Source organism: Bradyrhizobium viridifuturi, from assembly GCF_001238275.1.
Classification (GTDB): domain Bacteria; phylum Pseudomonadota; class Alphaproteobacteria; order Rhizobiales; family Xanthobacteraceae; genus Bradyrhizobium; species Bradyrhizobium viridifuturi.
The window spans coordinates 1-114,075 of the sequence record NZ_LGTB01000014.1 but is presented as its reverse complement, the minus strand read 5'-3'; the positions used below and the strand labels follow the sequence as shown (position 1 = coordinate 114,075).

Below are 114,075 nucleotides of genomic sequence, written 5' to 3'. Positions count from 1 at the left end.
GCTCGAACGCCAGCGCGCCGGTCAACACTTTCCAGCCGCCATTGATCTCGCCGACGAGGTTCTCGGCGGGAATGCGGACATTGTCGTAGAAGATGTTGGCGAACGTGCCGTCATACATCGTTGCGGACGGACGTATCGTAATCCCCGGCGCATCCATCGGCACGATGAACATGCTGATGCCGGCATGCGGCGGCTTGGCGTCCTTGTCGGTCCGCGCGGCGAGGAACATGTATTTTCCCCACCAGGTGGTGGTCCAGATCTTCTGACCGTTGATCACCCAATGATCGCCGTCCCTCACGGCGCTGGTGCGCAGCGCCGCAAGGTCGGAGCCCGCCTGCGGCTCGCTGTAGCCCATGCCATGCATGGCCTCGCCGCGCAGGATCTCCGGAAGGTACTGCTGCTGCTGTTCCGGCGTGCCAAACATCATCAGCGCATTGGCCTGGATCGCCGCGCCGATCCGCGGCGCCTCGCCCTGCTCCATCGTCTCCATGAACGCGATCTGCTCCAGCGGGGAGCGTGCCTGGCCGCCGAACACTTCCGGCCAACCGAGGCCGATCCAGCCGGTGTCACCGATATCGCGGGCGAAGCCGGCATCGAATTCGCGCTTGGCGAACGGTTTCTGATCGAACGCGTCCTTCCGTCGTCCGGACCAGTTTTGCGCGAGCCAGCTTCGGACCTGCTCACGAAACGCATTTCCGGCAGTCCCGAGGTCGTATTGCGGCAGCCCTGCACCACCGGCATCCAACAGCCGGCTGGCCAGCCTGCGCTTTGCATCGGAGGCACCGCCGAGGGCGACCGTATCGAGATGCACGCGCTTGAAATGGATCGGCGCCTCGTGCTCCTCGGCATAGCCGATCGCTCCGAACGTATGCTGCGTCTCCAGCGCGACTTGCCGCAGCGCGCTGCCGGAGAAAGCCGATGCGCAATCGGCGAAGTAGTGCCAATCGACCTCGCCGGCATCATGCAGCCTGGCGGTGTGATCGAGGATCAGCCTGACTCCTTCGAGCGCGATCAGGCAATTCGCCAGCTTGTGCTGGATCGCCTGGAACCTGCCGATCGGTTGCCCGAACTGGTGTCGCTCCCTGGCGTAGTCAACGGCCAGCTCAAACGCACGCCGCGCAGCGCCGCAAGCGCGTGCGGTCAACATCGCCTTGCCCTTGATGCGGAGCTCGTTCAGGTCGACGCTGCCTGCCGGAATAGGTGTGAGCGGGGCTGCGTTCAGCCGCACCTCATGGAGCCCCCACGCCCCCATCGCACGGGTGGCGACGCATTCGACGCCGGGGCCGCTGAGCTCGATCAGCGCAAGATGAGCCTGATCCAGTGCGACGAGGAGATGCGTGGCACTTCCCGCGGCCTCGACACAGCGGAGCACGCCCGTTGCCGCGCTGTTCGCGGCCTCGATCGAACCGGTGCCGCGATCCGGATCCAGCGCGCCGAACGAGAAGGCGACGGTCACCGTCCCGGAATGCAGCCGCGCCAGCAGGTCGGTCACGACGTCGGCCTGCGATCCGGAAATCGCAAGATTGGCCAGCGCCGCCGACCACATCGGCGCCGGACATCCGACACGGCCAAGCTCGGCCATGACGACGAGGATCTCGGCGAGCCCGCCTTCATCCCCCTGCGCCCCAAGAGCGGCTACGCCCTGCCCGACCAGCTTGCGCCAGACCGCCGATATCTCGTCCGGCGAGGACGACGCCGTCGTGCCGCGCGGACGCCAATGCTCGTCGAGGAATCCACGCAGGGAATACCTCAGCATCGCCGTGACGTCGTCGGGCTGTTCGGTCGCCGTCATCGCCCGGCCTAGCCCTGACCGAACCTGGGCTTGCGCTTCTCCTTGAATGACATCGTCGCTTCCTTGTGGTCGGCAGTCTCGAACGTCACCTGCTCCAACGCCATCGAGGCCTCCAGCAGCATGTTGACGCGTTCCTTGACGATCTGGTTGATCGACAGCTTGGTCCAGCGAATGGCCCAGGTCGGACCGTTCGCGAGTTCGAGAGCGATCTCGCGGGCCTTCGCCAGCACCTCTGCGCGCGGCGCGACGTGATTGACCAGCCCGATCCGCTCGGCCTCCTTGCCCTTCAGCAGGGTGCCGCGGATCAGGAATTCCTTGGCCTTGTTGATGCCGATCAGGAGCGGCCAGATCACGGTGCCGCCGTCGCCTGCGACCAGGCCGACGCGGGAAACGTGGGTGTCGCCGATCCGCGCGTCCTCGGCCATCACGGTGATGTCGCAGAGCAGCGCATGGGTCGCCGCCAGGCCGATGGCGTCACCGTTGATCGCCGCGATGATCGGCTTGTCGAGCTCGAGCTGGCGCGTCACGCCGCGCCGGCTGATCATCGGATCGTGCACCTCGCCCTCTTCGAGCACGTCGCCGCCGGGCCGCTCCGACATCGCCTTCACGTCGCCGCCGACGCTGAAGAAGTCACCGGCGCCGGTCAGCACCACGACGTTGACGGCGTGATCGTCGGCGAGGTCGTCCCAGATCGTGCGCAGCTCGCGGATCAGCTTCTGATTGATGGCGTTGCGCGCCTGCGGCCGATTCAAGGTCACGGTCGCGACCTTGTCGGCGACATCGACCGTCAGGCATTCATACTTGGCGTAGTTGGACACGTTTGCCTCCATTGTTATTGCTGTTTGAGTGTTGATTTGTTCGCGGGCTGAGCGCGTTACCGGCGCATCCCGGGCTGCACGTCCGCCAATGCGACGTGGAGCGACATCGCCCCCGGGTCCTGCTCCAGCATCCGCTGCACGGATTCCAGGTGCGACCGCAGCAGCCGGCTCGCCAGCGCCACGTCTCGTTCGCTCAGCGCCGCCAGGAATTGGCGCCGCTTCTCCGTCAGCCGCGCCATCGCAACGCCGCTCGAGGCGACCTTGGCATAGACGAAGCGCATGTGTATCTCGGTGACCGAGTCAACGATCATCGCAATCACCTTGTTGCCGGTCGACGCCGCCAGCAGCTTGTAGAATTCGCGCGAGCATTCGACCCGGTCGAGCAGGCGTCCTTCCCTGGTCGCAAGCTCCGTCCGCTCGATATTGGCTTCCAGCGCATCGAGGTCGGCCCGGCGCGCGTTCGCGCAGGCGAGCTGCACCACGAGGTCGAGCACGTGGACCCGCGCCTCCGACAACTCCCGCACCGAGATCGTCCCGAGGCTCAGCATGTCGCGCATCACCTCGTTCATGCGTCGGGTGTCGCCCTGCTGGATGAAGGCGCCGCCTTTGACACCCTTCTGCAGCTTCAGAACGCCGGCCATTTCGAGGCTGCGCAGTGCCTCGCGCAGCACGTTACGGCTGACACCGAGCTGCTGCGCGAGCTCGCGCTCGGCTGGCAGCTTGTCGCCGGGCTTCAGAACGCCGAGCGCCAGCTGCTCGCGAATCCGCTCGCAGATCTCCTCGAATGTCCGCCTTGTGTGGATCGGCTTGAATGTCGGCGCGGCCGCCGCTCCGGCGGTGCGCAGATCAGAGGCTCGCTCCCGCCGGTTCGGCGAGGCGGTACGGGGGCGCCGCGGCGCGCGAGGACTTGACTTGGTGCTCATGCGGTGAATTATTAAATGGATCACCCATTCAATGGAAGCCCCTTTTTCGGCTTCCGGCAAAGAAAACGACGGGGAGTCCGTATGAGTTTTTCCGAAGAGCAGGTCGCGTTCCGCGACAACGTGCGCAGGATGGTCGCCAAGCACGTGGCGCCGATCGCCGCCGAGATCGACGAGACCGACCGCTTTCCGCTGGAGCTGGTCAAGCTGTTCGGCGAGATGGGATTGATGCAGCTCTGGGTGCCGGAGCGCTATGACGGCCCGAACGGCAATCTCACCATGGCCTGCATCGCGCGCGAGGAGATCTCGAAGGTCTCGCCGGCATGCGCCTCGATCGCGGCGCTCAACACCATGTTCATCATGCCGCTGCTGCATTTCGGCTCGGAAGAGCAGCGCCGCAAATACCTGCCGATCATCGCCAAGGGCGGCGTGGTCACGGCGATCGCGATCTCGGAGCCGCAGGCCGGCTCCGACGTCGCCGCGCTCAACACCCGCGCCCGCAAGGACGGCGACAGCTACGTCCTCAACGGCCGCAAGCAATGGTGCAGCTACGGTGTCGTCGCCGACTACATCGTGGTGATGGCGCGGACCAGTGACGGCGCCGGCGCGACGGCATCAGCGCCTTCATCGTCGAGCCGAAGACAATGCCGGGCATCACGTTCGGCCGCCACGAGCGCAAGATGGGCTTTCGCGGCGCCCCCAATACGCCGATCTTCTTCGACAACGTCAGGGTCCCGGCCGAAAACCTCGTCGGCGAGGAGGGCAAGGGTTTCCGCGCGTCGATGCGCGCGCTCGACCTCAACCGCCCGACCATCGGTGCCCAGTCGGTCGGCCTCGCGCAGGGCGCGCTCGATGCGTGCATCGCCTACGCAAAGGAACGCAAGCAGTTCAAGAAGCCGATCGCCGAATTCCAGGGCGTGCAGTTCATGCTCGCCGACATGGCGATGCAGATCGAGGCGGCGCGCGCGCTGGTCTATGAATGCGCCCGGGCCGGCGATGCCGGCGACTGGAAGCGGCTCAACGTGCTTGCCAGCATGGCGAAATGCGTCGGCAGCGACATGGCCATGAAGGTGGCGACCGACGCGGTCCAGATCTTCGGCGGCTACGGCTACACCATGGACTATCCGGTCGAGCGCATGATGCGCGACGCCAAGCTGACCCAGATTTTCGAGGGCACCAACCAGATCCAGCGGGTGGTGATCGCCCGCGAGCTGCTGCGCTAGCTAGTCCGATTTCAACAAGAAACAGATTACAGGGAGAAACGACCTTGAACCACCTCATCGACCGGGCGTTGGCGGCGATTGCGCTGTCGGCCCTCCTGGCGGCGCCCGCCTACGCCCAGAAGGCCTATGGTCCCGGCGCCAGCGACACCGAGATCAAGCTCGGCCAGTCGACGCCGCTGAGCGGACCGGCCTCCGCCTTCGGCGCCGGCGCCGGCCGCGCCGTGGTCGGCTATTTCGAGATGCTGAACGCGAAAGGCGGCATCAACGGCCGCAAGATCAACTTCACCCAGCTCGACAACGCCTACAGCGCGCCGAAGGCGGTCGAGCAATCCCGCAAGCTGATCGAGGATGTCGGCGTCCTGGCCGAGGTCGGCACGATCGGCACCGCGCCGAACGTCGCGATCCAGAAATACCTCAACGCCAAGCAGGTGCCGCAGCTGTTCATCACCGCCGGCGGACGGCGTTTCAACGATCCCAAGACCTTCCCGTGGACGGTCCCGCTCTACCCGGACTTCGAAACCGAAGGCCGCGTCGTCGCCAAGTACATCCTGACCGCAAAGCCGGACGCCAAGATCGGCGTGCTGTATCAGAATGACGACTACGGCAAGGACTATCTCAAAGGCCTCCGCGGCGGTCTCGGCGCGAAGGCCGAGCTGATCGTCGCCCAGGCCTCCTACGAGCTCGCCGACCCGACGATCGATTCGCAGATCGTCCAGCTCAAGGCCGCCGGCGTCGACACGCTGATCGAGCAGTCGTCGTCGAAGGCCGCCGCGCAGTCGATCCGCAAGGTCTACGAGCTCGGCTGGAAGCCGCTGCACATCATCGGCGGCTCGACGGCATCGGTCGAAACCATCCTGAAGCCGGCGGGCCTCGAAGCCTCGAAAGGGCTGGTCACCACGCAATTCCTTAAGCAGCCCGGCGATCCGGCCTGGGCCAATGACGACGAGGTCAAGGCTTACAAGGATTTTCTGAAGACCTACGCGCCTTCGGCCAATCCGGACGACTATTCCGTGCTTGTCGCCTATATGAACGTGCACGCCCTCGAGCTGGCGCTGCGCAAATGCGGCGACGACCTGACCCGCGAGAACCTGATCAAGCAGGCGACCTCGCTGAACGGCGAGCGGCTGCCGATGATGCTGCCGGGCATCTCGATCGGCACACGCCCCGGCGACTACACGCCGTTCAGAACCCTGCGGATCGCGACATTCAATGGCGAAAGCTGGTCGCTGACCGGCGAACCGCTGTCGGCGGATTGAAGTGGTCGGCGAGGTCCTTTGAGCGGCGCCTCGCCGACGCCACCTCACGCCCGCAGGCTCGGAAGATCTAGGCCGTTGGCGCGCGCGCACTCGATCGCCGTCTCATAGCCGGCGTCGGCGTGGCGCATCACGCCTGTCGCCGGGTCGTTCCACAGCACGCGCTCGAGCCGGCGCGCCGCCTCCGGCGTGCCGTCGGCGACGATCACCATGCCGGCATGCTGCGAATACCCGATGCCGACGCCGCCGCCGTGATGCAACGACACCCAGGTGGCGCCGCTCGCACAGTTGAGCAGCGCATTGAGCAGCGGCCAGTCCGACACCGCGTCGGAGCCGTCGCGCATCGCCTCGGTCTCGCGGTTCGGGCTCGCCACCGAGCCGCTGTCGAGATGATCGCGGCCGATCACGATCGGCGCCCTCAGCTCGCCGCGCGCCACCATCTCGTTGAAGGCAAGGCCGAGGCGATGGCGATCGCCGAGGCCGACCCAGCAGATTCGCGCCGGCAGTCCCTGAAACTTGATGCGCGCCTTCGCCATGTCGAGCCAATTGTGCAGATGGCCATCGTTGGGCATCAGCTCCTTGACCTTGGCATCGGTCTTGAAGATGTCTTCGGGATCGCCGGACAGCGCCGCCCAGCGGAACGGCCCGACGCCGCGGCAGAACAGCGGACGGATATAGGCCGGGACAAAGCCCGGAAAATCGAACGCCTGCTTGAGGCCCATGTCCTTGGCCATCTGGCGGATGTTGTTGCCGTAGTCGAGCGTCGGGATTCCCTTCGCGTGGAAATCCAGCATGGCCTGGACGTGATCGACCATCGAGGTCTTGGATGCCGTCTCGACCGCCTTCGGATCGGCGGCACGCCGCGTCTCCCACTCGGCGAGCGTCCATCCCTTTGGCAAATAGCCGTTGATCGGATCATGCGCGCTGGTCTGGTCGGTCACGATGTCAGGCCGCACGCCGCGGCGTACCAACTCGGGAAAGATCTCGGCCGCATTGCCGAGCAGGCCGACCGAGACCGGCTTTCCGGACTTGGTCGCGTCGGCAATGATCGTCAGCGCCTCGTCGAGCGTCGCCGCCTGGCGATCGAGATAGCCGGTGCGCAGACGCATCTCGATGCGGCTCGGCTGGCATTCGACGGCGAGCATCGAGGCGCCCGCCATGGTCGCGGCCAGCGGCTGCGCGCCGCCCATGCCACCGAGGCCGGCAGTCAGGATCCATCTGCCAGCGAGGCTGCCGCCATAATGCCGGCGCCCGACCTCGACAAAGGTCTCGTAAGTCCCCTGCACGATGCCCTGGCTCCCGATATAGATCCAGGAGCCGGCCGTCATCTGGCCGAACATCATCAGGCCCTGCCGGTCAAGCTCGTTGAAATGATCGAGCGTCGCCCAATGCGGCACCAGGTTCGAGTTCGCGATCAGGACGCGCGGCGCATCCGTATGGGTGCGGAAGACGCCGACCGGCTTGCCGGATTGCACCAGCAGCGTCTGATCGCCTTCCAGCTTGCGCAACGAGGCGGCGATCCGGTCAAAGCTTTCCCAGTCGCGCGCCGCGCGGCCGATGCCGCCATAGACCACGAGCTCGCTCGGACGCTCGGCGACATCGGGATCCAGATTGTTCATCAGCATGCGCAGCGGCGCTTCGGTCAGCCAGCTCTTTGCGCTGATGTCGCTGCCGCGGGGAGCTCGGATGATGCGTTCATTGTCCAGTCGGCGATTCATGGCGGGTGCCCCTGTCGGCTAAGCGAATTTTGGAAACGGATCGATGGAAAGGGCCGCGAGCGCAGCCGTGGGCAACGCGTCGGCTTCGATTAGCCTCGCCGCCCGCGCAAGATCGTCGGCCATGTAGCGGTCCGCGGCGAGCGCCGGAACACGCGCGCGCAAGGCGGCAATCACCGCGCTGAGCGGCGCGCTGGTCGCATGCGGTGCTCGCAGCGTGATGCCCTGCGCCGCGACCAAGAGCTCGATGCCGAGAATGGACGCGAGGTTGTCGGCCATGTCGGACAGCCGGCGCGCAGCATGCGCGGCCATCGAGACGTGATCCTCCTGGTTGGCGCTGGTCGGCGTCGAATCGATCGAGCACGGCATCGCGCGCTGCTTGTTCTCGGCATAGAGCGCCGCCGCCGTGACCTCGGCGATCATGAACCCGGAATTGATGCCGGGTTCGGGCGTCAGGAACGGCGGCAAGCCGAAGTTCAAAGCGGGGTCGACCAGCGTCGCGATCCGGCGTTCGCTGGTGGCGCCGATCTCCGAGAGCGCCAGCGCGATCTGGTCGGCGGCGAATGCGACCGGCTCGGCGTGGAAATTGCCGCCCGAGACGATCTCGTCGGTCTCGACCAGCACCAGCGGATTATCGGTGACGGCATTGGCCTCAATGGTCAGCCCGCGCGCAGCCTGCACGAGCAGATCGAGCGCGGCGCCCGCGACCTGCGGCTGGCAGCGCAGGCAGTAAGGGTCCTGTACGCGCTCGTCGCCTTCGAGATGCGACTGTCTGATATCGCTGCCATCAAGCAGCGCAGTCAAGGTCGCGGCCGCCGCGATCTGCCCATCATGGCCGCGCAAGGCCTGGATCTCGGGTCGAAACGGCACCGTGGAAGCCATTGCCGCGTCGACCGACAGCGCACCGGTCACCAGTGCGGCACACGCCAGCCGATGCGCGCGCAGCAGGCCCGAAATCGCATAGGCGGTCGAGAACTGCGTGCCGTTGATCAGCGCGAGCCCCTCCTTGGGGCCGAGCGTCAATGGCGCGAGGCCGGCGGCGGCCAGCGCTTCGTGACCCGGCACGATCTTGCCATCGCGGAACGCCTGCCCCTCCCCGATCATGACTGCGGTCATGTGGGCGAGCGGCGCGAGATCGCCGGAGGCGCCGACCGAACCCTGCTGCGGCACCAGCGGAGTGACGCCGCGTGCCAGCATGCCCTGCAACTGCTCGATGATTTCGCGCCGGACGCCGGACGCGCCGCGCCCGAGCGAGATCACCTTCAACGCCATCATCAGGCGCACGATCGGCTCGGGCGTGGCCGGACCTACCCCGCAGCAATGCGACAGAATGAGGTTGCGCTGAAGCAGCGCGGTCTGATCGGGCGCGATGCGCGTCGATGCCAGCTTCCCGAATCCGGTATTGATGCCGTAGGCGGGAATGTCGGTCTGCGCCGCCTTCGCCACGATCTGCGCCGCGGCGTCGACGCGCGGCCAGAACGATGCGTGGAGCTCGACGCTCGCCCCCGCGAGCACGCGCGCGAGCACATCAAGGCCGACTGTCCCGGGCGTCACGACGATGGGCGCATCCCGATCGCTCATTGGCCCCTCCACACCCGGCGGTGCAACGGATTGAAGCCGATCCGGTAGACCAGTTCGGCGGGACGCTCGACGTCCCAGATCGCCAGATCGCAGGATTTGCCGGCCTCGAGCGTACCGGTCTCGGCGAAAAGGCCGAGCGCCCGGGCCCCTTCCCGCGTCACACCTGCGAGACATTCGGCGACCGTCATCCGGAACAGTGTCGCACCCATGTTCATCGCAAGCAGCAGCGAGGTCAGCGGCGAGCTGCCGGGATTGCAGTCGGTCGCCAGCGCCATCGGCACGCCGTGCTTGCGGAACAGCTCGACCGGCGGCATCTGCGTCTCGCGAATGAAATAGAACGCGCCGGGCAGCAACACGGCCGCTGTTCCTGCCTTCGCCATCGCAGCGGCGCCGGCTTCATCGGTATGCTCAAGATGATCGGCCGACAGCGCCGAGAATTTCGCGGCGAGTGCCGCACCGCCGAGATTCGACAGCTGGTCCGCGTGCAGCTTCACCGGCAATCCCAACGCGCACGCCGCCGCGAACACGCGAGCCGTCTGCTCTCCGGAAAATGCGATGCCTTCCATGAACGCGTCGACGGCATCGGCAAGGCCGGCCTTTGCCACGGCCGGGAGCATCTCGTTGCAAACCAGATCGATGTAGCGATCCTTGTCGCCATTGGCTTCCGGCGGCAGTGCATGCGCACCGAGGAAAGAGGTGCGGATCGCAACCTTTCGCAACCGGCCGAGCGCGCGGGCGGCCGCCAGCTGGCGCATCTCGGTCCCGGCATCGAGACCATAACCGGACTTGATCTCGACGGTGGTTGCGCCCTCACCGATCAACGCGTCGAGCCGCGGCAGCGCGCCGGCAACGAGCTCGGCTTCGGTCGCCTTGCGTGTTGCCGCCACTGTCGAGACGATGCCGCCGCCTGCGCGCGCGATCTCCTCATAGCTCGCGCCCTTGAGACGAAGCTCGAACTCATGCGCGCGATTGCCGCCAAATACGAGATGAGTATGGCAATCGACCAAGCCGGGCGTGATCCACCGGCCGGCGCAATCGATCCGTTCGACGGCATCCGCATCCACGGGAAAATCTGCCTGCGCGCCGGCATAGACGATGCGGCCGTCACGCGCCGCGATCAATCCTCGCTCGATCTCGCCGAGATCGGCGCGGTCGCCGCGCATCGTGGCGAGCCGGGCATTGTGCCAGATACGGTCGAAGCGCTCTGCCATGCGGACGTCCCCTCAAGGTGGGATGCTTGACTTATATGTCTAGACATATAATCGTGTCCGGGTTCTGTCCAGCCGGCATGGAAAAATGACCCGACTGCATTTCGCATTCGCGCTGCTGCCCTCCGGTTGGGCCAATGACGTGCGGGTCGAGCTCACCGGCGGCGCGATCGCCGCGGTGACGGCAGGTGTTGCGCCCGCCGCCGGCGACGAACGTCACCAATTGGCGGTTCCCGGATTGGCGAGCCTGCACAGCCACGCCTTTCAGCGCGGCATGGCCGGCCTCGCGGAACTGCGCGGCGATACGACCGACACGTTCTGGACCTGGCGCGAGACCATGTATCGCTTCGCGCTGACGATGACGCCTGACGACGTCGCTGCCGTTGCCACCCTGCTCTATGTCGAGATGCTCGAGCGCGGCTTCACCCGTGTCGGCGAGTTTCATTATCTCCACCATGATCGCGACGGCTCGCCTTACGCCAATCCGGCCGAGATGGCCGTGCGCATCGCGGATGCGTCTGAAGCCTCCGGCATCGGGCTCACTTTGTTGCCGAGCTTCTACGCTCACAGCACGTTCGGTGGCGCCGCGCCGCATGCCGGACAGCGCCGCTTCATCTGCTCGATCGACCAGTTCGCGGCGCTGATGGCGGCCTCGCGCGATGCGATCCGAGATCTGGCCGGCGCCAATATCGGCATCGCCCCGCACAGCCTGCGCGCGGTGGCGCCGGATGAACTCGCGGCGATCATTCCGCTTGCCGGAGCGAATCCGATCCACATCCACGCCGCCGAACAGGTGCGCGAGGTGGAGGATTGCGTTACCTGGTCGGGACAGCGGCCGGTGCAGTGGCTGCTCGAACACGCGCCCGTCGACCAGCGCTGGTGTCTGATTCACGCGACCCACATGACGGAGCAGGAAGTCACGGCGCTCGCCGGCAGCGGCGCTGTCGCCGGCCTCTGCCCCATCACCGAAGCAAGCCTCGGCGACGGTATCTTCTCGGCGCGTGAATTCCTCGCCGCGGGCGGCCGGTTCGGCATCGGAACCGATTCCAACGTGCTGGTCGGCGTCGCCGACGAACTGCGCCAGCTTGAATACGGCCAGCGGCTGAAGCACCGCGAGCGCAATGTGCTCTCGGGGCGCCCCGGCGCGTCCACCGGCCGTGCCCTGTTCGATCACGCACTCGCGGGCGGTGCGCAAGCTCTGGCACAGGCCAGGTCAGGACTTGTACCCGGCGCCCGCGCCGACATCGTCAGCCTCGACACCGCGCATCCGTCGCTGGCGGGACGGTCGGGCGATGCAGTGCTCGACGGCTGGCTGTTTGCGGCCGGCAGCGATGCGATCGACTGCGTCTGGGCCGGCGGTGACAGGCTGGTCGCCGGCGGACGACACCGGCTGCGCGACAGGGCGCGCGAGCGGTTCAACGCCAGCGTCCGGAGACTCCTCGCATGAGCCTCGCCTCCGATCGAGCCAAACCCAATGCAGCCAAGCCGACGCTGTACAAACGGATCCGGCTCGACATCGAGACACGGATCCTGACCGGCGAGTGGCCGCCCGGTCACCGCATCCCGTTCGAACACCAGTTGATGGCGCGCTATCGCTGCTCGCGGATGACCGTGAACAAAGCGCTGTCGGAACTGGCGCAGGCCGACCTGATCGAGCGGCGACGGCGCGCCGGCTCATTCGTGCGCCGTCCGCAGCATATGTCGGCGGTGCTCAAGATCGCCGACATCAGGGCCGAGATCACCGCCCTCGGCCGCGCTTACGGCTATCAGCTGATCGATTGCCGACGCCGCACCGCGACGTCGGCCGATCGCGCCCGGCTCGGCGTCAGCACCGCCGGCAAGGTGATCGCGATCGCCTGCCGCCACAGCGCCGACAACGTGCCGTTCGCCGTCGAGGACAGGCTGATCGATCTCTCCACGGTTCCGGAAGCCGCGAAGGCCGATTTTGCGCGCGAACCGCCGGGATCATGGCTGCTGCATCACGTGCCGTGGACCGAAGCCGAACACACGATCAGCGCCGTCGTTGCCGATGATCACACGGCAAAGGCTCTCGACATCGCGGTCGGCGCGCCCTGCCTCGTGATCGATCGCTACACCTGGCGCAGCGCGCGCACGGTGACGGCGGTGCGGCTGCATTATCCAGGCGAGACGCACCGTCTGGTGGCGCGCTTCAAGGGAGGCTGACGGATCTTTGTTGCGGCACAGTTCATGCAATGCATGATGCGCCACAACGTGCTTCATGCGGCAATCCGCCGCGACTGACGAGAGACCATCAACAGGGTTCAATCCATCATTTCGCAAAGGGGGTAATCATGCGTTCTGTCAAAGTACTTCCAGCAATCATCGCTCTACTGGCGTCCACCGCCGCGTTCGCTGACGACATCAAGGTCGGCGTCGGCATCTCCGGATGGACCGGCTTCGCGCCGCTGACGCTCGCCAAGGAGGCCGGCATCTTCAAGAAGAACGGCCTCGATGTCACGCTGAAGAAGATTCCGCAGAAGGATCGCCATCTCGCGATCGCTTCGGGCGACATCCAGTGCGCAGCGACGACGGTCGAAACCTGGATCTCCTGGAATGCCAATGGCGTCGCGACCAAGCAGATCTTCCAGCTCGACAAGAGCTATGGCGCCGACGGGATGGCCGTGCGCAACGACGTCGCCGCGATCAAGGACCTCAAGGGCAAGACCGTCGCGGCCTCGGCGCCGGGCACCTCGCCGTATTTCGCGCTGGCCTGGATGCTGAAGAAGAACGGCCTCACGGTGAAGGACGTCACCGTGGTCAATTTGGAGCCGGCCGCCGCGGCGCAGGCCTTCGTCTCCGGCCAGAACGATGCCGCGATGACCTACGAGCCTTATCTGTCGACGGTGCGCGCCGCGCCCGACAAAGGCAAGATCATCGCCACTACGCTCGACTACCCGATCGTGATGGACACGTTCGGCTGCACGCCGAAATTCCTGACCGACAACCCGAAGGCGGCGCAGGCGCTGGCCAACAGCTACTTCGAGGCACTCGACATGATCGCCAAGGATCAGGCCAAGGCCTATGAGATCATGGGCGCGGACGTGAAGCAGACCGGCGAGCAGTTCGGCAACTCGGCCAAGTACCTGCGCTGGCAGGACAAGGCCGCCAACCAGAAATTCTTCGCCGGCGACTTCCTCTCCTTCAACAAGGACGCCGCCGAGCTCCTGCTCGAGGTCGGCATTATCAAGGCCGCGCCGAAGGTTGAGGACATCTACGACGCCAGCTTCATCAAGTGATGCGTCCTCTCGAACCGACTACATCGAGGCAGCGCGCGGCCTATGGCCTCGCGTTCTTCGTCCTGTTCGTCGCCCTGTGGTCCTGGGCGACGTTCGGCGGCCATGTCTCGAAGACCTTCCTCGCCAACCCGCTGACCATGGTTCAGGAAGGCTATGAGCTGCTCGCCAGGCAGGGCTTCCTGTTCGACATCGGCATGACGATCTGGCGCGTCATCGGCGGCTTTGCGCTTGCCGCCGTGATCGCGGTTCCGATCGGCGTGCTGATGGGTGCCTACAAGCCGGTCGAGGCTTTCCTCGAACCCTTCGTGTCCTTTGCCCGCTATCTGCCCGCCTCCGCCTTCATCCCGCTGCTGATCCTGTGGGCGGGCATCGGCGAGTTGCAGAAGCTGCTGGTGATCTTCATCGGCGCCGTGTTCCAGATCATCCTGATGGTGGCCGTCACCGTCGGCGCCACACGCCGCGACCTGGTCGAAGCCGCCTACACGCTCGGCGCGGGCGACAGCGGCATCATTCGCCGCGTGCTGTTGCCCTCCGCCGCGCCCGAGATCGCCGAAATCCTGCGCTTGGTGCTGGGTTGGGCCTGGACCTACGTCATCGTCGCCGAGCTGATCGGCTCGTCGTCCGGCATCGGCCACATGATCACCGACAGCCAGGCGCTGCTCAATACCGGCCAGATCATCTTCGGCATCATCGTCATCGGGCTGATCGGCCTGATCTCCGATTTCCTGTTCAAGGCGTTCAACGCCTGGCTGTTCCCGTGGAAGCTCGCATGACCCTGCTTCGGATCGATCAGGTCTCGCGCACCTTCCCCGCCCGCGCCGGCAACGCGCCGACCCGGGCGCTGGAGCCGACCACGCTCGACGTCGGCGACAACGACTTCGTTACCATCCTCGGCCCGTCCGGCTGCGGCAAGTCCACACTGCTCCGGATCATTGCCGGCCTCGACCGGCCGACCAGCGGCCGCGTCACCCTCGACGGGCGCGAGGTCACCGGCCCAGGCGCCGATCGTGGCATGGTGTTCCAGTCCTACACGCTGTTTCCCTGGCTGACCGTGCGGGAGAACATCGCGTTCGGGCTGCGCGAGCGCGGCGCCACGCAAGCCGAACGCCATGAGATCGCCGATGCCTTCATCCGCCGGGTCGGGCTGTCGGGCTTCGAAAATCATTGGCCGAAGCAATTGTCGGGAGGCATGCAGCAACGCACCGCGATCGCCCGCGCGCTCGCCAACGATCCAAAAATCCTGCTGCTCGACGAACCGTTCGGCGCGCTCGACAATCAGACCCGCGCGTTGATGCAGGAAATGCTGCTCGGGATCTGGGAGCGCGACCAGAAGACGGTGCTGTTCGTCACCCACGACATCGAGGAAGCGATCTTCCTCGGCAGCCGCGTGATCGTGATGAGCGCACGTCCCGGACGCATCAAGGCCGAGATTGCGGTCGACCTGCCGCATCCCCGCTCCTACAAGATCAAGACCACGCCCGAATTCGTCGCCCTGAAGGAGCGGCTGGTCGAGGAGATCCGCACCGAGGCCCTGAAGGTCGCCGAGCAGGCCTGACGATCAGCCACGCATTCCAGAGCCCGTTCCGATTCAGTCGGAACGGGCTCTGGTTTTCGACGCGTTTGCCTGACGCGAACCGGTATCCACTTCGCTCGAAAACGCTCTAGTGGCTGATCATCCAGGGACGCGCGGTCGGAAAGCCCTTGGCGCCGCTCTTGGTCTTGGTCATCAGCCGCGCCGGCTTCTTCTTTCCCGACGACGAGCAGCAACCGCAGCCCGGGCCATGCGCCGCTTTGTACTGGTCGAGCGTCTTCGGCGCGTGCCGGCTCTGCTCGTTGGTCGCGTGCGCCTTGCGCTTGTCCGACGGCATGCAGAAGAACGCCGGTGCGGTCAGGATCACCCGCGGTGAGGTCGTCTCGCATTGCGGGCAATCCTGCGGCAGGTCGCATTCCGCCATCGGCCGCATATCGGTGAACGGCCCGCAGTCGTTGCAGAGATATTCGTAGATCGGCATCGTCATATCCTTGCGCAGTCGTGTGACATCCGGCGATGGATGCGGGGCGGCCAATACGTAGCCGTCCCGCACCCTTCGCGCAGGGATTCACTTGTCGGGTGAGATCGGCATCTGCACGTCGCCCTTGATGTGCTTGATCGGTCCTGCCGACGACGGCATGATGTCGAAATCGAAGATCTCCGTCGGTAGCCATAGCGTTGCGCAGGCGTTGGGCACGTCGACCACGCCGGAGATGTGGCCCTGGCACGGCGCGGTACCGAGGATCGAGTAGGCCTGGGCGCCGGAGTAGCCGAACTTCTTCAGATATTCGATCGCGTTCAGGCAGGCCTGGCGATAGGCGATGTGAACGTCGAGATAGTGTTGCTTGCCCGCCTCGTCGACCGAGATGCCTTCGAAGATCAGATAGTCCTTGTAGTTCGGCGTGATCGGCGACGGCTTGAACACCGGGTTCTTGATGCCGTATTTCGAGACGCCATCCTTGATCAGATCGACCTTGATGTGCAGCCAGCCGGCCATTTCGATGGCGCCGCAGAAGGTGATCTCGCCGTCGCCCTGGCTGAAATGCAGGTCGCCCATCGAGAGGCCGCCGCCGGGCACATAGACCGGGAAATAGATCTTCGAGCCGCGCGACAGGTCCTTGATGTCGCAATTGCCGCCATGCTCGCGCGGCGGCACGGTGCGTGCGCCCTCCAGCCCGATCTTGGCCTTGACGTCGCCCTTGGCCTGTCCGGCATGCGCGGTCGGCGCGAACGGCGGATTGGCGAGGCCCGGCACCCGGGTCGGATTGGTCGCGATCAGCTCGGCTTCGCGCGCATTCCACGCCGCCAGCATCTTGGCATCGGGCAGACAGCCGATCAGGCCGGGGTGGATCAGGCCGGCGAAGTTGACGCCGGGGACGTGACGCGACGAGGTGTAGAGGCCCTTGATGTCCCAGATCGACTTCTGCGCCAGCGGGAAATGGTCGGTGAGGAAGCCGCCGCCATTCTGCTTGGAGAAGAAGCCGTTGAAGCCCCACAGGCTCTCCTTCAACGGACCGACATCGAGCAAGTCGACGACCAGGAGATCGCCGGGCTCGGCGCCCTTGACCCCGATCGGGCCGGACAGGAAGTGCACGATCGACAGATCGATATCGCGCACGTCATCGGCGGAGTCGTTGTTCTTGATGAAGCCGCCGGTCCAGTCGACGGTCTCGATGATGAAGTCGTCGCCGGGGCTGACCCACTCGACGATCGGAACCTCGGGATGCCAGCGGTTGTGAATCTTGTCGTTCTCATAGGCCGACTTGCTGAGATCGACCTTGATCAGTGTATCTGGCATCGCATTGCTCCCCTTCGTTTACTGGTGGTGGTTACACAGACAGATATTTCGAGATCTGCGCGGCATCGACGCTGTCGCGCGGATCGTCGCGGACGATCTCGCCGTTCTCGATGACGAGCACGCGGTCGGCGATGTCGAGCGCGAAGCTCAGGACCTGCTCGGAGACGACGATCGACAGCCCCCGCTCGTCGCGGATGCGTTTCAAGGTGCGCGCCATGTCCTTGATGATCGACGGCTGGATGCCCTCGGTCGGCTCGTCGAGCAGCAGCACCTTCGGCTTGGTCGCCAGCGCGCGGGCGATCGCGAGCTGCTGCTGCTGCCCGCCGGAGAGATTGCCGCCGCGGCGGCCCTTCATCTCGAGCAGCACCGGAAACAGCTCGTAGATATCGCCGGGCACCTCGGAACCGCCTGAGACCACGAGTCCAGTCTCGATGTTCTCCTTCACCGTCATGGTGGAGAAGATCATGCGGCCCTGCGGCACGTAAGCCAGCCCCTTCGCGACCCGCTCGTAGCTCTTCATCGCGCCGAGCTCGGTGCCGTCCATGGTCACCTTGCCGCTCTTGGCCGGCAGGATGCCCATCAGCGACTTCATCAGCGTGGTCTTGCCCATGCCGTTGCGGCCCATGATCGCGACGATCTCGTTCGACGCGACCTTGACGTTGAGGCCATGCAGCACCTCGCTCTGGCCATAGGCGACGTGAAGATCATTGATTGCCAGCATCGACGCCGCTCCTTAATGGCCGAGGTAAACTTCGATGACCTTGGGATCGTTCTTGACGTGCTCCATGGTCCCCTCGGACAGGATCTGCCCCTGGTGCAGCACCGTGACCTTGTGGGCGATGTCCTCGACGAACTTCATGTCGTGCTCGATCACCAACACCGAGCGGTCTTTGATGATGCGGTTGAGCAGTTCGGCGGTCTTGGCACGCTCGGAGACGCTCATGCCGGCGACCGGCTCGTCGAGCATCAGGAGGTCCGGGTCCTGGATCAGCAACATCCCGATCTCGAGCCACTGCTTCTGGCCATGGCTGAGCTGGTCGGCATAGGTGTTGAGCCGGTCCTTCAGGAAGATCATCTCGGCGACCTCCTCGACCCGTTGCTTGACGGTATCGTCGCGCTGGAAGGTCAGCGAGCCGAACACGGTGCGGCCACGCGGGAAGGAGATCTCGAGGTTCTCGAACACGGTCAGATCCTCGAACACCGACGGCGTCTGGAACTTGCGCCCCACGCCCGCCTGCACGATCTCGTTCTCGCGCAGCTTGGTCAGCTCCTGGCCGCGGAACTGGATCGAGCCGGATGTCGCGCGGGTCTTGCCGCAGATCAAATCGAGCACCGTGGTCTTGCCGGCGCCGTTCGGGCCGATGATGACGCGGATCTCGTTCTCCTCGACATAGAAAGAGAGATCGTTCACCGCCTTGAAGCCGTCAAAGGACACGGTGAGACCGGAGACCGCGAGCAGGAAGTCTTTTGGCTGATGGCCGACGAGCATGATGATCCCTCCTCACTCGGCCGGTGCGCCGTCGGCGATCAGGCCGGCCGCCGATTTCGATTTGCGTGATGCCAGCAGGCGATCGATGCGGGGCTGAATATGATCCGCCCAGATGCCGGACAGCCCGTTCGGGAACGCCAGCACGACCGCGATGAACAGCGCGCCGAGACCGAACAGCCAGAGCTGCGGGAAGGATTCCGAGAGGCTGGTCTTGGCGAAATTGACCAGCAGCGCACCCCACACCGCGCCGAAGATCGACATCCGGCCGCCGACCGCGGTGTAGATCACCATCTCGATCGACGGCACGATGCCGACGAAGGACGGCGACATGAAGCCGACCTCGAGTGTGAACATGGCGCCGCCGATCGCAGCGAACACCGCCGCGGCACAGAACGCGAAGATCTTGAAGTTGGCGACGCTGTAACCGGAGAAGCGCACGCGATCCTCCTGCTCCCGCATTGCCACCAGGATGCGCCCGAGTTTTGTCAGCCGGATGAATTGCGCGGCGACGATGCATCCGAACAGCAGCACAACCTCGACGAAATACAGAATGAACTTGGCGTGATCAGTGCGGATGTCCCAGCCGTGCAGCGTGCGCAAATCGGTGATGCCGTTGATGCCGCCGGTGTAGCCCTGCTGCCCCACGATCAGGATGGTGAGGATCGCGGCGATCGCCTGCGTGATGATCGCAAAGTACACGCCGCCGACCCGGCGCTTGAACATCGCGGCGCCGATGATCAGCGCGAAGAACGCGGGAACCACCAGGATCGCCAACAGCGTGACCGGGAAGCTGTGGAATGGCTTCCAGAAGAAGGGCAACGAGGTGAGCTGGTTCCAGTCCATGAAGTCCGGAATGCCCGGCGTCGACTGGATCTTGGTGTTCGCGACCGAGGATGCCTCGAGCTTGAGGTACATCGCCATGCAGTAGCCGCCGAGGCCGAAGAACACGCCCTGCCCCAGGCTCAGGATGCCGCCATAGCCCCAGCACAGCACGAGGCCGATGCCGACGAAGGCGTAGGTCAGATATTTGGCGACCAGGTTGAGGCGGAAAATATCCAGCGACAGCGGCAGGATCAGAAACAGCAGCACCGCGAGCGCAAGGAAGCCGAGCAGTTCGGAGCGATTGAAAAAGCGCGAGTTGATCATGACCAGCCTGCTTGTTCTTATTTGCGGACCTTGAGCGCGAAGAGGCCCTGCGGACGCACCATCAGGATCGCGACGATCGTGAGCAGCGTGATCACCTTGGCCATCGATCCCGACAGGAAGAATTCCAGCGTCGACTGGGTCTGCGAGATCGAGAAGGCGGAGGCGATGGTGCCGAACAGCGAGGCGGCGCCGCCGAACACCACGACCAGGAAGGTGTCGACGATGTAGAGCTGGCCGGCGGTCGGCCCGGTCGAGCCGATCATGGTGAAGGCCGAGCCGGCGATCCCTGCGATGCCGCAACCGAGACCGAAGGTGTAACGGTCGACCTTCTCGGTGTTGATGCCGACGGCGCCCGCCATGACGCGGTTCTGCACCACGGCACGCACCTGCTTGCCCCAGCTCGACCAGAACAGGATGTAGAAGACGACGATCGTGATCAGGATCGTCAGCCCCATCACGAACATGCCGTTGATCGGGATCTGGATCGAGTCGGTCGCCTGCCAGGAGCCCATCATCCATTCCGGCAGCTCGACGCCGACCTCACGTGCGCCGAAGATCGAGCGATAGGCTTGCTGCAGGATCAGGCTGAGGCCCCAGGTCGCGAGCAGCGTATCGAGCGGCCGTTTGTAGAGATGGCGTATCAGCACCCATTCGACCAGCATGCCGAGCGCGCCGGAGGCGATGAACGCCAGGATCATCGCGATGAAGAAGTAACCGGGGAACAGCCAGGGCGCGACGTGCTGCACGGCGTTCGACGTCATCCAGGTGACGTAGGCACCGAGGATCATGAACTCGCCATGCGCCATGTTGATGACGCCCATCTGGCCGAAGATGATGGCAAGCCCGAGCGCCATCAGCACGTAGACGGAGAACAGGATGAGCCCGGCAAATCCCTGCATCGCGAGGATGGCACCGAGGTCGCTGATCGAATAGTCGCCGAACATCTGGTTCTCCAGTCCAAGGGGCCAGCGCCGCGACACAGCGGCGTCCGATCGGCGGCGTGGGCGGTGACGTCCACGCCGCGATGCGTTTGAAGTGAGGTTGCGCGTTACGCGAAAGAACTCACTGGTAGCCCTTGGGGAACGGATTCGGCTCGACCAGATCGGCGGTCTCGTAGATCAGCTCATACTGGCCGTCAGCCTTGGCGCGTCCGACGCGGGTCTTCGACCAGAGGTGATGGTTCTCGTGGATCCGCACATAGCCTTCCGGCGCGCCCTTGAACTCGACGCCGGGGGAAGCCGCCGCGATCTTGTCGATGTCGAAGCTCTGCGCCTTCTCCACCGTCAATTTCCACAGCCACGGGCCGAGATAGGCAGCCTGGGTGACGTCTCCGATCACGGTCTTCTCGCCCCACATCTTCTTGAACGCAGGCACGAAGGCCTTGTTGTTCGGATTATCGAGCGACTGGAAGTACTTCATGCAGGCATAGGCGCCCGCGATGTTCTCGCCGCCGATGCCGTCGATCTCGTCTTCGGTGACCGAGATGGTCAGCAGCGTCTGCTTCGACAGGTCGATGCCGGCCGCCTTGAGCTGCTTGTAGAACGCGACGTTCGAGCCGCCGACGATGATCGCGTAGATCACGTCGGGCTTGGTCAGCTTGATCTTGTTGATGACCGAGTTGAACTGGGTCGAGCCGAGCGGGAAGTATTCCTCGCCGACCACCTTGCAGCCCTGCAGATGGTTCTCGATGTGCTTGCGCGCGATCTTGTTCGAGGTGCGCGGCCAGATGTAGTCGGAGCCGAGCAGATAGAAGCTCTTGGCGCCCTTGGTCTTGTTGACCCAATCGAGGCCGGCGATGATCTGCTGGGTCGCCTCCTGGCCAGTGTAGATCACGTTCTTGGACTGCTCGAGGCCTTCATAGAAGGTCGGGTAGTACAGCATGCCGTTGTACTGCTCGAACACCGGCAGCACCGCCTTGCGTGAGGCCGAGGTCCAGCAGCCCATCACCGCGGCGCATTTGTCGTTGACCAGCAGCTTTTTCGCCTTTTCCGCGAAGGTCGGCCAGTCGCTGGCGCCGTCCTCCTGGATGAACTTGATCTTGCGGCCGAGCACGCCGCCGGCGGCATTGATCTGCTCGATCGCGAGCTTCTCGGCCTCGACCGAACCGGTCTCGGAGATCGCCATGGTGCCGGTGACGGAGTGCAGGATGCCGACCGTGACTTCGCTATCGGTGACTGCAAGACCGGTGGTGTTGACCGCGGAAGTTGCAGGAACGTCGGCAAAGGCGGGCCGGCCCAGCATCGACATGGCCGGCAATGCCGCCATTCCCATCAAGAGCTTACGGCGGAGCGGCGACGGCAGTCCTGGTTTTGTTTCGTCTGACATGAGCACCCCATCTGGTTCAAGAACGCTTATTGATGGGGCGAGGATTGCTCACTTTTGTGCAGCGCACTGATACGTGAGATCGCGTATACTGCACCGCAAAATAGCGACGTAGGTTTTTGGTATGGGATTTGCCCGCGATCAGCGCATCGTGGACCAGGAGTTAGAACGAGTGGCAGGGCGGCAGCGGATAGACCGCGTCAGGCGCCAATATAATCAATGGGTCGCCAACCAGACGCTGGAAGACTACGCGCTGCGCTTCACCGCCAAGAGCGCACGGCGCTGGTCTGCCGCCCGCGTCGCCAACACCGCGCTCGGCGCGATCTCCTTCCTGGCGCTGGAGGCGATCGGCGGCACCATTACCCTCAACTATGGGGCAATGAACGCTTCGGCCGCGATCCTGGTCGTCAGCGTCATCATCTTTCTGTGCGGGCTGCCGATCGCCTACCATGCCGCAAAGAGCGGCATCGACATCGACCTACTGACCCGTGGCGCCGGCTTCGGCTATATCGGCTCGACCATCACCTCGCTGATCTACGCCTCCTTCACCTTCATCTTCTTCGCGATCGAGGCGGTGATCCTCGCCAGCGCGCTCGACATGTGCTTCGGCATCCCGCGGCCGATCGGCTATCTGATCAGCGCAGTCGTGATCATTCCGCTGGTCATCTACGGCATCACGCTGATCAGCCGGTTCCAGCTCTGGACCCAGCCGTTGTGGATCGTCCTCCACATCATGCCGTTCGCGGCGATCGCCTGGGCCAATCCGCATTCCTTCACCGAGTGGCGGAAATTCGCCGGCGAGCACGGCGATCCCGCTGGCAATCTCGACCTCCTGCTGTTCGGCACCGCGGCCTCGGTCGTGTTCGCGCTGGTGGCGCAGATCGGCGAGCAGGTCGACTTCCTGCGCTTCCTGCCGCGCGACCGCCGCACCTCGCGCAAGGCGTGGTGGATCGCGTTGCTCTCTGCCGGCCCCGGCTGGATCGTGCTCGGCGCGCTCAAGCTGCTGGCCGGCTCGTTCCTGGCCTTCTTCGCGCTCAGCCACGGCGTCTCGGCAGAGCACGCGGCCGAACCTGCCAACATGTATCTCGAAGCCTTCCGCTATGTGCTGTCGCAGCCTGACCTCGCGATGGCGCTGACCGGCACATTCGTGATCCTGTCGCAGGTCAAGATCAACGTCACCAACGCCTATGCCGGCTCGATCGCCTGGTCGAACTTCTTCTCCCGCCTCACCCACTCGCATCCCGGCCGCGTGGTGTGGCTGGTGTTCAACGTCGTGGTCGCGCTGCTCTTGATGGAGATCGGCGTCTACAAAGCGCTGGAGCAGACGCTGGCGCTCTACTCCAACGTCGCGATTGCCTGGGTCGGCGCACTGGTGGCCGATCTCGTCGTCAACAAGCCGCTCGGCCTGCGGCCGCAGCACATCGAGTTCAAGCGCGCCCATCTCTGCGACATCAATCCGGTCGGCGTCGGCGCCATGACGATCGCAACGGTGGTCTCGATCAGCGCGTTCTACGGCCTGTTCGGCCCGACCGCCAAGGCACTGTCCGCCTTCGTCGCGCTCGCGGTCGCCTTCATCGCGGCCCCCCTGATTGCCTGGGCGACGGACGGCAAGTACTACATCGCGCGCAAGCCGAAGCGGAGCTGGCAGAACATTGAATCGATCCAGTGCTGCATCTGTGAGCATGCGTTCGAGCCCGAGGACATGGCCGCCTGCCCGGCCTATGCCGGCCCGATCTGCTCCTTGTGCTGCTCGCTCGACGCGCGCTGCCACGACCTCTGCAAGCCGCATGGGCGGATCGGCGCACAGGTCTCGGAAGCCCTGGGCAAGGTGATGCCGCAGCCGATCTACGCCCGCATCAACTCGCAGCTCGGCCATTACCTCGGCGTGTTCGCGGTCTCGGCCGGCCTCGTGGCGCTGGTGCTCGGCCTGATCTATCTGCAGACCACGGCAGCCGTGCATGCCAACGAATTGTTGGCCGATGTGCTGTGGAAAGTGTTCTTTGCGCTGACCCTGATCATCGGTGTCGTTGCGTGGCTGTTCGTGCTGGCGCAGCAGAGCCGGCGCGCCGCCGAGGAAGAGACGCGGCGGCAGACCACACTGTTGATCCAGGAGATCGACGCCCACAAGCGCACCGACGCCGAGCTGCAGCGCGCCAAGGAGGTCGCTGAATCGGCCAACCTCGCCAAGAGCCGCTACGTGGTCGGCCTCAGCCACGAGCTCCGCTCGCCGCTCAACGCGATCTCCGGCTACGCGCAGCTGTTGGAACAGGATGACAGTCTCCACATACGACCGCGCGAGCAAGTGCGCGTGGTCCGCCGCAGCGCCGATCATCTGTCGGGGCTGATCGACGGCATTCTCGATATCTCCAAGATCGAGGCCGGCCGGCTCTATCTGTCGCGCGACGAGGTGCGGCTGAACGATTTCCTCGAACAGCTGGTCGGAATGTTCCGCCTGCAGGCCGCAGCCAAGGGCATCGACTTCGTGTTCAAGCGGCCTGCCGTGCTGCCGGTCGTGGTCTACGCCGACGAGAAGCGGCTGCGGCAGATCCTGATCAACCTGCTCTCGAATGCGATCAAGTTCACGCAATCCGGTCAGGTGCAGTTCGTGGTGCATTACCGCAGCCCGGTCGCGGAGTTCGAGGTGATCGATACCGGGCCGGGCATCCAGCCCGACGACCTCGAGCGGATCTTCGCGCCGTTCGAGCGCGGCGCGCTTGGCGTCACCCAGCCGCAGACCGGCACCGGGCTTGGCCTCACCATCAGCCGCCTGCTCGCCGGCGTGATGGGCGGCGACATCAAGGTCTCGAGCACGGTCGGCACCGGCAGCACCTTCAAGGTCAAGCTGCTGCTGTCAGAAGTGACCAATCCGCGCCGCGATGCGCCGGTCGACGCTCCCGTGTACGGCTATCACGGCCCGCGCAAGACCATCCTGATCACCGACGATGACCCGACTCATCGCGACCTGTTGCGCGAGATCCTGGCACCGCTCGGCTTCATCCTGCTCAGCGCGCCGGATGGACCGGGCTGCCTTGCGCTGGCGCAACACTGCCGGCCGGACATGTTCCTGCTCGACATCTCGATGGCGGGCATGGACGGCTGGACGGTCGCCGAGACCTTGCGCTCCGAAGGCCATCACCAGGCGCGCATCCTGATGATCTCGGCAAGCGCGCTGGAGGCCCATGGCGCGCCGCTGGCGCAGCCCTTCCACGACGGCTACTTGATGAAGCCGATCGACATCCCGCGGCTGCTCGAGACCATCCGCCAATTGCTCAAGATCGAGTGGCAGTATGAGGCCGAGCCGGCGCCGCCTCCGCAATGGAAGCCGGATAGCGGTTCGCGTCCGCCCGTGAACCATGTCGAGGAGCTGATCAGCCTCGGCCAGCTCGGCTATATCAGAGCGATTCAGCTCAAGCTCGACGAGATCGGCAATGAGCATCCCGAACATGCCGATTTCGTCGGCCAGATGCGCACGCTGATCGACCGGTTCGATCTCGATCAATATATGGCGACGTTGAAGACATTGCACAGCTATGACCATTGAACAAAGAAAGCGCGACGTCGCGCTCGTCGTCGACGACTCGCCGGAGACGTTGCGGCTGCTGACCGACGCGCTCGACGGCGCCGGCATGACCGTGATGGTCGCGCTCGACGGCGCCTCCGCGATGCGTATCGTCGACCAGATCACCCCTGATATCGTGCTGCTCGATGCCGTGATGCCCGGCATGGACGGGTTCGAGACCTGCCGGCGGCTGAAGCGCGATGCCGGGCTCGACGGCGTCCCGATCATCTTCATGACGGGCCTCGCCGAAACCGAGCACATCGTGCGTGGACTGGAGGCCGGCGGCGTCGACTATGTCACCAAGCCGATCGTGATCGAGGAGATGCTTGCCCGCATTCGGGTCCATCTCGCCAATGCCCGGATGACACAGAGCGCCCGCGCCGCGCTCGATGTCTCCGGCCGCTATTTGCTCGCGGTCAACAGGTCAGGCGCGCTGCTATGGGCGACGCCGCAGGCCCAGAAACTGCTGTCCGATACGCTCGCCGACGCCGACGATGATTTCGTCTTGCCGGATCCAATGCCGCAATGGCTCGAACAGGCACAGAAGGGCATGGCAGGAAAGAAGACCGCGACCGTGGCGTCATTCCCCGGCAATGAGCAGCTTCGGCTGCAATATATGGGCAAGCTCGGTCCGAACGAGTTTCTGCTGCGGCTGGCAAAAGACACCAGCGGCGACATGCCCGCGGAATTCTCCAGCGAGCTCGGCCTCACCACCCGCGAGGGCGAGGTGCTATCCTGGCTCGCCAAGGGCAAGACCAACCGCGATATTGCGCAGATCCTGGGCCTCAGCCCACGCACCGTCGACAAGCATCTCGAGCAGATCTACGCCAAGCTCGGCGTCGAGAACCGCACCGCCGCCGCTGCGATCGCGGTCAACGCAAGGCATCGCAAATCGTAGCCTGCCCGCCCCTGCCGCCTGCGCGTGCCTGGAAATGGCCATTCGCTCCGAACCGTGACAGGATGGGCCGTATTGCTCATTCCTGCGGAGAATAGCCATGGATCGCCTGGCGGCGATGGAGACGTTCGTGCGGGTGGTCGAGACCGGCTCGTTCTCCGGCGCGGCGCGGCAGCTTCGGATCGGCCAGCCGGCGGTCTCGAAGTCCGTCGCACAGCTTGAGGAATTTCTCGGGGTCAAGCTGCTGACGCGCTCGACCCGCGGCCTCGCTCCGACCGAAGCGGGGCTCGGCTACCTCGAGCGCGCCAGGCGCGCGCTTGAAGAGGCGGCCGAGGCCGAGATCGCCGCGCGCGGCGCCGGAGCCGGCCTCAAGGGACGATTGCGGATCTGCGCCGCCGTCACCTTCGCCCGCATCCATCTCATTCCGATGCTGCCGAGATTCCTCGCGCAGAACCCGGAACTTGAGCTTGAGGTCGTGCTCGACGACCGCCAGATCGATCTGGTGCAGGAGGGCATCGACGTCGCCCTGCGGATGGGAAAGATGACGGATTCGACGCTAACCGCGCGCCGGGTCGCAAGATGCAAGCGCCTCGTGCTGGGCACGCCGGCCTATTTCGAGCGCTCCGGCACACCGTCCACGCCGGGCGAACTGAGCCGGCACCAGGCCGTCGTCTATCTGCGCGAGGGCAGCGTGTGGTCCTTTCAACGCGAGAGCACCGAACTCGCCGTCACTGTGCGGAGCCGGCTGCGGGTAAGCGCCGCCGAAGGCGTTCGGGCTGCAGTGCTGTCCGATGCCGGGCTCGCAATCGCCTCAGAATGGATGTTCACCCCCGAGCTCAAATCGGGCGCCGTGCGAGCCGTCCTGCCGGAGTGGAGCCTCCCCGCGCTAGATCTCTGGGCCGTGCTTCCGACCGGCCGCGCCGCGACCGCCAAGGCCCGTGCATTCGTGAACTTCTTCGAGCGGAGCTTCAATGCGTGACGCGTCATCCGGCGGGTGAAACAATCAGCGTACTTATTCCGAGCAGGAATAAGTATTAGGCCGGCGGCAGCGCTACCCCGCACAGCCGTTTTCCCTAGCTTCCCAGGTGTGAGTCCAACCAACAGACGGCGCCGCCGTCCTCCACCCTGAAATCAAGGGAGATCGCTATGTCGCTTCAAGCCAGGCTCGACGCTTTCAAGGCGGACTTCGAGGCCGGAAAACCGCCCTACAACGTTCCGCGCACTGTCATCGACATCATGCACCGCGCCACCGCGGATCTGATCGCATCCGGCGCCGCCCAGCGCGCCAGGAAGGCCGGCGATGTCTCCCCCGCCTTCGCGCTCCGGGATCCCGACGGCAACATCGTCAGCTCGGTCGACCTGCTGAAGCGCGGCCCGCTGGTGCTCAGCTTCTACCGCGGCGTCTGGTGCCCGTATTGCAACATGGAGTTGCAGGCACTGGAAGCCGCCAAACCGGAATTCGACAAATACGGCGCTTCGCTGGTCGCGATCTCGCCGCAGACCGCGCCGAACAGCCGAAAGTCAGTGCGCCAGAACAGACTCTCCTTCCCTATCCTGTCCGACGTGAAGGGACAGGTCGGCGACGCCTTCGGACTGCGCTTCCACCTGCCCGACTATCTGGTCGAGCTCTACAAGCAGCTGAAGAACGATCTGCCGACCTTCAATGACGATCCGAGCTGGACGTTGCCGATGCCGGCCCGCTACGTCATCGGACAGGACGGCCTGATCCTCTACTCGCAGGTGAACCCCGACTATACCCGCCGCCCGGAGCCGGAAGACATGATCGCGGTTCTGCAGCAGGCGGCCGCCGTGAAGGCATGACAGCGCACAACGCGGCCTGTGGCGGCAAGCCACCGGCCGCCTGCCCGTCGCGGGTCAGACTTCCAGGGCGCGCGACGGATCATCCCGTGCGGCGCCCCTCGTCACCGCCACCCGGCTCGGACGATTGCGCCTTTCGCCACTGCGCCGGCGTCACGCCCATATGGCTCTTGAAGGCGCGCTGAAAGGCGGCCTCGGATTGGTAGCCGGCCATTTCCGCGACCGCGCCGGTCGAAAGCGATGAACTCCTCAATTCGTTCGCCGCCAGCGTCATCCTGATATCGGTGAGCAGATCGCTGGCAGATCGTCCGAGCTTGTCCTGGAACTGTCGTGCAAGCGTGGCGCGCGACATGTTGCATAGCCGCGCCAGTTCCGGTAGCGACCATGCGCGTGCCGGATCATTGAACATGGCGGCAACCGCGGGCGCGATGCGAGGATCGCCGACCAGCGCAAGAAGACCACGTGGCGCGGCCCCCGTTTCGCTCGCAAGCCGCAGCGCAAGCGCAAACATCGCCGTCGACAGTGCGTTCAGCATGGCGCGGCCGCCGAGATGATCGTCGGCGGTTTCGCTGCGCATCAGGGCCACGAGGCCGGCGAGCTGTGCGGCCGTCCCCTTTCCGATCCGCGGGCCGGCATGCACGACAAGACGCGGCGGAAGATAGCTGCGCAACAGACGGTCGTGCGGAGGTGCAATCGCGAAGTGTCCGCACAGCAGGTCGAGCCGTTCGTCCGACCCCAGGTTTTCGCTGATCGTGAAATTCTGCGCCGCCCGGTTGCGCGGCGGCAGCGGCGCCGCTCCGCTGCCGTCATGCATCACGTGTCGCGGGTTGCCCGGTAGCAGAAGGATGTCGCCGGTTTTCAGCAGCAGCGGCTGACCGCCTGCGGGATCGTCCAGGATCGCCGAGCCGGCCAGCACCGCATGATAGGGGATCTCGTTGGTCACACCCGGGCCCTGCTCGATGCGCCAGGGCACGCTGTAACTGCAGCGAATATCGAGCCGCCCGCGCACCGGCATCATCTCGAACAGCCGGCTGAGCCAATCCATCGCCAATCCCCTCGAGGCAGTTCATGAGATGATTGAGCATATAATCGAGCTATATGAACATTCAATGTCTCAAACCTCGATCCTATTGTCACTCCGCAATCGTTCATCAACCCCAGCAAGGAGTGCCACCATGTCTCGTCTTTCGGTCCCCAATCTTGAAACCGACACCGGCCCGTCCGGCCAGATCTACGCCCAGATCAAGAGGGCGGTCGGCAGCGTGCCGAATGCCTATACGGCGATCGCCGCCCACAGCCCGGCCGCGCTCAAGGCGATGGTCACCGCCGATGCAGTGCTCGCCGGCGGCAGCTTGCCCAAGCGTGATCAGGAGATCATCAAGACCGTGGTCAGTGCCGTCGGCGGCTGCGATTACTGTGTCGCCGCGCATTCGCACTTCGCCAAGCTCGCCGGCGTGAAGGCCGATGCGCTGAAGCAGATCCGCGACGGCGAGCCGACCGGTGATGCCAAGTACGATGTGCTGATCGATTTCGTTCGCAAGCTCGCGCGGTCGAGCGGCACCGTCAGCGACGAGGACTTCGCCGCGATCAAGGCTGCCGGCTACAGCGATGCGCAGCTGGTCGAGATCAGCCTGGCGTTTGCGACCATCGTCTTCACCAACGTCTTCAACCGCATCAACGACACCGACATCGACTTCCCCGCCGTTGCATGACGCGGCCGAAGTCAATCGAAAGGATCGCGATCATGACTACGCTTTCCAGCACCCAGCAAGGTCCACTTGTCCGCGCCCTCTACCGATCCGGCCTGCTCGCGGAGGATCTCGACTATCACGTTGTCCGGGCCTCGATGGTCATCATGTTCCTGTTCTTCGGGTACCAGAAATGGTTCCCCTACGAATTCGAACGGCTGGTCCCGTTTATCAGCAACGGGCCGCTGATCTGGTGGCTATATCCAGTCTTCGGTCACGCCGGCGCCAGCTATTTCCTCGGCGCCTCGGAATGGACGTTCGGCTCGCTGCTTCTGGCAGGCTTCTGGGACAAGCGGCTCGGCATCCTCGGCGCGCTCGGCTCGACCGGTACGTTCATCGCGACGGTCACCATCATCCCGTTCATGCCCGATGGCTGGGACGTTGCCGCCGGAGGCTTCCCCGCGATGACCGGCAACGTGCCTTTCCTGATGAAGGACGTCGTTCTGCTCGCGGTCTCGCTCTATTTGCTGAGGCAGGACGTGGTTCGCCTGACGCGGTAATAGGTGGCATCCGCCGATGGCGATGGATCGCCGGCGAACCCTGCGTTCGCCGGCGATCGCGCGTTGTCGGGCGTTGAGCGGACGCAACATCTGCCTCGAGCGCTGCAACATGGCAGCCATTATCGCCGCGCAAATCGATTTCCCTATCGCTCTTTAAGGCCGCACCGTAACCCGTTGCCGAGTTTGCGGAATGCGCTGAAATTGGCCAACTGTAAAGCGCGACCGGCTGCGCGGCGTTCCGCTCGACGCGGACGAATGTTTTATTCCCATGCAGGAAATGATCCGTAGTTCTCCGCCCGTGAACATAGTTCCGCCGCGCAGTCTGCGCTAAAGAAGGACCGCCGGTGTTGTTCTGGGGTGAGTTGATGAAGAAGGACGACGTCACGTGTCCGCGCTGCGGGGCCGGATTCCGACGGCTTGAGCTGGCATCCGGCTCAGCAAGCCAGGGTGAGTATCGCTGCCCGGTCTGCGAGACGACACTCGAGCAGTTCGGTGGTGACAAGCTCGTCGCCTACCGCCTGACCATCCAACCCTCGATTCGCGGCTTGAAGACCTAAAGCGCGATGAGATTAGGTTGAATCGTCATCGCGCCTTAGCCTTTTATTTGCGTATGATCCTTTCGGAAAACCGCTTCGCACTTTTCCGGATCATGCTCTAGCAGCGCCCGCTGCAGGCAATCTCTCGATCACGAACTCCGCTTCAGGACGTAGCAGTCCATGATCCAGCCATGCTGTTCGCGCGCATCCCGACGCACGGCGACGATGCGGGGGCCGACCTCCGCGAGCTCCCCCGCCAGGATGATCTGATCGGGCATGCCGAGATAGGCGCCCCACCAGATCCTCAGGCCCTCAGGATCGAGCGTCTGGAAGGCGGCGCCGCCGTCGAGCATCACAACGATGGTATCGACACCAGCCGGCCAGCCGCCCTCGCGCAGCCGCCGGCCCGTCGTGACAAGGAAGGGCTCGCCGATCTCGTTGAGCGGCAGCGCATGCGCCGCGCACAGCGCCTGGATCGACGTGATGCCTGGGATCACGTCGATCGACGGCAGCGGATCGAGCCGTTGCGCAATCCGCAGGCTGGAGTCGTAGAGCGAGGGATCGCCCCAGATCAGCAAAGCGACGCGGCCCTCGCGGCCGAGATGGCGCGCGATTTGCTCCGACCAGCTCGCGGCGACCGCATCGTGCCAATCGTCCACGCCCTTGCGATAGTCCTCCTCGCCGGCGTCACGCACCGGCAGGTCGAACTCGGCAATGCGCGTACGGTCGTTGTTCAGCGCCTCTGCGCAGATCGTTCGGCGCAATTCGGCGAGGTCCGACTTCGCGCTCCCCTTGCGCGGGATCAGGATCAAGTCGGCGGCATTGATCGCGGCCGTTGCAGCGAGGGTGAGCTGCCGGGGGTCGCCACAACCGATACCGATCAGGGACAGCGTCAACATGGCCGCATCAACCTTGATCCGGCGCCAGCGCACCGAACAGAATAATCGAAGCTGTCGTGGCAGCGCCCGCGTGCGCGAGTTGTTCGGCCAGCCCTGCGATCGTGGTCCGATGAAGCTGCTCGTCGGCGTGGCCGAGCGACTCCGCGAGCAGTGCGGGCGTCTCGGGCGAAAGGCCGTACGCGATCAGCTTCGCGGCCAGGGCCGGAAAGGTGCGTCGGCCCATATAGACGACCGTGGTTGCTTCGGGATCGGCCAGCGCCGCCCAGTTCAAATCCGCCGGCAATTCGCCGGTGACATCGGCGCCGGTCACGAACTGGACCCGGCGCGAGGTCAGCCGCCGCGTCAGCGGAATGCGGGCCTGCGCTGCGGCAACCGAGGCCGAGGTCACGCCGGGGATGATCTCGTAGCCGATGCCGGCATTGCGCAGCGCCTCGATCTCCTCCTCGAGGCGGCCGAAAATGCCGGCATCGCCGGATTTCAGCCGCACCACGCGCACGCTCGCCGCCGCGTAGTCGACCAGCAGCCGGCTGACGTGATGCTGTTTCGCCGAGAGGCGGCCGGCGCGTTTGCCGACCGCGACGAGATTGGCGCCGGAGCGCGCGAGATCGAGGATCGCGCCCGCGGCAAGATCGTCATAGAGCACCACGTCGGCCTCGCGCAGCCGCGCCGCTCCCTTGATGGTCAGGAGCTCGGGATCGCCGGGGCCGGCGGAAACGAAGGAGACGAAGCCGCTCATCGGTCCTCCGCAATCAGATGGAAGAAGGTGCCCGTCGCGTTGCTCCGCCGCGATCCGGTTTCCGCGACGATCGCGCCGGTCGCATCGCGCACCACCGCAAGCGGCGTGTCGGGCTGCGCGACGATGGTCGAGTAGTGAAACTCGTGGCCGCGCAGCCGCACGCCTGGACGGTGCCCGGGCATGGGTGCGGCAAGTTCGGCGAGCCGATAGCCAGATGCATGCGACGCTTGGCGTAGCTCGTCTCGAGGCCGAGCAGGCCGGCCATCTCATGGTGCACGCCGTCGGCATCGGTGAGCGCGGCGCCCAGCACCATGTAGCCGCCGCACTCGCCATGCACCGGTCTTGTCTCGGCGAAGGTGCGCAATCCGCCAATAAATCTCCTGTTGGCGGCAAGCCGGCCGGCATGCAGTTCAGGGTAGCCACCGGGCAGCCAGCACACATCGGCGTCCGCATCGGGGCCTTGATCGGCAAGCGGCGAGAACGTCACGATCTCGGCGCCGGCGGCGCGCCATGCTTCCAGCATGTGCGGGTAGACGAAAGAGAACGCAGCGTCGCGCGCGAGCGCGATGCGCTGGCCAGGCGGTGTGATGTCCAGGCTGCGCGCGGCTGGTTGCGGCGACCAGACCTGGGCCGCTTGCAACACGGCATCGAGATCGACATGCCCAGTGACGAAGCGTGCGGCCTCGCTGATCAGGCCATCGATCTCGGCCTGCTCTTCGGCCTGCACCAGGCCGAGATGGCGCTTCGGCAAGGCGATCTCGGCGTGGCGCGGCAGCGCGCCCAGCACGGCAATGCCCGCCCCCGCCATGGCATCGCGTACCAGCGCTTCATGACGCGCGCTGGCGACACGGTTGAGAACGACACCCGCCAGCCGCACGCCGGCGCGAAAATCGCGCAGCCCCGCCGCGATCGCCGCCGCCGTCTGGGCCTGGCCCGAGGGATCGATCACCAGCAGCACCGGCCATCCCGTCATCTCGGCAATGTCGGCCGTGGCCCCGGTCCCCGAGACGCCGCGCGCGGCGACGCCGTCGAACAACCCCATCGAGCCTTCGGCCAGCACGAGATCGGCATCCGCACCGCGGCTTGCCAGATGAGCGATCGCATCTGACGCCATCGCCCAGCTATCGACGTTGACAGAGGCGCGTCCGGTCGCGACGGCATGGAACGCCGGATCGATGTAGTCGGGCCCGCTCTTGAGGCATTGCACTTTGAGCCCGCGATTGCGGTAAGCGCGCGCCAAGGCCAGGGTCAACGTCGTCTTGCCGACGCCAGATGCCGATGCGGAGATCACAAGCCCCGCGGTCATTGCGATGATTCCGGCGCTGATTCCGGAAAGCGTGGTGCTTCGCCCACCGGGCGGTAGCGGCGGTCATAATCGGCCGCATACAGGCGGCTTTCGGCGAACTCATCCGCGCCGAGGGTCTTGCCGACCAGGATCAGCGCGGTGCGTTCGAGCTCGGGGCCAAGCGCGGCTTCGAGCGTCGCAAGCGTGGCGCGCACGATACGCTGGTCCGGCCAGCTCGCGCGCCACACGATCGCCACCGGGCAGTCCGCGCCATAATGCGGCGTGAGCTCGGTCACGACCTTGTCGAGCAGATGGATCGACAGATGGATCGCGAGCACCGCGCCGGTCGTGGCGAACGCCGCCAGCGTCTCGCCATCCGGCATCGCACTCGCCCGGCCCGGCGTGCGCGTCAGCACCACCGATTGCGCAAGGCCGGGCAGCGTGAGCTCGGCCTCAAGTGCCGCAGCGGCCGCCGAGAACGCCGGCACGCCGGGCGTCACCGAATACGGAATCTGCAGCGCGCGCAGCCGGCGCAGCTGTTCCCCCATCGCCGACCAGATCGATAGATCACCCGAGTGCAGCCGCGCGACGTCCTTGCCCTCTGCATGCGCCGCGGCAATCTCGGCGATGATCTCGTCGAGCGACATCGATGCCGTGTTGACGATGCGCGCGTCTTTCGGGCAATGCGCCAGCACGCCTGGAGGCACCAGCGATCCGGCATAGAGACATACCGGGCACGAGGCGATGAGATCGCGCCCGCGCAAGGTCAGGAGATCGGCGGCGCCCGGTCCTGCGCCGATGAAATGCACCGTCATTCACCGTCTCCTTCCGCAATCGCCGCGGTCGCCATTCGATCCCGCGAAACAGCCCTCGCCGAGATCAGCCGCGCACCACGTCCTGCCGCGGCGATCGCCGCGGCTTCTGCGACCGAGCCTGTGCCAAATGCGGCACGGATCAGCTCGGATTGCGTCACGGTTTCGATCTCGGTCAACACCTCGACGGGGATGCTTCGGATCGACAGCCCGAGTTGCTGCGCCAGAACTCTCAACGCCGGCGCATCCGCCTTGTCACTCAGCGTTGCTAGCGCAGCAAGGCCTTCAGGACCGCCGGCCGCGTCGAGCGCTTCACGCAAGGACGCAACACCGGCTTCGCGCCTAAATCCCAGACCCGCGACCCTCATCTGATCACGCTCCATTGCACGATCGGCCGCGCGGCCTTCCAGGCGCGATAGCGGCCGAGCGGCTCGGCTTGCGCGATCTCGACGCGCATCAGTTCACCGCCATGCCGCTGATTCAGGTCTGATAGCAGCGCCTCGGTTTCCAGGGTCACCGCGTGCGCGACCAGCCGCGTTCCCGGCGCGATCCGCGACCAGATCGCATCGAACATATCGGCATCGAGGCCGCCGCCGATGAACACGGCATCGGGGGCCGCGAGCTCCGGCAGAATGCCGGGCACCTCACCCTCGACGATCGTGATCCGGTGCGTCAAGCCGAAGCTCGCGGCATTGCTGCGGATGTTTGTGGCGCGTTCGCCGCGCACCTCGACGGCAACGGCCGTCCCGCCGCAGAGCGCCCATTCGATCGAGATCGAGCCCGAACCGGCGCCGATATCCCACAGGCGCTCACCGGGCCGCGGCGCAAGCGCCGACAGCGCAAGCGCGCGGACCGGCCGCTTTGTCAGCTGGCCGTCATGCATGAATAATGCATCGGGAAGACCGGAGCTGCGCGCGAGCCCTTGCGTTCCCCGCACCTCCAGCGCAACTGCGACCAGGCTGTCGCCTGAATCTCCTGCATAGGAGTCGGCGCGATGCTGCGCAATGGACTCCCGCGGTCCGCCGAGCGCGGACAACGTCCACATCGCTGACGCCCCCCAGCCATGCTCCGTGAGCCAGCGCGCGAGATCGGCGGCCGCCTTGCCATCGCGCACCAGACAGATGATCCGCGCATCGCGCGAAAGATGCGGCACCAGCCGTTCAAACGGTGCGGCATGAAGGCCAAGGCAGACGACATTCTCGAGCCGCCAGCCCAGGCGTGCCGCCACAAGCGAGAACGCCGACGGCGCGGAATGTGCGACCCACTCGCCAGCCTGCAATTTCTCGACAAGGCTTCCGCCGGCGCCATGCCAGAACGGATCGCCGGAGGCGAGCACGACAGTCGTACGGCCGCGGCAACCGAGCACGATGTCCACGTCGAACGGCACCGGCCAGGCGCGGCCACGATCGGTAATGCCCGCCAGCGCAAGGTGCCGTTCGCCGCCGAAAACTGTTTCGGCGTTATCAAGCGCCTTTCGGCTTGCGTCCGACAGCCCCGCAAGGCCATCTTCGCCGATACCGATGATGGTCAACCAGGGATTACCCATGACGCGCGCCCTGATCCTGGGCGGAACGGCCGACGCCAATTTGCTCGCCGCTGCGATCGCGCGCGCGGGCATTGACGCAGTCTATTCCTATGGCGGCCGCACCCATGCGCCGGCCGCGCAGCCCTTGCCGACCCGGATCGGCGGCTTCGGCGGCATCAGTGGTCTTGCCGGCTATCTGCGGAGCCAAGGCATCTCGCATGTGATCGACGCGACACATCCCTTCGCGGCCGACATGAGCCGCAACGCGATCGCCGCCTGTGCGCAAACCGCAACGCCGTTGCTCGCGCTCGAACGCGCGCCGTGGGAGAAAACCTCCGGCGATCATTGGATCGAAGTCGCTGACGTCGCAGCCGCGGCCGCGACCTTGCCGGAGCGCCGTACCAATGTGTTCCTCGCGATCGGCCGCCAGCACATCGCGCCGTTCGGCGCCCTGCCGCAGCATGCCTATACGTTGCGCTTCGTGGACCCACCAGGTGAAACGCTGCCACTGCCCGGTGCGGACGTCATCGTCTCGCGCGGACCATTCACGCTCGAGGCCGAGATCGAGATGATGCGCGCGCGCAATATCGAATGGATCGTCGCCCGCAATTCCGGTGGAACCGCGCTCGCGCCAAGATCGACGCCGCCCGCGCCCTCGGTCTTCCCGTCATCATGATCACGCGGCCGCTGCTGCCCGAACGGCCGCAGGTGCAAAGCGTCGAAGCCGTGATGCGATGGCTCGGTCATCGGACCTGTCTCGGCGCATAGACCCAGCGGCCGACGCGCCGCGTCGCCGAATTGCCGACGATCACGAGTGTCCGCATGTCGGCCATCTCGGGCCGCGCATCGCACAACTCGACCGCTTCGATCCGCTGGTCTGATGTCGAGACGGCGCGCGCGAAAATTACAATGCGTTTGCCGCAACCAGCTTCGTTCAAGATCTCGAGCGTTCGCGCAAAACCTTCCGGCCGGCTCGCCGAGCGCGGATTGTACATCGCGATGGCAAAATCGGCTTCGGCGGCGAGCCGCAGACGCTTCTCGATTAGCGACCATGGCTTGAGATTGTCGGAGAGGTTGATCGCGCAGAAATCGTGGCCGAGCGGCGCGCCGGCACTCGCCGCTGCCGCCAGCATCGCCGTGACGCCGGGCAGCACGCGGATCGGCAGCTCGTGCCATTGCGGTGCATCCTCCAGCGCCTCGAACACGGCGGATGCCATCGCGAACACGCCGGGGTCGCCTGAGGACACCACGACGACGTGATGTCCCGCGGCCGCAAGCCGCAGCGCCTCGCCGGCGCGCTGCAATTCCACACGATTGTCGGACGGATGCAGCGTCAGGCCGGCGCGCGGCGGCACGCGCGAAACATAGGGTGCATAACCGATGATGTCGGTCGCCGCCGCGAGCGCAGCGGAGACTTCCGGCGTGATCAGCGCCTCATCGCCCGGCCCCAATCCCGCGATGGTCAGCGTGCCGCTCATTGCACCGCCTCCCTGCGTCGCCCCTGCCCGTGCACCAGCACGATCGCGAAGTACGGACAGTCGGCCTCACCGATATCAGCGAGCCGGGCGATCCGCTGATCCGGCATGGTGCCGCGCTCGACCAGCCACGCGTCGTCGAGACGGCCGGCGGACACGAGCGCGCGGCGGATCTTCGGAAGATTGCGGCCGGTCTTCATCACGACCAGCGCGTCGGAACTGCGCATCCGCTGCGCGAGCTCCGCCTCCGGCAGCGTGCCCATCAAAACCGTGGTCACGTCGTCGGCCAGCGCAATGGGCTGGCCGACCGCATTCCAGCAGCCGACCATGCCGGGAATGCCGGCAATCACCTCGATCTCGGCACGGCCCTGCAGCCGCGAATAGAGATGCATGAACGAGCCATAGAAATAGGGATCGCCCTCGCACAGCACGACCACGTCGATCTCGCGCGCAAGCCGCGCCAGCCGCTCGGCCCATGCATCGTAGAATTCGACCAGCAGGCGCGCATATTCAGGATTGTCGAACGCGATCTCCGTGGTGACCGGATATTCCATCGCATACTCGTTGACGTCAGCGGCAAGCAAGCCTTCCACGATGCGGCGTGCCTGCCCGAGTTGCCCCTTCTTGCGGAAATAGGCGACATGCCTTGCCGAGCGCACGATGCGATCGGCACGCACGCTCATCAGGTCCGGATCGCCGGGGCCGAGCCCGCAGCAAATGATGCGTCCCATCGCTATTCGCTCCGGCTCGCCAGCGCATTGACGGCGGCAACCGTGATCGCCGAGCCGCCGAGACGCCCCTCGACGGTCAGCGCCGGTACCGGTGGCTCAGCGATCAATGCCGCCTTCGACTCGGCGGCGCCGACGAAGCCGACCGGGCAGCCGATGATTGCCGCCGGCTTCGGGCAGTCAGCCTCCTCCAGCATGTTGAGCAGGTGAAACAGCGCCGTCGGCGCGTTGCCGATTGCGACGATCGCGCCGGCCAGATGCGGCCGCCACAGCTCCAGCGCAGCGGCCGAGCGCGTGTTGCGCATCGATTGCGCGAGCGCGGGAACGGCGGCGTCACCGAGCGTGCAGATCACCTCATTGCGGGTCGGCAGCCGTGCGCGCGTAATTCCCTCCGACACCATGCGCGCGTCGCAGAGGATCGGCGCGCCCTCCTGCAAGGCTGCCCGTGCGCGGGCGGCCATGCCGGGCGTGAAGCGAATATGGGCTTCCAGGCCCACCATGCCCGCGGCATGGATCATGCGCACCACCACCGGCTCCTCGTCCGGCGTGAAGCGGGCAAGGTCGGCCTCCGACCGGATGGTGGCAAAGGACTGGCGATAGATCGCCGCGCCGTCGGTCTCATAGACGTGCGGCATCAATCGCCTCCCGACAGTAGCGAGGGATTTGCGACGAGATACGAGCTGCTCAGTCCTCGCGCGACCGGCGCATCCCGCGTCGTGCCGCGGCGGATCAGGTCGAAACCCTTGCGCGACGCAACGAGGGTGACATCGGCAGCGCCGGACTGGGCGCAGCCCTTGGCGCAGCCGGAGACGTGAAGCCGGGCACCGGCCGGGATAAACGAGGCGAGCGCGGATGCCAATGCGCGCGTATCGGCATGCGCCTCACCGCAGCGCGGCGCGCCGCTGCAAGCGATCACCCGGAGCGCCGGATCATCGGGATCAATGACGAGGTCCGCCCCACGCGGCATTTCATGGATCCCTTCGGCCAACATCATCCGCCACGGCGTCATGCGAAGTGCCTGCGCGCAGGTGGCGAGATGGCCGAGCGTCTGGTACGGCATCTGCCCGAAAGCCACGCCGACCATCGCACCGGTCGGAGTGAGACCGGGAACAGGGTTTGCCGATCGAGCCACCGGCGCGGCGTCGCCCCGAAGCGGCTCGGGAAGGCTCGCACCGGCGGTCAGATGCGCCGCCATTCGTCGCTTCTCACCGCTGGCTCCGCCGGAAGCAATGAACCATTCGGCCAGCGCCAGCGCGACCTGCACGGCCTCGCTCCGCGTGACACTGAGCCCGACTTGTGCGCCATCGGCGCGCACCAGCAAGCCTCCGTTGCAAGCGCGTTCGATCCTGATATCGGCCGACGCGCCAGCCAGCACCCGCTCGCTGCCGTCATCGATTGCGAAGCCGAACTTGGTCGGAAGATCGAGCGAAGCGCCGGCGAGCGCTTGTTCCAGCTCGGCCGCGAGCGAGCGTGTATCGTCTTCGGTGGTCCAGAACGGCGTCACCAGAACGTTGCGCCGCGCTTCTGTGTCCCGGTCAGCGTCAAGCAAGCCGAGCCCGGCGAGCCCATCGATCAAGGCCGGATAACCTTCCTCGCTGACGCCGCGGATCTGGAGATTGGCGCGGCTGGTCAGGTCAATCAGGCCGTTGCCATATCGCGCAGCAAGCTCGGCGATCCGCGCCGCCTGCATTGCGTCCAGCCGGCCGCCGCGCGGGCGAATGCGCACCACGAGGCCATCGCCCGACTGCATCGGCCGCAGCGCACCGGGACACCAGCCCTTGATCGCGACCGCGCTCATGAGGCCTCCTGCAACGCCGCCGCAATCGAGTTGCGCCGCGTTTGCCACAGCGAAGCTTCGTGCAACCGGGTGAAGCAGGTTTCGATCGCAGCCAGCGCCGCCGGATTCTCGCGCGCCATGAAGCTGCGAACCTCGTCATTGCCGAGCGTCGCGTCGTAATAGAGGTCGAACAGGTGCGGCGGCACCGCACCGGCGAGGTGCGCGAATGCCGCCATGTGTTCCAGCGTCGCCGTGATCTCGGCAGCACCGCGGAAGCCATGCCGCATCATGCCGGCGATCCATGCCGGATTGGCGGCGCGCGCGCGCACCACCCGCGAAATCTCCTCGGTCAACGAGCGAGCGTGCGGCTGATCCGGCCGCGTCGCATCGAGGTGATAGAGCGATGGGACTGTTGTGCCGAGCCGGCGCGCCGCCGCAGCAATGCCGGCCTCGTGCGCAGCATAGTCCGTCGCCAGCAGCAGATCGGTCTCCGGCAAGTCCTGGGTATGGACAAAACTGTCGGCGGCAGCGAGCCGCGCCTCGATGGCGGCGCGATCCGGGTGGATCTCGCCGTCGGACGCAATGGCCCAGGATGACGCCGACAGCCAGGCCTCCCCGGCCGCCTCGCGAGCCTCCTGCGTGAAGACATCCGGGACCGCCGCAATGCCGGCACCATAATGTCCGGGGCGAGGACCGAACACCCGTGCGATGCGCTGCCGGTAGGGATTCTCGTCCGCCTCCTCGCTGCGTTCGGACAATGCTTCCGTCGCGGCTTCGAACAGCTGGGCCAATCCCGAAAACACGTCGCGGAACAGGCCTGACACGCGCAGTGTCACGTCGATGCGCGGGCGGCCGAGCTCCGCCGGCGCGATGATGTCGTAGCCCGACACCCGGCCCGACCCGTGATCCCAGCGCGGCGCGATGCCGGCAAGGTGCAGGGCCATCGCAAAGTCCTCGCCCGCGGTGCGCATCGTCGACGAGCCCCAGAGATCGACGACGAGCCCCTTCGGCCAGTCGCCGTGATCCTGCAAATGACGGCGCAGCAGCTCCTCAGCGAGCTTCACGCCCTGCGCATGCGCCGACGGCGTCGGCACCGCGCGCGGATCGACGGCAAACAGGTTGCGTCCGGTCGGCAGCACGTCGCTCCGCCCGCGATAGGGCGAGCCCGACGGCCCCGGCGCAACACGCCGGCCGGCAAGCGCATCGCGCAACGCGACCTTCTCCGCATCGCCGCAAGCGCCCTGCCCGAACACGTGCAGGCCGTCGCCGAACTGGCTTTCCTTGAGATCGCAGACGAAACGATCGATCTGTGGAATGGCCTCGGCCGCGGAGACTGACGCCGCGAGACCGAGATCGTCCTCCAGCCCGGCAATGCGCGCTTCCTCGCGGATCGCAGCAATCAGGCGCTGCCGCCGCGCCGGATCGAGACCGTCCGCGGTGGAGTATTCATCAAGCAACTGCTCAAGCCGGCGCAAGCCCTGCGGCACGGCGGCCTGCGCCAGCGGCGGCGGCAGATGGCCGATCGTCACGGCACCGATCCGGCGCTTGGCCTGCGCCGCCTCGCCGGGATCGTTGACGATGAAGGGATAGATCACAGGCAGATCGCCGATCAATGCCTCCGGCCAGCACGCCGACGACAGCGCAACCGACTTGCCGGGCAGCCATTCCAGCGTTCCATGCGCGCCCATGTGGACGACGGCATCGATGCCCTGCTGCCGGAGCCACAGATAGAACGCGACATAGCCATGGCGCGGCGTGCGCGAGAGGTCGTGATAATCGGCATCGCGATGACCGGCCTCGCCGCGCTCCGGCTGAACGGCAATGATCGACTTGCCGCACCGGATCGCCGCGAAATGAAACGCACCGTCGCGGCAATCGGGATCGCTTTCCGGGGCGCCCCATGTGCGCGCAAGATCGTCCTGGAGCTGCTGCGGAATGCTGGCCATTGCCGCGCGATACTCGGCCACGCCCCAGGCCAGTTTCCGGCACAAGAGCGCGTCGCCCAGCGACTCTGCCGGCGCGAGAGCAAAGCCTGCAGCCGCGAGATCGGCAAGCAACGTCTCCACCGAAGCAAGCGCATCAAGGCCGACGGCATGCGCGATCTGGTGCGGGCGGCCAGGATAGTTCGAGAGCACCAGCGCAAGCTGCTTGTCCTGCGCCGGCTTGCCGGCAAGCCGGTGCCAGGCTGCGACCCGTGCGGCAGTCGCCGCGACGCGCTCAGCGTCCGGCCGATGCGCAAGATGCGCGAATTGCAGATCGGGATCGCGCTCGCCTGCTGACTTAAAGCTCACGACGCCGGCGAAGAGGCGGCCATCGACTTCCGGCAACACCACATGCATGGCGAGATCGCCGGGCGAGAGACCACGCAGCGACAGAGCCCAATCCTCGCGCCGCGCGGTGGACAGGCCAACCTGGAACACCGGGCACGACACGGCATCGAACGGCGTCGTGCCGTCGTCAGCGGCCGCGGAGAACGCGGTCGCGTTGACGATGGCGGCCGGGGGACATGGTGCGAACTGCGCGCGCAGCCAGCCGGCGACGCCTGCCGCCTTCAACGAGGTGACGAAGACACCGTGGGCATCAAAACCCTTCGCGCGCAACGCATCGATCAATGCGTCGACCGGCGCGGTGTCGCCGGCCGCCAGATACGAGCGATAGAAGGTCACCAGCACCCGCGCACGGCCATCCGGTGCCGGCAGCGATGCGACGGCGCCAAGTCGGGAATCGTAGACGCCGATCTCGGGCAGATCGATCTCGCCGACCACAGGCCCGGCATAGAGTCCGGACGCCAGCGCCAGTTGTGCAATCACGGCCTGCGCGGCCACCGGGCCGCCCTTGTCGCACAGCACCTTCAGACGGCGCAGCGTCGAGACCGGCAGCGTCGAAAACTCATCCAGCCGCAGATCATCGCGGCCATCCGCCGGCAGCACCACCAGGGCGATGCCGCGCTCCTTGGCCAGCCGATGCACCGCGGCAAGCCCGTAGGACCAATAGGGCTCGCCGCCGATCAGCCGCACCAGGATGCCGCGCGCGTGCGATAGCGTCCGCTCGATGTAGGTATCGACCGACAGCGGATGGCGCAGCTCCGCGAGATTGGCGAGCCGCAGCGACGGCAACGTGGCGCGGCCGCGCCGCCAGCCGGCCGCGAACGCCGCGAGATCGCTGTCGGAAAACGACAACACCACGAGATCGGCCGGATCCTGGCCGAGGTCTCTTGGTGTCGCGGTCTCCTCAAGGCCGCGGCTCTCGCGGAAGATGACGTGCATCAGACACCAAGCCGGGCCCTGATGGCGGCTTCATCGATATCACCGTGTTCGCCGATCACGACGAGCTTGGACTGTCGCGTCCGCACGCCCCAGGGCATGTCGAACTGATGCCGCACCCGCTCGCCGACCGACTGCACCAGCAACCGCATCGGCTTGCCTTCGACCGCAATATAGCCCTTGGCGCGCAGCACGTTCTGCTCGCGCGCCAGCCCCTTGATCGAGGCGACCAGCGCGTCAATGTCGACAATCTCCGGAAGATCGATCACTACCGAATTGAAGTCGTCGTGTTCGTGCTCTTCTTCGCCGTCGTGATGAGAGGGACGCGACGCGAGGTCGTTTTCGGCCGCGGCGCCAAGCCCGAGGATCACGCGCGCGTCGATGGCGCCGTCGACGACGGGCAACATCGGCACCTCGCGCGGCATCTCAGCCGCGATCGCTGCCTTGGCCGCGCTGATACCTTCCGATCCGGCAAGATCGGCCTTGGTCAGCAGCACGATGTCGGCACAGGCGATCTGGTCTTCGAACACTTCGGACAGCGGCGTCTCGTGGTCGAGATTGTCGTCGGCAGCACGCTGCGCATCCACCGCAGCCGGATCCGGCGCAAAGCGGCCGGCGGCAACGGCCTCTGCATCGGCCAGCGCGATCACGCCGTCGACGGTGATCCGCGAGCGGATTTCCGGCCAGTCGAACGCCTTGAGCAGCGGCTTCGGCAGCGCGAGGCCCGATGTCTCGATCACGATGTGATCGGGCTTCACCGGGCGCGCCAGCAACTGCTCCATCGCCGGGATGAAATCGTCGGCGACGGTGCAGCAGATGCAGCCATTGGCGAGCTCGACGATGTTCTCGGTCGGGCAATTGGCATCGGCGCAGGATTTCAGGATGTCGCCGTCGACGCCTTCGCTGCCGAATTCGTTCACCAGCACCGCAAGCTTCTTGCCGTTGGCATTGCGGATCAGGTGCTGGATCAGGGTCGTCTTGCCGGACCCGAGAAAGCCGGTCACGACGGTGACCGGAACCTTGGCGAGTGTAGTCATTCTGCGGCCTCCGGCACGACGGGAAGAGGTGGAATGCGGGCAAGCGATTGCTTGCGGAAGATTTCCGGGCGGCTGCGCCACGGCACGATGCCGTCGGGCGCCGACGCGTAGGCGGAGGCACCGGCGATCACATCCCTGGCATTGGCTTCGGACAGGCGCCCGTAGACATAGGACCACCGGCCGGGCGCGCTGAGCGCAACCGAGCAGCCCTGGCTGCAAGCCGACAGGCATTCGACGGGAACCAGATTGACATCGTCGGGCACGCCGGCCTCGACAAGCGCGGCATGCAGGCGTGCACCGGGCGCGACTTCACCTTCCGCCAGCGTTTGGCCGGCACGACAGGTGATACAGACATGAAGAGTAACGCTCATCGGCCTTCCTGGATTGACAGCGGGAAGCGATGAGGCACACGAACCGATCTTGCATCGGTCCGTTCCCCGTCGCGGAACACCCCGTCCGCCGGTCTCACAACATGCTGCGCTGGCAGGTCTCCCGGCTTGCGGAGTAGGATTTCTCCTTTGATGCCTACCTTCCCGACTCCTTACGGAATCAGTGGCTTGGGCATCTCTCCGGTCACGGTCGCGGGGGCGGCTGCGTTTCAGGCCGACCTTGCGGTCTCAGCCCTATCGCATTCCCTGTTCGCCTGTCGTAGGACAGGAACCAACGCGGGCCCACCATTCGTCCAAGCCTCGCACTTGTCAAGCCGAAGGAACGTGATGATTTCTGATGGAAACGACGCTGAGGACGGCGCCGTCGGCACCGACCCATCGCTGGACGCGCGCCACGCCGACAAGATGGCGAAAAAGAAGGCTGCCAGGGATCGCATCATGGCGACCAAGAGCGGCGAAAAAGGCCTGATCATCGTTCATACCGGCGCCGGCAAAGGAAAATCGTCCTCCGCCTTCGGCATGATCATGCGCTGCGTGGCGCACGGCTTTCCCTGCGCGTGGTGCAGTTCATCAAGGGGGCCTGGGATACCGGCGAGCGCCGCCTGCTCACCGGGCATTTCGGCGATCTCTGTCAATTCCACGCGATGGGGGAAGGCTTTACCTGGGAGACGCAGGATCGCGCCCGCGACATCGCGGCGGCGCAAGCCGGCTGGGAAAAGGCCAAGCAGCTGATCGCAGACGAGAACCTGCGCATGGTGGTGCTCGACGAGATCAACATCGCGCTTCGCTACGACTATCTCGCGATCGCCGACGTCGTCGACTTCCTGACCACGTCCAAGCCGCCGATGACGCATGTCGTGCTCACCGGTCGCAACGCCAAGGACGAGTTGATCGAGATCGCCGACCTCGTCACCGAGATGACACTGGTGAAGCATCCGTTCCGCTCCGGCATCAAGGCCCAGCCGGGCGTCGAGTTCTAAGAGCCCGAGGCCATGGCGCGCGCATTGATGATCCAGGGAGCCGGCTCGGACGTGGGCAAGTCGCTCATCGTCGCCGGCCTTGCGCGCGCCGTCACACGGCGCGGCCTGCGCGTGCTGCCGTTCAAGCCGCAGAACATGTCGAACAATGCCGCCGTGACCGTCGACGGCGGCGAGATCGGACGCGCGCAGGCCTTGCAGGCGCTGGCCGCCGGCGTCGAGCCCCACACCGACATGAACCCGGTGTTGCTGAAACCCGAAACCGATGTCGGCGCCCAGGTCATCGTGCAGGGCAAGCGGATCGCCACCGCCCGCGCGCGCGAATATGCCGGCATGAAGCCACAGCTGATGGGCGCAGTGCTGGAGAGTTTCGAGCGGCTGAAGGCGCGTGCCGACCTCGTGCTGGTCGAAGGCGCCGGCAGTCCCGCCGAGGTCAACCTGCGGAGGTCCGACATCGCCAATATGGGCTTCGCGCGCAGGGCTGACGTGCCCGTGGTGCTGGTCGGCGACATCGACCGCGGCGGCGTGATCGCGCAGCTCGTCGGCATCAAGACGGTGGTCGATCCCGACGATGCCGCAATGGTCCACGGCTTCGTCATCAACAAGTTCCGCGGTGATCCCTCGCTGTTCGACGACGGCTACCGCCTGATCGAAGCCCGCACCGCCTGGCGCGGCTTCGGCGTGCTGCCCTGGTTCGCTCGCGCCGGCGAGTTACCTGCCGAAGACGCACTCGGGCTCGCCGACGCCCGCAAGCCCGGCCGGTGCAAGATCGCGTTTCTGGCACTATCACGGATCGCCAATTTCGACGATCTCGATCCGCTCAAGCTCGAACCCGGTGTCGATCTCGTGATGGTGCGTCCCGGTGAAGCCATCCCCGGTGATGCCAGGCTCGTCATCCTGCCCGGCTCGAAATCGACCCGCGGCGACCTCGCCTTCCTGCGCGCGCAGGGCTGGGATATCGATCTCGTGGCGCATCATCGCCGCGGCGGCCATGTCCTCGGCCTGTGCGGCGGATACCAGATGCTTGGGCAGAGCGTCACCGATCCCGACGGGATCGAAGGCCCCGCCGGCGAGACGCGCGGCCTCGGCCTGCTCGATGTCACCACCACCATGACCGAGCAGAAGACGCTGACCCGCGTCAGCGCCGTGCACGCTGCGACCGGTCAGCCGATCAGCGCCTACGAGATCCATATCGGCCGCACCGACGGTCCGGATCGCGCCCGGCCTTTTGCACGGCTCGACGGCGTCGCTGAAGGTGCCATTTCCGGCGACGGGCGGGTTCACGGCAGCTATCTGCACGGCCTGTTCACGTCAGACGAATTCCGCAAGGCATTCCTTGCGCAGCTCGATATTCCAGCGGCGGATCAGCCGTACGGCGCCAGGGTCGAGAGCGCGCTCGACGCGCTTGCCGAGCACATCGAGACCCATCTCGATGTCGCAGGCCTGCTCGCGCTGGCACGCTAAAGCGTTTTCGAGCGAAGTGGACACCGGTTCGCGTGAAGAAAACGCGTCAAGAAATCAGCGCGACAAGGCGGCCGAGACGCGGGTCCATTCAATCTCATTGCCGGGCAGACCGAGGCGCAGCCATCCCGGCTTCTGCTGGAAGACGCGCGACCAGATCTGGCCGCGGGCAAGCATCTCCTGCGCGGCGAGCGCATCGCCGGTCTCGTAGAGCCGGAATAGCGGCGTGCCGCCGACCGGCGTCCAGCCGCGCGATTGCGCCGCTGCGTCGAGCCTGACGCAGTCGTCCGCCAAACGCGCGATCGTCGCCCTCGCCCAGTCGCGATCGAGCAGGGCCCGCCGTCCGATCGCAATCGCCGCCCCGGAGACCGGCCATGGGCCTGTCGTCGCCGCAAGCGTGGCGATGTCGTGCTCGTTGCCGACAGCGAAGCCGAGCCGCAAGCCGGCGAGCCCGTAGAACTTGCCGAAAGAGCGCAGGATCAGGAGACCGGCGCGTCCTGCGTCTGGCGCAAGCGAGATGCCGGATACGGCGTCCGCAAAACTCTCGTCGATGACGAGCCGGCCGACGCGCGGCAACAGTGCCAGCAGCTCGTGCCGATCATGGCGTTGCCCATCCGGATTGTTCGGATTGACGACGACGGCAATATCCGCGCCCGCGAGCGCTGCGAGCTCGGACACTTCAGTAACGTCCCAGCCCGCCGCCGACAGCACGCCGGCATACTCATTGTAGGTCGGCGCAAGAATGCGCGCTTGCCCGCGCGAAACCAGGCTCGGCAGCAACTGAATGGCGGCCTGTGCGCCGCCGATCGCCACGATCGGCGCGTCGGTGCCGTAGGCTGCCGCGCAGCCGCGTGAAGGGATTCGATCTCTGATCGCGACGGCAACGCGCTCCATTGCCGCGGCTCCACGCCGACGTCAGGATACGGCGCCCGATTGATCCCGGTCGACAGATCAATCCAGTCTTCCGCGGCGCCGCCGAAGCGTTGCTGGGCGACATCGAGATTTCCGCCATGCTCACGCATCCACCGCTCCTTCACGCCAGCGCCAGGGCCACGAACGCCGCGGCCAGCAGTATCATGGCGTAACGATACAGTTTCAGCCCGGTGAGGACATCAGCGGCGGCCGGATCGCGCGCCGCCTCGTTCAGCCAGGGCTCGTCCGCGATGCTGCCGTGATAGATACGCGGCCCGCTGAGCCGCACCCCGAGTGCGCCGGCCATCGCCGCTTCCGGCCATCCGGCATTCGGTGAGCGATGCCGTCGCGCATCGCGCAACATGCATGACCACGCCTGCGCGCGGTTTGGCGCGAGCAGCACGAACAGGAGGCCGGTCAGCCGCGCCGGAATGAGGTTGGCGAGATCATCGATCCGCGCGGCGGCCCAGCCGAAGGCTTCGTGCCGCTCGGTGCGATGGCCGATCATCGAGTCCAGCGTGTTGATCGCCTTGTAGCCGAGGATTCCCGGCAGGCCGAACAGCGCGCCCCAGAACACCGGCGCCACGATGCCGTCGGATGCATTCTCGGCAAGGCTCTCGATGGTCGCGCGCGCGATGCCGGCGTCGTCGAGCGTGGCCGGATCGCGCCCAACGATCTGCGCAACCGCTGAACGCGCGGCCGCGATGTCGCCGGATGCGAGTGGATGGGCCACCGCGGCGACATGGTCATGCAGCGAGCGCAGCGCCACCAGCGGCCAGGCCAGGACGCCCACGACAACGACATGCACCCACCCGGATGCGAGCAGGGACTGAACGGCCCAGCCCAGCGCCGTCGCCAGCGCAATCACCAGCACGGCCGTCGCAAGGCCGGCGGCGCGGCGCAGCCCCGGCCGATCGGAGGCCCGGTTCCAGCTGGTATCGAGCAGATGGATCAACCGGCCGAGCCAGGTCACGGGATGACCGATGCGGGCAAACAGCCACGCCGGCCAGCCGATCAAGGCGTCCACAGCCATCGCCACTGCCATCGCTCCCGCAAATCCCACTTAACCCTCTCCTCGCCGCGATCCCCCTGATGCGCAAGACATTGGGCGAGCGCAAGCCCTCCGCGGGTGGATTTCGGCTTTGTCTTTCATCGCGATTGGTGGTTAGAGCGTTTCGAGCGACGCGGATACCGGTCGCGCAGGAGATGAGATGGCGGTCATTCTGATCACGGGCGGAGCCCGGTCCGGCAAAAGCCGGCGCGCCGAACTTCGCGCGCGCTCGCTTCCGGGCCAGCCGGTGTATATTGCCACCGCCGAGGCGCTGGATGCTGAAATGGATGAGCGGATCGCCAGGCATCGCGCGCGGCGCGGCAACGACTGGATCGAGCGCGAGGTGCCGCTCGATCTCGTCGCGGCATTGACCGAGACCGACGGCGGCGGCGCAAGGCTGGTCGATTGCCTGACGCTCTGGCTGTCCAACCTGCTGCATGCGGAGCGCGACTGGTCGCAGGAAGTGACGCGCCTTGCGGAAGCGCTGCCGCGCCAGCACAGCCCGGTCATCCTGGTCACCAACGAGGTCGGCCTCGGCATCGTGCCCGACAACGCGCTGGCGCGGACTTTTCGCGACGCGGCCGGCCTGATGAACCAGACGATCGCAGGTCTGGCTGAGGAAGTGGAATTCGTCGTGGCAGGCTTGCCGATGAAGCTCAAATGATGTCCGCTATCGAGCGTATCAAGGCCCCGCGATGATCTCATTCGACGACACATTCCGTCAGCAACTGCATGAGCTCTTCGTGTGGCGACGCGATGTGCGGCGCTTCAGGACCGACCCGCTGCCTGACGGCGCGATCGAACGTCTGATCGAGATCGCCTGCCTGTCGCCTTCGGTCGGGTTGAGCCAGCCCTGGCGTTTTGTGATCGTCGACGACGCCGAACGGCGCCGCGCAGTCATCGATGACTTCAAGGCCTGCAACGCCGATGCACTGCGCTCCTATTCCGGCGAGCGTGCTGCAAAATATGCAGCATTGAAGCTATCGGGCCTCGAAGAGGCGCCGGGCCACCTCGCCGTGTTCGCCGAGAAGAGCGACCAGATCGGCGCCGGCCTCGGCCGCGCAACGATGCCGGAGACGTCAGAATATTCCGTGGTGGCCGCGATCTGCTCGATGTGGCTTGCCGCACGTGCTGAAGGCATTGGACTCGGCTGGGTATCGATCCTCAATCCGGGCCGGGTTCGTGAGATCCTGGAGGTACCGGACGGCTGGAAGTTTATCGGCTACCTCTGCATCGGCTACCCTCAGGCAGAATGTGACCGTCCGGAGCTCGAGCAGGCCAGGTGGGAATCGCGGCGAGGTCCCGGTGAATTCACCATCCGGCGCTGACGAATCTCCGACCGGCAGCGGCGCCGCGAAAAGCGCCGCCCAGTGGCGCGCCGACATCGCCTCCCTGGTGTTTCCCGTCCCGGAGCACGGCGCGATCTGCGCGGTGCATCGGGGGGCGTTTCGGACGCTGCTTGGCGCGGAGCCGGTGCCCGAGGCCTGCCTCAGCTATTTCGAGCGTCATGCAGACTCGCTCAGGGCCGCGGCCCGCGCCAAGATCCTGCGCAAGGGCATCCCCGTTGGAACAAATCTGCATCTTACCAGTCGCGACATCGCCCGAAAGCTGCTAGAAGCCGACCAAATCGAATGTGGAGAACGATGATGAGCCAGTCCCAGACCGCGCAAGCCCAGCATCTGCCGGTTGCCACCCGACAGGTCGGCCGGCTTGCCCAGTCCCTGATGGCGATGACGCTCGGCCTGTTCATCGTCGGCGTGGTCGGCTTCTCGCACATCGACGTGATCCACAACGCCGCGCACGATGTGCGCCACTCCAACGCATTCCCCTGCCACTGACCACGTCGGCATGAATACGTTTCGCTCGATCGTCTTCTCGTCGGTCATCGCGGGATTCATCGTCGGCCTGATCGTCACCGCGGTCCAGCAGTTCGGCACCGTTCCCCTGATCCTCAGGGCCGAGGTCTATGAGAAGGCGGCGGAGCACAAGCACGAAGCCTCGGCGCCGCCGCACGCCATCCTCGTCCACGATCACGCCGATCATGATCATGGCGCACAGGCCTGGGAGCCGAAGGACGGGCTGGAGCGCAATCTCTACACGGCGGGCGCGAACATCCTGACCGCGGTCGGCTTTGCGCTTCTGCTCTGTGGCTTCTTTTCGGTTCGCAGCGGCGCCACCGGCGAGCCGATCTCCTGGCACGAAGGACTGATGTGGGGGCTCGCCGGCTTTGCCGTCTTCACCATCGCCCCCGGCCTTGGGCTGCCGCCTGAATTGCCGGGTGTGCCCACCGCTCCGCTGCTCTCGCGTCAGATCTGGTGGACGATCGCGGTGCTGGCGACAGCAGCCGGCCTCGGGCTGATCGTGTTTCGCCGCTCGATGCCGGCCGCGATCGCCGGCGTGGTCCTGATCATGCTGCCGCATCTGATCGGCGCGCCCGAGCTCGAGCATGTCGAGAGCAACGTGCCCTCGTCCTTGTCGCATCAGTTCGTGGTCGCCGTCACCCTGACCAGCCTGGTGTTCTGGTCCCTGCTCGGCGGCCTGACCAGCGCCGCGTTCGCCTATTTCGATCGGCCCGCGTCGGCGTAACCGCCGCAGGTCTGATCGTGGCACGGCTCAGCCCGTCTGCCTGAGCGGCCTGCCGGCCCGCAACTCCCTGTCCTGCACCAGCACCTTCTCCGCATAGAGCTGGTCGATCTCCTGCCCGGACAGTCCGAGTTCGCCCAGGATCTCCTCATTGTGCTCGCCCAGCAGGTCGGCCGTCAGCTCACTGCGTTGCGGCCATTCCGAGAAGCGCATCGGCGCACCGGGAATCGCAAATTGGCCGATCCTGGGATCGCTGACATGGCGGACCGTGCCGCGCTCGATCAGATGCGGCTGGGCCATGGCGTCATTCAGCGTCAGCACCGGCGCGCAGGGAATCCGCTCCTGCTCCAATGCTGCGATCGCGGCCTCGCGCGACGGGAAGCTCTTGAGCCAGGCTTCGACGATCTCGCCCACCAGCACCCTGTTGTCGGCGCGGGCGCGCGCGGACGCGAACCGCGGATCGTTCTCGAGCTCCGGCCGCCCCAACGCGCGGACCATTTGCGGCCATTGATGCGCCAGCGCGCAGATCACGAGAAACTCCCCCCGGCCGCAATCGAACACCCCGACCGGACCGCCATTCGGGTGCAGCGAGCCCTCCCGCTGCGGCACGAAACTGTCGCCGCGCAGCGAGACCTTCGGCACGTTAGCCTCGTGCATGTGAAAATACGTGTCGAGCAGCGTCGATTCGATGAACTGCCCTTCTCCGGTGCGCTCGCGGTGAAGCAGCGCAAAGCCGACGGCCATCGCCGCGGCGACGCCGGTCGAAGCGTCTCCGATCGCGACCGGCACCTGCGCCGGCTTCCCGTCGGGATCGCCGATCACGCCGGTGATGCCGGCGAAGGCCTGCGCAATGTAGTCGAAGCCGGGCTTGTCGCTCAGCGGACCGGTCTGCCCCGCAAACGAGATCGAGCACATGATCAGCCGCGGATTGATTTTCTTGAGCGTCTCGTAGCCAAGTCCGGCGCGCTCCATCACGCCGGGCGTGAAGTTCTCCACCAGAACGTCGGCCTTGGCCGCGAGCCGGGTCAGGATCTGGCGGCTCTTCTCATGCTTGAAGTCGAGCGCGAGGCTGCGCTTCGAATGGTTCTGCTGGAAGAAATACGTGCTCTGCGAGGTGTTCTTGTAGGCGGGATCGCGCGGCTTGAGCCCCTGGAAGCGCGACCGGTCGCCGAATGGCGCGAGCTCGATCTTGATCACGTCGGCGCCGGCCTCGGCCAATAGACGCGTGCAGGTCGGGCCTGCGACGAACTGGGTGATATCGAGCACGCGATAGCCGGTCAGCATTTTTGGAGGCAAGGTCATCTCAATGATCCGGTTGTTGTGATTGCAGAGCTCCGGCGGGCGTGTCTCCGCTCGCCGGCCTCGTTCCGAACAGATTGCTGCGCGCCTCACCGTCCAGCGTCTTGCGCACCGCGCGCCGGCCGACCGCCAGACCCTTCTGGAGCAGCGGCCGCATGCGCAGCTCAGTGAACCAGCGCTTGATGTGCGGGAAGTCGTCGAGCTGGAAACCCTGCGCCTTGTGGGTCATCACCCAGGGAAAGCAGGCGATGTCGGCGATCGAATAGTCGTCACCTGCGACATAGGCGTTCTCGCCCAGCCGATCGTTAAGCACGCCGTAGAGACGACGCGCCTCGTTGCCATAGCGCTCGACGGCATAAGGAATCCTGTCCGGCGCATAGAGCGAGAAATGTCCGTTCTGGCCGAGCATCGGCCCGAGCGCACTCATCTGCCATATCAACCATTGCTGCACGCAATAGCGGCCACGCAGGTCGCGTGGAGAGAACCGGCCGGTCTTTTCCGCAAGGTAGAGCAATATCGCGCCCGACTCGAAGATCGTCAGCGGCTCGCCTCCGCCGGGCGGATCCCCGTCGACGATGACAGGGATCCGGCCGTTGGGATTGAGCTTTCGGAATTCCGGCCTGAACTGGTCGCCGCGCGTGATGTTGACGGGAACGACGGTGTAAGGCAGACCGCATTCCTCGAGCATGATCGAGATCTTCCAGCCATTCGGCGTCGGCGCGAAATGAAGGTCGATCATCGGAGCCTCCGGCACGGCTCAGGCCAGCTGCTTTTCGCGCGACAGCGACAGGCCGGCTTCCAGCAGCCGCCGCTCGAGCATCGGCACCCGGTCGTTGCCCCAGAACTGCTCGCCGCGGAACACGCAGATCGGCACGCCGAAGATGTGATCGCCCTGGCTCTCCTGCTGCGCCTCCTCATATTCGCGCCGGCCGTCGCCCTCGAAGAAAGCTCGGAACTCGGCGCCGGACATCCCGAGCGATTCGATGAAGCGCTCGACCGCATCGACCTCGTCGACCGCAAGCTCGCGGCGGAAGAACAGCTCATAGACCAGGCGGCTGTATTCGATCAGCCGTCCCTGCTTCTCCGCGAACAGCCCTCCGATCAGCGCCGGCGCGGTGTCGAAGATCTTCAGCGGACCGCGGATGATCTTCTTGTCGCCGCGCTCGTTCGCGGTCCGCCGCGCATCCATGTAGGAATACTTGACCTTGTATTCCGAATAGACGCTGCGCTGGCCGGAGCCCTTGATGCGGAGCTGGAACGGCCGCCACTGCACCTTGATGTCGAACCTCTTCTCGAGCTCGAACACCGGATCGAATGCCAGCCAGGCATAGGGGCTCTTGTAGTCCGAATACATCTTGAGAACTTCGCGGGACATTGTCTCTCCTTTGTCGATGTCATTGCGATTGAGCGACGAGCGGGCACTGGCTCTCCGACAACGGCTGCGCCGCTTCGGAAGCCGGAATGACCTTCTCGATGGTGTAGTAGTCCCAGGGCTTCCTGACCTCGCCGGGGGCCTTGATGCTCGCCATGTAGAACGGATGCATCAACCAGCCGTCGGCGCGCACCGAACCGTTCTCGACATACATGTCGTTGACCGGCAGCTTGCGGATCTCGTCGGCGACCTTCAGGCCGTCCAGGGTCCTCGCTGCCGCGACCGCCCGGAGATAGTGCAGCGTTCCCGAGTAGACCGCGGCCTGGTCCATGGTCGGCATCGCGTGATGCTGCCTGAAGAAGCGCTCCGACCAGGCCCGCGTCTTGTCGGTGCGGTCCCAGTAGAACGGCGTCGCGAAGGTCAGCCCCTGCACGTTGGCGATCCCGAGCGCGTGCACATTGGTGATGTAGGTCAGCGGCACCACGATGTGCTGGCCTCCCTCGGCGATGCCGAACTCCTTGGCCTGCTTCAGCGCGTTGGTGGTGTCCTCGGCGGCGGAGATCAGCCAGATCACCTTGGCTTTCGACGCCACTGCCTGCAGCAGGAACGAGCTGAAGTCGGGATTGTTCTGCGGGAAGCGCACCGAGCCCAGCACCTTGCCTCCCGCCGCTTTGATCGCGCCCGCCGCGGCATCCTCCATCGCCTTGCCGAAGGAATAGTCGGCCGACAGAAAGAAGAACGTATCGAGCCCGCGCTCGATCAGCGGCTTCGGCAGCGGCGCCGAAATCGCGTAGGCATTGAGCGCCCATGAGAATGCGGTCGCCGCGCAGGCCTGCTGGGTGATGGCGGGACTTCCGGTCACGCCATGGATGACGATCTTGTTACGCGCCCGTGCCAGTTCCTGCACCGCGAGCGCCACGGCGGATTGCGCGACATCGACGATGACGTCGGCGCCGTTATTGTCGAACCAGTTGCGGGCGATCGCCGCGCCGACATCGGGCTTGGCCTGATGATCGCCGGAGATCACCTCGATCGGACGGTCCAGCACCTTGCCGCCGAAGTCCTCGACCGCCATCTTCGCTGCGAGCACCGAGCCCGGTCCCATGATGTCGCGATACATCCCCGACATGTCGGTGAGCACTCCGATCCTGACCGGCTGCACATCCTCCACCCGAACCGGCGTCGCCATCGCGCTGCCGACCAGCAACGCGATCGCCGCAGCTGTGATTGTTCGTTTCCTCGCCATGACTATCCTCGACGCTCCCCGTTTGGGACGGCATGCATGTGCCGGCCTCTTTGCTTTCAGATGATCCGTCTTGACTTCAAATCGTCGATCCTCTCGCCGGAGAGGCCGAGCAGCCCGCCATAGATCTCCTGGTTGTTCTGCCCGAGCGTCGGCGCCGGTGCGGTATATCCCTTGTGCGTCCGCCCCATCTTGATCGGGAACCCGGCGCCGATGACACGCTGCTCCAGCGGCTCGGTCGGATGCTCGACCGTCTGCAGCATGTCGCGCGCTCCGAGATGCTCCCAGGCGAGGATGTCGTCGATGCCACGGATCGGGCTCGCGGCGACATCGCCGCGATTGAGCGCCTCGATCGCCTCGGCCGTGGTGCGGCCCAGCGTCCATTCGGTGACGACCGCGTCGATGACCGCGTTGTTGGCAACGCGCCAGCCGGTGTTCATGAACTTCGCATCTGCAGCGAGGTCCAGCCGGTCCATCACACCCAATAGGGCCAGCCAGTCCTCGTTGGTGGCGGCGCCGAGCGCGATCGCGCCGTCGCGCGTGGCATAGGTATTGAACGGCGAGAACCGCATGATGCGATTGCCCTGCCGCGGCGCCATCCCCATCTGCGGATAGCAATCCAGGGGCTCGTCGAGCACCAGCGACAGCAGGCAGTCGGCCATCGCGACGTCGACGAACTGGCCGCGTCCCGAGATGCGCTGTTCGGTCAGCGCGGCGAGGATGCCGGAGACGGCAAAGGCGCCGGTAATGCCGTCGGCGAGCGCAGTGCCGGCCTTGCTGGGACCGCCATCCGGCGCACCGGTGATCGACATCAATCCGGCGGCCGCCTGGATCATCAGGTCGTAGGCCTTGAGACGCCGGTCGGCGCCGGTCGAGCCATAGCCGGTCAGAGCGCAATGCACGATGGAAGGATTGACCTGGCGGTTCGCCTCGTAGTCGACCCCGAGCCGCTCGGCAGCGCCGGGTCGCAGATTCTCGACCAGGATGTCCGACTTGCGCAGCAGCGCATGGAACAGCTCCATGCCCTCTGCCGTGCGCATGTTCAGCGTGATCGACTTCTTGTCGCGGCAGCGCTTCAGATAAGCGAGGCCGAGATCACTGTCGTGCTTGCGGTCGAGCGCAACGCCGTCCTTGCCGAGGAACGGCGGGCCGGTCATGGCGGGATCGCCCTGCTCCGGGGTGTCGATGCGGATGACCTCGGCGCCGAAGCCCGCCAGCATCAAGGTCGCGAACGGACCCGAATAGAACCGCGTCAGATCGAGAACGCGGACACCGTGCAGCGCGCCTTGCCTCGTCGTCATCGCGCTCGCCATCATCCGCAATTCCCTTCCCGCTCGCCGCTCCGTCGTCGTCTTCATCGTTGACGCGGCGGGCATATAGGTCAAATATTTTTCAATCTGGATTATTGATGCGAAAAAGGAATGAATTGATGCGCGATCGACGCCCACGCCGGTTCGAGGTCAGCCTCAAACATCTTCGTGCCGCCAACTCGGTCGCGGTGTACGGCAGCTTCACCGCGGCCGCCGCCGACCTCGGCATGACGCAGTCGGCGGTGAGCCGCCTCGTGCTTCAACTCGAACGGCAGCTCGGCGTCTCGCTGTTCCTCAGATCGACGCGCAACGTCATCCTGACCGCACCGGGCCGCGAGTTCACGGCGTCGATCCAGCGCCTGCTCGCAGATCTCGGCACCCAGGTCGACAACGCCCGCGCGCTGGGCGAGCAGATCAAGGGACGCCTGATCATCTCGTGCCTGCTGTCACTCACCCACCACGTGGTGCCGGAGGCCGTGCTGAAATACAGGAAGGCGCATCCGGGCGTCGAAATTCACCTGCGCGAGGGCCTCGGCAGCCAGGTCTATGAAGACGTGCGCAGCGGCTTTGCCGACTTTGGCGTCGGCAACGTCACCGCGCTCGGCCAGGAGGTGGTCGGTGACGACGTGGTGCAGGAGTCCTGCTTCGCGATCCTGCCTTCGCGCCATCCGCTGCGAAACAGCAACACGCTGAGCCTCCGCGAACTGCGCAACGAAGCGTTCGTCTCGCTTCCGACCGGCTCTGGCCTGCGGCAGCAGATCGACAGCGTAGCAACCGCGAGCGGCATCGTGCTCAAGCACAGCACCGTCGTCGAGCAGTTCGGCACGCTCTACGACTTCGTTGCGGCCAATGTCGGCATCTCGATCGTTCCGGCCTCGGCATTGCCGCCACGCGCCCCGCGCGGCGTGGTCGTCAAGCGGCTGGTCTCGCCGCCGCTGGTCCGCAAGATCGGGATCCTGCGGCTGAAGAACCGCCCGCTGACGCCGGCCGCGACCGGATTCCTGGACATCTTCCGGCCGCTGTTCCTGAGCGCCTCACGGCGCTAGCCCAAGAATCATTTGAGATTCACGGCGGAGCCTGATTAGGTTCGCTTTGTGCCGTCCGCTGCACGCCGCAACCGGCGCGCCGGGCGACGGCATTGCCGAACCGACAGGGCTCAACCACGAATGACAAAGGCGCGACGGACACGACCGACGATTCGTGACGTCGCGGCCGAGGCCGGCGTGTCGGTCTCAAGCGTCAGCCGCACGCTCAATGGCGGCATCTATACCAGCGCGGAACTGCATGCTCGCATCATGCGCGCGGTGAAGCGTCTCGGCTTCGAGCCGGACCAGGCGGCGCAGGCGCTGCGCTCGCGCGCCTCCAACACGATCGGCTGCATGGTCGCCGATTTCTCCAACCCGCACTACACCGGCATGGTGAGCGCGGCGGAAGAGGAGTTCCAGCGCGCCGGCTTCCTCCTGATGCTGGCCGCCACCAAGCACGAGGAGGCGCGCGAGGCCGCGTTCCTTTCGGCGGTGCGCCGCCGCCAGATGGATGGATTGCTGCTGTTCGCCGGCGACAATTCCCACAAGGACTTCATGAAGGGGCTGGCGACGCTCGACCTGCCCTGCGTGACCGTGGACCGCGAGGTGCCGGGCAGCGTCCCGGTTCGTGTCGATCACCGCGGCGGCGCGCTGGAGGCGACGCGTTATCTGATCGGCCTCGGCCATCGCCGGATCGCGCTGCTCACCGGAAGCGCCGCGGTGCTGCCGAGCACGGAGCGGCTCGCGGGCTACCGGCAGGCGCACCAGGAGGTGAAGATCGAGGTCGACCCCACGCTGATCCGCCCGCATATGCAGGGCGCCAACACCGCCTTCAGCTCGGTGTGCCAGCTCCTGCAATCGGCAAAGCCGCCGACCGCGATCATCTCGCTCGGCACCAGCATGCTGGCCGAGGTGCTGGAGGCGATCACCAGCAACGGCCTGCACTATCCGCAGGACGTCTCGCTGGTGTGCAGCGGCGACACCGACCTCGCCCGCCATGCGACGCCGGCGATCTCGGCGCTGAGCTGGGACATGAACGAGGTCGGCCGCACCGCCGCGCGGCTGCTTCTGGAGCGGATCCGCGACAGCGACAAGGCCGCTGGCAGCAGCGAACCGGTGTTCCTGCCGACGCGCCTCATCCTGCGCCATTCCTGCGCCGCGCCGGCGAGCCTGCGCGGGGACGAAAGTAGCGCGGCGAAGATCAATCCGCCTGCGGCGCGCCGCGTATTGCGCGTCGGAGACATGCTCCATCCAGGTCGCGTAGTCGCCGGCGAGCGCTTCGTGGATCGCAATGTGACTCATGCCGGTGGTCGGCGCGGCGCCGTGCCAGTGCTTCTCACCCGGCGGAATCCACACCACGTCGCCTGGACGGATCAAGCGGATCGGGCCGTCCCAGCTCTGCACATATCCCACACCGGCCGTGACGTAGAGCGTCTGGCCGAGCGGATGGGTGTGCCAGGCCGTGCGTGCCCCCGGCTCGAACGTGACCCGCGCGGCCTGCACCCGCGCGGCGCCGGTGCGTTGACGATCGAGTCAGCCCAGACGGTGCCGGTGAACCATTCGGCGTTACCGCGGCGGCTCGGGACCGTTCCTGCGCGCTTGATGTCCATCTTCAGTCCTCCAACTCGTCCAACCTGGAAACGGTTCCAATTTTATTGTTATCGCGAGCCAACCGGTCGCAATGATGGAGATTCCGGCTTCAGCTCAGCACAAATCCCTCGTAACCGCGCTGCGCGATCTGCGCGATGCGGTGGCGATAGCCCTGGCCGACATAGGGCATGAAAACCCGCGGCTTGCCCGCGATGTTGGCGCCCTGGTACCAGGAATTGGCCTTCGGATAGAGCGTGCGGCTGGCAGCATCCGCGACATGCACCATCCAGGCCCGCTCGGCCTCTCGTTCCGGCTCGATCCGCGTCTGTCCCTTGGCGCGCATGCTGCCGAGGCACGCTGCGATCCACTCGACATGGTTCTCGCAGGCGTGGATCACGTTACCAATAACTGATGGGCTGCCCGGGCCGGTCACGACGAACAGGTTCGGAAAGCCCGACACCATCAGGCCTAGATAGGCGCTGGGTCCATCGGCCCAAGCCTCTTGCAAGCTCGTGCCGTCGCGGCCGCGGATTTGCATCGCGGCAAGCGCGCCGGTCATCGCGTCATAGCCGGTCGCCAGCACCAGCGCGTCGAGCTCGAACGACCGCGTCGCGGTCTCGAGGCCGGTCTCGGTGACCGCCGTGAGCGGCTCGGCGCGCAGGTCGACGAGCTCGACATGCGGCAGGTTGTAGGTCGCGAAATAGCCGGTATCGATGCAGATGCGCTTGACGCCGAGCGGATAGTCCTTCGGCGACAGCGCTTCCGCCGTCGCCGCATCGTTGACGATGCCGCGGATCTTGTCGCGCACGAAGTCGCAGGCGACGTCGTTGACCGCCGCATCGGTCAGGATATTGGGGAACGCGGTCAGGATGCCGCCGCCACCCTGCTCCCAGAGCTGTTCGTAGCGCGCCCATTGCACGTCGCGATCAGGCACTGACGCCTCGAATGCATTCGCGGGCACGCGCCCGAACTCCGGCGTCTCGAGGCTCTCGCGATATCTGGCGATCAACGGCTCGGCGGCCGCGATATCGGCGTCGGACAGCGGCGCATTCCGCGCCGGCACCGAGTAGTTCGGCGTGCGCTGGAACACGGTCAAGCGGCTCGCCGCCTTCGCAACCATCGGGATGGTCTGCACGCCCGATGAGCCGGTGCCGATCACGGCAACGCGCAAGCCGGAAAAATCGATCTCCTCATGCGGCCACTGCCCGGTGTGATAGACCGGCCCGCGAAAGCGCTCCAGCCCAGGCAAGGTCGGCTTGTTCGGCATCGAGAGATTGCCGGTCGCCATCACGCAAATCGACGCGACGATGCAATCGCCGCGATCGGTGCGCACGGTCCAGCTCTCGCCGGCCTCGTCCCAGTCGGCGCTGGTCACGCGGGTGTCGAAGCGGATCAACGAGCGCAGTTCGAACCGGTCGGCGACGCACTGCGCATAGCGCAGGATCTCCGGCTGGGCGGCGTATTTCTCGCTCCAGCGCCATTCCTGCCGCAGCTCCTCCGACCAGGTGTAGGAATAGAACAGGCTCGGTATGTCGCAGCGCGCGCCGGGATAGCGGTTCCAGTACCAGGTGCCGCCGACGTCGGACGCCGCCTCGATGCCGATCACCTTCAGCCCGAGCTCGCGCAGCCGGTAGATCGCATACAGCCCGCCGAAGCCGGCTCCGACCACGACGGCATCGCATTCGGCGACCAATGGCGGCCTCGCGCCGTGGTCCGGGCTGGTCTGCTCCAGTCTGCTCATTTGTCACATCTCTCCGGCCGCGGGAATATTGCCATCTGTGGGAACACGCGCTAGCCTGGAAACGTTTCCAGACTGGAAGCGCATACGATAATTGTCGCCGGGCGTCAACGCGCCGGCCATCGGGCCCGCGGACGCAACAAGGCGATCAGCGAAAAATCAGGGAGTGAATGAGGGATGTTGGAGGGAATTCGTCTTCGCGCGTGCGTGGCAGTCGCGGCCATGATCGGCGCGCTGTCGCCCGCGCTGGCGCAGAAGAACTACGGCCCCGGGGTCTCGGATACCGAGATCAAGATTGGCAACATCATGCCCTATAGCGGCCCCGCGTCCGCCTACGGCGCGATCGGCCGCACCGAGGCAGCCTATTTCAAGATGATCAACGACCAGGGCGGCATCAACGGACGCAAGGTCGACTTCATCAGCTATGACGACGGTTTCTCGCCGCCGAAATCGGTCGAGCAGGCGCGCAAGCTGGTCGAGGGCGACGAGGTGTTGCTGGTGTTCCAGCCGCTCGGCACCGCGCCCAATGTCGCGATCCAGAAATATCTCAACGCCAAGAAGGTCCCCCACCTCTTCATCGCATCGGGCGCGACGCGGTTCGGTGATCCGAAGAACTTTCCCTGGACCATGGGCTGGCAACCGAACTACCAGAGCGAGGGCCGCATCTACGCCAAGTACATCCTGGACAACTTGCCGAACGGCAAGATCGCGGTGCTCTGGCAGAACGACGATGCCGGCAAGGACGCGCTGAAGGGATTGCGCGACGGCCTCGGCGACAAGGCGAGCAGCATGATCGTCGCCGACAAATCTTATGAACTCACCGATCCGACGTTGGATTCGCAGATCGTGGCGCTGCGCGCCTCGGGCGCCGACATCCTGTTCACCTGGGCGGCGCCGAAAGGCGCGGCGCAGACCATCAAGAAGGTCGCCGAGCTCGGCTGGAAGCCGACCTTCTTCCTGACCTCGACCGCGACATCGGTCGCCTCTGTCATGCGCGCCGCCGGCGTCGAGCATTCGCAAGGCATCATCTCGGTCGCCTATCTGAAGGACCCGACCGACAAAATCTGGGCCGATGACGCCGAGACCAAGGAGTGGCGGACGTTCATGGACAAGTACATGCCCGACGGCGACAAGACCAACGGCAATCACGTCTATGGCTACGCCGCTGCGCAAACGCTCGCGCAAGTGCTCAAGCAATGCGGCGACGACCTGACGCGCGAGAACGTGATGAAGCAGGCCGCCAGCCTGAAGGACTTTGCGCCGAAGATGATCCTGCCCGGGATCAGGATCAACACCAGCGTGACCGACTTCCGTCCGATCGAGCAGTCGCAGCTGATGCGGTTCGAAGGCGAAAGCTGGACGCTGTTCGGCAACATCATCACCGGCGAAGTCGGCAGCGAGTAACGCTTCCGTGGGTCATGCCCGGGCCTCCGGGCATGACCCGGTGATCGTTATCCGGTCAGCCAGGCGAACGCGCGGCGAGATGGAAGCCCGGATAAAGATGCCGTGAGAACGCAGCGCTGCGGCCCGCCGCCCGCGCAACACATTCAGTGTCGTCCCTGCGAACGCAGGGACCCATCACCACAAATGCAGATTGTTGCGCGACGATGGAACGACGTGTCCCGTTCATAATCTCCGCCGCGGAGTATGGGTCCCTGCGTTCGCAGGGAGACGCGCGGGAAGAGCTGTGTGCTCACTTCGTTGTCATCGCCCGGCTTGAGCGGGCGATCCAGTACGCCGCGGCCTCTCGGCTCAAGCACGGATGTCGCTGGAATACCGTATCACCCGCCTTCGCGGGTGATGACATCGAGAGCTGGAATCGGAACGATCCTCATCGTCGTCCTGGCGAAAGCCAGGACCCATTACCCCAGTTGCCAATTGTTGCACGACGCTGGGGCGACGACCTTTCTCACCGCACACATCGGTGGTTATGGGTCCTGGCTTTCGCAGGGACGACGCGCGGAAACCGTCGTTGCGTGGGTGGTGACACTGAACAAGCGGTTTGCCAATTGAATCGTACTCGCGGAATTTCCGCCGCTACTCGGCCGGCGTCAGGATCGCCTGCTGTGCCGCATGCCAGCTCGCTTCGTCAGGCGCGCACAGCAGGCCGCCGGTTAGATTGACCGGCTTGTAGGGTGAACCGTCGAAATGCGCGCTGTAGCCGCCGGCCTCGCGATGCAGCAGCCAGCCCGCGGCATGATCCCACGGCATCAGCTTGTTGTAGAACAACAGATGGCAATGGCCGGATGCCGCCATCCGATACTCATGCGCGGCGCATCGGAGCCAGGCGCTGACGCCAAGCTTGGACAGGTTGCCGGCGACGATCGGGCGCAGCGCCTCAGGCAGGAAATTGACGCCGATCACCGCGTCCATCTGCTTGACCGGCACCGCCGGTGCCACCTTCAGGTCATGCCGGCTGCCATCAGGCATCTCGAGCCAGGCGCCCTCGCCGCGCAGCGCGAACGCGGTGTCGTTGCAGACGGGATCATGGATCGCGCCGAGCACGATCTCGCCGCGCATCGTGGCGGCCACCATGGTGCCGAACAGCGGCAGGCTCGTGGTGAAATTCCGGGTGCCGTCGATCGGATCGATGATGAAAGCGAGCTCCGCGGTTCCGACCTGATCGAGCGCGGACGGATCGCGCGACGTCGCTTCCTCGCCGATCACGACTGCATTCGGAAACGCCCGCAGCAGCGCCGCCGAGATCGCCTGCTCCGCCAGCTCATCGGCTTCGGTGACGACGTCGAACGCCGACGTCTTGGTCCGGACCTCGATCTCGCGGACACGGCGGAACCGCGGCATGATCTCGACGCGGCCGACTTCAGCAAGGATATTTCCGATGGTCAGCGCATCGGCATGGGACAGTTTCACGCGGCATTCTCCTACGTTGCGCAGGTGTCATATCGCGAAATCATGACCGTGCGGCAATCACCGGCGCTGGTTGTAGACATCGATGCAGACGGCACCGAGCAGGACGAGGCCCTTGATCACCTGCTGGTAATCGATGCCGATGCCGAGGATCGACATGCCGTTGTTCATCACGCCCATGATCATGGCGCCGACCACGGCGCCGCCGACCCGACCGACGCCGCCATAGGCCGAGGCGCCGCCGATGAAGCAGGCGGCGATCACGTCGAGCTCGAAGCCAAGGCCGGCTTTCGGCGTGGCGGTATTGAGCCGCGCCGCGAACACCAACCCGGCGAGCGCCGCCAGCACGCCCATGTTGACGAAGGTGAAGAAGGTCAGCCGCTCGGTCTTGACGCCCGACAACTTCGCGGCCTTGGCATTGCCGCCCACCGCATAGATCTGCCGGCCGACCACCGTGCGCCGCGTGACGAAACCATAGGCCGCGATCAGCACCGTCATGATGACGAGCACGTTCGGCAGGCCACGATGCGAGGCGATCAGATAGGTGAAATAGAGCACCGCGCCGGCCAGCGCGATGCTCTTGGCGACGAAGAACGCGTAGGGCTCGACCTCGATGCCGTGCGACTGCTCGCGCGCCCGCCCCCTGGCGCTCGCCAGCACCAGCGCGAACGCCAGCACGACGCCGATCAAGAGCGAAGTCGGATAGAGCGTGCCGGCGCTCGGGAACAGCTCGGGGATGAAGCCGGACGACAGCTTCTGGAAGGTCGGCGGAAACGGCCCGACCGAGCGCCCCTGCAGCACCGCGAGCGCAAGGCCCTTGAACACCAGCATGCCCGCCAGAGTCACGATGAAGGATGGGATCTTGAAATAGGCGACCCAGTAGCCCTGCGCCGCGCCGATCGCGGCACCGATCAACAGACAGGCGATGAAGGCGATCGGGTAGTCGATATGGTAGGTCACCATCAGCACCGCCGCGACCGCGCCGACGAATCCCGCGACCGAGCCGACCGACAGGTCGATATGCCCGGTGACGATCACCAGCAACATGCCGAGCGCCATGATCACGATGTAACTGTTTTGTAGCACGAGATTAGTGAGATTGACCGGCTGCAACAGCGTGCCGTCGGTCACGATCTGGAAGAACAGCATGATCGCGAGCAGCGACAGCAGCATGCCGTAGTTGCGCAGATTGTTCTTGATGAAGCCGGAGTGCTTGGGGGCCTCGGGAAGTGACACCGTCTTGTCGGTCATTGCGCTCCTCCTGCCACCTGCACGGCATCGTCATGTGCGCCGCTCCCGGACATCCTGACATTGCGCATGATGGCGCGCATGATCTTCTCCTGCGTCGCATCGTCCTTGGCAAACTCGCCGACGAAGGCGCCGTCATTCATGACGCAGATCCGGTCGCAGATGCCGAGCAGCTCCGGCATCTCCGACGAGATCACCACGACACCCTTGCCGGCTTCCGCGAGCTCGTTGATGATACAGTAAATCTCGTACTTGGCCCCGACGTCGATGCCGCGGGTCGGCTCGTCGAGCAGCAGCACTTGCGGATCGGTCATCAGCCATTTCGACAGCACCACCTTCTGCTGGTTGCCGCCCGAGAGCTGCCCGGCCTCCTGATAGACGTCGGAACAGCGGATCCGCATCCGGTTGCGGTAATCGCTCGCGGCCTTCAGCTCGACGACATCGTCGATCACACCGCGCTCGGCGACCAGGCGAAGGCTCGCCAGCGTCACGTTCTTGCGGACGTCGTCGGCGAGGATCAACCCGAGCTGCTTGCGGTCCTCGGTGACATAGGCAAGCCCGGCGTCGATCGCGGCCGGCACACCGGCGAGGCTCACCTCGCGTCCGTCAAGGCGGATCTTGCCGGTGATGTTGTAGCCCCAGGCCTTGCCGAACAGGCTCATGGCGAATTCGGTACGGCCGGCGCCCATCAGGCCGGCGATGCCGACCACCTCGCCTCGCCGCACCTTGAAGTCGACGTTCTTGATCACCTGCCGGGCGGTGTGCAGCGGGTGATACACCGACCAGTTCTCGACCGTCATCACGGGATTGCCGATCGCGACGTTGCGCTCCGGGAAGCGATGCGCGAGATCGCGGTTGACCATGCTACGGATGATCCGGTCTTCGTCGACCGCTTCGGTCCGGCAATCGATGCTGTCGACGGTACGGCCGTCGCGCAGCACCGTGATGCGGTCGGCGACGCGAGCGACTTCGTTCAGCTTGTGCGAGATCAGGATCGAGGCGATGCCCTGCGCGCGGAACGCCAGCAGGCGGTCGAGCAGCGCGGCGCTGTCGGCCTCGTTGAGGCTCGCGGTCGGTTCGTCCAGGATCAGCAGGCGCACCTTCTTCGACAGCGCCTTGGCGATCTCGACCAGCTGCTGCTTGCCGACGCCGAGATCGGTGACCAGGGTGTCCGGCGATTCTCGCAGGCCGACCTGCGCCAGCAGCTCCGCCGTCCGCCGGTACACCGCATTGCGGTCGATCACGCCGTACCGCGACGGCGCGCGCGACAGAAAAATATTCTCGGCGATCGACATCAGCGGGATCAGCGCCAGCTCCTGGTGGATGATGATGATCCCCAATTCCTCGGAATCGTTGATATCGCGAAACCGGCGTTCCTCGCCGTCGAACAGGATCGCCCCCTCATAGCTGCCGGCGGGATAAACCCCGCTCAGCACCTTCATCAGGGTCGACTTGCCGGCACCGTTCTCGCCGACCAGAGCATGGATCTGGCCGGCTTCCACGGTGAAGTTGACGTCACGCAATGCCTGCACGCCGGCAAAGCTCTTGCTGACGTCACGCATCTCAAGCATCGCCGTCATCGGATCATGTCTCGCAGCGTCGATCGGCCTTGGCGGGGTGCGTCCGGCTCACCCGCCTTAGTCGAATTGCGAGCGCTTATAGTAGCCGCTGTCAATCAGGACTTTCTCCCAATTGGTCTTGTCCACCACGACCGGCTTGAGCAGATAGGACGGAACCACCTTGACCCCGTTGTTGTAGGTCTTGGTGTCGTTGACACTGACCTCCTTCTTGCTCAGCACGGCGTCGACCATGTCGGCAGTGACCTTGGCGAGATCGCGGGTGTCCTTGAAGATGGTCGAGTATTGCTCGCCGCGCAGCATGGCCTTGATCGACGGCACCTCGGCATCCTGACCGCTGATATAGGGCATCGGCTGGTCCTTGCTGCCGTAGCCGACCCCCTTCAGGGAGGAGATGATGCCGATCGACAGGCCGTCATAGGGCGACAGCACCGCATCGACCCGCTTCTTGCCGTAGAAGGCGCTGAGCAGATTGTCCATCCGCGCCTGCGCGGTGGCGCCGTCCCAGCGCAAGGTCGCGACCTTGTCCATGCCCATCTGGCCGCTGGCGACCACCAGCTTGCCGCTGTCGATGTACGGCTTCAGCACCGACATCGCGCCGTCGTAGAAGAAATAGGCGTTGTTGTCGTCGGGCGAGCCGCCGAACAGCTCGATGTTGAAAGGCCCCTTGCCGTCCTTCAGGCCGAGCGCATTCACAATCGAGTTCGCCTGCAGAACACCGACCTGGAAATTGTCGAAGGTCGCGTAGTAGTCGACATTCGGTGTATCCCGGATCAGACGGTCATAGGCGATGACCGTGATGCCCTGCGCCTTGGCCTGCTTCAGCGCGTCGGATAGCGTGGTGCCGTCGATCGCCGCGATGACCAGCACCTTGGAGCCCTTGGTCACCATGTTCTCGACCTGGGAGAGTTGGTTCGGGATGTCGTCGTCGGCATATTGCAGGTCGGTGCCGTAGCCGCGCTCCTTCAGCACCTTGACCATGTTGTTGCCGTCGTCGATCCAGCGCGCCGAGGATTTGGTCGGCATCGCGATGCCGATGGTCGGCTTGCTCTGGGCGAGCGCCTCCGGTGCGGCCGCGGTGAGACCTGCCAGCGCCAGTGCGATCAACGAGACCTTCAATCTGAACATGCGTCACTCCCTTGGCTTTTTGAGTTGGGTATCGTTGTCTTGGACAGCGTCAATCGACGGCTATCATTGGTTGGTCACAGATCTACGGCGATGTCGGTCGGCGCTGGGACCGTCACGAGCCGAAATCGCGGAATGTCGGTTATGCCTGTCAACGGCGCCATGCTCACTTCGCACGATCAACCATATCGATCCCGCTATGATGAGGTCATCCGCAAGTCATGCGGTGGGACGAACGAGCCGTCCGAATGACGTGAAGGATCATGAGGCGCTGTCTCCCCGAATTGCCGGCACGCGCCAACGTCCCCCAGAACGTCCTCTGGTGGCTTGGTACTGCTTCTGGCAACCTTTGGTGGATGGTGCCCCTACTTGTCTCACGGACGCAAGCACAATTTATTTCACCAACCGAATAAATTGACTTGGCTCATCAAGGATCATCAGGCGTAAGCTCCCAAAATTGTTGGCGCTCGTCACCGACCGGCAGACTTTCTGACGGTTCGGCACAGCTTCTGGCTGAAGGTGCCCCTACTATGCTATGGATGCAAGACCAATTTATTTAGTCATCAGAATAAAATATTCGGAGCGGCCTCCCCGCTACACGGCAGGCGGGCCTAGCCGTCAATCTCGGAGAGATCATCGACGACAAGGAGCGCCTCGGAGAAATCATCGTCGCCGAAATAGGTGCTCCGGGTGATGACCGCAGGGATGCCGGCCCGCGCCGCGGCGGCCAGGCCATTGCCGGAATCCTCGACCGCGATGCAATCCGCCGGCCCGAGCCCGAGCCGCGCCAGGACCTCGATATAGACGTCCGGGGCCGGCTTCTTCCGCGGCACGTCGTCGCCGGCGACGATGGCCTCGAACAGATCGGCCCAGTCCTGCCCCAGCGTAACCGACAGCAGCGCCTCGATATTGCCGTGCGAGGTCGTGGTGGCGATCGCCAGCCGCTGGCCGCGGCGGCGTGCGCCGGCGAGCCAGGCCCGCACACCCGGCCGCAACGGGCAGCCGCCTGCCGCGATCAGCGCCGCGTAGCGCGCGGTCTTGATCCGGTGCAGGTCGGCGATCTCAGCGAATGTCAGCATAGGCACCGCGTTGCGCTCGTCGAAGGCGCGGATACGCTCCTTGCCGCCGGCGACTCGAAGCAGCCGACCGTAGGTGACCTGGTCCCAGAACCAGTCGAGGCCGGCTTCGGCGAACGCCTCGTTGAAAGCACGGCGGTGCACCTCCTCGGTTTCGGCGAGCGTGCCGTCGACATCGAAGATCAAGGCGCGCGCCCCCGCGATGATGTCGCGCATCCCGGCGGTCCGGATCGCCGCGAGCGCCTGGTTCATCGCCCCTCGCCCGCCGCGCCGATCCCTTTGGTGAACACGCGGCTCGCCAGCACGTCGCCGGCCTCGATCGACATCACGTCATCTGCCGTGAGCGTGCGGTCGAGCTTCGCCACGATCCGGTTGGCCTGGCGCAGCCGGATACGGTCGAGCGCATTGCGGATCGAGCGCGCATTGGAGAACAGCGGCTGCTCCTTGCGGATGCCGATGTACTGGGTGAAAGCCTCGCGTGCCTCCGGAGAGAAACGATAATTCTGCTGCTGCAACATCAGCTCGGCGATCCACAGCAGCTCGCCGTCCGAATAATCCGGGAAGTCGATATGATGCGCGATGCGCGACCGGAACCCCGGATTGCTCTGGAAGAATTTTTCCATGCGGTCGCCATAGCCGGCCAGGATCACCACCAGGTCCTCGCGCTGCGCTTCCATGATCTGCAGCAGGATCTCGATCGCCTCCTGACCGTAGTCGCGCTCGTTTTCAGGCCGGTACAGGTAATAGGCCTCGTCGATGAACAACACGCCGCCCATCGCCTTCTTCAAGATCTCTTTCGTCTTCGGCGCGGTGTGGCCGATATATTGCCCGACAAGATCATCGCGCGTGACGCTGATGACGTGGCCGCGGCGGACGAAGCCGAGCTTGTGCAGGATGCCGGCCATCCGCAGCGCGACCGTGGTCTTGCCGGTGCCGGGATTGCCGGTGAACGACATGTGCAGCGTCGGAAATGTCGTTGCCAGCGCCATCTTCTGCCTGATGCGCTCGACCAGCAGCAGTGACGCGATCTCGCGGATGCGGGTCTTCACCGGCTTCAGGCCGATCAATTCGGAATCGAGCTGGTCGAGCACGTCACCGATGCCGAGGTCGGCGAATTCATGCCGGAGGTCGATGGTCTCGGGCGGCGTCTCGCGGATCTGTTCCTGTACTTGGGTCATCATCCTCTCGTTTCAAGAAAAGCTCCGTCGCCGCTGCGGCGACGACGGAGAAGTGCATCCGGACCAGACGGTCGAGGGAGCAACCCGCCTGGCTTGCCAACCGGACGCGGTCACTGATCGGCGTAGCGTTCGCCCTCGGGGCGGCCCGCCGCATAAGAATGCGTCGAGTAATGCAGGTTACGACCGGCGGCCTCCTGACGATCGAGCCGGAAGCCGGGCTCCTCGCGCGGCCGGTTGACGATGAAGGACAGCCGCACCGACTCCCAGCCATGGCCAGAATCGAAGCCGGAGATCCGGATGTAGCGGTCGCCATAGACCCGCCGGCAGTCGGCGAGCTCCTTCATGATGCCGGCTGCGTCGCGCAGGTCGAACATCGGCAGGCCCCACATGTCCCAATAGGTGTTGCGGGGATGCGGGTCGTCGGTGAACTCGATGTTCACCGCCCAACCCTTGTCGAGGCAGTATTGCACCTGCGCAGCGATCTGCTCGTCAGTGAGATCGGGCAGGAATGAGAAGCAGCCTTGGGTCACGCGCATGAGAAACTCCTGTCAGACCGCCATGCTCGGCGTGGGAACGAAATCGGGGGCATCCGTCGACTCGTAGTTGAAGGTGACGTCCTTCCAGACATCGAGCGCCTCGCGCAGCGGCGTGCAGGTCTGCGCCGCCTTGGCCAGGATCTCCGGCCCTTCATGGACGTAGTCGCGGCCCTCGTTGCGGGCGAGGATCATGGCTTCCAGCGCGACGCGGTTGGCGGTTGCGCCGGCCTGGATGCCGCGCGGATGGCCGATGGTGCCGCCGCCGAACTGCAGCACGACGTCCTCGCCGAGCAGGTCGAGCAGCTGGTGCATCTGGCCGGCATGAATGCCGCCGGAGGCCACTGGCATCAGCTTGTTGAGACTCGCCCAGTTCTGGTCGAAGAACACGCCGTGCTCGAGCTGCATCGGATTGAAGTCCTCGCGGCAGATGTCGTAGTAGCCGCGCGTGGTGTTCGGGTCGCCTTCGAGCTTGCCGACAACAGTCCCGGCATGGATGTGATCGACGCCAGCGAGCCGCATCCATTTCGCGATCACGCGGAACGAGACGCCGTGGCTGCGCTGCCGCGTGTAGGTCGAGTGACCGGCGCGATGCAGATGCAGGATCATGTTGTTCCTGCGCGCCCACTTCGCCATCGACTGGATCGCGGTGTAGCCGATCACGAGGTCGATCATGACGATGTTGGAGCCGAGCTCGTGGGCGAACTCGGCGCGCTCGTACATGTCCTCCATGGTCGCCGCGGTGACGTTGAGGTACGTGCCCTTGATCTCGCCGGTCGCGGCCTGCGCGCGGTTGACCGCCTCCATGCAGTACAGGAAGCGCTCGCGCCAATGCATGAAGGGCTGCGAGTTGATGTTCTCGTCGTCCTTGGTGAAGTCGAGCCCGCCCTTCAGCGCCTCGTAGACGACACGGCCGTAGTTGCGGCCGGACAGGCCGAGCTTCGGCTTCACGGTGGCGCCGAGCAAGGGACGGCCGAACTTGTCGAGCCGCTCGCGCTCGACCACGATGCCGGTCGCCGGGCCCTGGAAGGTCTTCACATAGGCGGTCGGCAGCCGCATGTCCTCGAGCCGCAGCGCCTTGAGCGGCTTGAAGCCGAACACATTGCCGATGATCGACGCGGTCAGGTTCGAGATCGAGCCCGGCTCGAACAGATCGAGGTCGTAGGCGATATAGGCGAAATAGCTGCCCGGCGAGTTCGGCACCGGATCGACGCGATAGCACTTCGCCCGGTACTTCTCCGCCGCCGTCAGCCGGTCGGTCCACACCACGGTCCAGGTCGCGGTCGAGGATTCGCCGGCCACCGCAGCGCAAGCTTCGGTCGGATCGACGCCGTCCTGCGGCGTGACGCGGAATAGCGCGATGACGTCGGTGTCCTTGGGCTCGTAGTTCGGCTCCCAATAGCCCATCCGCTTGTATTCCATCACGCCGGACTTGTAGCGATCCTTGCCGCGCACGGTGATCGACTGCTGCATGTTCATCTCAATCTCCTGTGTTTCGTCGCCATTTGCTCAGGCGGCCTGGGTCATTTTTCCAATCTGCGGATCGAGCGCGCCGGCGCGGTAGCGTCGGGCCATCTCCGGTAGGCCAACCACCTTGATCCGGGCGGCATTGCCGGCCGTGCCGAACTGCTCGAAGCGGTCGCGGCAGAGCTCGCGCAGCGCATCCATCGCAGGCTTGAGGAACTTGCGCGGATCGAACTCGCTCTTCGACTGCACGGCGACCTTGCGGAAGGCCGCGGCCATCGCCAGCCGGCAATCGGTGTCGATGTTGACCTTGCGCACGCCGTGCTTGATGCCGCGCACGATCTCCTCGACCGGCACGCCCCAGGTCTGCGGCATCTCGCCGCCGAACTGGTTGAACACGTCCTGCAGCGCCTGCGGCACCGAGGACGAGCCGTGCATCACCAGATGCGTGTTGGGCAGCCGCGTGTGGATCTCCTCGACCACGCGCATCGCCAGGATCTCGCCGTCGGGCTTGCGCGTGAACTTGTAGGCGCCGTGCGAGGTACCCATCGCGATCGCGAGCGCATCGACCTTGGTGGCGCGGACGAAATCGACCGCCTGGTCGGGATCGGTGAGCAGCTGATCGTGGCTGATCTTGCCTTCGACCCCGTGACCGTCCTCCTGCTCGCCGCCGCCGTGCTCGAGCGAGCCGAGCACGCCGAGCTCGCCTTCGACCGACGCGCCGACCCAGTGCGCCATGTCGACGACCCGGCGGGTGATATCGACATTGTAGTCATAATCGGCCGCGGTCTTGGCGTCGGCCTTGAGCGAGCCGTCCATCATCACGGAGGTGAAGCCGTAGCGGATCGCGGTGGCGCAGGTCGCCTCCTCGTTGCCGTGGTCGAGATGCAGGCAGAGCGGGATCTGCGGATACATCTCCTCCAGCGCATCGATCATCTTCGCCAGCATGATGTCGTTGGCGTAGGACCGCGCACCGCGCGAGGCCTGGATGATGACCGGCGCGTCACAGGCGGCAGCCGCCTCCATGATGGCGAGACCCTGCTCCATATTGTTGATGTTGAAGGCCGGCACGCCGTAGCCGCGCTCGGCGGCGTGGTCGAGCAATTGCCTCAGTGTGATCCGCGCCATCGTGGCGTCCTCCTTTCAACTCGCTCGTTGGATGAGCTGTTTTGCGGTTGCGGCGACCGCCGCAGGCGTGATGCCGAATTCGCGGTACAGCACATCGGCCGGTGCGGACGCGCCGAAGCCGGTCATGCCGACGAAGGCTCCGTCGTCGCCGAGCCAGCGCGCCCAGTCGCCCTCGACGGCGGCTTCCACGCCGACGCGCGGCGCGGTGCCCAGTACCTTGGTGCGATAGTCGCTCGGCTGCTGGCGGAACAGGTCGAAGCACGGGGCCGAGACGACCGCGGCCTGTACCCCTGCTTCCGCCAGCAGCTTTGCGGCTTCGAGCGCGATCGACACCTCTGAACCCGTTGCAATCAGGGTGACGTCACGCGCGAAAGCCGGCTCGACGAGAATGTAAGCGCCGAGCGCGACCTGGTTGTCCCTGCCGCCATCGCGAACCGTCGGCAGCGCCTGCCGCGACAGGCAGAGGATCGACGGCGAGGTCTCTGCGTTGAGCGCGCAGTCCCAGGCCTCCGCTGTTTCGACCGCGTCGGCTGGACGGAACACCAGCAGGTTCGGGATCGCCCGCAGCGCCGCCAGATGCTCGACCGGCTGATGCGTCGGCCCGTCCTCGCCAAGCCCGATCGAGTCATGGGTCATGACATGGATGACGCGGATCCCCATCAAAGCCGCGAGGCGGATCGCAGGCCGGCTGTAATCGGCGAAGCTCAGGAAAGTGCCGCCATAGGGAATGAACCCGCCATGCAGCGCGATGCCGTTCATCGCTGCGGCCATGCCGTGCTCGCGGATGCCATAGTGGATGTAGCTGCCGTCGAGCGTGTCCGGCCGCACCGGAACCTGCGACTTCGCCTGCGTCAGGTTGGAGTGCGTGAGGTCGGCCGAGCCGCCGAGCAGGTTCGGCAAGGCTTCCGCGATCACGTCGATGACCTGCTGCGAGGCCTGCCGCGTCGCGAGCTTCGGCCGTTCGGTTGCAAAGCGCTCGACGAGCGCTGCCATCGCCTTGGTATAGGCGCAGGGCAGTTTCCGGTTCAGCGCATCGTGGAACGGCGACCGTTGGCCCTTCTCGGCCTTGCAGGCGGCACGCGAGCGCTCGATCCAGGCGCGCCGTGCATCGCGGCCGCGGCCGCCGAGCTCGCGCCACTCGGCCAGCACCACATCGGGGATCTCGAATGCGGGATACGGCCAGCGCAGCGCGCTGCGGGTCTTCGCCACCTCGTCGGTGCCGAGCGGTGCGCCATGCACCTTCTCGCTGCCCTGCCGGTTCGGCGCACCAAACCCGATCACGGTGCGGCAGGCGATCAGCGACGGCCGATCGCTCGTGCGCGCCTGCCTGATCGCAGCGGTGATCGCCTGCGAATCGTGGCCGTCGATGCGGCAGACGTTCCAGCCGCTGGCCGCAAACCGTGCCGCCTGATCGTCCGAGCAGGACAGCGAGGTCGCGCCGTCGATCGAGATCTGGTTGTCGTCGAACAGCACGATCAGGCGATTGAGCCGCAAATGGCCGGCCAGCGAGATCGCCTCATGGCTCAGGCCTTCCATCAGGCAGCCGTCGCCGGCGATCACATAGGTATAGTGGTCGACCAAGTCGTCGCCGAAGCGGGCGTTCATCAGGCGCTCGGCGAGCGCCATGCCGACCGCAGTCGCAATGCCCTGCCCCAGCGGCCCGGTCGTGGTCTCGACACCAGGAGTATGGCCATACTCCGGGTGCCCCGGGGTCTGCGATCCCCATTGCCGGAACGCTTTCAGCTGATCGAGCGTCATGTTCTCGTAGCCGGTGAGGTAAAGCAGCGCATAGAGCAGCATCGAGCCGTGCCCGGCCGACAGCACGAAGCGGTCGCGGTCGGGCCAGGCCGGATCGGCCGGATCGAACTTCAGGAAATCGGTGAACAGCACGGTCGCGACATCGGCCATGCCCATCGGCATGCCGGGATGACCGGACTTCGCCTGCTCCACGGCGTCGACGGCGAGGAAGCGGATGGCGTTGGCCATCTCGTCGTGGCTGATGTCGGGGCGGCTGGCAACGGACGCAAGTGCGGTCATATCGTTCGCCTCTTTCGTTCGATCAATTGCAGGATCAGCGGGGTCAGGATCAGTTGCATCGCGAGATCGAGCTTGGCGCCGTGCACCACGATCGAGTTTGCGCGCGACATGAAGCTGTGCGGGATCATCGAGAGCAGGTAGGGAAAATCGATGCCGCGCGGGTTCTTCAGCCGGATCACGACCATCGATTCATCAGGGGTCGGGATCCAGCGCGCGATGAACGGGTTCGAGGTATCGACCGTCGGCACGCGCTGGAAGTTGATGTCGGTCTCGGTGAATTGCGGGCAGATGTAGTTCACGTAGTCCGGCATGCGGCGCAGGATGGTATCGGTCACCGCCTCGGTCGAGTAGCCGCGGTGGCTGCGGTCGCGATGCAGCTTCTGGATCCATTCGAGATTGATCACCGGCACGACCCCGATCTTGAGGTCGGCATGCTGCGCGACATTCACCTTGTCGGTGACGACGGCGCCATGCAGGCCCTCATAGAACAAGAGGTCCGAATTCTCCGGCAGCGCTTCCCAGGCGGTGAAGGTGCCGGGCTTGGCGCCGTAGAGCCGCGATTCCTCTTCGTCGTGCACATAGTGCCGCGTCGTTCCGGTGCCGGTCTCGGCATAGTCGCTGAACAGCTTCTCCAGCTCCTCGAACAGATTGGTCTCGGGGCTGAAATGGCTGAAGTGCTTGTTGCCGCGTTCCGCCTTCTCCACCATCATGCTGCGCATCTCGGCGCGGTCGTAGCGGTGAAACGCGTCACCTTCGACATAGGCCGCGACCACGTTCTCGCGGCGGAAGATGTTCTCGAACGTCTTCTTCACCGAGGTGGTGCCGGCGCCGGATGAGCCGGTGATCGAGATGATGGGATGCCTGCGAGACATACGCTCCCCCTTCAGCGGAACAGGCCGCGCCGCGCGAACAGCGGGGCATCGCTGCTCTCGAACAACGGCTCGACGGTCAGGTGGATCGCATCGACGTCGCGCACGGCGCGCGTCGATCCCATGATCAGCGGCACGCGCTGATGCGGCGTGCGTGCCGAGAGTTCGAGAATGCGCGACCGGCCGCTCGACGCGGCGCCGCCGGCCCACTCCATGATCAGCGCGATCGGATGCGCTTCATACAGCAGCCTGAGCCGGCCTTCGCGGTAGCCCTGGCGCGCATCCGCCGGATACAGGAACACGCCGCCGCGCATCAGGATGCGGTAGCTTCCGCCACCAGCGAGCCGATCCAGCGCATGTTGAAGTCCTGCCCGCGCTCGCCGTTCACGCCGGCCAGGCACTCGTCGATATAGTTGCGCACCTGGCCGCTCCAGTGCCGCCGGTTCGAGGCGTTGATGGCGAATTCCGGCGTATCCTGCGGCACCCGAAGGTCGCGTGCAGTCAGCACGAACTCGCCTGTTCTGGGATCCAGGGTGAAACAGTCGACGCGCTGGTCGAGTGCCAGTACCAGCACGGTCTGCGGACCGTAGATGAAGAAACCCGCGGCGCATTGCGCCGTTCCGGGCTCGAAGAAGGTCGAGATGATGTCGTTTCCCTTCGGCCGGATCGAGAAGATCGTGCCGATCGAGATGTTGTTTTCGAGATTGGCTGATCCATCGAGCGGATCGATCGCGACGCAGAGCGGCGCATCCGGATCGAGCGTCTCCGGCAGTTCGACCTCCTCCGAGAGAACGGCGGCGACCGGCGCGGCGCGCAGCGCGTCGCGCATCAGGCTGTCGGCGACGATGTCGAGGGTCTTCTGGCGATCACCGTCGGGATTGATGCCGCCGCTCTCGCCGACGATGCCGGCGAGCGGCCCGGCGGCAATGATGCGCGACAGCTCGATCGCGGCACCGGCCAGCGCTTCGATCACCGCAACGGTCGCGGCGCGCAACGGGCTATGCTGCGTCGGCCACTCCAGATGGGCATGCAATGCAGGACGAATCTCCACCGGCCTCTCCCTATGATCGCGCCCTCTGTCCCGAGGCTTCGAGAGGCGACCTCAGGGGAGTCGCCTTCGCCGTATCAACGCGCGAATTGCCCAATTAGGGAAATTTCATTATCTTTGGTCCGGGCAAAGTTTTTCTTATGGAGCTGGGCATGGCCGGCAACTTCACGCGGGATCTCACCATTCGCCAGCTGCGCGCCCTCTCAACCCTGCACGAGGCCGGCTCGATCACCTCGGCGGCCAACCGGTTGAACCTGACGCAGCCTGCAGTGACATTGCAGCTCCGCAACCTGCAGGCGCTCGCGGGGCTGCCGCTGATCCAGCGCACCGGCGAGGGCATGGCGCTGACGGATGCCGGCGCGCATGTGCTGACGCTGGTCGAGCGGATCGAGGCGGCGCTGAAGGATTGCGAGCAGTCGCTCGACATGATCGCCGGCCGCAGCGGCGGCCGCGTCGCGATGGGCGCGGTCTCGACCGCGAAGTATTTCGTGCCGTTTGCGATCGCCGCGTTCTCGCGCCGCTTTCCCAAGATCGAGGTGACGCTGCGGATCGGCAACCGCGAGGAAATCCGCGACGCGCTGCGCGGCTACGATCTCGATATCGCTGTGATGGGCCGGCCGCCGGCCGATGTCGAGGTCGAGATGAAGCCGCTCGGCCGCCATCCGCACTTCATCATCGCGGCACCCGATCACCGGCTGGCGCGGCGGCGGCACGTCTCGCCGCCGGAGCTCGCCAACGAGACCTTCATCACCCGCGAACAGGGATCCGGCACGCGGATGCTGATGCAGCAATATTTCGAGCGGGTCGGACTGGAGCCGAAGCTCGGCATGGCGATGGACAGCAACGAGACCATCAAGCAGGCCGTCATGGCCGGGCTCGGCATCGCCTTCATCTCCCAGCACACCGTGTTCCACGAGCTGGAGGACGGCCGGTTGGTGGTCCTCAAGGTGAAGGGCCTGCCGATCGTCCGGCAGTGGCACGCGATCCGGCGCACCGACAAGATCCTGCTGCCGCCCGCACAGGCCATGCTGGACTTCCTTGGCAAGGAGGGCTGGCGCTACCTGCCGAATTCGCACTAGCGGCCCCGCTCCGCGCCCCCACTCGATCGAAAAAATCAAGCCGCTACCGTATGTTAACCATTGAAGTTCCGGCAAACGCATGTCACATCTTGAGGTGCGGTCAGTGGCGGACCGTATCCCTGCGAGGGAGGATGAACTGCAAAACCAGTCCCCGCCGATGCCTGACTTCAAGGCGTTATTCGAGGCGGCGCCCGGCCTCTATCTGGTGCTGACCCAGCCCGACTTCCGTATCGTGGCAGTGAGCGACGCTTATCTGCGCGCCACCAAGACCGAGCGTGCCGCGATCCTCGGGCGCGGGCTGTTCGACGTATTTCCCGACAATCCGGACGATCCGGCCGCCGACGGGGTGCGCAACCTGCGCGCCTCGCTCGAACGCGTGGTCCAGTTCCGCCGCCCCGATACCATGTCGGTGCAGAAATACGATATCCGCAAGCCCGAGTCGGAGGGCGGCGGGTTCGAGGAAAAGTACTGGAGCCCGCGCAATACGCCGGTGTTCGGGCCGACCGGACAGTTCACCTACATCATCCATCGGGTCGAAGACGTCACCAGCTTCATTCAGTTGAAGCAGCGCGGCGCCGAGCAGGACAAGCTGACCGACCGGCTGCGCGAGCGCACCGAGCAGATGGAAGCCGAGATCTTCATGCGCGCCCGCGAGGTCGAGGCCGCCCGCGAGCAGCTCGAGGCCGAGCAGAAGCTGCGCCAGGTGCAGAAGATGGAGGCCGTCGGGCACCTCACCGGCGGCATTGCCCACGACTTCAACAACATCCTGACCGTCATCACCGGCCTGATCGACATCCTCGCCGAGGCGGTCGAGCACGACGCCGCGCTATCGTCGGTGACGAAAATGATCAGCGACGCCGCCTTCCGCGGCGCCGAGGTGACCAAGCATCTGCTGGCCTTCTCGCGGCAGCAGCCGCTGCAGCCGCGTGAGGCCAACCTCAACACGCTGGTGCAGGACACCGCGCGGCTGCTGCGCCCGTCGCTCGGCGAGCAGATCGAGATCGATACCGCGCTCGAGCCCGACGCCTGGCCGGCCTTCATCGACCCCAACCACATGGCGACCGCGCTGCTCAATCTCGCCGTCACGCCCGCGACGCGATGCCCGAAGGCGGCAAGCTTATGCTGGAGACCAGCAACGTCATCCTCGACGAGGTCTATGCCGCGGCCAACCCCGATGTGCGCGCGGGTGAATACGTGATGGTCGCGGTCAGCGACACCGGCGGCGGCATCCCCGCGGCAATTCGCGACAAGGTGTTCGAACCGTTCTTCACCACCAAGGACACCGGCAAGGGCACCGGCCTCGGGCTGAGCATGGTCTACGGCTTCATCAAGCAGTCCGACGGCCACCTCAAGATCTATTCCGAAGAAGGCCACGGTACGTCGATCAAGCTCTATCTGCCACGCAGCATGGGCGACATGGTCGACGTCGAACCGCCTGCCCCGGTCGACACGCGCGGCGGACATGAATCCATCCTGGTCGTCGAGGACGATCCGCTGGTGCGCAACTACGTCAGCGCCCAGCTCGAGCAGCTCGGCTACCGCACGATGGTCACCGCCAACGGCCCGGAAGCACTGGCCGCCGTCGACAATGGGTTCGTCTGCGACGTGCTGTTCACCGACGTCATCATGTCCGGCGGCATGAACGGCCGGCAGGTGGCCGATGCCGTGACCGCCAGGCTGCCCTCGGTGCGCGTGCTGTTCACCTCCGGCTATACCGAGGACGCGATCATCCACCACGGCCGCCTCGACCCCGACGTAACGCTGTTGCCGAAGCCTTATCGCAAGGCCGATCTCGCCCGGATGATCCGGCAAGTGTTGACGCAGCCTCCCGCTTCGGCGGCGGCTAAGTAATGCGGCGCCTGGCGCAGCTTGCTCAGGGGCCGAAGCTCGAGCGGCTCTGGATTTTCCAGGCGCCGCCGAGCAGGCTCAGCACGTAGAGCGAATCGTAGATCCCGATCACCGAGCCATCCTCGCGGTAGCGCGTGTAGCGCACGGCGTAATGTGCCTTCGCCGGCGAGGACTGCACCAGCCTGGTCTCGTTCCAGGCGCTGTGATGCCAGCCGTCCTGCTTGCGCAGCCGCTCGAACAGGTCCATCGGATTGTTGCCGCTCTGCTGATAGACGGTGACCACCCCGCCCGCGATCCGCACATGCGGGAAGTGCATCAGCGTGTCCATGGCCGCGGCGTCATGACGATTGAGCGCGGCCATCCAGCGCGCCAGCACATCCTCGCATTTGGCCTGGTCGTCGCGCGAGATCTGCGCCTCGACGGAATAGGTCGCGGCCGGCTCCGGCATCATGCACCTCCGTTCTGCGCGTTGGTCTGGCCGGCCGGCACGGCGCAGCCGGACAGAAAGAGCGCAGCACAGGCCTTGGCGCGAGCTCGATCTCGTTGCGCGTCAGCACGGGCTTGTGCCCGAACATGACGTCGCGTTGCGGCTTGAACACGAGCATGCCGAGCAGCATGCCCGCGGCGGCCTCAGTATCGTCGAGCACGATCCGCCCTCGCCGCTGCTGCACGCCGAGCCAGCTTGCTAGCGCGGCGATGGTCCGCTGCATCGCCTTCTCGTAGAACGTCTCGGCAATGTCGGGGAATTTGTCGCTCTCGGCCAGGATGATCCGTTGCAGGGCGATGACCTCGGCGTCGAGGATGAGCTCGGCGCAGGTCAGCAACGCGGCCTCCAGGGCCGCGGCAACGTTGCGGCCGTCGCAGGCGCCGAGACTCACGATGGAGACGAACCGGTCGACCCGGTCGGTCACCATGCCTTCGAACAGCGCCAGTTTGGTCGGGATCAGCCGGTAGAGAGTCTTGGTGGAGACGCCGGCGCGGCAGGCGACGTCTGCGATGCTCGCCGCCGCGAAACCGCGCTCCGAGAACTCCCGCCGCGCGGCCTCATAGATCAGCGCGCGCGTCTCGTCGTCGGAGCGAAGCTGCGGCCGCCCGCGGCCGCGCCGCTCCGGCACAGCCAGGTTTTGCTCAGTCTGATCCTTGTCATTCCGGTTCATCGGCAAGCCATGCTTTTAGATGATGCCTGTCATTCTATTGACAGTCCCAATATGGGGGATATTTTGGAAAACATCAAGTTTCCTAATTATCCAGGGCAACCCAGAGCGAAATTCGCAAGGTTTCCCAGAGGGATATAAAGCTTCCAGGAGCCACTGCCATGAGCCAGCATGAAACCTCTTTCAAGGCCGAGAGCCAGGTTCCGGCCGCAACCGCCAAGCAATTGATCGCCAACCCGGAAACTGCCAAGTCCGCCGCCGCCAAGGGCAAGCTTCGCCGTCTCCTCCTCGCCGGCGCAGCCTTGGCCGTCCTCGCAGGTGGCGCCTGGTACGGCTGGGACTATTGGACGGTCGGCCGCTTTCAGGTCTCGACCGACGACGCCTATGTGAAGGCCGACAACACCACGATCGCGCCGAAGGTCTCCGGCTATCTCAGCGCGGTGCTGGTGGGCGACAACGAGCATGTACGTGCCGGGCAGATCCTGGCACGGATCGACGAGCGCGATTTCAAGGTCGCGCTTGATCAGTCGAAGGCCGACGTCGCTGCCGCCGAAGCCGCGATCACCAGCAAGCGTGCCCAGCTCGACGTGCAGCACTCGGTGATCGAGGCGGCGCGCGCGACCCTTGCGGTGGATACCGCGACGCAGACCTTCGCCGAGCAGGAGAACAAGCGCTACACCGACCTCGCCGGCACCGGTTTCGGCAGCGTGCAGAACGCGCAGCAGGCGCAGTCGCGCTACGCCAGCGCGCAGGCCGCTATCGCCCGCGACACCGCAAACCTCGCGTCCGCCGAGCGCCAGGTGGAACTGCTCAAGGCCGAGATCGCTCAGGCGGTTGCGGCGTTGGGACGGGCCACCGCCCTGCAGAACCAGGCCGAGCTCAATCTTGGCTACACCACCATCACCGCGCCGATCGACGGCGTCGTCGGCAACCGCACGCTGCGCACCGGCCAGTTCGTCCAGGCCGGCACGCAATTGATGTCGCTGGTGCCGGCCACCGGCGCCTATGTGATCGCAAACTACAAGGAGACGCAGCTCACCAATGTCCGCAAGGGCCAGCCGGTCGAAATCGAGGTCGACATGTTCCCCGGTCAGGTCGTACGCGGCCATGTCGACAGCCTGGCGCCGGCGAGTGGCCAGGAGTTCGCGCTGCTGCCGCCGGATAACGCCACCGGCAACTTCACCAAGGTGGTGCAGCGCATCCCGGTGAAGATCGTGCTCGACGCAACCAATGTCGATCTGCGGCCGGGCATGTCGGTGATCCCCTCCATCGCGACACTTTCACATCCTGCCGCGCAAGCTCCGCAAGCCAAAGCCACGCCGAAACTCGCTGTCGCCTCGTTCAAATAGGTGATGTCATGTCCGACCTCGCGCTCTCCTCCGCCGCCGCCGCACCCCGCGCCGCCGTGGATCCCAATCGCGCAAGTGTGACCGTCTGGATCTCGATCCTGGCGGCCATGATCGGCGCCTTCATGGCGATCCTCAATATCCAGATCACCAACGCCTCGCTGCTCAACATCGAGGGCGGCATCGGAACCGGCGTCGACAATGGTTCGTGGATCTCGACGTCCTATCTGATCGGCGAGATCGTGGTGATCCCGCTCACCGACTACCTCAGCCGGGTGTTCTCGTTCCGCAAGATCATCATCACCTTCGCCACGCTGTTCGCGGCCTTCTCGGTCGCATGTGCCTTCACCCACGACCTGCCGTCGATGATCGCGATGCGCGGCCTGCAGGGCTTCTTCGGCGGCGTGCTGATCCCGATGGCCTTCACGCTGGTTTTCACCAGGCTGCCGAAGGTGCAGCAGCCGATCGGGCTGGCGATGTTCGCGCTCGCCGTGACCTTTGCCCCGGCGATCGGCCCGACCATCGGCGGCTACCTGACCGAGAATTACGGCTGGCAGACCATCTTCTTCGTCAACGTGATCCCGACCGCGGTCATGGTCGCCACCCTCTATTTCACGCTGGAGCGCCAGCCGATGCAGCTGCATCTGCTGCGTGAAGGTGACTGGCTCGGCATTATCACGATGGCGATCGGCCTGTCGTCGCTGCAGGCGGTGCTGGAGGAAGGCAACAAGGACGACTGGTTCGGCTCGCCCTTCATCGTCAAGCTCGCAGTGATCGCCGCGGTCAGCCTGACCCTGTTCGTCTGGATCGAGCTGGTCGTCGAGAAGCCGCTGCTCCGGCTGCGGCTCCTGACCCAGCGCAGCTTCGGCTTCGGCACCATCTCGGCGGTGTTCGTCGGCTTCGCGCTGTTCGGCTCGGTCTATCTGCTGCCCGCCTATCTCGGCCAGGTGCAGCGCTACAATGCCGAGCAGATCGGCCAGGTGCTGGCCTGGACCGGCCTGCCGCAGCTGATCCTGATCCCGCTGGTGCCGAAGCTGATGCAGCGCTTCGATGCCCGGCTGATCGCGTTCACCGGCATGGCGCTGTTCGCGGTCTCCTCCTTCATGAACATCCAGATGTCGCTCGACTATTCCGGCGACCAGTTCTTCTATCCGAACATCGTTCGCGCTGTCGGCCAGGCGATTACGCTGGCGCCGCTGTCCGCCATCAGCCTCGGCAGCGTCGCGCCGCAGGATGCGCCCGCGGCCTCAGGCATCTCCAACATGATGCGCAACCTCGGCGGCGCGATCGGCACCGCGCTGCTTTCGACCATTGTCACCAAGCGCGAGCAGTTCCACTCCAACATCATCGGCCAGTCCGTTCATCTCGGCCGCGACGAGGTGCGGACCCGGATCGCCGAAGTCACCAACTACTTCCTGAGCCACGGCATCTCGGACCCCGCCACCGCGCACAGCCAGGCGATCGTGGCGATCGGCAACATCGTGAAGCGTCAGGCGCTGGTGCTCGGCTTCAGTGACGCCTTCGCGGTGATCGGCGTCGTGCTGGCGCTCGCTGCGATCGCGATCGTTCTGACCGGCAAGCCAAAGAGCGCGGCGGGCGGCGCCGGCGCGCATTGAACTCTCTTTGATCGCTTGTCGAATCTTTCGGGCGACGGCTTCAGGCCGTCGCCCGATTCTTAGCTCGCCTCGCGCAGCTTGAAGCGCTGGATCTTCCCGGTCTGGGTCTTCGGCAACGCCTCGACAAAAGAAATCGCGCGGGGATATTTGTACGGCGCGATCGTCGCCTTGACGTGATCCTGCAACAGCTTGACCTCGGCATCGTCGCTGCGCGCGCCCTGCTTCAGCACGACGAAGGCTGAGACGATCTGTCCCCGCTCCTCGTCGGGCGCGCCGATCACGGCGCATTCGGCGACATCGGGATGGCCGAGCAGCGCCGCCTCGACCTCGGGACCGGCGATGTTGTAGCCCGCCGAGATGATCATGTCGTCGCGCGCGCCACGAAGGACAGCCGGCCGTTTTCGTCGCTGACGAAGGCATCGCCGGTGATGTTCCAGCCATCGCGGACATATTTGGTCTGCCGGGAGTCCGCGAGATAGCGGCATCCGGTCGGGCCGCGAACCGCCAGCTTGCCGACCTGCCCCGGCGGCAGCTCGTTCATGTCCTCATCGACGATCTTCGCCTGGTAGCCGGTCACGGGCGTGCCCGTGGTGCCGGCAACGGCGCTGCCGGCGCGGTTGGTGATGAAGATGTGCAGCAGCTCCGTGCTGCCGATGCCGTCGAGGATCGGCTTGCCGGTCTTCTTGGTCCAGCTCTCGAACACCGGCGCCGGCAGCGTCTCGCCGGCCGAGACCGCGAGCCGCAGCGACGACAGATCGGCGCCCTTGTCCATCGCCGCCATCATCGCCCGATAGGCGGTCGGCGCGGTGAAGCAGATCGTCGCCTTGTAGGTCTCGATGATCCTGATCATCTCGCTCGGCGCCGCGTTCTCCAGCAGCGTCGCGGTGGCGCCGAAGCGCAGCGGGAAGATCGCGAGCCCGCCGAGGCCGAAGGTGAATGCCAGCGGCGGAGAGCCGACGAACACATCGTCCGACGTCACCTTGAGCACTTCCCTGGCATAGCCATCCGCGACGATCAGGAGATCGCGGTGGAAGTGCATGGTCGCCTTGGGTTCGCCCGTGGTGCCCGACGTGAAGCCGAGCAGCGCGACGTCGTCGCGGCCGGTCTTCACCGCATCGAACTTGACCGGCTTGTTCAGCGCGATCCGGTCGAGCTCGGCGTCATGATTCGAGGTGCCGTCGAAATTGACGACCTGCTTGAGGAATTTGCTGGTCTTGGCGCAGGCCACCAGCTCATCGGCGATACGGCTGTCGGTCAGTGCCAGCGAGATTTCCGCCTTGTCGACGATCTTGGCCAGTTCGCCAGCGCGCAGCATCGGCATGGTGTTGACGACGACGGCACCGGCCTTGGTCGCCGCAAGCCAGGCCGCGACCAGCGCCGGGTTGTTGCCCGAGCGGATCAGCACGCGATTGCCGGGCTTGACGCCGTAATTCTCCACCAGCGCATGCGCCAGGCGGTTCGACCAGTCGGTCAATTCCTTGTAGGTGCGTTGGCGGCCGTTGCCGATCAGCGCGATGCGATCGCCCATGCCCTGCTCGACGATCCGGTCGGTCAGCTCGACCGCGGCGTTGAGATAGTCGGGATATTTGAATTCCGGCCGGTCGAGCAGCAGTTGCGGCCATTGCTGCAACGGCGGCAGGTTGCGCCGCGCGAAATCGTCGACATGCCCGGATGGGCCGAGCCCGGGAAATTCACCTGACATTCGATTGCCCTCGCTTTCCATCCAGAAAGGCCAAAGACCAACGTCGAGACGACTGATATCGGGGACGCCCGGCAGCGTTCCAATCGCCAATCATTTTATACTTAAAATAATTTGGCGCAAGGGGTGGAAATCACTCGGCCGTCGCTGGCGATCCCTCAGAACCTCAGATCTGTGTGAGCTGCTTCAGTCGCGCGACCATCTTCGACTCCGGGTCGGCGAGCGGCGCGATCGCGGTGAAATGATTGGCGTCGGGCACGGTGCCGAACCGCGTGGCAACGCCCGCGTCGCCCCAGACATCGGCGATCGTCCGGCTCTGCCGGTGATATTCGGCGCTCTCGGCGCCGCCGACGACGGCATCAAGCGTCGTGCCGGCGGGTGCTTTCCAAAGCAGCGGGCTCGCCGCCCTTGCTGCGTCGCGGTCGAGGCCGAGCGCCTTGTTGATGGAGGTGCCGACCAGCGGCTCGAGCTCGAACAGGCCTGATATCGCGTAAGCAGCCCTGACCAGCTTGCTCGGCAACGCCGCATCATATGCGGCCCAATCGGTCGCGAGCATGCATGCGGCAAGATGTCCGCCGGCGGAGTGGCCCGACACGACCAGCGGCCGGCCGAGCTTTGCCAGTTCGCGGCACGCCGCACGCATCTCGCCGATGATGTCGCCGACCGAGACGCTGGGGCAGAGATCGTAGCTCGGCACCGCGACGCTGATGCCGTGGCCGTTGAGCCCGCGCGCACAGTGGCTCGACGACGAGCCGTCGAGCGCCTGCCAGTAACCGCCATGGATGAAGACCACGAGCGGCCCGTCGCGATCACCCTCGAAGAGGTCGACGACGTTGCGCTCGCCCGGACCATAGCTCAGACGCCGCGGCTTGTGCTGCTCGCGATAGGCCGCGGAGTCCCGCGCCCAGCCGGCCATGATCGCCGGGTTCTCCGGCACGCGCGCCCGGTTGTTGTATTCAACCTCGTAATCGATCCCGCTCACGGCTTAAGCGGTCCGCGCCTTGGCCGAGCGCTGCGCCGAACCCTTGGCCTTGGCAAGCAGCCGCATCAGCTCGCGGATGTCCTTCGGCGAGAGGTCGCCGAAGACATCGGCGATCCACTTCTCGTGCTCGGCCGCCATCTTGCGGAACTCGGCCCGGCCGGTCTTGGTCAGGCGGATGAACTGCACGCGGCGGTCGGTCTCCGAGGTGCGGCGATCGAGATGGCCCGATTCAACCAGGCGCTCGACCAGCCCGGTGACGTTGCCGTTCGACACCATCATCCGCTTCGACAGGTCCGACAGCGTCATGCCGTCGGACACCTTGTCGAGCTGAGCCATCAGGTCGAAGCGCGGCAGGGTGACGTCGAATTTCTCGCGCAGGCGGCTGCGCACCTCGCCTTCGATCAGCGTGGTGCAGGTCAACAGCCGCAGCCACAGCCTGAGCTCGGTGCCGTGATCGTCGGGCAGTTCGACGGCTTTGGTTTCGGAATCGAGGATCATGCGGCGATCGTGCCTCTGCGGCGGGTTTCGGTCGGACCGATTGCTTTGAGCTTCAAGCAATTCGTGGCGCCCTGCAAGGACAATAGCGAATCCGGCCCGGTGCACCGAGGCAATTCTGCAATTTCTTTAAACTTCAAGCAATTGGCGCGGCGCTTGCATGGGCGCGACAGGCTCGCGAGCTGCGCAGCTGGCAGCCTGACGCAATGCCACATCGCTTGCAGCGGTCGCGCGCGTCAGACTAAGCTGCGACCAAGCTGGAAAGGCATCACGACAATGCTTTGGGGGAGTGACATGAAGCAACTGACAAAACTGATGGGATTGGCGGCGCTGCTCGGGATCGCGGCGGCCCCGGCGGCCGCGCAGGAGAAGATCAAGATCGGCGTGCTGGTCACGACCTCGGGACCTGCCGCGGCGCTGGGCCAGCAGGTCCGTGACGGCTTTGCACTCGCGGTCAAGGACCTCGGCGGCAAGATGGCCGGCCGCGATGTCGAGATCATCAACGCCGACGACGAGCTCAAGCCCGACGCTGCCGTAGTCAAGGTGCGCGGCCTGCTCGAGCGCGACAAGGTCGATTTCGTGGTCGGCCCGATCTTCTCCAACATCTTGCTGGCGATCCACCGCCCGGTCACCGACAGCAAGACCTTCCTGATCAGCCCGAATGCGGGGCCCTCCAGCTACGCCGGCAAGGAGTGCAACCCGTTCTTCTATGTGACGTCGTACCAGAACGACCAGGTGCACGAGATCCTGGGCAAGGTGGCGCAGGACCGCGGCTACAAGCGCGTCTACCTCCTGGTGCCGAACTACCAGGCCGGCCGCGACTCCGTCGCCGGCTTCAAGCTCGACTACAAGGGCGAGATAACGGAGGAATCCTACACGCCGCTCAACACGCTGGATTTCCAGCCTGAGCTGTCCAAGATCGCCGCGCAGAAGCCGGACGCGCTGTTCACCTTCATGCCGGGCGGCATGGGCGTGAACCTCGTGAAGCAGTACAAGCAGGCCGGCACCACCGTGCCGGTGCTCTCCGCCTTCACCGTCGACGAATCCACCCTGCCCGCGCAGCAGGACGCCGCGGTCGGCATGTTCGGCGGCGCGAACTGGGCGCCCAACCTCGACAATCCCCAGAGCAAGAAGTTCGTCGCAGCCTATGAGGCGGCCTACAACGGCGTGCCCGGCACCTATGCCATGCAGGCCTATGACGCGGCGCTTCTGATCGACAGCGCGGTGAAGGCCGTGAAGGGCGACCTCTCCAACAAGGACGCGGTCGCGGCGGCGCTGAAGAAGGCCGACTTCACCTCGCTGCGCGGTAACTTCAAGTTCAACAACAACGGCTATCCGATCCAGGATTTCTATCTCACCAAGGTCGCGAAGCGGCCGGACGGCAAATTCCAGACCGAGATCGTCGAAAAGGTGTTCTCGAACTATGGCGACCGCTACGCCAAGGATTGCGCCGCCAAGTAAGCCACAAAGCGTTTTCGAAGTGGACACCGGCTCGCGTGAAGAAAACGCGTCAAGCAAAAGAGAGGGAAACATGACGATGAAAGACGAGATCGCCGGCATCACCCGCGCCAATGAGGGCATCCAGGGCATTTCCTGGGGCATCCTCGGCCAGACCTACGTGCCGAAGAGCCGCACCGAGCATTCGTTCTCCTGGCACGCCACCTTCCCGCCGGGCACCTTCGTGCCGCCGCATATCCATCCCGACCAGGACGAGTATCTCTACATCCTCGAAGGCAAGCTCGACTTCATGCTCGACGGGGCCGACGAATCCGCCACGCCCGGCGACCTGGTGCGGCTGCCGATGGGCAAGCCGCACGGCATCTTCAACAAGTCGCAGCAGACGGCAAAGACGCTGTTCTGGGTGTCGCCGACCCGCCGACTCTACGACCTGTTCTGGGCGATCCACAACATGAAGGAACAGAACCCGGACGACGTGGTGCGGCTCGCCGCCGAGCACAACATCCACTTTCTGCCGCCGCCTCCCGGCTAGCGTAGGCGCCGGCCTCGCACCGTCATCCTGAGGAGCCGCGAAGCGGCGTCTCGAAGGATGAACGGCCCCGCTGGTGGCCGTCGACCCTTCGAGACGGCCGCATTGCGGCCTCCTCAGGGTGACGGATCGGAAGTTGCCGCCTCACGAAGAGACGCAATCGTCTCGGCTCAACCTACTGCCGCGCCACCACGCGCGCGGCAAAGCCGGCCTTGGCGGCATAGCCGCGCACGATCGCCTCGCGCGCTTCGTAGTTGAGAATGGTGTCGACGTCGGTAAAGCCCTGTGGCGCGAGCTGCTCGACGGCGTCGATCACGCCCTCCGGTCCGCCGCGGCGGTTGGAGGCGACGATGTCGGCGGTCATCGGCAGCCGCTGCCGCTCATAGGCCGCCAGCGCCTGGCGTGGGTGCTCCGATCGCGCCAACATGTCGGCCAGGCAGCGCGCATCGAGGATGGCCTGCGAGGCACCGTTGGAGCCGACCGGGTACATCGGATGCGCGGCGTCGCCGAGCAGCGTGACACGGCCGCTCGACCAATAGGGCAGCGGATCGCGGTCGCAGCACGGATACTCCCAGAACTCCGGCGTGGCGTTGATCAGGCCGGTGAAGTCGACCTGCGGAATCGTGAAGCTCGTGACATAGGGCATCATCTCCTCGCGCCGGCCGAGATTGGACCAGCCCTCGCGGCGCGGCGGCGGCGAGGAGCCGTCGCCGATCCGCACCAACACCGCCCAATTGGTAAGCCGGCTCGCCGGGCTCGAGCCCGGCGCGATCGGGTAGATCACCGCCTTGGCGTTCAGCCCGCCGGCGATGATCATTGAGCGTCCGGTCAGGAAGGCCGGCCAGTCCGTGGCGCCGCGCCACAGCATCAGCCCGTTCCAGCACGGCCCGCCCTCGCCCGGGAACAGCGTCTCGCGCACCTTGGAGTGGATGCCGTCGGCGCCGATCAGGATGTCGCCGCGCGCAGTGTGCACATGGGCGCCGCTGCGATCGAAGAAATAGGCCGAGACACCGCCCTCGTCCTGGGTGAAGGCGCCGAGCCGGCAACCGGTACGGATCGCATCGGCGCCGAGACGATCGATCACCGCCTGATGGATCACGCTTTGCAGGCGGCCGCGATGGATCGAGAATTGCGGCACGTCGTGGCCGGCATCGAGCCCGCGCTTCTCGTGCCAGACCTGCTGGCCATGCCGCGTCAGATAGAACAGCTCATAGGTGCGGATCGCGACGTCGTCGAGCTTGTCGAGCAGGCCAAGCCCAGCGAGCTCGCGGATCGCATGCGGCAAGGTGTTGATGCCGACGCCGAGCTCGCGGATCGTCTCCGACTGCTCGTACAGCTCGCACGCGATGCCGCGCGAGCGCAGCATCAGCGCAGTGGTAAGGCCACCGATTCCGCCACCGACGATAATCGCCTTCATCGTCCCTTACTCCACTCACAACAGGACGCATTTACGCTTTCGCCTAGGGTCGCATGCCGGCTCGTCCGGCCGCAAGCGGCTTTGTCGCCCCTACTTCCTCCGCTGCGGCCAAGTGTCCCCAAGGGTTAACGTTTCAGCCGCCCGGAACAGTTAATCCGGCACCACCGCGATCGCCTGGATTTCCACCTTCGCACGATCCTCGATCAGGCCGGCAACCTGGATCGCGGTCATCGCCGGAAAGTGCCGGCCGATGACGTCGCGATAGACGGAGCCGATCTCCTTCAGCCGCGCCGAGTATTCCTTGCGATCGAGCAGGAACCAGGTCATCGACACGATGTGCTCGGGTCTCGCCCCGCCGGCAGCCACGACCGCGACGATGTTGCGCAGGGTCTGGCCGATCTGCGCCACGAGATCGTCGGTCTCGAACACGCATTGCCCGTTCCAGCCGATCTGGCCCGCGATGAAGAGCTGCTTGCCGCGTGCGGCCATGCCGTTGGCGTAGCCGATCGGCTTCGCCCATCCTTCCGGTTGCAGGATCTCGATCATCTCAATTGCCCTCGAACGCCGGCTTCTTCTTGGCAGCGAAGGCCTCGAAGGCGCGGCGGAAGTCGCCCGTCACCATGCAGATCGCCTGCGCTTGGGCTTCGGACTCGATCATCTCGTCGACGCCCATCGCCCATTCCTGGTTGAACATCGTTTTCGTCACGCCATGCGCGAACCACGGTCCATCCGCAAGCGAGCGTGCCATCTCTTGCGCGGCAGCCGCGAGCTCGGCCGGTGGCACCAGGCGGTTGTGGAAGCCCCAAGCAAAGCCTTCGTCGGCGCTCATCGCGCGCCCCGTATAGAGCAGATCGGCGGCGTGGCCCTGCCCGATTACGCGCGGCAGCAGCCCGCACGCGCCCATGTCGGCGCCGGCAAGGCCGACCCGGGTGAACAGGAACGCGGTCTTGGCCTGCGGCGTCGCCAGCCTGAGGTCGGACGCCAGCGCCAGCATCGCGCCGGCGCCGGCGCAGATGCCGTCGATCGCGGCGACGATGATCTGCGGGCATTTGCGCATCGCCCGTACCACCTCGCCGGTCATCCGGGTGAAGGCGAGCAGGTCCGGCATCGCCATCCGCGTCAACGGCTCGATGATCTCGAACACATCGCCGCCGGAGCAGAAATTGCCGTCGGCGCCGGTCAGTACGATGGCGCGGACATCGGAGGCAGATTTGAGGTTGGTGAAGAGGTCGCGCAGCTCCTCGTAGGATTCGAAGGTCAGCGGGTTCTTCTTGTCTGGCCGGTTCAGCGTAATGGTCGCGACACGACCGCTCGCATCCGTCGACCAGCGGAAGTGCTTTGCGGGATAATCCTTGAACGGCCGGAGCTTTGCTTTCATCTCGGACATGATTTTTCCTTCACCCGGTAAAGACTTCGCCGCCGGCGATTGCGACGGCTTGTCCGTTGACTGACGATGCCCCCTCGGAGGCGAGCCAGAGGATGCTGTCGGCGACCTCCTCCGGCGTGACCAGCCGCTGCATCGGATTGACTTTTGCGAGCGCGGCCCGCGCCTCCTGCTCGCTGCGTCCGGTCTTGGCGACGATGTTGGCGGCGGCATCCGCCACCAGCGGCGTATCGGTATAGCCGGGGCAGACCGCATTCACGGTGACGCCGCGCCGGGCATATTCCAGCGCCAGCGAGCGCGTCAGCCCGATGACGCCGTGCTTCGCCGCGACATAGGCCGAAACGTAAGCGTAACCCGTGAGACCGGCGGTCGAAGCGACATTGATCACGCGGCCGCGGCCGCGCTGCGCCATCCCGGGCAACACAGCCTGCGTGACGAGGAATACGCTGGAGAGATTGCTGGCCAGCATATCGGCCCACAGCGCCGCGTTCGTCTTGTCGAACGGCGCGCTGCCGGCCTTGCCGGCATTGTTGACGAGGATATCGATCGGGCCGGCCGCGGCCTCGATCTCAGCGACCCCCTTGGTCACCGCGGCTTCGTCGGTTACGTCGATCGACACGACGGCACCCGACTGCTTGCCGAGCGACGCCGCGGTCGCCTTCAGCGCCTCGATCCGGCGCCCGGCGATGCTGACGCGCACGCCAGCCTTCGCGAGCGCGATCGCCGTCGCGGCGCCGATGCCGGAGCCGGCACCGGTGACCAGCGCATGTGCGCTGGGCCAGAACCTCGTCATGCCTTTCCTCCTGCGGCCGCGCGTTCGAGATTGGCCTCATATTGCGACTTGCCCGACTGATACTGTTTCGGCCAGGCGATCTGCTTGACGCCGATCTTGGCGGCCTCATGCAGCGTCCAGGCCGGATCGGCGAGATGCGGCCGCGCGATGGCGCAGAGATCAGCGCGGCCGGCGGCGATGATCGAGTTGGCGTGGTCGGCCTCCGAGATCGCGCCGACCGCGATGGTGGCGATACCGACCTCGTTGCGGATCTTGTCGGCGAACGGCGTTTGGTAGAGCCGGCCATAGATCGGATGGTCGTCGGCCCAGACCTGCCCCGACGAACAGTCGATCAGGTCCGCACCGGCTTGCTTGAACAGTTTCGCGAAAGCGAGCGCGTCCTCGGGCGTGTTGCCGCCCTCGGCCCAGTCGTGACAGGACAGGCGGACCGACATCGGCTTGTCCTCCGGCCACACCGCGCGGACGGCGCGGAACACTTCCAGCGGATAACGCGCGCGGTTCTCGATCGATCCGCCATACTCGTCGGTGCGGCGGTTGGTCAGCGGCGACAGGAAGCTCGACAGCAGATAGCCGTGGGCGCAGTGCAGCTCCAGAATATCGAAGCCCGCGCTCGCGGCGCGCCTGGCGGCGGCAACGAACTGCTCGCGCACCTCGTCCATCTCGGCGCGGCTCATCGGCTCCGGCACCTGGCCGTCCGGCAGGTAAGGTACCGATGAGGCCGACACCAGTGGCCAGTTGTGGTCCGGCAGCGGCTCGTCCATGCCCTCCCAGGCGACGCGGGTCGAGCCCTTGCGGCCGGCATGGCCGAGCTGGATGCCGATCTTCGCTTCCGAATTGCGATGCACGAAGTCGACGATGCGTTTGTAGGCCGTGCCTTGCGCGTCGTTCCACAACCCGCAGCAGCCGGGCGTGATCCGGGCCTCCGGCGAGACGCAGGTCATCTCGGTGAACAACAGGCCGGCGCCGCCGAGCGCGCGCGAGCCGAAATGCACCAGATGGAAATCGTTCGGCACGCCCTCCTCCGCCGAATACATCGCCATCGGCGAAACGATGATGCGGTTATGCAGTGACAGGCCACGGATGTGGAACGGCGTCAGCATCGGCGGCGTGACGCGGTCGTTGGTGGCGGGCACACCGTTGCGCTCGGCGAACCAGCGCTCATAGCCCTCGAGCCAGGTCTTGTCGCGCAGCCGCAAATTCTCGTGACTGATCCGCTGCGAGCGGGTCAGCAGCGAGTACATGAACTGCTCGGGCTCCAGCGTGTCGGCATAACGCGAGCCGACCACCTCGAACCATTCCATCGCGTTGCGCGCCGCGTTCTGGATTCGCGCCACATCGACGCGTCGCAGTTCCTCGTAGGCCTTGAGCACCGCGGGGATGCTGTCCTTGGTCGCGCCGTGGATCTTGAACTGGTTGGTGAGCTCGATCGCATCTTCGAGCGCCAGCTTGGTACCCGAGCCGATCGCGAAATGCGCGGTATGGGCGGCATCGCCCATCAGCACGACATGGCTGTTGCCGTTGAACGCAGTCCACTTGCCGCAGATCAGCCGCGGAAACGACAGCCACGCCGAGCCGCGCAGATGCCGCGCGTTGGAGACCAGGTGATGGCCCTCAAGGATCTCACTGAACACGTTCTCGCAGAACGCGATGGAGTCGCCCTGCTCCATCTTGTCGAGGCCGTGGGCGAGATAGGCCTCCTCGGTGGTCTCGACGATGAAGGTCGCCGCGCCGTCCTCGAACTTGTAGATATGCGCCTGGAACCAGCCGTGCTCGGTCTTGCGGAAATCGAAGGTGAAGGCATCGAACGGGCGGTTGGTGCCGAGCCAGATATAGCGGTTCGGCCGCATCAGCATGTCGGGCTGGAACGTCTCGGCGTATTTGACGCGAACCTTCGAGTTCACACCGTCGCACGCCACGATCAGGTCCGCATCGGGGAACTCGAGGTCGGAATTCACCTCGCGCTCGAAGATCAATTCGACGCCGAGCTCCTCGGCCCGTGCCTGCAGGATGTTGAGCAGCCGCTTGCGGCCGATGCCGACGAAGCCGTGCCCGGTGGTGCGCATGCGGCGGCCCTTGATCAGGACCTCGATGTCGTCCCAGTGATTGAAGGCCTGCTCGATCGTGTCGGCGGTGACCGGGTCCCATTTGCGCATGTTGTCCATGGTCGCATCCGAGAACACCACGCCGAAGCCGAACGTGTCATAGGGCCGGTTGCGCTCGACCACGGAGATGACGTGCGAGGGATCCAGCATCTTCATCAGGATGCCGAAATAAAGCCCGGCCGGCCCGCCTCCAATGCAAACGATGCGCATGGCGCTCTCCCGTTGGGTTCGGCGGCCGGAACACTTACTCCAGCGGGCCGATGGGGGAGATAATATTTTATACTTAAAATAATTGTCAAGGGCAGGTTTGGCCGCACCACAACCGTCGTCCCCGCGCAAGCAGGGACCCATAACCCCAGGCCTTTGTTGTTGAAATTAGGCCGCGGCCCCAGCGCTGCAAAACAACAGCGATTGGTGGCTATCGGTCCCTGCTCCCGTGCGCAATTGCGCACCGGGGAATGACGATGGAGAGAAGTCGGGGCCGACGTCGCGGCCTTCAATGCACGGCGGCGTACAGGATCTTGTCCTGGGTCGCGTCCGCCGCGTCGAACTCGGCGACGATGCGGCCGGTGCGGGCGACCAGGATGCGATCGGACACTGCGAGGATCTCCGGCAGGTACGACGAGATCACCACCACCGCCTTGCCCTCGTCGGCGAGACGGCGGATTTCGCCGTGGATGTGCGGGATGGTGCCGACATCGACGCCGCGCGTCGGCTCGTCGAAGAAGATGATCGAGGGCTCCTGCACCAGGGTCTTGGCCAACACCACCTTTTGCTGGTTGCCGCCGGACAGCTCGATGATCCTGGCCTTGCGCTGCAGCGCGCTGATCTTCAGCCGGTCGACCCAGTAATTGGCAAGCTTGCTACGCTTTGCGCGCGACAACAGGAAGCTCCAGCCCTTCTTTGTAGCGAGGCTGCCGATATAGACGTTGTCGTCGACCACCATGGTCTCGAAGAAGCCGTTGGCCTTGCGGTCCTCGGTGATGTAGGCGATGCCGTCATTGATCGCCTGCCGCGGCACGCGGTAGCGGATCGGCTTGCCGCGCAGCCGGATGGTGCCGCCATTGACCAGATTGCGCTTCAGCGCGCCGTAGACGATCTTGGCGATCTCGGTGCGGCCGGAGCCGATCAGGCCGGCGATGCCGACCACCTCGCCGGCATAGACCGAGAACGACATGTTCTTGACCGCCATGCCCATGGTGACGTTCTCGACCGTCAGCACCTTCTCGCGGCGCTGGTGGGTCTTGGCCTTGCCGCCATAGACCGCCTGCGCCACCTCGCGCCCGACCATGTGCTGCACCAGCGCGTCGCGGGTCAGCTGCTTGGCGGGCGCAGTGATCACCAGCTTGCCATCGCGCAGCACGGTGATGCGGTCGGCGATCTGCAGCGATTCCTCCAGTGCGTGCGAGATGTAGATGATGGAGACGCCGCGGGCGCGCAGGTCGCGCACCAGATGGAAGAAATGGACGATCTCCTCCGGCGTCAGCGATGCCGTCGGCTCGTCGAAGATGATGATGCGCGCCTTGTTGTAGATCGCGCGCGCGATCTCCACCATCTGCTTCTTGGCGGTGCCGAGCAGCGCCACCGGAGTAGCCGGATCGACGTGGAAGTTGAGCGACTGCAACAGCTGCTGGGCCTGGATGTTCAGCGTGCGGAAGCGCGTCAAGAGCTTCTCGTTGCCGAGCTCGATGTTCTGCGCCGCGGTCATGGTCGGCACCAGGCTGGTCTCCTGATAGACCATGCAGATGCCGGCATCGAGCGCGTCGCGCGGCTGCTCGAAATTGGCAGGCTTCCCGTCCAGCAGATAGTCGCCCGAGGTGAGATTGATCGCGCCCGCGATCGCCTTGCACAGCGTCGACTTGCCGGCGCCGTTCTCGCCGACCAGCGCATGCACCTCGCCGGGATAGAGATCGAAATTGACGCCTTCGATGGCGTGGACGCCGCCATAGATCTTGGAGCCGTTGCTGATCCGCAGCACCGGCTCGCTGGCTGCGGACTGGGTCGCGGTTGCTGCCTGCATCACGCCGTCATTCATCGCAGCTCTCCCGTGTAGCGCAGCAGCCGTCCGACGCCGCGCGCCGCGATCACGATGCCTGAAGGCGTCGCGCAGGCGGCGGTGATGCCGTGGAAACGGCCGCCGGCGCGGCTGTGCAGGCTGTCGGTCGCATCGCCCTCGGCATCGAGATGCACCAGCAGGCCATAGGAGCGCGGCGGCGCCCACGGCTTCTGGATGCCGAGCGCCTTGACGCTGCCGATCTGCATCGGCTCCAGGCAATCGCTGCCGCCGACCAGCGCCGGCGCCACCCAGTAGTCGGGCGGCATCGTCGCCATCATCTCCTCGCGGAAATCGTCTTCCTTGAGCACGAACTCGATCAGATGGGTGCGGCGCGCGAACATGCCGAGCAACAGCCCGCCATGACCGTCGGGACGCAGCCGCGCCGGATAGCCCGGCATGTTGGCGGCGATGGTCTCGCGCGGGCCAAGCCCGTCCGCAGTGAGCGCGAACCGGCTGAGGCGGTGCGCCCAGCTCTCGGTGAGCCACAGGCTGTTGCCGTCGGCCGATACCATCACGCCATAGGGATATGGCAGGTCGCGCAGCAGCACCTGCGGATTGTCGAGGCCGGCGCCGCAGCCGATCAGGCGGCCATTGGCCCGCTTCTCCATCAGATCGTGCCGCCACTCGCTCGGGCGGCGACCGATGCTGCCTTCGACCGCATAGATGCGGCCATCGGGCGCCGCCGTGACCGACAACAACCCCGTGAGCGCGCTGCCGCCGACCGCATCCAGCCAGCGCGGCGCGGGCTTTGCGGGATGGATCGCGGCCAGCCCCCTGCCCGCGACGCAGACCAGCAGGCGGCCGTCCGGATGCAGCGCGAGGCCGCCGGCATCGTCCTCGAACTCGGCGACGACAGTGCGGGTCGAGAAATCCGCGCCGCTGAGCTTCAGCACCTTTCGGCCCGCGGAGACATAGACCGCGCCGTCGCCGGCGGCGATCACGTCGTCGATGCCGGGCAACGGCTCGCCGATCGGCACCGCGGTGTCGAGCCGGTCGTTCGGGCTCAGTGCGCCGTCGAGCGGCGGGATCGCGTTCTGGCCGCCGTCGCGGTCGACGACGCTGCGGATGTCGCGCAGCAGATGATCGAAGAAGCCCTTTATTTCGTCACCCTGCTTTTCGCGCCCCAATAGGCATCGTAGCCGGTCCAGCTGTCGTCGACGCCGTCGAGCTTGATGCGGCCGATCCGGTTGTTCTCGAGCCCGCCTAGATAGAGATAGCCTTGGTGCTCGCGCATCGAGGTCAGGGTCGAATGCGAGATGCCGGTCGGGTCCCACCACGACTCCAGCGCCTCGCCCTTCTCGTTGAACTTCAGCACGCAGCCATGGTTGAGCGCGGGCGCCAGCCACTCGTCGGTCGGCACCTGCTTGACCATGCGCAAGCGGAAGCCGGGCTTTCGCGCGGCGAGGTCGAAGGTCGGGGTGCGGATGCCGACCAGCGCCAGCCAGTAGGTGCCGTCGGAGGCGCGGTTGATGTTGTCGGGATTGCCCGGCAGCTCGTCCATCAGCACTTCGGTCTTGCCCTTGTTCGGACCGTCGATCCAGTGCCGGAACACCTTGCACAGCGAGGTCGACGCGATCAGGATCGACTTGCCGTCGTGGGAGACGCAGATCCCGTTCGGGAAATAGAAGTGATTGATCACCGTGCGCGTGGTCTTGGTCGCCGGATCGTAGCAGACCACGCGGCCGTTCGGCCGGCCCTCGAGGATGTCGAGGGTGTTGGTGGTCATCTCGTAGCGCGTGGTGCAGTCGCTGAAATAGATCTTGCCGTCGGGCGCGATGTCGAGGTCGTCGGCCATGCGCAGGCGCGAGTCGTCGTTCAGCTTGTACCAGGTGCGGTTGGTCTCGTCGGTGACCTTGAAGATGCGGCCATCGGGCGCGACGCCGTAGACGCCCATGCCGGCGACGGCGACGATCAGGTTCTCGTCGCGATCGAACTGCATGCCGAGCGGCCGCCCGCCGATATGGGCGAACACCTCGCGGGTTTCGAAGTTCGGTCCGGAGAAGCGGATCACATTGCCGTCGCGGGTCGAGCCGTAGAGCCGGCCCTGGCGGTCGAGGATGACGTCCTCGGGGCCTTCGACCTGGTCGACGCCGATCGCCTGCGCCTTGATCAGCCGGTCGTTCTGCGCATAGGGCGAGGCTGAGCCGGGCTGCACCGCCGGCGCCGAGGCCAGCGGCACGAAGGCCGGATTGACATAGATCTTCTGGATCGCCTTGCCGCGGTTCTTCGACCATTTGACGTCGATGCCGACGGCCGCGAGCAGGATCATGCCGGTCACCGCCGAGGTGACGTAGCCCGGGATGCCCATGCGCACCAGGCCGTTGATCAGCAGGAAGATGATCAGCGCGCCGATCATCGCCCGCCACACCGTGCCCTTGCCGCCGGCCAGCGACACGCCGCCGAGCACCACGGCCGTGAGCGCCTGGAATTCCCAGCCGACACCGGTGGTGGAATCCGTCGAGGCCTGCCGTGCCGCATAGAAGATGCCGCTCGCCGCGCACAGCGTGCCCGACAGCACATAGGTCATGAACAGCATCAGGCGGACGCGGATGCCGGCATGACGCGCCGCCTTGCGGCTGGCGCCAATCGCGGTGAGATGCCAGCCATAGCGCGAGCGCGACAGGAAGATGTGGCAGATCAAGAGCACCACGAACAGCGTCGCCGCATTGACGGGAATGCCGAGCACGCTGCCGCCGCCGATGAAATCCCAGGCGTCGCTCTCGACCGAGTTGGTCGCGAACACCTGAGCGTAGGAGGTGTTGAGCAGGTTGACCGAGGCGCGCAGGATGATCAGCGTCACCAGCGTGGTCAGGAACGGCCGCGTCTTCAGGAAGCCGATCAGGAAGCCGTTGATGCTGCCGAGCAGCGCGCCGACCAAGAGCGTCGCCGGCACCGCGAGACCGACCGGCCATTCGCGCACCAGGAGGAAATACAGCGCCGCGAAATTGCACAGCGCAAAGATCGCGCCGACCGAAAGGTCGATGCCGCCGGTGACGAGGCAGAAGCCCATCGCCAGCGCGACGAAGCCGAATTCGGCGAACAGCCGCAGCAGCGACACCGAGTTCTGCACCGAGGCGTAGTCGGGAATGGTGAGCGCGAAATAGGCCCACAGCCCGATCATCACGGTGAACGGAACGACCGGCTCGAACCACTGTTTCAGCAACAACTCCGACAGCAGGAGCCGGGGTGAAAACCGCCGCACCGACGCGGCAAAGGAATCAACTGCCATCGACATCGTTCAAAGCACTCCCTCGATCCGGTTTCACGTGTCCGGATTCTGATCCTTGTCACAGCCGGCGCGGGAATGCCCCCCGCGCCGGCTGCCCCGCGCCTTGTTAGTTTTCTTGGGTAGCGCGAAACAGGTGCCGCCGAGCGAGGCGTTCGACTTATCGATCCAGATCGGCCGCGTGTAGTAGGACAGGTTCTTCGTGCCGGGCTTGTCGCCGGACATCAGCAGGGTTTCGGCTGCGAACATCAGATCGTGGCCCTGCTCGGTCGCCTTGTAGCTGAGGAACTTGCTGAAATTGCCTGATGTGACCTGATCGCAATCGAGCTGCGAGCCCTCGCCCGAGGCGAACACCTTGACGTCGTCGATCTTGCCGGCGTTGCGGATCGCTTGCGCGGCGCCCGACTCCATGATGCCCCAGAAGCCGATCGAGGCGCAGAGATCGGGATGCTGCTGGATCACGGTCGCGGTGATGTTGAGCGCGGTGTTGGCGTCCCAGTTCGCCGCCTGGTTCGACACCACCTTGATGTTCGGGTCCTTGTTCAGGACATCCATGATGGCGCCGACCTGGTCGACGCTGGCGGCCGCGGTCAATTCGCCCTGCACGATCTGCACCTTGCCCGACTTGCCGGAGCCGGTGCCGCAGGCCTTGACGGCTTCGTTGGCGAGCATCCTGCCGATTTCGCGCCAGTCGACGCCGACGAAGGCGCCGGACTTGTAGTTCGAGGCCATGTTGACCTGGATCACATGCGTGCCCTGGGCCTCGGCGCGCTTGAGATCCTTCATCAGCAGCGTCACGCTTGGGTTCTGCACGATCAGGACGTCGGGCTTCTGGTCGACCAGCGCGGTCAGCGCCTGCTGCATGGCGGACGGATTGTTGTTGGGATCGCGCACGACATATTTCATGCCGCGCCACTCGGCCTCTTCCTGCACCACGCGGCCCCATTCGTCCGACAGCGGCACGCCGAGCGCGATCGGCAGATAGGCGATGGTCTTGCCCTGCAGCGACTTGTCGTAGGCGGCGCGCAATTCGCGCCCGGCCTTGGTGCCTTCATCCTGCGCCGATGCCGCGAACGGCATGGCGGCAACCGCCACTCCGGCGAGCAGGATCGTCCAGAACTTCGTCGTCTTCATCGTCTCCTCCACAAGAAATTCTTTTGATTGATTTGGATTTGTTATGATTGATTTTGGCGCGGGGACACTCGTTTCAGTCGCCTTGCCGCGCGGTCTCCTCGTCGCGGGGATGCAGCCAGTTGTCGAGCACGATCGCCGCCAGCAGCACCACGCCCTTGATGATGTTCTGCACCTCGCTGTTGACGTCCATGATGGTGAAGGCGTTGAGCAGCGTGCCGATCAGGATGCAGCCGACCACGACGCTGAACACGCTGCCGCGGCCGCCGATCAGGCTGATGCCGCCGATCACGACGACCAGCACGACGTCGAAGATCATGGTCCCCTGCGTGATCGCCATCTGCATGCTGCCCGTGGTGCCGACCCAGACCAGGCCTGCAATCCAGGCGAGCAGCGCAACCAGCACGTGCTCGAGCACGATCAGCGGCCGCAGCGGAATGCCGGTCAGCCGCGCCGCCTCCGGATTGTCGCCCTGCGCATAGATGAAGCGGCCGACCGAGGTGCGCGACAGGAACAGGTGCATCGCGATCGCCGCGATCGCGAACACCAGGATTGGAACCGGGATGCCGAACAGTCGTCCGGCGCCGAGATACATCAGGCCCGGCGCGTCCTTTGGCGCGTAGACCACCCAGGCCGGCGCGATCCAGAATGCGAGGCCATAGATCACGAAGCCGGCGGCCAGCGTCACGAACAGCGCCGGCGCCTCGACGAAGGCGACCATCACGCCGTTCACGACGCCGATCAGCACCGCGATTGCCAGCGCCAGCAGCACTGCCGTGAAAACGGGCATGCCGTTCTGCATGTAGATCAACGCGATCGCCCAGGAACCGGCCATGATCGCGACCTCGGAGAGGTCGATGCCGCGGCTGATCACGATCAGCCCCATGCCGAGGCCGAGCACGCCGAGGATGGAAATACTGCGCAACAGATTGAGCAGGTTGGAGACGGTGGCAAAGCCGTTCAGCGTCAGGCCGAACACCACCAGCAGCGCGATCGTGATCAGGAGCACGATCTGCTCCTGGCTCGGCTTTGCGAACATTGAGCCCGAGCGAGATGATGCCGCAGGGACAGCAACGCCGCGCGATGGCGATTGCACGCTCATCGTTTCCTCCAGGTATTATTTTGCTTGAGACTTTAAGAGTGCCGACTGATATTCGTCAAATGCATTCGACGGATACGGATTGATTATTTCCATGCATGTGCGCGATATCGATCTGAACCTGTTCGTGGTGTTCGACGCGATCTATTCCGAGGGCGGCGTCAGCCGCGCCTGCTTCCGCCTCAACCTGACGCAGCCCGCGGTGAGCCATGCGCTGAGCCGGCTGCGCGCGATGTTCAACGATCCGCTGTTCGTGCGCCGCCATCACGTGATGACGCCGACCCCGCTGGCACGCCAGATCATCACCACCGTGCGGCAGGCGCTCAACGGCCTCGAGACGACGCTGACCCACACCAACCGCTTCGATCCGGCCAGGACGCCGAAGCGGTTCGTGATCGGCCTGCGCAACAATCTGGAGGCGCCGATTCTGAGCGCGCTGATCAACCGGATCAGCAGCCTCGCGCCGCTGGTCGAAATCGCCACCGTGCGCAGCGAGCGCAACAACCTGGAGCGCGAGCTTGCCGCCGGCACGCTCGACGTCGCGATCGACACGCTATTGCCGCTCTCGACCGAGGTGCGGCGCGAGCAGATCCTGACCGAGCATATCGCGGTGTTCGCCCGCCGCGGCCATCCCGAGCTCGGCACGCGGCTCGACAAGAAGGCTTATCTGCGCATGGAGCATGTCTGCGTGACGTCGCGGCGCAGCGGCCTGTCGTTCGAGGACTTCCAGTTCCAGCGCCTCGGCCTGACCCGCACCGTTCGCCTGACCTGCCAGAATTTCGCGACCGCCTGCCACGTCGTGAGCCGCAGCAACATGCTGCTGACGGCGTCGGAAAGCGCAGCTTCCGTGCTGGAGGACCCCGGGCTGCTGCAGTGCTTCCCCTGCCCGTTCCCGATCAGCCCGCACGTCAATTATCTCTATTGGCATGCCACCGCCGAGGGCGACACCACCAATCAATGGCTGCGCGAGCAACTGCGCGCCGCCGCCGCGCTGCTGGCCGGCAGCCGCTTCGGCAAGAAGAGCCGCCGTGCAGCAAAGACGGGCCCGAAGGTGGCGCTTCCGATTCCGACCAGCATCGCCGCCGAATAGCGACGCTCCTTCACTTCACCTCGCCCCGCCTGCGGCGAGAGGTGCAGCAGTCCCCGCTACATCCCGCTCAGCCCGCTATCCACCGCCAGCGTCTGTGCAGTGACATAGACGCTTTCGTCCGACATGAAGAACAGCACGGCATAGGCGATCTCCCACGCCGTCGCCTGGCGGCCGAACGGGACCTGGCTCTTGCCGCGCGACGGCCGGCCGGCGCCGGCCTCGCGGCCGTTCGGCGTGTCGACCAGCCCGGGATAGACCAAATTGGCACGGATGCCGCGCCGCGCACCGGTATGCGCGATGTTGCGCATCAGGCCGCCGAGCGCCGCCTTGGAGGAATCGTACACCGCCATCTGCGATCCCGCCTTCAGCGCCGCGATCGAGGAGATGAAGACGATCGAGCCGCCGTCCGCGAATTTCGGCAACGCGGCGCGGCAGCACAGCATCGGGCCGCGGACGTTGACGTCGTAGATCCGGTTCCACTCCTCGGCGCTGACATTGTCGAGCCCGGTCTTGCCGAAGGTGCCGATGTTCAGCACCATGCCGTCGAGCCCACCCATGCCTTGATGCGCCTCATCAATCATCCTGATGACGTCGGCCTCCCTGGTGACATCAGCGGCGATCGAAAAACCTCGGCCGCCGTCGGCCGCGATCCGCGCGACCGTGTCGTCGGCGGAGGCGCGGTTGAGGTCGGCGACCGCGACCTGCGCGCCCTCGCGTGCGAACAGCAGGCTCATGGCGCGGCCGTTGCCGATCGGATCGGTCGCGGCATCGAACACGCGCTGGCCGCCGCCGACCACCAGGATGCGGCGGCCGTTGAGGCGTCCCCTGCCCGGCGCCGAGCCCGACGATTCCGCACTTAAGGGACGGACGTAGCGCTCAGGCTTGGCCTCTTGCGAAGTCTCCGACATCCCATCAACCCCGCTTCTTGCCGCCCTCATAGACCGCCATGCCGGCGGCCGGATCGAGATCGGTCTCGGTCGCCTCGGTCAGCCGCGCCATCATCATGTAGAACCCGAGCGTCACGATCGCCTCGACGATCTCCTGCTCGCTGAAATGCTTGCGAACACCGGCGAATGCCGCGTCACCGACGCGCACTTTCTCGACCACCTCGCGGCCGAAGCCGAGCAGCGCGCGTTCGGCGGTGTTGAGCGCGGCATCGTCGTAATGGCTGCGCTCGACCGCATCGATCTGCGCTTGCGTCACGCCGACGCCGAGCGCGATCGGCACGTGCTGGCGCCACTCATAGGCGCCGCCCTCGAGCTGCGCGGCTTGCAGGATCAAGAGCTCGCGGTTGACCGCTGACAGTTTCTGCTTGTGCAGGATCGAATTGCCGAGCCGCATCAGCGGAATCGCATTGGCCTCGGCATGGGCCATCATGCGGAAGATGTTGAGCTTGACCGGCATGCGGTCGAACGCGGAGCGGATGTCTCCGCTGGTGGTCTCCGGATCAATCAGAGGCAGTCTTGCCACGCGTCTCTCCCTTTTTTCGTTGTTTGTTGTCCGAGATGTCTGCGTCCCTGGCCGCAATCAGCGACAGGAAGAACGCGAGATAGCGGTCGATCGCCTCGATCACCTTCGACCGCGGCGAGGCCTCCGCGCCCATCACATAATGTTCGAGCCTGACATAGATCAGGCCGGCCGCGAACAGCCGCGCCGCCTCGCGCGGATCCGAGGTCGAGATCAATCCGGCCAGCGCGAAGCCGCGGAAGTAGTCCGTCATCAGGCTTTGTTCGCGCGCATAGAAATGGTCGGCGAACTTGGCGCGAATGCCGGGCACACGGTTGCGTTCGGCGGTGATGACCTTCTGGAACTGATGCTCGCGCGGATCGGACCATTGTTCGACGAGATCGAGCGCGAACTGGCGGCAGAACGCGGTCGGCCGCCGTGCCAGCTGCCGGTAGCGCGGCTCCTCGAGCCGGTCGGCCGAACTCGCCGGGCCGTGCTCGCTGACGATCGCTTCGAGGATCGCGGCCTTGCCGGGAAAATGATTGTAGAGGCTGCTCTCGCGGATGCCGACGCGGCGCGCGAGCTCGCGCATCGAGGCCCCGCCATAGCCGCTCTGCGCGAACAGGCTGAGCGCTTCGCTGAGGATGCGCTCACGGGTGGATGTTGCGACCGCCTCGGCCGCGCTGGATGTGGAAGCCATGGCGCCTTGACTAACGAACGATCGTTCGCTAGTCAATCGTACGAACGATCGTTCGTTTGCTCTAGGGCGGGTCGCGATCCGCAGCCGGCAAGGCGAAGTACTCGCGTTTCAACTCCGCCCCGAAGAGGCGGAGAGCAATCTGGGGAGATCACGTCATGGCGCACCTCGTCCGCTCTCATTTGCGCGCGGCCCTTGTCCTGCTGCCGCTCATCGCCGCAGGTGCCGCGCGAGCCGAGAGCCCGAAATACGACGCGGGCGCCGATGACAAGACGATCAAAATCGGAACCACCGCGCCGCTCTCCGGTCCTGTCTCCGCTTTCGCGCAGATCGCGAAATCGGCGGAGGCCTATTTCCGCAAGGTGAATGACGAGGGCGGCATCAACGGCCGGCGCATCCAGATGATGATCGCCGACGACGCTTACAGCCCGCCGAAGACGGTGGAGCAGACACGCCGCCTGGTCGAGAGCGACGAGGTGCTGTTGATCTTCGGCGGCGTCGGCACGCCGACCAACAGCGCCGTGCACAAATATCTCAACGACAGGAAGGTGCCGCAGCTCTTCCTCGGCTCGGGTGCGGCGAAGTGGGACGATCCGAAGAATTTTCCGTGGACCGTCGGCTGGCAGCCGACTTATCGCGACGAGGCGATCGCCTACGCCAAATACATCAAGGCGAGCCATCCGAACGCCAAGGTCGGCGTGCTCTACCAGAACGACGACCTCGGCAAGGACTATCTGAAGGCGCTGGAGGAAGGCCTCGGCAGCACCGAGGCCATCGTGGCGCGCGCGCCGTATGAGACGTCAGCGCCCACCGTCGACACGCAGATATTGCTGCTCAGGAGCAGCGGCGCCGACGTGGTGCTGGTCGCGGCGACACCGAAATTCGCGGCGCAGGCGATCCGCAAGATCGGCGAGATCGGGTGGAAGCCCACCACCATCATCTCCAATGTCTCGGCCTCGATCAGCGGCGTGCTCGAACCCGCCGGCCGCGACAATTCCACCGGCGTGATCTCGAGCCAATACCTGAAGGATTCGACCGACCCGGCGCTGAAGGACGATTCCGGCTACAAGCAATGGGCCGCCTTCATGGACAAGTATTTGCCCGATGCCAACAAGAGCGACTGGCTCAATGTCTACGGCTACACCATCGCACAGACGCTGGTCGCGGTGCTGAAGGCCTCCGGCAACGACCTGACCCGCGCCAATGTGATGAAGCAGGCGACCAGCATGAGGGATCTGCATCTGCCGATGCTGATCAACGGCACGGCGGTCGGCAATTCGCAGGAGCACTATACGCCGATGACCAGCCTGAAACTGATCCGCTACGACGGCACGCGCTGGGTGCCGTTCGGCGACCTCATCAAGAACTGAGCACGGCATGCGCCAGATCAACATCGGCAGCATGCGGATCGACCGGCTGGTCGAAATCGCCGCGCTCGCCTTCGACAAGACATGGCTGTTCGCCAACGTCACCGACGAGGTCATCGCCGCGAACCGAAGCTGGCTCGATCACCGCTATATCGAGCCGGAGACCGGCCGCTTCATCCTGAGCCACCACTCCTATCTGGTGCGTACGCCGCGCTGGACCGCTGTCGTCGATACCTGCTGCGGCAATCACAAGCCACGTCCGCGCGTGCCGGTGTGGGACAATCTCAACCAGCCCTATCTGGAAAACATGGCCGCGCTGGGCGTGCGACCCGAGCAGGTCGACTTCGTGATGTGCACGCATCTCCATGTTGACCACGTCGGCTGGAACACGCGGCTGCTCAACGGGCGCTGGGTGCCGACCTTTCCGAAGGCGCGCTATCTGATGGGACGCGCCGAGTTCCGGCACTGGGAGGCCGCGCACCGCGCGAGCCCGCCGACACCGGTCAATCACGGCTCGTTCGAGGACTCCGTGCTACCGATCGTCGCGGCCGGACAGGCCGAATTCGTCGAGACCAATCACCTGCTGTTCGATGACCGCGATGCGGGCTTGCGCTTTGCGCCGGCGCCGGGCCACACCGCCGGCAACATGCAGATCCATCTCGACGGCGGCGGCGCTCATGCCGTGATGTCCGGCGATGTAATCCATCATCCGATCCAGTGCGCGGAGCCTTGGCTGTCCAATGCCGCCGACATCGATCCCGCAGCAGCGCTCGCCACCCGCGTGACGCTGCTGGAGGAGTTGGCTGATACACCGAGCTATTTGCTGACGGGGCACTTCCCTGCTCCGACGGCAGGCCGCGTGGTCCGGCATGGCGACGCGTTCAGGTTCAGGTTCGAGGATTGAGCGTCTGAGAAGATCGGGCCAGGAGGGCTCCGCTAAACCAGCGGCGCCCCGTCTTCCGCTTGCCCTCGCCGGCGCTGCCGGGATCGAAGTCAAATAGCGCGATCCAGCCATGCGGTTCCGCGCTTGAATCCGCATCGACGGGCAGGCATAAGGGCTGCCATCTCCCTTAAAAAATGGCCATAGCCCAAGGATTTACGATGCCCGCCTATCGCTCCCGCACAACCACCCACGGCCGCAACATGGCGGGTGCTCGCGGCCTCTGGCGCGCCACCGGCATGAAGAACGAGGATTTCGGCAAGCCGATCATCGCGGTGGTCAATTCCTTCACCCAGTTCGTGCCCGGACATGTGCATCTCCAGAACCTTGGCCAGCTCGTCGCACGCGAGATCGAGAAGGCCGGCGGCGTCGCCAAGGAGTTCAACACCATCGCGGTCGACGACGGCATCGCAATGGGCCATGACGGCATGCTCTACAGCCTGCCCTCGCGCGAACTGATCGCCGACAGCGTCGAGTACATGGTCAATGCGCATTGCGCCGACGCGATGGTCTGCATCTCCAACTGCGACAAGATCACCCCCGGCATGCTGATGGCGACGCTGCGCCTCAACATCCCGACCGTGTTCGTTTCGGGTGGTCCGATGGAATCGGGCAAGATCCTGCTCAAGGGCAAGAAGCGGGCGGTCGACCTGATCGACGCGATGGTTGCGGCTGCCGACTCCAACGTGTCGGACGAAGAGGTCGAGGTGATCGAGCGCTCGGCCTGCCCGACCTGCGGCTCCTGCTCCGGCATGTTCACCGCGAATTCGATGAACTGCCTGACCGAGGCCCTCGGCCTCGCGCTGCCCGGCAACGGCTCGGTGCTGGCGACCCATGCCGACCGCAAGAGCCTGTTCGTCGAAGCCGGCCATCTGATCGTCGATCTCGCCCGCCGCTACTACGAGCAGGACGACGCCAAGGTGCTGCCGCGCAACATCGCAAACTTCAAATCGTTCGAGAACGCGATGACGCTCGACATCGCGATGGGCGGCTCGACCAACACCGTGCTGCATCTGCTCGCCGCCGCGCGCGAGGGCGAAGTGCCGTTCACGATGGCCGACATCGATCGTCTCTCACGCAAGGTGCCGGTGCTCTGCAAGGTCGCGCCCTCGGTGCAGGACGTCCACATGGAGGACGTGCATCACGCCGGCGGCATCATGGCGATCCTCGGCGAGCTCGACCGCGCCAGGCTGCTCACGACAGACGGCCCGACCGTGCACGCCGCGACGCTGGACGACGCGCTGAACCGCTGGGACGTGGTGCGGACGTCGAGCGACAAGGTGCGCAACTTCTACTGCGCCGCACCGGGCAACGTGCCGACCCAGGAGGCTTTCAGCCAGAACAGCCGCTTCGATGAAGTCGACGCCGACCGCGAAGCCGGCGTCATCCGCGACGCCGCGCATGCCTATTCCAAGGACGGCGGCCTCGCCGTGCTGTTCGGCAACCTCGCCGAAGACGGCTGCATCGTGAAGACCGCCGGCGTCGACCAGAGCATCCTGAAGTTCTCCGGTCCGGCCCGCATCTTCGAGAGCCAGGACGCATCGGTCGACGCCATCCTCACCAACAAGGTGAAGGCGGGCGATGTCGTGCTGATCCGCTACGAAGGTCCGCGCGGCGGCCCGGGCATGCAGGAGATGCTCTACCCGACCAGCTATCTGAAGTCGAAGGGGCTCGGAAAGGCCTGCGCACTGATCACCGACGGCCGCTTCTCCGGCGGATCGTCCGGCCTGTCGATCGGCCACGTCTCGCCGGAAGCCGCCGAAGGCGGCCTGATCGGCCTCGTCGAGGAAGGCGATGTGATCGAGTTCGACATCCCGAACCGCAAGGTCAACCTCAAGGTCGATGATGCCGAACTGAAGCGCCGCCGCGCGGCGATGGAAGCCAAGGGCAACGCGGCGTGGAAGCCGGCCGCGCCGCGCAAGCGCGCCGTCTCGACCGCGCTGAAGGCCTATGCGGCCTTCGCGAGCAGCGCCGCCAAGGGCGCGGTGCGCATCCTGCCGGAGTAATCGGCCAAAGCGTTTTCGAGCAAGGAAAACGCGTCAAACGAAATCAAAAGCCCCGTCCCGATGCCATCGGGACGGGGCTTTTGACGTATCAGCTCACGTGCAAGTCGGCTGCTTCGATCCGGATGCGGTCGGCATGCAGTGACCAATCGCACAGCGATTGTTCCTGACAGAATTTGACCTTGGCCATCTCGCCTGCCTGGCCTTCGCTCACGGCGTCGATCTCGAGCGCACCCTGGCAGACCTCGCGCTCGCGGCCATTGCCGCCGAGCACGTCCTTCATGAAATGAACGACGAAGCGTGACATGGAACCCTCCCTGCTGGACCGGAAGAGCCGGGAGTACCGCTTTAGCACTAACGCTAAATGGTGTTGAGTTAATTCGGCGCGCGTGACTGCGGCGCTTCGCTGCGGTGGAAAACTAGGCGCCGGCCTGCGGCAGGCTGGCGGCCGCGATCGCGACGATCTGCGCAATGCGGCGGCCGATCCTGGCGGGCGCGTTGCGGAGCAATGACTGGACCTGTCGCATGACACATCTTCCTTCCGTGCCCGGAATGGTCGGGCACATCAAGAAAATGGCGATTTCGGGCTAAGTCGTCGATATCTCAGGGAAAATAACAACGGACGCTTCGCGAGACGGCGGTTTTGCAGTGGGTTTGTTGCCCTATTTGCGCCCGCGACGACGGAGATTTTCTCCGGCATTCCTGCCTTCACCACGTATAGCGCACCACCCCCTTGCCGGCGTAGGAAGCGGTGACATCTGAGAATTCGCCTTCGAACGTCGCCGCAGCCGACCAGCCGTTGCGCCATTTCATGTCGATCGACGCCGTGGTCAGCGCGGAGTCGGAGGCCTGCGCCGCGCCGTTGACGACGAAACTCGCGCCGGGCAGCGCCTGGAAGGTCGCGGCGATCGACCGGTCCGGATCATAGTCATGCGCCCAGGCGAACCGCGTGCGCAGCGTCAGCACGCCGTCGGCCATCGCAAACGACTTGTCGGTGCGAATGCCGAGTTCGCTGCGGACATCCGTGACGCTCTTGCCGGCATAATCGAGCACGAAGGCCGGTGAGCCGACGACGGCCTGCTCGGCATAGCCAGGCAGATCGAAGGTCGTGAACTGGCCGGCGGCATAGGGCGTGATGCCGATGCCGCCGGTCCATGGTGCGACGAAACGATAGCCACCTTCAAGCCTGCCTGAATAGGTGTTGGCATTGAACTCGGCGCGGAGCTGGTCGATGCCGGCGACCGTGACGATGCGGTTGGTGGTGATGTCCTGCCAGCCATAAGCCAATGCCGCGGAGATGTAGGCCGCACCTTCGGTGTGGCGGAGATAGCGCCGGCCTGGAACAGATCGGATCGGCCGCTGCCGCTGTTGACGACCGAGAAGTTGGTGCCGCCGCCAGCGAGCGCGAAGCCCGCGATGGTGTTCGGCGAAAACAGATAGTCGGCACCGACCACGGTGCCGTACACGCTGCTGGTGGTATCGTTCGATCCGACAATGGCGTTGCCGTTGCTCGACCGCGAGCCGCCATAGCCCTCCGCCCATACACTCCAGCGCGGCACGAACGGGACCGGCGGCGCCTTGGTGAACATCGCGAACGCGTTGGTCGTGCGTGTGGCGGCATAGGCGCTTGTGTCGCCCTCCTCCGCATAGCCCGATGTGGGCGCCGCAGCAATTCCCCCGTTCCGATTCATGAGCGGATCGGTCAGCAGCCCCAGGAACAGGTTCGTGGCATCGAAGGTGGTCTGCTGCGAGCCGGTCGCCAGTTCACCAGAGGCCTGCGTCAGGCCTGCGGGCGTCAGCGTGCCGTAGACCATCGGGATGCCGCCTGTCGTGTTGAAGGAGTTGACCAGCGCGTTCGCGACGGGCTGCTGATTGAGGTTCAGGCCCCTGCCGAAGTTCGGTGCGGTCGGGCCTGGCGGTGGCGGCGTGAAGTTCAGCGTGAGATTGAGGTAGGCGTGGCCGGCGTCGTAGCTCAGCGTGTCGCTGAAATTTGCCGGCAGGTTCGTGTTGGTCAGCGCGCCGAAGGTGCCGCTGACGCTGCCCGCGCTCAGGATGGTATATTGCTTCGAGATATAGCTGCCGTTGGCGAACGCCGCATTGACTGTGGCACCGCCGAGCGTCGCGCTGCCCGTGACATTGGCAGAGGATGCGGTCGAAGGATTGACCGCCACGACATAATACGCGCCGGACTGGAATGCGAGATTGCCGTTCACCGTCGTCAACGTGCCCGGCATGCCGGAGCCTGGCGCGAAGGTGCCGGCGCTCTGGATCATCGTGTCGCCGACCGAGCCGGTGCCGTTGAGCAGGCCACCGGCCCCGATGGTCGGATCGCTGAGCGAGCCGTTCACCGTCAGCGTCGCGTTGGTCACTGTCGTGCCGCCGGTATAGGTGTTGGTGCCGAGCACGAGGGTCGTGCCGGCGGTCGCGTCGAGGCTCGCAGCACCGCCGAGGCCGTTGATCGCGCCGCCTGTCGAGGTGATGGCGCCGTTGAGCGAGCCGTTCTGCAACGTGCCGCCGGCAAGCTTCAGTGCCGCCTGCGTCTGCGTGGTGCCGCCGAGATCGAGCGTACCGCCACCATTGACGGTCGTCGTTCCGCTCGTCGCGCCCAGCGCGCCGGCGCCGGACAGTTGCACCATGCCAGCATTGATGATGGTGCCGCCGCTGTAGGTGTTGTTCCCCGACAGCACCAGCGTGCCGTTGCCGGTTTTGGTGACGGCACCCGTTGCGCCGCCAAGGTCCGCGATCACGCCGGATAGTGTGAGCGAGCCGGTGTCGACCTGCACCGTCCCGCCGTTGCTCCCGATCTGGACCGCACGGGACGCGGTGAAACCGGCGCCGCTGACCTCCAGCGTGCCGCCATCGAAAATCAATCGTCCCGTTCGGCCCCCGAGATTGGCATCCCCCGAAACAGAGAGCGTGCCTGATGCAAAGGTCGTTCCGCCCGTATACGTGTTGGTTCCGGTCAGGGTCAGCGTGCCGGTCCCGACCTTGATCAGCCCGCCGTTCCCACTGAATACGCCGGAAACCGGGGTGATAACGCCGGAGAATGTCGTCGAGAGGTCATTGCCGCCGACCGTCAGGGTATTGGCGCCGAGCCGGATGGTGCCGCCCCCTTCGATCGACCCGGCCGTGGTGCCGCCTGTCGTGAGGCCCGAAATGTCGAGCGCACCTGTCCCGTTCAGGATGAAGCGCGCGGTGCCGCCGCTGGCCGTGTCTTGAATGGAAGTCGTGCCACCATCGTTGGTCGTGATGGTGGCGTTGCCGGCCGTGCTCGAATTCGCGAACGTCAAATTGAGATTGTTGATGATCGCGGCATTGCCAGCCGTGCTCGCGTTGAGGAAATTGGTTTCGCCGGTGTTGAGGATGCTGGC

The 114,075-nt window shown here is 65.4% G+C and carries 94 protein-coding genes, 11 pseudogenes and 1 riboswitch (1 of these 106 only partly in view); of the genes and pseudogenes, 36 read left to right on the top strand and 69 right to left on the bottom strand.

Translation table 11 applies throughout. The features are described from left to right. The 3 genes in view from ALC15_RS14920 to ALC15_RS14910 are tightly spaced (at most 56 nt apart) and all read right to left on the bottom strand, a layout consistent with a single transcriptional unit that may run on beyond the window. Window positions 1-1,792: the 5' portion of an acyl-CoA dehydrogenase family protein gene (locus tag ALC15_RS14920; protein WP_050627876.1), read on the bottom strand. Its footprint begins 443 nt before the window's first position; 1,792 of the gene's 2,235 nt are visible here — the first part of the coding sequence; its start codon is at window positions 1,790-1,792; its stop codon lies off the left edge, out of view. Between the two features lie 8 nt (window positions 1,793-1,800). Then, window positions 1,801-2,610: an enoyl-CoA hydratase/isomerase family protein gene (locus tag ALC15_RS14915; RefSeq protein WP_244486091.1), complete on the bottom strand. Its 810-nt coding sequence runs from the start codon at window positions 2,608-2,610 to the stop codon at window positions 1,801-1,803. Between the two features lie 56 nt (window positions 2,611-2,666). Next, entirely contained in the window at window positions 2,667-3,533 is an 867-nt protein-coding gene (locus tag ALC15_RS14910; RefSeq protein WP_050627874.1) for a FadR/GntR family transcriptional regulator, read from the bottom strand. Between the two features lie 15 nt (window positions 3,534-3,548). On the opposite strand from ALC15_RS14910, the pseudogene ALC15_RS46215 reads away from it, so the two are divergent. The 3 genes and pseudogenes from ALC15_RS46215 to ALC15_RS14900 form a co-directional block, all read left to right on the top strand. Then, window positions 3,549-4,067: pseudogene (locus ALC15_RS46215) on the top strand (acyl-CoA dehydrogenase family protein); the annotation flags it as partial. 107 nt (window positions 4,068-4,174) lie between these two features. Further along, window positions 4,175-4,753 (top strand): acyl-CoA dehydrogenase family protein, encoded by a 579-nt coding sequence (locus ALC15_RS46210; RefSeq protein ID WP_244486090.1) that lies wholly within the window; start codon window positions 4,175-4,177, stop codon window positions 4,751-4,753. Between the two features lie 56 nt (window positions 4,754-4,809). Beyond that, window positions 4,810-6,009: an ABC transporter substrate-binding protein gene (locus ALC15_RS14900; RefSeq protein WP_167350148.1), complete on the top strand. Its 1,200-nt coding sequence runs from the start codon at window positions 4,810-4,812 to the stop codon at window positions 6,007-6,009. A 44-nt stretch (window positions 6,010-6,053) separates the two neighbouring features. Here the strand turns inward: ALC15_RS14900 and hutU are convergent, their stop codons facing one another. From hutU to hutI, 3 genes are read right to left on the bottom strand one after another with little or no spacing between them, the layout of a single operon-like run. Further along, on the bottom strand, window positions 6,054-7,724 hold the full coding sequence (gene hutU / locus ALC15_RS14895) for a urocanate hydratase (RefSeq protein WP_050627872.1): 1,671 nt from the start codon (window positions 7,722-7,724) through the stop codon (window positions 6,054-6,056). An 18-nt stretch (window positions 7,725-7,742) separates the two neighbouring features. Beyond that, window positions 7,743-9,302 carry a histidine ammonia-lyase gene (gene hutH, locus ALC15_RS14890; RefSeq protein WP_050627871.1) on the bottom strand — a complete coding sequence of 520 codons (1,560 nt, stop codon included), beginning with the start codon at window positions 9,300-9,302 and terminating at the stop codon, window positions 7,743-7,745. Further along, complete coding sequence (gene hutI / locus ALC15_RS14885) at window positions 9,299-10,513, bottom strand: imidazolonepropionase (RefSeq protein WP_050627870.1); 1,215 nt, start codon at window positions 10,511-10,513, stop codon at window positions 9,299-9,301. The genes hutH and hutI overlap by 4 nt, the downstream gene beginning before the upstream one ends. Before the next feature lie 85 nt (window positions 10,514-10,598). Between hutI and ALC15_RS14880 the strand changes: the two genes are divergently transcribed. From ALC15_RS14880 to ALC15_RS14860, 5 genes are all read left to right on the top strand, one after another. Next, window positions 10,599-11,957 carry a formimidoylglutamate deiminase gene (locus tag ALC15_RS14880; RefSeq protein WP_050627869.1) on the top strand — a complete coding sequence of 453 codons (1,359 nt, stop codon included), beginning with the start codon at window positions 10,599-10,601 and terminating at the stop codon, window positions 11,955-11,957. Then, window positions 11,954-12,694 (top strand): histidine utilization transcriptional repressor HutC, encoded by a 741-nt coding sequence (gene hutC, locus ALC15_RS14875; protein WP_050627868.1) that lies wholly within the window; start codon window positions 11,954-11,956, stop codon window positions 12,692-12,694. Before ALC15_RS14880 ends, hutC begins: the two co-directional genes overlap by 4 nt. 128 nt (window positions 12,695-12,822) lie before the next feature. Next, window positions 12,823-13,767 carry an ABC transporter substrate-binding protein gene (locus ALC15_RS14870; protein WP_050627867.1) on the top strand — a complete coding sequence of 315 codons (945 nt, stop codon included), beginning with the start codon at window positions 12,823-12,825 and terminating at the stop codon, window positions 13,765-13,767. Further along, window positions 13,767-14,540, top strand: a complete 774-nt coding sequence (locus tag ALC15_RS14865; RefSeq protein WP_050627866.1) for an ABC transporter permease — start codon at window positions 13,767-13,769, stop codon at window positions 14,538-14,540. Before ALC15_RS14870 ends, ALC15_RS14865 begins: the two co-directional genes overlap by 1 nt. Beyond that, entirely contained in the window at window positions 14,537-15,322 is a 786-nt protein-coding gene (locus ALC15_RS14860; protein WP_050627865.1) for an ABC transporter ATP-binding protein, read from the top strand. Before ALC15_RS14865 ends, ALC15_RS14860 begins: the two co-directional genes overlap by 4 nt. A gap of 106 nt (window positions 15,323-15,428) precedes the next feature. On the opposite strand, the gene ALC15_RS14855 is transcribed toward ALC15_RS14860, so the two are convergent. The 7 genes from ALC15_RS14855 to urtA all read right to left on the bottom strand — a co-directional run bounded on the left by ALC15_RS14855 (window position 15,429) and on the right by urtA (window position 22,056). Further along, window positions 15,429-15,779 carry an FmdB family zinc ribbon protein gene (locus tag ALC15_RS14855; RefSeq protein WP_050627942.1) on the bottom strand — a complete coding sequence of 117 codons (351 nt, stop codon included), beginning with the start codon at window positions 15,777-15,779 and terminating at the stop codon, window positions 15,429-15,431. Between the two features lie 87 nt (window positions 15,780-15,866). Then, the gene (fmdA, locus tag ALC15_RS14850; protein ID WP_050627864.1) at window positions 15,867-17,096 is read right to left on the bottom strand and encodes a formamidase; all 1,230 of its coding nucleotides are present in this window, start codon (window positions 17,094-17,096) and stop codon (window positions 15,867-15,869) included. Window positions 17,097-17,127: 31 nt separating this feature from the next. Further along, window positions 17,128-17,817, bottom strand: a complete 690-nt coding sequence (urtE, locus tag ALC15_RS14845) for an urea ABC transporter ATP-binding subunit UrtE (RefSeq protein ID WP_050627863.1) — start codon at window positions 17,815-17,817, stop codon at window positions 17,128-17,130. 12 nt (window positions 17,818-17,829) lie between these two features. Further along, window positions 17,830-18,585 carry an urea ABC transporter ATP-binding protein UrtD gene (urtD, locus tag ALC15_RS14840; protein WP_024579726.1) on the bottom strand — a complete coding sequence of 252 codons (756 nt, stop codon included), beginning with the start codon at window positions 18,583-18,585 and terminating at the stop codon, window positions 17,830-17,832. A 12-nt stretch (window positions 18,586-18,597) separates the two neighbouring features. Further along, window positions 18,598-19,731 (bottom strand): urea ABC transporter permease subunit UrtC, encoded by a 1,134-nt coding sequence (gene urtC / locus ALC15_RS14835; RefSeq protein ID WP_050627862.1) that lies wholly within the window; start codon window positions 19,729-19,731, stop codon window positions 18,598-18,600. A gap of 17 nt (window positions 19,732-19,748) precedes the next feature. Next, a complete protein-coding gene (urtB, locus tag ALC15_RS14830) occupies window positions 19,749-20,675 on the bottom strand; it encodes an urea ABC transporter permease subunit UrtB (RefSeq protein ID WP_050627861.1) in 927 nt (308 codons plus the stop codon). Window positions 20,676-20,793: 118 nt separating this feature from the next. After that, entirely contained in the window at window positions 20,794-22,056 is a 1,263-nt protein-coding gene (urtA, locus tag ALC15_RS14825; protein WP_050627860.1) for an urea ABC transporter substrate-binding protein, read from the bottom strand. 169 nt (window positions 22,057-22,225) lie between these two features. Here urtA and ALC15_RS14820 point away from each other — a divergent pair, with 169 nt between their 5' ends. The 4 genes from ALC15_RS14820 to ALC15_RS14805 all read left to right on the top strand — a co-directional run bounded on the left by ALC15_RS14820 (window position 22,226) and on the right by ALC15_RS14805 (window position 28,328). Continuing rightward, window positions 22,226-25,594: a hybrid sensor histidine kinase/response regulator gene (locus ALC15_RS14820; RefSeq protein ID WP_050627859.1), complete on the top strand. Its 3,369-nt coding sequence runs from the start codon at window positions 22,226-22,228 to the stop codon at window positions 25,592-25,594. Beyond that, window positions 25,584-26,510 (top strand): response regulator, encoded by a 927-nt coding sequence (locus ALC15_RS14815; protein ID WP_050627858.1) that lies wholly within the window; start codon window positions 25,584-25,586, stop codon window positions 26,508-26,510. Before ALC15_RS14820 ends, ALC15_RS14815 begins: the two co-directional genes overlap by 11 nt. Before the next feature lie 97 nt (window positions 26,511-26,607). Beyond that, window positions 26,608-27,486 (top strand): LysR family transcriptional regulator, encoded by an 879-nt coding sequence (locus tag ALC15_RS14810; protein ID WP_050627857.1) that lies wholly within the window; start codon window positions 26,608-26,610, stop codon window positions 27,484-27,486. 167 nt (window positions 27,487-27,653) lie between these two features. After that, the gene (locus tag ALC15_RS14805) at window positions 27,654-28,328 is read left to right on the top strand and encodes a peroxiredoxin-like family protein (protein WP_050627856.1); all 675 of its coding nucleotides are present in this window, start codon (window positions 27,654-27,656) and stop codon (window positions 28,326-28,328) included. A 79-nt stretch (window positions 28,329-28,407) separates the two neighbouring features. On the opposite strand, the gene ALC15_RS14800 is transcribed toward ALC15_RS14805, so the two are convergent. Then, entirely contained in the window at window positions 28,408-29,370 is a 963-nt protein-coding gene (locus ALC15_RS14800) for an AraC family transcriptional regulator (protein ID WP_050627855.1), read from the bottom strand. A 130-nt stretch (window positions 29,371-29,500) separates the two neighbouring features. On the opposite strand from ALC15_RS14800, the gene ALC15_RS14795 reads away from it, so the two are divergent. The 3 genes from ALC15_RS14795 to ALC15_RS14785 all read left to right on the top strand — a co-directional run bounded on the left by ALC15_RS14795 (window position 29,501) and on the right by ALC15_RS14785 (window position 31,130). Then, the gene (locus ALC15_RS14795; protein WP_050627854.1) at window positions 29,501-30,037 is read left to right on the top strand and encodes a carboxymuconolactone decarboxylase family protein; all 537 of its coding nucleotides are present in this window, start codon (window positions 29,501-29,503) and stop codon (window positions 30,035-30,037) included. 32 nt (window positions 30,038-30,069) lie between these two features. Further along, the gene (locus ALC15_RS14790; protein WP_050627941.1) at window positions 30,070-30,573 is read left to right on the top strand and encodes a YkgB family protein; all 504 of its coding nucleotides are present in this window, start codon (window positions 30,070-30,072) and stop codon (window positions 30,571-30,573) included. Between the two features lie 365 nt (window positions 30,574-30,938). Further along, on the top strand, window positions 30,939-31,130 hold the full coding sequence (locus ALC15_RS14785) for a hypothetical protein (protein WP_050627853.1): 192 nt from the start codon (window positions 30,939-30,941) through the stop codon (window positions 31,128-31,130). A 128-nt stretch (window positions 31,131-31,258) separates the two neighbouring features. Here the strand turns inward: ALC15_RS14785 and cobF are convergent, their stop codons facing one another. From cobF to ALC15_RS14755, 6 genes and pseudogenes are all read right to left on the bottom strand, one after another. Then, window positions 31,259-32,008 (bottom strand): precorrin-6A synthase (deacetylating), encoded by a 750-nt coding sequence (gene cobF / locus ALC15_RS14780; protein WP_050627940.1) that lies wholly within the window; start codon window positions 32,006-32,008, stop codon window positions 31,259-31,261. A gap of 7 nt (window positions 32,009-32,015) precedes the next feature. Next, window positions 32,016-32,744 carry a uroporphyrinogen-III C-methyltransferase gene (gene cobA / locus ALC15_RS14775; RefSeq protein WP_050627852.1) on the bottom strand — a complete coding sequence of 243 codons (729 nt, stop codon included), beginning with the start codon at window positions 32,742-32,744 and terminating at the stop codon, window positions 32,016-32,018. Further along, window positions 32,741-34,050 (bottom strand): annotated as a pseudogene (locus tag ALC15_RS14770) (cobyrinic acid a,c-diamide synthase CobB). The gene cobA and the pseudogene ALC15_RS14770 overlap by 4 nt, the downstream one beginning before the upstream one ends. Beyond that, a complete protein-coding gene (gene cobM, locus ALC15_RS14765) occupies window positions 34,047-34,844 on the bottom strand; it encodes a precorrin-4 C(11)-methyltransferase (protein WP_050627851.1) in 798 nt (265 codons plus the stop codon). Before cobM ends, ALC15_RS14770 begins: the two are co-directional and overlap by 4 nt. Next, a complete protein-coding gene (locus ALC15_RS14760; RefSeq protein ID WP_050627939.1) occupies window positions 34,841-35,209 on the bottom strand; it encodes a cobalamin biosynthesis protein in 369 nt (122 codons plus the stop codon). The genes cobM and ALC15_RS14760 overlap by 4 nt, the downstream gene beginning before the upstream one ends. After that, complete coding sequence (locus tag ALC15_RS14755; RefSeq protein ID WP_050627850.1) at window positions 35,206-36,387, bottom strand: bifunctional cobalt-precorrin-7 (C(5))-methyltransferase/cobalt-precorrin-6B (C(15))-methyltransferase; 1,182 nt, start codon at window positions 36,385-36,387, stop codon at window positions 35,206-35,208. Before ALC15_RS14755 ends, ALC15_RS14760 begins: the two co-directional genes overlap by 4 nt. Here ALC15_RS14755 and ALC15_RS14750 point away from each other — a divergent pair. After that, a pseudogene (locus ALC15_RS14750) lies at window positions 36,386-37,134 on the top strand (cobalt-precorrin-6A reductase). The gene ALC15_RS14755 and the pseudogene ALC15_RS14750 sit on opposite strands and share 2 nt — an antisense overlap. On the opposite strand, the gene cobJ reads toward ALC15_RS14750, so the two are convergent. Genes cobJ through ALC15_RS14715 form a run of 7 tightly spaced genes read right to left on the bottom strand, consistent with a single transcriptional unit; the run spans window position 37,110 to window position 45,017 of the window. Continuing rightward, window positions 37,110-37,844, bottom strand: coding sequence for a precorrin-3B C(17)-methyltransferase (gene cobJ, locus ALC15_RS14745; RefSeq protein WP_050627849.1), 735 nt, complete (start codon window positions 37,842-37,844; stop codon window positions 37,110-37,112). The pseudogene ALC15_RS14750 and the gene cobJ sit on opposite strands and share 25 nt — an antisense overlap. Next, entirely contained in the window at window positions 37,841-38,572 is a 732-nt protein-coding gene (locus tag ALC15_RS14740; RefSeq protein ID WP_050627848.1) for a precorrin-2 C(20)-methyltransferase, read from the bottom strand. The genes cobJ and ALC15_RS14740 overlap by 4 nt, the downstream gene beginning before the upstream one ends. Before the next feature lie 2 nt (window positions 38,573-38,574). After that, the gene (locus ALC15_RS14735; protein WP_050627847.1) at window positions 38,575-39,204 is read right to left on the bottom strand and encodes a precorrin-8X methylmutase; all 630 of its coding nucleotides are present in this window, start codon (window positions 39,202-39,204) and stop codon (window positions 38,575-38,577) included. Then, the gene (gene cobG / locus ALC15_RS14730; RefSeq protein ID WP_050627846.1) at window positions 39,204-40,367 is read right to left on the bottom strand and encodes a precorrin-3B synthase; all 1,164 of its coding nucleotides are present in this window, start codon (window positions 40,365-40,367) and stop codon (window positions 39,204-39,206) included. Before cobG ends, ALC15_RS14735 begins: the two co-directional genes overlap by 1 nt. Next, a complete protein-coding gene (cobN, locus tag ALC15_RS14725) occupies window positions 40,364-43,612 on the bottom strand; it encodes a cobaltochelatase subunit CobN (RefSeq protein ID WP_050627845.1) in 3,249 nt (1,082 codons plus the stop codon). Before cobN ends, cobG begins: the two co-directional genes overlap by 4 nt. Further along, on the bottom strand, window positions 43,612-44,646 hold the full coding sequence (gene cobW, locus ALC15_RS14720) for a cobalamin biosynthesis protein CobW (protein ID WP_050627844.1): 1,035 nt from the start codon (window positions 44,644-44,646) through the stop codon (window positions 43,612-43,614). The genes cobN and cobW overlap by 1 nt, the downstream gene beginning before the upstream one ends. Further along, window positions 44,643-45,017: a DUF1636 family protein gene (locus tag ALC15_RS14715; protein WP_050627843.1), complete on the bottom strand. Its 375-nt coding sequence runs from the start codon at window positions 45,015-45,017 to the stop codon at window positions 44,643-44,645. The genes cobW and ALC15_RS14715 overlap by 4 nt, the downstream gene beginning before the upstream one ends. 94 nt (window positions 45,018-45,111) lie before the next feature. Further along, a riboswitch (cobalamin riboswitch) is annotated at window positions 45,112-45,326 on the bottom strand. Window positions 45,327-45,362: 36 nt separating this feature from the next. Here ALC15_RS14715 and cobO point away from each other — a divergent pair. Both cobO and ALC15_RS14705 read left to right on the top strand, forming a co-directional pair. Further along, window positions 45,363-46,015, top strand: a pseudogene (gene cobO / locus ALC15_RS14710) (cob(I)yrinic acid a,c-diamide adenosyltransferase). A gap of 12 nt (window positions 46,016-46,027) precedes the next feature. Then, a complete protein-coding gene (locus ALC15_RS14705; protein ID WP_050627842.1) occupies window positions 46,028-47,476 on the top strand; it encodes a cobyric acid synthase in 1,449 nt (482 codons plus the stop codon). Window positions 47,477-47,530: 54 nt separating this feature from the next. Here ALC15_RS14705 and cobD read toward each other — a convergent pair. Together cobD and cbiB are read right to left on the bottom strand one after the other, a co-directional pair. After that, window positions 47,531-48,495: pseudogene (gene cobD / locus ALC15_RS14700) on the bottom strand (threonine-phosphate decarboxylase CobD). Window positions 48,496-48,506: 11 nt separating this feature from the next. Continuing rightward, entirely contained in the window at window positions 48,507-49,430 is a 924-nt protein-coding gene (cbiB, locus tag ALC15_RS14695) for an adenosylcobinamide-phosphate synthase CbiB (protein ID WP_094193891.1), read from the bottom strand. Window positions 49,431-49,596: 166 nt separating this feature from the next. Here cbiB and cobU point away from each other — a divergent pair, with 166 nt between their 5' ends. The 5 genes from cobU to ALC15_RS14670 are packed head-to-tail and all read left to right on the top strand — an operon-like array spanning window position 49,597 to window position 52,022. Then, complete coding sequence (cobU, locus tag ALC15_RS14690; protein ID WP_050627840.1) at window positions 49,597-50,100, top strand: bifunctional adenosylcobinamide kinase/adenosylcobinamide-phosphate guanylyltransferase; 504 nt, start codon at window positions 49,597-49,599, stop codon at window positions 50,098-50,100. 31 nt (window positions 50,101-50,131) lie between these two features. Then, window positions 50,132-50,764: a 5,6-dimethylbenzimidazole synthase gene (gene bluB / locus ALC15_RS14685; protein ID WP_050627839.1), complete on the top strand. Its 633-nt coding sequence runs from the start codon at window positions 50,132-50,134 to the stop codon at window positions 50,762-50,764. Continuing rightward, window positions 50,742-51,083, top strand: coding sequence for a DUF1488 family protein (locus ALC15_RS14680; protein WP_050627838.1), 342 nt, complete (start codon window positions 50,742-50,744; stop codon window positions 51,081-51,083). The genes bluB and ALC15_RS14680 overlap by 23 nt, the downstream gene beginning before the upstream one ends. After that, window positions 51,080-51,274, top strand: coding sequence for a CbtB domain-containing protein (locus tag ALC15_RS14675; RefSeq protein ID WP_035653420.1), 195 nt, complete (start codon window positions 51,080-51,082; stop codon window positions 51,272-51,274). The genes ALC15_RS14680 and ALC15_RS14675 overlap by 4 nt, the downstream gene beginning before the upstream one ends. Window positions 51,275-51,284: 10 nt before the next feature. After that, window positions 51,285-52,022, top strand: a complete 738-nt coding sequence (locus ALC15_RS14670) for a CbtA family protein (RefSeq protein WP_050627837.1) — start codon at window positions 51,285-51,287, stop codon at window positions 52,020-52,022. Between the two features lie 27 nt (window positions 52,023-52,049). Here the strand turns inward: ALC15_RS14670 and ALC15_RS14665 are convergent, their stop codons facing one another. Genes ALC15_RS14665 through ALC15_RS14645 form a run of 5 tightly spaced genes read right to left on the bottom strand, consistent with a single transcriptional unit; the run spans window position 52,050 to window position 57,234 of the window. Continuing rightward, on the bottom strand, window positions 52,050-53,321 hold the full coding sequence (locus ALC15_RS14665; protein WP_063781827.1) for a CaiB/BaiF CoA transferase family protein: 1,272 nt from the start codon (window positions 53,319-53,321) through the stop codon (window positions 52,050-52,052). Between the two features lies 1 nt (window position 53,322). Beyond that, entirely contained in the window at window positions 53,323-54,057 is a 735-nt protein-coding gene (locus ALC15_RS14660) for a glutathione S-transferase N-terminal domain-containing protein (RefSeq protein ID WP_050627938.1), read from the bottom strand. Between the two features lie 18 nt (window positions 54,058-54,075). Then, window positions 54,076-54,693, bottom strand: coding sequence for a DsbA family protein (locus tag ALC15_RS14655; RefSeq protein ID WP_050627835.1), 618 nt, complete (start codon window positions 54,691-54,693; stop codon window positions 54,076-54,078). 19 nt (window positions 54,694-54,712) lie between these two features. After that, window positions 54,713-55,936, bottom strand: coding sequence for an ABC transporter substrate-binding protein (locus tag ALC15_RS14650; protein ID WP_050627834.1), 1,224 nt, complete (start codon window positions 55,934-55,936; stop codon window positions 54,713-54,715). Between the two features lie 56 nt (window positions 55,937-55,992). Further along, window positions 55,993-57,234 (bottom strand): CaiB/BaiF CoA transferase family protein, encoded by a 1,242-nt coding sequence (locus ALC15_RS14645; protein WP_063781829.1) that lies wholly within the window; start codon window positions 57,232-57,234, stop codon window positions 55,993-55,995. Window positions 57,235-57,362: 128 nt separating this feature from the next. On the opposite strand from ALC15_RS14645, the gene ALC15_RS14640 reads away from it, so the two are divergent. Together ALC15_RS14640 and ALC15_RS41940 are read left to right on the top strand one after the other, a co-directional pair. Then, complete coding sequence (locus ALC15_RS14640) at window positions 57,363-58,289, top strand: LysR family transcriptional regulator (protein WP_050627832.1); 927 nt, start codon at window positions 57,363-57,365, stop codon at window positions 58,287-58,289. 120 nt (window positions 58,290-58,409) lie between these two features. Continuing rightward, window positions 58,410-59,411 (top strand): annotated as a pseudogene (locus ALC15_RS41940) (LacI family DNA-binding transcriptional regulator); the annotation flags it as partial. Between the two features lie 78 nt (window positions 59,412-59,489). Here ALC15_RS41940 and ALC15_RS41935 read toward each other — a convergent pair. Further along, window positions 59,490-59,878, bottom strand: a pseudogene (locus tag ALC15_RS41935) ((R)-mandelonitrile lyase); the annotation flags it as partial. 89 nt (window positions 59,879-59,967) lie between these two features. Further along, complete coding sequence (locus tag ALC15_RS14630) at window positions 59,968-61,599, bottom strand: flavin-containing monooxygenase (protein ID WP_050627830.1); 1,632 nt, start codon at window positions 61,597-61,599, stop codon at window positions 59,968-59,970. A 174-nt stretch (window positions 61,600-61,773) separates the two neighbouring features. Here ALC15_RS14630 and ALC15_RS14625 point away from each other — a divergent pair, with 174 nt between their 5' ends. Then, complete coding sequence (locus ALC15_RS14625; protein WP_050627829.1) at window positions 61,774-63,000, top strand: ABC transporter substrate-binding protein; 1,227 nt, start codon at window positions 61,774-61,776, stop codon at window positions 62,998-63,000. Window positions 63,001-63,633: 633 nt separating this feature from the next. Here ALC15_RS14625 and ALC15_RS14620 read toward each other — a convergent pair. From ALC15_RS14620 to ALC15_RS14565, 12 genes and pseudogenes are all read right to left on the bottom strand, one after another. Next, window positions 63,634-64,467, bottom strand: a complete 834-nt coding sequence (locus ALC15_RS14620; protein WP_050627828.1) for an inositol monophosphatase family protein — start codon at window positions 64,465-64,467, stop codon at window positions 63,634-63,636. Window positions 64,468-64,524: 57 nt separating this feature from the next. Then, window positions 64,525-65,715 carry a multiple monosaccharide ABC transporter permease gene (gene mmsB, locus ALC15_RS14615; protein ID WP_050627827.1) on the bottom strand — a complete coding sequence of 397 codons (1,191 nt, stop codon included), beginning with the start codon at window positions 65,713-65,715 and terminating at the stop codon, window positions 64,525-64,527. Beyond that, window positions 65,712-67,292, bottom strand: a complete 1,581-nt coding sequence (gene mmsA / locus ALC15_RS14610) for a multiple monosaccharide ABC transporter ATP-binding protein (protein ID WP_050627826.1) — start codon at window positions 67,290-67,292, stop codon at window positions 65,712-65,714. Before mmsA ends, mmsB begins: the two co-directional genes overlap by 4 nt. A gap of 57 nt (window positions 67,293-67,349) precedes the next feature. After that, window positions 67,350-68,417: a multiple monosaccharide ABC transporter substrate-binding protein gene (gene chvE / locus ALC15_RS14605; RefSeq protein ID WP_050627825.1), complete on the bottom strand. Its 1,068-nt coding sequence runs from the start codon at window positions 68,415-68,417 to the stop codon at window positions 67,350-67,352. Between the two features lie 608 nt (window positions 68,418-69,025). Next, complete coding sequence (locus tag ALC15_RS14600) at window positions 69,026-69,742, bottom strand: HAD family hydrolase (RefSeq protein ID WP_050627824.1); 717 nt, start codon at window positions 69,740-69,742, stop codon at window positions 69,026-69,028. Beyond that, window positions 69,739-70,668, bottom strand: a complete 930-nt coding sequence (gene cbbX, locus ALC15_RS14595; RefSeq protein WP_050627937.1) for a CbbX protein — start codon at window positions 70,666-70,668, stop codon at window positions 69,739-69,741. Before cbbX ends, ALC15_RS14600 begins: the two co-directional genes overlap by 4 nt. Window positions 70,669-70,778: 110 nt before the next feature. After that, window positions 70,779-71,204 (bottom strand): ribulose bisphosphate carboxylase small subunit, encoded by a 426-nt coding sequence (locus ALC15_RS14590; protein WP_050627823.1) that lies wholly within the window; start codon window positions 71,202-71,204, stop codon window positions 70,779-70,781. Window positions 71,205-71,216: 12 nt separating this feature from the next. Further along, window positions 71,217-72,674: a form I ribulose bisphosphate carboxylase large subunit gene (locus ALC15_RS14585; RefSeq protein ID WP_035653486.1), complete on the bottom strand. Its 1,458-nt coding sequence runs from the start codon at window positions 72,672-72,674 to the stop codon at window positions 71,217-71,219. Window positions 72,675-72,710: 36 nt separating this feature from the next. After that, a complete protein-coding gene (gene fba, locus ALC15_RS14580; protein ID WP_050627822.1) occupies window positions 72,711-73,793 on the bottom strand; it encodes a class II fructose-bisphosphate aldolase in 1,083 nt (360 codons plus the stop codon). A 15-nt stretch (window positions 73,794-73,808) separates the two neighbouring features. Further along, window positions 73,809-75,830, bottom strand: a complete 2,022-nt coding sequence (tkt, locus tag ALC15_RS14575; protein WP_050627821.1) for a transketolase — start codon at window positions 75,828-75,830, stop codon at window positions 73,809-73,811. Beyond that, a complete protein-coding gene (locus ALC15_RS14570; RefSeq protein WP_050627820.1) occupies window positions 75,827-76,702 on the bottom strand; it encodes a phosphoribulokinase in 876 nt (291 codons plus the stop codon). The genes tkt and ALC15_RS14570 overlap by 4 nt, the downstream gene beginning before the upstream one ends. Window positions 76,703-76,713: 11 nt before the next feature. Beyond that, window positions 76,714-77,732 (bottom strand): annotated as a pseudogene (locus ALC15_RS14565) (class 1 fructose-bisphosphatase). Window positions 77,733-77,899: 167 nt separating this feature from the next. Here ALC15_RS14565 and ALC15_RS14560 point away from each other — a divergent pair. Further along, window positions 77,900-78,826 (top strand): LysR family transcriptional regulator, encoded by a 927-nt coding sequence (locus ALC15_RS14560; RefSeq protein WP_050627936.1) that lies wholly within the window; start codon window positions 77,900-77,902, stop codon window positions 78,824-78,826. A gap of 157 nt (window positions 78,827-78,983) precedes the next feature. Further along, window positions 78,984-80,677, top strand: a pseudogene (locus tag ALC15_RS41930) (ATP-binding protein). Between the two features lie 22 nt (window positions 80,678-80,699). Here the strand turns inward: ALC15_RS41930 and ALC15_RS14545 are convergent. Beyond that, a complete protein-coding gene (locus ALC15_RS14545; protein WP_244486087.1) occupies window positions 80,700-81,035 on the bottom strand; it encodes a DUF6841 family protein in 336 nt (111 codons plus the stop codon). Beyond that, the gene (locus tag ALC15_RS14540; RefSeq protein WP_244486086.1) at window positions 81,013-81,831 is read right to left on the bottom strand and encodes a TetR/AcrR family transcriptional regulator; all 819 of its coding nucleotides are present in this window, start codon (window positions 81,829-81,831) and stop codon (window positions 81,013-81,015) included. Before ALC15_RS14540 ends, ALC15_RS14545 begins: the two co-directional genes overlap by 23 nt. 158 nt (window positions 81,832-81,989) lie before the next feature. Here ALC15_RS14540 and ALC15_RS14535 point away from each other — a divergent pair, with 158 nt between their 5' ends. Then, complete coding sequence (locus ALC15_RS14535) at window positions 81,990-83,177, top strand: HlyD family secretion protein (protein ID WP_050627816.1); 1,188 nt, start codon at window positions 81,990-81,992, stop codon at window positions 83,175-83,177. 8 nt (window positions 83,178-83,185) lie between these two features. Next, window positions 83,186-84,790, top strand: a complete 1,605-nt coding sequence (locus ALC15_RS14530) for an MDR family MFS transporter (protein WP_050627815.1) — start codon at window positions 83,186-83,188, stop codon at window positions 84,788-84,790. A 59-nt stretch (window positions 84,791-84,849) separates the two neighbouring features. Here ALC15_RS14530 and ALC15_RS14525 read toward each other — a convergent pair. From ALC15_RS14525 to ALC15_RS14515, 3 genes and pseudogenes are all read right to left on the bottom strand, one after another. Beyond that, a pseudogene (locus tag ALC15_RS14525) lies at window positions 84,850-86,492 on the bottom strand (benzoate-CoA ligase family protein). A gap of 163 nt (window positions 86,493-86,655) precedes the next feature. Next, a complete protein-coding gene (locus tag ALC15_RS14520) occupies window positions 86,656-87,471 on the bottom strand; it encodes an alpha/beta hydrolase (RefSeq protein WP_050627814.1) in 816 nt (271 codons plus the stop codon). A gap of 3 nt (window positions 87,472-87,474) precedes the next feature. Further along, entirely contained in the window at window positions 87,475-87,969 is a 495-nt protein-coding gene (locus ALC15_RS14515; protein ID WP_050627813.1) for a MarR family winged helix-turn-helix transcriptional regulator, read from the bottom strand. 291 nt (window positions 87,970-88,260) lie between these two features. Here ALC15_RS14515 and ALC15_RS14510 point away from each other — a divergent pair, with 291 nt between their 5' ends. Both ALC15_RS14510 and ALC15_RS14505 read left to right on the top strand, forming a co-directional pair. Next, window positions 88,261-89,427, top strand: a complete 1,167-nt coding sequence (locus ALC15_RS14510; protein ID WP_050627812.1) for an ABC transporter substrate-binding protein — start codon at window positions 88,261-88,263, stop codon at window positions 89,425-89,427. 76 nt (window positions 89,428-89,503) lie between these two features. Beyond that, entirely contained in the window at window positions 89,504-89,956 is a 453-nt protein-coding gene (locus ALC15_RS14505) for a cupin domain-containing protein (protein ID WP_050627935.1), read from the top strand. A 172-nt stretch (window positions 89,957-90,128) separates the two neighbouring features. Here ALC15_RS14505 and ALC15_RS14500 read toward each other — a convergent pair whose 3' ends face one another. From ALC15_RS14500 to ALC15_RS14455, 10 genes are all read right to left on the bottom strand, one after another. Next, window positions 90,129-91,370, bottom strand: coding sequence for a flavin-dependent oxidoreductase (locus ALC15_RS14500; protein WP_050627811.1), 1,242 nt, complete (start codon window positions 91,368-91,370; stop codon window positions 90,129-90,131). Between the two features lie 150 nt (window positions 91,371-91,520). Then, window positions 91,521-91,916, bottom strand: coding sequence for a RidA family protein (locus ALC15_RS14495; RefSeq protein ID WP_050627810.1), 396 nt, complete (start codon window positions 91,914-91,916; stop codon window positions 91,521-91,523). 1 nt (window position 91,917) lies between these two features. Beyond that, complete coding sequence (locus ALC15_RS14490) at window positions 91,918-92,757, bottom strand: enoyl-CoA hydratase family protein (RefSeq protein ID WP_050627809.1); 840 nt, start codon at window positions 92,755-92,757, stop codon at window positions 91,918-91,920. Between the two features lie 10 nt (window positions 92,758-92,767). Continuing rightward, window positions 92,768-93,547, bottom strand: a complete 780-nt coding sequence (locus ALC15_RS14485; protein ID WP_050627808.1) for an SDR family NAD(P)-dependent oxidoreductase — start codon at window positions 93,545-93,547, stop codon at window positions 92,768-92,770. Beyond that, window positions 93,544-95,859: a bifunctional salicylyl-CoA 5-hydroxylase/oxidoreductase gene (locus ALC15_RS14480; RefSeq protein ID WP_050627807.1), complete on the bottom strand. Its 2,316-nt coding sequence runs from the start codon at window positions 95,857-95,859 to the stop codon at window positions 93,544-93,546. The genes ALC15_RS14485 and ALC15_RS14480 overlap by 4 nt, the downstream gene beginning before the upstream one ends. 286 nt (window positions 95,860-96,145) lie before the next feature. Beyond that, window positions 96,146-97,684, bottom strand: coding sequence for a sugar ABC transporter ATP-binding protein (locus ALC15_RS14475; RefSeq protein ID WP_244486085.1), 1,539 nt, complete (start codon window positions 97,682-97,684; stop codon window positions 96,146-96,148). Next, the gene (locus tag ALC15_RS14470; protein WP_094193887.1) at window positions 97,681-98,832 is read right to left on the bottom strand and encodes an SMP-30/gluconolactonase/LRE family protein; all 1,152 of its coding nucleotides are present in this window, start codon (window positions 98,830-98,832) and stop codon (window positions 97,681-97,683) included. Before ALC15_RS14470 ends, ALC15_RS14475 begins: the two co-directional genes overlap by 4 nt. Continuing rightward, the gene (locus ALC15_RS14465) at window positions 98,802-100,940 is read right to left on the bottom strand and encodes an ABC transporter permease (protein ID WP_050627806.1); all 2,139 of its coding nucleotides are present in this window, start codon (window positions 100,938-100,940) and stop codon (window positions 98,802-98,804) included. The genes ALC15_RS14470 and ALC15_RS14465 overlap by 31 nt, the downstream gene beginning before the upstream one ends. A gap of 27 nt (window positions 100,941-100,967) precedes the next feature. Further along, window positions 100,968-102,065: a sugar ABC transporter substrate-binding protein gene (locus ALC15_RS14460; RefSeq protein ID WP_128089517.1), complete on the bottom strand. Its 1,098-nt coding sequence runs from the start codon at window positions 102,063-102,065 to the stop codon at window positions 100,968-100,970. A 73-nt stretch (window positions 102,066-102,138) separates the two neighbouring features. Beyond that, entirely contained in the window at window positions 102,139-103,164 is a 1,026-nt protein-coding gene (locus ALC15_RS14455; protein WP_244486084.1) for an ABC transporter permease, read from the bottom strand. Window positions 103,165-103,255: 91 nt separating this feature from the next. Here ALC15_RS14455 and ALC15_RS14450 point away from each other — a divergent pair, with 91 nt between their 5' ends. Then, window positions 103,256-104,251: a LysR family transcriptional regulator gene (locus ALC15_RS14450; protein ID WP_050627803.1), complete on the top strand. Its 996-nt coding sequence runs from the start codon at window positions 103,256-103,258 to the stop codon at window positions 104,249-104,251. Between the two features lie 56 nt (window positions 104,252-104,307). Here ALC15_RS14450 and ALC15_RS14445 read toward each other — a convergent pair whose 3' ends face one another. The 3 genes from ALC15_RS14445 to ALC15_RS14435 are packed head-to-tail and all read right to left on the bottom strand — an operon-like array spanning window position 104,308 to window position 106,397. Further along, window positions 104,308-105,159: an SDR family NAD(P)-dependent oxidoreductase gene (locus tag ALC15_RS14445; RefSeq protein WP_050627802.1), complete on the bottom strand. Its 852-nt coding sequence runs from the start codon at window positions 105,157-105,159 to the stop codon at window positions 104,308-104,310. A 4-nt stretch (window positions 105,160-105,163) separates the two neighbouring features. Beyond that, window positions 105,164-105,721: a carboxymuconolactone decarboxylase family protein gene (locus ALC15_RS14440; protein WP_050627932.1), complete on the bottom strand. Its 558-nt coding sequence runs from the start codon at window positions 105,719-105,721 to the stop codon at window positions 105,164-105,166. Continuing rightward, complete coding sequence (locus ALC15_RS14435; protein ID WP_050627801.1) at window positions 105,699-106,397, bottom strand: TetR/AcrR family transcriptional regulator; 699 nt, start codon at window positions 106,395-106,397, stop codon at window positions 105,699-105,701. The genes ALC15_RS14440 and ALC15_RS14435 overlap by 23 nt, the downstream gene beginning before the upstream one ends. A 155-nt stretch (window positions 106,398-106,552) precedes the next feature. Between ALC15_RS14435 and ALC15_RS14430 the strand changes: the two genes are divergently transcribed. The 3 genes from ALC15_RS14430 (at window position 106,553) to ilvD (ending at window position 110,707) form a co-directional block, all read left to right on the top strand. Beyond that, entirely contained in the window at window positions 106,553-107,764 is a 1,212-nt protein-coding gene (locus tag ALC15_RS14430; RefSeq protein ID WP_050627800.1) for an ABC transporter substrate-binding protein, read from the top strand. Window positions 107,765-107,771: 7 nt separating this feature from the next. After that, window positions 107,772-108,665, top strand: coding sequence for an MBL fold metallo-hydrolase (locus ALC15_RS14425; RefSeq protein WP_050627799.1), 894 nt, complete (start codon window positions 107,772-107,774; stop codon window positions 108,663-108,665). 197 nt (window positions 108,666-108,862) lie between these two features. After that, window positions 108,863-110,707, top strand: coding sequence for a dihydroxy-acid dehydratase (ilvD, locus tag ALC15_RS14420; protein ID WP_050627798.1), 1,845 nt, complete (start codon window positions 108,863-108,865; stop codon window positions 110,705-110,707). Between the two features lie 88 nt (window positions 110,708-110,795). Here the strand turns inward: ilvD and ALC15_RS14415 are convergent, their stop codons facing one another. The 3 genes and pseudogenes from ALC15_RS14415 to ALC15_RS46200 form a co-directional block, all read right to left on the bottom strand. Next, a complete protein-coding gene (locus tag ALC15_RS14415) occupies window positions 110,796-111,011 on the bottom strand; it encodes a hypothetical protein (RefSeq protein ID WP_050627797.1) in 216 nt (71 codons plus the stop codon). Window positions 111,012-111,412: 401 nt separating this feature from the next. Further along, the gene (locus ALC15_RS46205; RefSeq protein WP_244486100.1) at window positions 111,413-112,246 is read right to left on the bottom strand and encodes an autotransporter outer membrane beta-barrel domain-containing protein; all 834 of its coding nucleotides are present in this window, start codon (window positions 112,244-112,246) and stop codon (window positions 111,413-111,415) included. Window positions 112,247-113,370: 1,124 nt separating this feature from the next. Further along, window positions 113,371-113,994, bottom strand: a pseudogene (locus ALC15_RS46200) (autotransporter-associated beta strand repeat-containing protein); the annotation flags it as partial. Window positions 113,995-114,075 lie beyond the last annotated feature (81 nt).

What these genes read in the sequence shown, in the direction of transcription:
- ALC15_RS14910 (WP_050627874.1), bottom strand. Translation starts at nt 3,533, where the DNA reads ATGAGCACCAAGTCAAGTCCTCGCGCGCCGCGGCGCCCCCGTACCGCC.
- ALC15_RS46210 (WP_244486090.1), top strand. Translation starts at nt 4,175, where the DNA reads ATGCCGGGCATCACGTTCGGCCGCCACGAGCGCAAGATGGGCTTTCGC.
- hutU (WP_050627872.1), bottom strand. Translation starts at nt 7,724, where the DNA reads ATGAATCGCCGACTGGACAATGAACGCATCATCCGAGCTCCCCGCGGC.
- hutH (WP_050627871.1), bottom strand. Translation starts at nt 9,302, where the DNA reads ATGAGCGATCGGGATGCGCCCATCGTCGTGACGCCCGGGACAGTCGGC.
- hutI (WP_050627870.1), bottom strand. Translation starts at nt 10,513, where the DNA reads ATGGCAGAGCGCTTCGACCGTATCTGGCACAATGCCCGGCTCGCCACG.
- ALC15_RS14880 (WP_050627869.1), top strand. Translation starts at nt 10,599, where the DNA reads ATGACCCGACTGCATTTCGCATTCGCGCTGCTGCCCTCCGGTTGGGCC.
- hutC (WP_050627868.1), top strand. Translation starts at nt 11,954, where the DNA reads ATGAGCCTCGCCTCCGATCGAGCCAAACCCAATGCAGCCAAGCCGACG.
- ALC15_RS14870 (WP_050627867.1), top strand. Translation starts at nt 12,823, where the DNA reads ATGCGTTCTGTCAAAGTACTTCCAGCAATCATCGCTCTACTGGCGTCC.
- ALC15_RS14865 (WP_050627866.1), top strand. Translation starts at nt 13,767, where the DNA reads ATGCGTCCTCTCGAACCGACTACATCGAGGCAGCGCGCGGCCTATGGC.
- ALC15_RS14860 (WP_050627865.1), top strand. Translation starts at nt 14,537, where the DNA reads ATGACCCTGCTTCGGATCGATCAGGTCTCGCGCACCTTCCCCGCCCGC.
- ALC15_RS14855 (WP_050627942.1), bottom strand. Translation starts at nt 15,779, where the DNA reads ATGCCGATCTACGAATATCTCTGCAACGACTGCGGGCCGTTCACCGAT.
- fmdA (WP_050627864.1), bottom strand. Translation starts at nt 17,096, where the DNA reads ATGCCAGATACACTGATCAAGGTCGATCTCAGCAAGTCGGCCTATGAG.
- urtE (WP_050627863.1), bottom strand. Translation starts at nt 17,817, where the DNA reads ATGCTGGCAATCAATGATCTTCACGTCGCCTATGGCCAGAGCGAGGTG.
- urtD (WP_024579726.1), bottom strand. Translation starts at nt 18,585, where the DNA reads ATGCTCGTCGGCCATCAGCCAAAAGACTTCCTGCTCGCGGTCTCCGGT.
- urtC (WP_050627862.1), bottom strand. Translation starts at nt 19,731, where the DNA reads ATGATCAACTCGCGCTTTTTCAATCGCTCCGAACTGCTCGGCTTCCTT.
- urtB (WP_050627861.1), bottom strand. Translation starts at nt 20,675, where the DNA reads ATGTTCGGCGACTATTCGATCAGCGACCTCGGTGCCATCCTCGCGATG.
- urtA (WP_050627860.1), bottom strand. Translation starts at nt 22,056, where the DNA reads ATGTCAGACGAAACAAAACCAGGACTGCCGTCGCCGCTCCGCCGTAAG.
- ALC15_RS14815 (WP_050627858.1), top strand. Translation starts at nt 25,584, where the DNA reads ATGACCATTGAACAAAGAAAGCGCGACGTCGCGCTCGTCGTCGACGAC.
- ALC15_RS14810 (WP_050627857.1), top strand. Translation starts at nt 26,608, where the DNA reads ATGGATCGCCTGGCGGCGATGGAGACGTTCGTGCGGGTGGTCGAGACC.
- ALC15_RS14805 (WP_050627856.1), top strand. Translation starts at nt 27,654, where the DNA reads ATGTCGCTTCAAGCCAGGCTCGACGCTTTCAAGGCGGACTTCGAGGCC.
- ALC15_RS14800 (WP_050627855.1), bottom strand. Translation starts at nt 29,370, where the DNA reads ATGGATTGGCTCAGCCGGCTGTTCGAGATGATGCCGGTGCGCGGGCGG.
- ALC15_RS14795 (WP_050627854.1), top strand. Translation starts at nt 29,501, where the DNA reads ATGTCTCGTCTTTCGGTCCCCAATCTTGAAACCGACACCGGCCCGTCC.
- ALC15_RS14790 (WP_050627941.1), top strand. Translation starts at nt 30,070, where the DNA reads ATGACTACGCTTTCCAGCACCCAGCAAGGTCCACTTGTCCGCGCCCTC.
- ALC15_RS14785 (WP_050627853.1), top strand. Translation starts at nt 30,939, where the DNA reads ATGAAGAAGGACGACGTCACGTGTCCGCGCTGCGGGGCCGGATTCCGA.
- cobF (WP_050627940.1), bottom strand. Translation starts at nt 32,008, where the DNA reads ATGTTGACGCTGTCCCTGATCGGTATCGGTTGTGGCGACCCCCGGCAG.
- cobA (WP_050627852.1), bottom strand. Translation starts at nt 32,744, where the DNA reads ATGAGCGGCTTCGTCTCCTTCGTTTCCGCCGGCCCCGGCGATCCCGAG.
- cobM (WP_050627851.1), bottom strand. Translation starts at nt 34,844, where the DNA reads ATGACGGTGCATTTCATCGGCGCAGGACCGGGCGCCGCCGATCTCCTG.
- ALC15_RS14760 (WP_050627939.1), bottom strand. Translation starts at nt 35,209, where the DNA reads ATGAGGGTCGCGGGTCTGGGATTTAGGCGCGAAGCCGGTGTTGCGTCC.
- ALC15_RS14755 (WP_050627850.1), bottom strand. Translation starts at nt 36,387, where the DNA reads ATGGGTAATCCCTGGTTGACCATCATCGGTATCGGCGAAGATGGCCTT.
- cobJ (WP_050627849.1), bottom strand. Translation starts at nt 37,844, where the DNA reads ATGAGCGGCACGCTGACCATCGCGGGATTGGGGCCGGGCGATGAGGCG.
- ALC15_RS14740 (WP_050627848.1), bottom strand. Translation starts at nt 38,572, where the DNA reads ATGGGACGCATCATTTGCTGCGGGCTCGGCCCCGGCGATCCGGACCTG.
- ALC15_RS14735 (WP_050627847.1), bottom strand. Translation starts at nt 39,204, where the DNA reads ATGCCGCACGTCTATGAGACCGACGGCGCGGCGATCTATCGCCAGTCC.
- cobG (WP_050627846.1), bottom strand. Translation starts at nt 40,367, where the DNA reads ATGAGCGCGGTCGCGATCAAGGGCTGGTGTCCCGGTGCGCTGCGGCCG.
- cobN (WP_050627845.1), bottom strand. Translation starts at nt 43,612, where the DNA reads ATGCACGTCATCTTCCGCGAGAGCCGCGGCCTTGAGGAGACCGCGACA.
- cobW (WP_050627844.1), bottom strand. Translation starts at nt 44,646, where the DNA reads ATGACTACACTCGCCAAGGTTCCGGTCACCGTCGTGACCGGCTTTCTC.
- ALC15_RS14715 (WP_050627843.1), bottom strand. Translation starts at nt 45,017, where the DNA reads ATGAGCGTTACTCTTCATGTCTGTATCACCTGTCGTGCCGGCCAAACG.
- ALC15_RS14705 (WP_050627842.1), top strand. Translation starts at nt 46,028, where the DNA reads ATGGCGCGCGCATTGATGATCCAGGGAGCCGGCTCGGACGTGGGCAAG.
- cbiB (WP_094193891.1), bottom strand. Translation starts at nt 49,430, where the DNA reads ATGGCAGTGGCGATGGCTGTGGACGCCTTGATCGGCTGGCCGGCGTGG.
- cobU (WP_050627840.1), top strand. Translation starts at nt 49,597, where the DNA reads ATGGCGGTCATTCTGATCACGGGCGGAGCCCGGTCCGGCAAAAGCCGG.
- bluB (WP_050627839.1), top strand. Translation starts at nt 50,132, where the DNA reads ATGATCTCATTCGACGACACATTCCGTCAGCAACTGCATGAGCTCTTC.
- ALC15_RS14675 (WP_035653420.1), top strand. Translation starts at nt 51,080, where the DNA reads ATGATGAGCCAGTCCCAGACCGCGCAAGCCCAGCATCTGCCGGTTGCC.
- ALC15_RS14670 (WP_050627837.1), top strand. Translation starts at nt 51,285, where the DNA reads ATGAATACGTTTCGCTCGATCGTCTTCTCGTCGGTCATCGCGGGATTC.
- ALC15_RS14665 (WP_063781827.1), bottom strand. Translation starts at nt 53,321, where the DNA reads ATGACCTTGCCTCCAAAAATGCTGACCGGCTATCGCGTGCTCGATATC.
- ALC15_RS14660 (WP_050627938.1), bottom strand. Translation starts at nt 54,057, where the DNA reads ATGATCGACCTTCATTTCGCGCCGACGCCGAATGGCTGGAAGATCTCG.
- ALC15_RS14655 (WP_050627835.1), bottom strand. Translation starts at nt 54,693, where the DNA reads ATGTCCCGCGAAGTTCTCAAGATGTATTCGGACTACAAGAGCCCCTAT.
- ALC15_RS14650 (WP_050627834.1), bottom strand. Translation starts at nt 55,936, where the DNA reads ATGGCGAGGAAACGAACAATCACAGCTGCGGCGATCGCGTTGCTGGTC.
- ALC15_RS14645 (WP_063781829.1), bottom strand. Translation starts at nt 57,234, where the DNA reads ATGACGACGAGGCAAGGCGCGCTGCACGGTGTCCGCGTTCTCGATCTG.
- ALC15_RS14640 (WP_050627832.1), top strand. Translation starts at nt 57,363, where the DNA reads ATGCGCGATCGACGCCCACGCCGGTTCGAGGTCAGCCTCAAACATCTT.
- ALC15_RS14630 (WP_050627830.1), bottom strand. Translation starts at nt 61,599, where the DNA reads ATGAGCAGACTGGAGCAGACCAGCCCGGACCACGGCGCGAGGCCGCCA.
- ALC15_RS14625 (WP_050627829.1), top strand. Translation starts at nt 61,774, where the DNA reads ATGTTGGAGGGAATTCGTCTTCGCGCGTGCGTGGCAGTCGCGGCCATG.
- mmsB (WP_050627827.1), bottom strand. Translation starts at nt 65,715, where the DNA reads ATGACCGACAAGACGGTGTCACTTCCCGAGGCCCCCAAGCACTCCGGC.
- mmsA (WP_050627826.1), bottom strand. Translation starts at nt 67,292, where the DNA reads ATGACGGCGATGCTTGAGATGCGTGACGTCAGCAAGAGCTTTGCCGGC.
- chvE (WP_050627825.1), bottom strand. Translation starts at nt 68,417, where the DNA reads ATGTTCAGATTGAAGGTCTCGTTGATCGCACTGGCGCTGGCAGGTCTC.
- ALC15_RS14600 (WP_050627824.1), bottom strand. Translation starts at nt 69,742, where the DNA reads ATGAACCAGGCGCTCGCGGCGATCCGGACCGCCGGGATGCGCGACATC.
- cbbX (WP_050627937.1), bottom strand. Translation starts at nt 70,668, where the DNA reads ATGACCCAAGTACAGGAACAGATCCGCGAGACGCCGCCCGAGACCATC.
- ALC15_RS14590 (WP_050627823.1), bottom strand. Translation starts at nt 71,204, where the DNA reads ATGCGCGTGACCCAAGGCTGCTTCTCATTCCTGCCCGATCTCACTGAC.
- ALC15_RS14585 (WP_035653486.1), bottom strand. Translation starts at nt 72,674, where the DNA reads ATGCAGCAGTCGATCACCGTGCGCGGCAAGGATCGCTACAAGTCCGGC.
- fba (WP_050627822.1), bottom strand. Translation starts at nt 73,793, where the DNA reads ATGGCGCGGATCACACTGAGGCAATTGCTCGACCACGCCGCCGAGCGC.
- tkt (WP_050627821.1), bottom strand. Translation starts at nt 75,830, where the DNA reads ATGACCGCACTTGCGTCCGTTGCCAGCCGCCCCGACATCAGCCACGAC.
- ALC15_RS14570 (WP_050627820.1), bottom strand. Translation starts at nt 76,702, where the DNA reads ATGTCTCGCAGGCATCCCATCATCTCGATCACCGGCTCATCCGGCGCC.
- ALC15_RS14560 (WP_050627936.1), top strand. Translation starts at nt 77,900, where the DNA reads ATGGCCGGCAACTTCACGCGGGATCTCACCATTCGCCAGCTGCGCGCC.
- ALC15_RS14545 (WP_244486087.1), bottom strand. Translation starts at nt 81,035, where the DNA reads ATGGCCGCGCTCAATCGTCATGACGCCGCGGCCATGGACACGCTGATG.
- ALC15_RS14540 (WP_244486086.1), bottom strand. Translation starts at nt 81,831, where the DNA reads ATGAACCGGAATGACAAGGATCAGACTGAGCAAAACCTGGCTGTGCCG.
- ALC15_RS14535 (WP_050627816.1), top strand. Translation starts at nt 81,990, where the DNA reads ATGAGCCAGCATGAAACCTCTTTCAAGGCCGAGAGCCAGGTTCCGGCC.
- ALC15_RS14530 (WP_050627815.1), top strand. Translation starts at nt 83,186, where the DNA reads ATGTCCGACCTCGCGCTCTCCTCCGCCGCCGCCGCACCCCGCGCCGCC.
- ALC15_RS14515 (WP_050627813.1), bottom strand. Translation starts at nt 87,969, where the DNA reads ATGATCCTCGATTCCGAAACCAAAGCCGTCGAACTGCCCGACGATCAC.
- ALC15_RS14510 (WP_050627812.1), top strand. Translation starts at nt 88,261, where the DNA reads ATGAAGCAACTGACAAAACTGATGGGATTGGCGGCGCTGCTCGGGATC.
- ALC15_RS14505 (WP_050627935.1), top strand. Translation starts at nt 89,504, where the DNA reads ATGAAAGACGAGATCGCCGGCATCACCCGCGCCAATGAGGGCATCCAG.
- ALC15_RS14500 (WP_050627811.1), bottom strand. Translation starts at nt 91,370, where the DNA reads ATGAAGGCGATTATCGTCGGTGGCGGAATCGGTGGCCTTACCACTGCG.
- ALC15_RS14495 (WP_050627810.1), bottom strand. Translation starts at nt 91,916, where the DNA reads ATGATCGAGATCCTGCAACCGGAAGGATGGGCGAAGCCGATCGGCTAC.
- ALC15_RS14490 (WP_050627809.1), bottom strand. Translation starts at nt 92,757, where the DNA reads ATGTCCGAGATGAAAGCAAAGCTCCGGCCGTTCAAGGATTATCCCGCA.
- ALC15_RS14485 (WP_050627808.1), bottom strand. Translation starts at nt 93,547, where the DNA reads ATGACGAGGTTCTGGCCCAGCGCACATGCGCTGGTCACCGGTGCCGGC.
- ALC15_RS14480 (WP_050627807.1), bottom strand. Translation starts at nt 95,859, where the DNA reads ATGCGCATCGTTTGCATTGGAGGCGGGCCGGCCGGGCTTTATTTCGGC.
- ALC15_RS14475 (WP_244486085.1), bottom strand. Translation starts at nt 97,684, where the DNA reads ATGAATGACGGCGTGATGCAGGCAGCAACCGCGACCCAGTCCGCAGCC.
- ALC15_RS14465 (WP_050627806.1), bottom strand. Translation starts at nt 100,940, where the DNA reads ATGTCGATGGCAGTTGATTCCTTTGCCGCGTCGGTGCGGCGGTTTTCA.
- ALC15_RS14460 (WP_128089517.1), bottom strand. Translation starts at nt 102,065, where the DNA reads ATGAAGACGACGAAGTTCTGGACGATCCTGCTCGCCGGAGTGGCGGTT.
- ALC15_RS14455 (WP_244486084.1), bottom strand. Translation starts at nt 103,164, where the DNA reads ATGAGCGTGCAATCGCCATCGCGCGGCGTTGCTGTCCCTGCGGCATCA.
- ALC15_RS14450 (WP_050627803.1), top strand. Translation starts at nt 103,256, where the DNA reads ATGCATGTGCGCGATATCGATCTGAACCTGTTCGTGGTGTTCGACGCG.
- ALC15_RS14445 (WP_050627802.1), bottom strand. Translation starts at nt 105,159, where the DNA reads ATGTCGGAGACTTCGCAAGAGGCCAAGCCTGAGCGCTACGTCCGTCCC.
- ALC15_RS14435 (WP_050627801.1), bottom strand. Translation starts at nt 106,397, where the DNA reads ATGGCTTCCACATCCAGCGCGGCCGAGGCGGTCGCAACATCCACCCGT.
- ALC15_RS14430 (WP_050627800.1), top strand. Translation starts at nt 106,553, where the DNA reads ATGGCGCACCTCGTCCGCTCTCATTTGCGCGCGGCCCTTGTCCTGCTG.
- ALC15_RS14425 (WP_050627799.1), top strand. Translation starts at nt 107,772, where the DNA reads ATGCGCCAGATCAACATCGGCAGCATGCGGATCGACCGGCTGGTCGAA.
- ilvD (WP_050627798.1), top strand. Translation starts at nt 108,863, where the DNA reads ATGCCCGCCTATCGCTCCCGCACAACCACCCACGGCCGCAACATGGCG.
- ALC15_RS14415 (WP_050627797.1), bottom strand. Translation starts at nt 111,011, where the DNA reads ATGTCACGCTTCGTCGTTCATTTCATGAAGGACGTGCTCGGCGGCAAT.
- ALC15_RS46205 (WP_244486100.1), bottom strand. Translation starts at nt 112,246, where the DNA reads ATGGGCGGAGGGCTATGGCGGCTCGCGGTCGAGCAACGGCAACGCCAT.